Annotated in this window: 97 protein-coding genes, 1 tRNA gene and 2 pseudogenes; 37 read left to right on the top strand and 63 right to left on the bottom strand. The window is 72.2% G+C overall.

Features of this window, described 5'->3' with window-relative positions:
* Together FLX08_RS23600 and FLX08_RS23595 are read right to left on the bottom strand one after the other, a co-directional pair.
* Nucleotides 1–180: hypothetical protein (locus FLX08_RS23600; protein ID WP_425280637.1), on the bottom strand; the 180-nt coding region annotated here is incomplete at its 3' end.
* A gap of 109 nt (nucleotides 181–289) precedes the next feature.
* Complete coding sequence (locus FLX08_RS23595) at nucleotides 290–1,132, bottom strand: spermidine synthase (RefSeq protein WP_244312840.1); 843 nt, start codon at nucleotides 1,130–1,132, stop codon at nucleotides 290–292.
* Between the two features lie 32 nt (nucleotides 1,133–1,164).
* Between FLX08_RS23595 and FLX08_RS23590 the strand changes: the two genes are divergently transcribed.
* Nucleotides 1,165–2,832, top strand: a complete 1,668-nt coding sequence (locus FLX08_RS23590) for a penicillin-binding transpeptidase domain-containing protein (protein ID WP_142621396.1) — start codon at nucleotides 1,165–1,167, stop codon at nucleotides 2,830–2,832.
* Between the two features lie 12 nt (nucleotides 2,833–2,844).
* Here the strand turns inward: FLX08_RS23590 and FLX08_RS23585 are convergent, their stop codons facing one another.
* Both FLX08_RS23585 and FLX08_RS23580 read right to left on the bottom strand, forming a co-directional pair.
* Nucleotides 2,845–3,291, bottom strand: a complete 447-nt coding sequence (locus FLX08_RS23585) for an Lrp/AsnC family transcriptional regulator (RefSeq protein ID WP_142621394.1) — start codon at nucleotides 3,289–3,291, stop codon at nucleotides 2,845–2,847.
* The gene (locus tag FLX08_RS23580; protein WP_208761617.1) at nucleotides 3,288–4,643 is read right to left on the bottom strand and encodes a transaminase; all 1,356 of its coding nucleotides are present in this window, start codon (nucleotides 4,641–4,643) and stop codon (nucleotides 3,288–3,290) included. The genes FLX08_RS23585 and FLX08_RS23580 overlap by 4 nt, the downstream gene beginning before the upstream one ends.
* A gap of 233 nt (nucleotides 4,644–4,876) precedes the next feature.
* On the opposite strand from FLX08_RS23580, the gene lat reads away from it, so the two are divergent.
* Nucleotides 4,877–6,163 carry an L-lysine 6-transaminase gene (gene lat, locus FLX08_RS23575; protein WP_142621390.1) on the top strand — a complete coding sequence of 429 codons (1,287 nt, stop codon included), beginning with the start codon at nucleotides 4,877–4,879 and terminating at the stop codon, nucleotides 6,161–6,163.
* Between the two features lie 81 nt (nucleotides 6,164–6,244).
* Here the strand turns inward: lat and FLX08_RS42275 are convergent.
* The 12 genes and pseudogenes from FLX08_RS42275 to FLX08_RS23515 form a co-directional block, all read right to left on the bottom strand.
* Nucleotides 6,245–6,418, bottom strand: a pseudogene (locus tag FLX08_RS42275) (helix-turn-helix domain-containing protein); the annotation flags it as partial.
* A 123-nt stretch (nucleotides 6,419–6,541) separates the two neighbouring features.
* Nucleotides 6,542–8,803 carry a penicillin acylase family protein gene (locus tag FLX08_RS23565; RefSeq protein WP_244312838.1) on the bottom strand — a complete coding sequence of 754 codons (2,262 nt, stop codon included), beginning with the start codon at nucleotides 8,801–8,803 and terminating at the stop codon, nucleotides 6,542–6,544.
* Between the two features lie 16 nt (nucleotides 8,804–8,819).
* A complete protein-coding gene (locus tag FLX08_RS23560; RefSeq protein ID WP_142621385.1) occupies nucleotides 8,820–11,072 on the bottom strand; it encodes an FtsX-like permease family protein in 2,253 nt (750 codons plus the stop codon).
* Nucleotides 11,069–11,749, bottom strand: coding sequence for an ABC transporter ATP-binding protein (locus tag FLX08_RS23555; protein ID WP_142621383.1), 681 nt, complete (start codon nucleotides 11,747–11,749; stop codon nucleotides 11,069–11,071). The genes FLX08_RS23560 and FLX08_RS23555 overlap by 4 nt, the downstream gene beginning before the upstream one ends.
* Complete coding sequence (locus FLX08_RS23550; protein WP_142621381.1) at nucleotides 11,746–12,270, bottom strand: PadR family transcriptional regulator; 525 nt, start codon at nucleotides 12,268–12,270, stop codon at nucleotides 11,746–11,748. The genes FLX08_RS23555 and FLX08_RS23550 overlap by 4 nt, the downstream gene beginning before the upstream one ends.
* A gap of 105 nt (nucleotides 12,271–12,375) precedes the next feature.
* A tRNA-His gene (locus FLX08_RS23545) sits at nucleotides 12,376–12,451 on the bottom strand.
* Between the two features lie 82 nt (nucleotides 12,452–12,533).
* Entirely contained in the window at nucleotides 12,534–13,130 is a 597-nt protein-coding gene (orn, locus tag FLX08_RS23540; protein WP_142621379.1) for an oligoribonuclease, read from the bottom strand.
* 35 nt (nucleotides 13,131–13,165) lie between these two features.
* Nucleotides 13,166–14,164 carry a DUF2510 domain-containing protein gene (locus tag FLX08_RS23535; protein ID WP_142621377.1) on the bottom strand — a complete coding sequence of 333 codons (999 nt, stop codon included), beginning with the start codon at nucleotides 14,162–14,164 and terminating at the stop codon, nucleotides 13,166–13,168.
* A 19-nt stretch (nucleotides 14,165–14,183) separates the two neighbouring features.
* Nucleotides 14,184–15,575 (bottom strand): hypothetical protein, encoded by a 1,392-nt coding sequence (locus FLX08_RS23530; protein ID WP_142621375.1) that lies wholly within the window; start codon nucleotides 15,573–15,575, stop codon nucleotides 14,184–14,186.
* A complete protein-coding gene (locus FLX08_RS23525) occupies nucleotides 15,576–17,270 on the bottom strand; it encodes a serine/threonine-protein kinase (protein ID WP_142621373.1) in 1,695 nt (564 codons plus the stop codon). It lies immediately after the preceding gene.
* Between the two features lie 135 nt (nucleotides 17,271–17,405).
* Nucleotides 17,406–19,748 carry a protein kinase domain-containing protein gene (locus tag FLX08_RS23520; RefSeq protein ID WP_208761616.1) on the bottom strand — a complete coding sequence of 781 codons (2,343 nt, stop codon included), beginning with the start codon at nucleotides 19,746–19,748 and terminating at the stop codon, nucleotides 17,406–17,408.
* Nucleotides 19,749–19,808: 60 nt separating this feature from the next.
* On the bottom strand, nucleotides 19,809–20,456 hold the full coding sequence (locus tag FLX08_RS23515; RefSeq protein ID WP_142621371.1) for a pyridoxamine 5'-phosphate oxidase family protein: 648 nt from the start codon (nucleotides 20,454–20,456) through the stop codon (nucleotides 19,809–19,811).
* A 67-nt stretch (nucleotides 20,457–20,523) separates the two neighbouring features.
* Here FLX08_RS23515 and pdxR point away from each other — a divergent pair, with 67 nt between their 5' ends.
* Nucleotides 20,524–21,945, top strand: coding sequence for a MocR-like pyridoxine biosynthesis transcription factor PdxR (pdxR, locus tag FLX08_RS23510; protein WP_244312836.1), 1,422 nt, complete (start codon nucleotides 20,524–20,526; stop codon nucleotides 21,943–21,945).
* Here the strand turns inward: pdxR and FLX08_RS23505 are convergent.
* The 3 genes from FLX08_RS23505 to FLX08_RS23495 form a co-directional block, all read right to left on the bottom strand.
* A complete protein-coding gene (locus FLX08_RS23505; protein ID WP_142621367.1) occupies nucleotides 21,923–22,462 on the bottom strand; it encodes a hypothetical protein in 540 nt (179 codons plus the stop codon). The genes pdxR and FLX08_RS23505 overlap by 23 nt on opposite strands.
* A 197-nt stretch (nucleotides 22,463–22,659) precedes the next feature.
* The gene (locus FLX08_RS23500; RefSeq protein WP_142621365.1) at nucleotides 22,660–24,390 is read right to left on the bottom strand and encodes a sigma-70 family RNA polymerase sigma factor; all 1,731 of its coding nucleotides are present in this window, start codon (nucleotides 24,388–24,390) and stop codon (nucleotides 22,660–22,662) included.
* Nucleotides 24,391–24,524: 134 nt separating this feature from the next.
* The gene (locus FLX08_RS23495) at nucleotides 24,525–26,282 is read right to left on the bottom strand and encodes a substrate-binding and VWA domain-containing protein (protein ID WP_142621363.1); all 1,758 of its coding nucleotides are present in this window, start codon (nucleotides 26,280–26,282) and stop codon (nucleotides 24,525–24,527) included.
* A gap of 141 nt (nucleotides 26,283–26,423) precedes the next feature.
* Between FLX08_RS23495 and FLX08_RS23490 the strand changes: the two genes are divergently transcribed.
* The gene (locus FLX08_RS23490; protein WP_142621362.1) at nucleotides 26,424–27,233 is read left to right on the top strand and encodes a TrmH family RNA methyltransferase; all 810 of its coding nucleotides are present in this window, start codon (nucleotides 26,424–26,426) and stop codon (nucleotides 27,231–27,233) included.
* Here the strand turns inward: FLX08_RS23490 and FLX08_RS23485 are convergent.
* From FLX08_RS23485 to FLX08_RS23465, 5 genes are all read right to left on the bottom strand, one after another.
* Nucleotides 27,220–28,134 carry a D-alanyl-D-alanine carboxypeptidase family protein gene (locus FLX08_RS23485; RefSeq protein ID WP_142621360.1) on the bottom strand — a complete coding sequence of 305 codons (915 nt, stop codon included), beginning with the start codon at nucleotides 28,132–28,134 and terminating at the stop codon, nucleotides 27,220–27,222. The two genes, FLX08_RS23490 and FLX08_RS23485, sit on opposite strands and share 14 nt — an antisense overlap.
* The gene (locus FLX08_RS23480) at nucleotides 28,127–28,648 is read right to left on the bottom strand and encodes a DedA family protein (RefSeq protein ID WP_142621358.1); all 522 of its coding nucleotides are present in this window, start codon (nucleotides 28,646–28,648) and stop codon (nucleotides 28,127–28,129) included. The genes FLX08_RS23485 and FLX08_RS23480 overlap by 8 nt, the downstream gene beginning before the upstream one ends.
* Before the next feature lie 214 nt (nucleotides 28,649–28,862).
* Entirely contained in the window at nucleotides 28,863–32,225 is a 3,363-nt protein-coding gene (locus FLX08_RS23475; RefSeq protein WP_142621356.1) for an ATP-binding protein, read from the bottom strand.
* Between the two features lie 170 nt (nucleotides 32,226–32,395).
* Complete coding sequence (locus tag FLX08_RS23470) at nucleotides 32,396–33,481, bottom strand: lysylphosphatidylglycerol synthase domain-containing protein (RefSeq protein ID WP_142621355.1); 1,086 nt, start codon at nucleotides 33,479–33,481, stop codon at nucleotides 32,396–32,398.
* An 88-nt stretch (nucleotides 33,482–33,569) separates the two neighbouring features.
* The gene (locus FLX08_RS23465; protein WP_142621353.1) at nucleotides 33,570–34,379 is read right to left on the bottom strand and encodes a PIG-L deacetylase family protein; all 810 of its coding nucleotides are present in this window, start codon (nucleotides 34,377–34,379) and stop codon (nucleotides 33,570–33,572) included.
* A gap of 173 nt (nucleotides 34,380–34,552) precedes the next feature.
* On the opposite strand from FLX08_RS23465, the gene FLX08_RS23460 reads away from it, so the two are divergent.
* Complete coding sequence (locus FLX08_RS23460; RefSeq protein ID WP_142621351.1) at nucleotides 34,553–35,662, top strand: glycosyltransferase family 4 protein; 1,110 nt, start codon at nucleotides 34,553–34,555, stop codon at nucleotides 35,660–35,662.
* Nucleotides 35,663–36,073: 411 nt separating this feature from the next.
* Here the strand turns inward: FLX08_RS23460 and cysS are convergent, their stop codons facing one another.
* The gene (gene cysS / locus FLX08_RS23455; protein WP_142621349.1) at nucleotides 36,074–37,429 is read right to left on the bottom strand and encodes a cysteine--tRNA ligase; all 1,356 of its coding nucleotides are present in this window, start codon (nucleotides 37,427–37,429) and stop codon (nucleotides 36,074–36,076) included.
* A 126-nt stretch (nucleotides 37,430–37,555) separates the two neighbouring features.
* Here cysS and FLX08_RS23450 point away from each other — a divergent pair, with 126 nt between their 5' ends.
* Nucleotides 37,556–38,299 (top strand): DUF427 domain-containing protein, encoded by a 744-nt coding sequence (locus FLX08_RS23450; RefSeq protein WP_142621347.1) that lies wholly within the window; start codon nucleotides 37,556–37,558, stop codon nucleotides 38,297–38,299.
* An 11-nt stretch (nucleotides 38,300–38,310) separates the two neighbouring features.
* Here FLX08_RS23450 and FLX08_RS23445 read toward each other — a convergent pair whose 3' ends face one another.
* The 3 genes from FLX08_RS23445 to FLX08_RS23435 all read right to left on the bottom strand — a co-directional run bounded on the left by FLX08_RS23445 (nucleotide 38,311) and on the right by FLX08_RS23435 (nucleotide 39,380).
* Complete coding sequence (locus FLX08_RS23445; RefSeq protein ID WP_142621345.1) at nucleotides 38,311–38,733, bottom strand: type II toxin-antitoxin system VapC family toxin; 423 nt, start codon at nucleotides 38,731–38,733, stop codon at nucleotides 38,311–38,313.
* Nucleotides 38,733–38,984, bottom strand: coding sequence for a type II toxin-antitoxin system Phd/YefM family antitoxin (locus FLX08_RS23440; protein WP_142621343.1), 252 nt, complete (start codon nucleotides 38,982–38,984; stop codon nucleotides 38,733–38,735). Before FLX08_RS23440 ends, FLX08_RS23445 begins: the two co-directional genes overlap by 1 nt.
* 108 nt (nucleotides 38,985–39,092) lie before the next feature.
* Nucleotides 39,093–39,380 carry a hypothetical protein gene (locus tag FLX08_RS23435; protein ID WP_079315904.1) on the bottom strand — a complete coding sequence of 96 codons (288 nt, stop codon included), beginning with the start codon at nucleotides 39,378–39,380 and terminating at the stop codon, nucleotides 39,093–39,095.
* A 239-nt stretch (nucleotides 39,381–39,619) separates the two neighbouring features.
* Here FLX08_RS23435 and FLX08_RS23430 point away from each other — a divergent pair, with 239 nt between their 5' ends.
* From FLX08_RS23430 to FLX08_RS43430, 5 genes and pseudogenes are all read left to right on the top strand, one after another.
* Nucleotides 39,620–41,083 (top strand): NsdA family TPR-like regulatory protein, encoded by a 1,464-nt coding sequence (locus FLX08_RS23430; protein ID WP_142621341.1) that lies wholly within the window; start codon nucleotides 39,620–39,622, stop codon nucleotides 41,081–41,083.
* A gap of 16 nt (nucleotides 41,084–41,099) precedes the next feature.
* A complete protein-coding gene (locus FLX08_RS23425; RefSeq protein WP_244312835.1) occupies nucleotides 41,100–42,014 on the top strand; it encodes a phosphotransferase enzyme family protein in 915 nt (304 codons plus the stop codon).
* A 212-nt stretch (nucleotides 42,015–42,226) separates the two neighbouring features.
* Complete coding sequence (locus FLX08_RS41465) at nucleotides 42,227–42,430, top strand: cold-shock protein (RefSeq protein ID WP_079315906.1); 204 nt, start codon at nucleotides 42,227–42,229, stop codon at nucleotides 42,428–42,430.
* Nucleotides 42,431–42,567: 137 nt separating this feature from the next.
* Nucleotides 42,568–44,238 (top strand): alpha-amylase family protein, encoded by a 1,671-nt coding sequence (locus FLX08_RS23415; protein WP_244312834.1) that lies wholly within the window; start codon nucleotides 42,568–42,570, stop codon nucleotides 44,236–44,238.
* A gap of 72 nt (nucleotides 44,239–44,310) precedes the next feature.
* Nucleotides 44,311–44,805 (top strand): annotated as a pseudogene (locus FLX08_RS43430) (DUF998 domain-containing protein); the annotation flags it as partial.
* 144 nt (nucleotides 44,806–44,949) lie between these two features.
* Here FLX08_RS43430 and FLX08_RS42260 read toward each other — a convergent pair.
* From FLX08_RS42260 to FLX08_RS23400, 3 genes are all read right to left on the bottom strand, one after another.
* A complete protein-coding gene (locus tag FLX08_RS42260) occupies nucleotides 44,950–46,056 on the bottom strand; it encodes a hypothetical protein (protein WP_244312831.1) in 1,107 nt (368 codons plus the stop codon).
* 57 nt (nucleotides 46,057–46,113) lie between these two features.
* Nucleotides 46,114–47,496, bottom strand: a complete 1,383-nt coding sequence (locus FLX08_RS23405) for a dihydrolipoyl dehydrogenase family protein (RefSeq protein ID WP_142621334.1) — start codon at nucleotides 47,494–47,496, stop codon at nucleotides 46,114–46,116.
* A gap of 103 nt (nucleotides 47,497–47,599) precedes the next feature.
* Nucleotides 47,600–48,577, bottom strand: a complete 978-nt coding sequence (locus tag FLX08_RS23400) for a malate dehydrogenase (RefSeq protein ID WP_142621332.1) — start codon at nucleotides 48,575–48,577, stop codon at nucleotides 47,600–47,602.
* Between the two features lie 366 nt (nucleotides 48,578–48,943).
* Here FLX08_RS23400 and FLX08_RS23395 point away from each other — a divergent pair, with 366 nt between their 5' ends.
* On the top strand, nucleotides 48,944–50,809 hold the full coding sequence (locus FLX08_RS23395; protein WP_142621330.1) for a glycoside hydrolase family 6 protein: 1,866 nt from the start codon (nucleotides 48,944–48,946) through the stop codon (nucleotides 50,807–50,809).
* A gap of 76 nt (nucleotides 50,810–50,885) precedes the next feature.
* On the opposite strand, the gene FLX08_RS40780 is transcribed toward FLX08_RS23395, so the two are convergent.
* The 3 genes from FLX08_RS40780 to FLX08_RS42255 form a co-directional block, all read right to left on the bottom strand.
* Nucleotides 50,886–51,062, bottom strand: coding sequence for a hypothetical protein (locus FLX08_RS40780; protein ID WP_167530540.1), 177 nt, complete (start codon nucleotides 51,060–51,062; stop codon nucleotides 50,886–50,888).
* A 104-nt stretch (nucleotides 51,063–51,166) separates the two neighbouring features.
* Nucleotides 51,167–52,183 (bottom strand): 2,3,4,5-tetrahydropyridine-2,6-dicarboxylate N-succinyltransferase, encoded by a 1,017-nt coding sequence (gene dapD, locus FLX08_RS23390; RefSeq protein ID WP_142621328.1) that lies wholly within the window; start codon nucleotides 52,181–52,183, stop codon nucleotides 51,167–51,169.
* Nucleotides 52,184–52,338: 155 nt separating this feature from the next.
* A complete protein-coding gene (locus tag FLX08_RS42255; RefSeq protein WP_244312830.1) occupies nucleotides 52,339–52,491 on the bottom strand; it encodes a DUF397 domain-containing protein in 153 nt (50 codons plus the stop codon).
* Between the two features lie 187 nt (nucleotides 52,492–52,678).
* Here FLX08_RS42255 and egtA point away from each other — a divergent pair, with 187 nt between their 5' ends.
* From egtA to egtD, 4 genes are read left to right on the top strand one after another with little or no spacing between them, the layout of a single operon-like run.
* Complete coding sequence (egtA, locus tag FLX08_RS23380) at nucleotides 52,679–53,815, top strand: ergothioneine biosynthesis glutamate--cysteine ligase EgtA (RefSeq protein WP_142621324.1); 1,137 nt, start codon at nucleotides 52,679–52,681, stop codon at nucleotides 53,813–53,815.
* On the top strand, nucleotides 53,812–55,134 hold the full coding sequence (gene egtB / locus FLX08_RS23375) for an ergothioneine biosynthesis protein EgtB (protein WP_244312829.1): 1,323 nt from the start codon (nucleotides 53,812–53,814) through the stop codon (nucleotides 55,132–55,134). The genes egtA and egtB overlap by 4 nt, the downstream gene beginning before the upstream one ends.
* Before the next feature lie 3 nt (nucleotides 55,135–55,137).
* Nucleotides 55,138–55,839: an ergothioneine biosynthesis protein EgtC gene (gene egtC, locus FLX08_RS23370; protein WP_142621322.1), complete on the top strand. Its 702-nt coding sequence runs from the start codon at nucleotides 55,138–55,140 to the stop codon at nucleotides 55,837–55,839.
* Between the two features lie 9 nt (nucleotides 55,840–55,848).
* Nucleotides 55,849–56,826, top strand: a complete 978-nt coding sequence (egtD, locus tag FLX08_RS23365) for an L-histidine N(alpha)-methyltransferase (RefSeq protein ID WP_142621318.1) — start codon at nucleotides 55,849–55,851, stop codon at nucleotides 56,824–56,826.
* A 3-nt stretch (nucleotides 56,827–56,829) separates the two neighbouring features.
* Here the strand turns inward: egtD and FLX08_RS23360 are convergent, their stop codons facing one another.
* The 3 genes from FLX08_RS23360 to FLX08_RS23350 all read right to left on the bottom strand — a co-directional run bounded on the left by FLX08_RS23360 (nucleotide 56,830) and on the right by FLX08_RS23350 (nucleotide 61,506).
* Entirely contained in the window at nucleotides 56,830–58,167 is a 1,338-nt protein-coding gene (locus FLX08_RS23360) for a sensor histidine kinase (RefSeq protein ID WP_167530542.1), read from the bottom strand.
* A gap of 202 nt (nucleotides 58,168–58,369) precedes the next feature.
* Nucleotides 58,370–60,727 carry an ABC transporter permease gene (locus FLX08_RS23355; RefSeq protein WP_142621314.1) on the bottom strand — a complete coding sequence of 786 codons (2,358 nt, stop codon included), beginning with the start codon at nucleotides 60,725–60,727 and terminating at the stop codon, nucleotides 58,370–58,372.
* The gene (locus FLX08_RS23350; protein WP_142621312.1) at nucleotides 60,721–61,506 is read right to left on the bottom strand and encodes an ABC transporter ATP-binding protein; all 786 of its coding nucleotides are present in this window, start codon (nucleotides 61,504–61,506) and stop codon (nucleotides 60,721–60,723) included. Before FLX08_RS23350 ends, FLX08_RS23355 begins: the two co-directional genes overlap by 7 nt.
* Nucleotides 61,507–61,616: 110 nt before the next feature.
* On the opposite strand from FLX08_RS23350, the gene FLX08_RS23345 reads away from it, so the two are divergent.
* The gene (locus FLX08_RS23345) at nucleotides 61,617–62,837 is read left to right on the top strand and encodes a sensor histidine kinase (RefSeq protein WP_244312828.1); all 1,221 of its coding nucleotides are present in this window, start codon (nucleotides 61,617–61,619) and stop codon (nucleotides 62,835–62,837) included.
* Nucleotides 62,825–63,481 carry a LuxR C-terminal-related transcriptional regulator gene (locus FLX08_RS23340; RefSeq protein ID WP_142621310.1) on the top strand — a complete coding sequence of 219 codons (657 nt, stop codon included), beginning with the start codon at nucleotides 62,825–62,827 and terminating at the stop codon, nucleotides 63,479–63,481. The genes FLX08_RS23345 and FLX08_RS23340 overlap by 13 nt, the downstream gene beginning before the upstream one ends.
* On the opposite strand, the gene FLX08_RS23335 is transcribed toward FLX08_RS23340, so the two are convergent.
* The 5 genes from FLX08_RS23335 to FLX08_RS23315 form a co-directional block, all read right to left on the bottom strand.
* Nucleotides 63,460–64,107 carry a DedA family protein gene (locus tag FLX08_RS23335; RefSeq protein ID WP_142621308.1) on the bottom strand — a complete coding sequence of 216 codons (648 nt, stop codon included), beginning with the start codon at nucleotides 64,105–64,107 and terminating at the stop codon, nucleotides 63,460–63,462. The two genes, FLX08_RS23340 and FLX08_RS23335, sit on opposite strands and share 22 nt — an antisense overlap.
* Before the next feature lie 231 nt (nucleotides 64,108–64,338).
* Complete coding sequence (locus FLX08_RS23330; protein ID WP_208761615.1) at nucleotides 64,339–64,863, bottom strand: DUF6789 family protein; 525 nt, start codon at nucleotides 64,861–64,863, stop codon at nucleotides 64,339–64,341.
* Between the two features lie 64 nt (nucleotides 64,864–64,927).
* On the bottom strand, nucleotides 64,928–65,407 hold the full coding sequence (locus FLX08_RS43425) for an ester cyclase (protein ID WP_142621306.1): 480 nt from the start codon (nucleotides 65,405–65,407) through the stop codon (nucleotides 64,928–64,930).
* A gap of 6 nt (nucleotides 65,408–65,413) precedes the next feature.
* Entirely contained in the window at nucleotides 65,414–66,367 is a 954-nt protein-coding gene (locus FLX08_RS23320; protein ID WP_142621304.1) for a glycosyltransferase, read from the bottom strand.
* A gap of 58 nt (nucleotides 66,368–66,425) precedes the next feature.
* Nucleotides 66,426–67,004 (bottom strand): D-glycero-alpha-D-manno-heptose-1,7-bisphosphate 7-phosphatase, encoded by a 579-nt coding sequence (locus FLX08_RS23315; RefSeq protein WP_244312827.1) that lies wholly within the window; start codon nucleotides 67,002–67,004, stop codon nucleotides 66,426–66,428.
* A 196-nt stretch (nucleotides 67,005–67,200) separates the two neighbouring features.
* On the opposite strand from FLX08_RS23315, the gene FLX08_RS23310 reads away from it, so the two are divergent.
* The 10 genes from FLX08_RS23310 to FLX08_RS23265 all read left to right on the top strand — a co-directional run bounded on the left by FLX08_RS23310 (nucleotide 67,201) and on the right by FLX08_RS23265 (nucleotide 78,006).
* Complete coding sequence (locus tag FLX08_RS23310) at nucleotides 67,201–68,841, top strand: carbamoyltransferase family protein (protein ID WP_142621302.1); 1,641 nt, start codon at nucleotides 67,201–67,203, stop codon at nucleotides 68,839–68,841.
* Complete coding sequence (locus FLX08_RS23305) at nucleotides 68,838–69,887, top strand: glycosyltransferase family 2 protein (RefSeq protein ID WP_244312826.1); 1,050 nt, start codon at nucleotides 68,838–68,840, stop codon at nucleotides 69,885–69,887. The genes FLX08_RS23310 and FLX08_RS23305 overlap by 4 nt, the downstream gene beginning before the upstream one ends.
* Nucleotides 69,884–70,960 (top strand): glycosyltransferase family 9 protein, encoded by a 1,077-nt coding sequence (locus FLX08_RS23300; protein WP_142621300.1) that lies wholly within the window; start codon nucleotides 69,884–69,886, stop codon nucleotides 70,958–70,960. Before FLX08_RS23305 ends, FLX08_RS23300 begins: the two co-directional genes overlap by 4 nt.
* The gene (locus FLX08_RS23295; protein ID WP_142621298.1) at nucleotides 70,957–72,150 is read left to right on the top strand and encodes a glycosyltransferase; all 1,194 of its coding nucleotides are present in this window, start codon (nucleotides 70,957–70,959) and stop codon (nucleotides 72,148–72,150) included. The genes FLX08_RS23300 and FLX08_RS23295 overlap by 4 nt, the downstream gene beginning before the upstream one ends.
* Nucleotides 72,151–72,153: 3 nt before the next feature.
* Nucleotides 72,154–72,705 (top strand): D-sedoheptulose-7-phosphate isomerase, encoded by a 552-nt coding sequence (locus FLX08_RS23290; protein WP_142621296.1) that lies wholly within the window; start codon nucleotides 72,154–72,156, stop codon nucleotides 72,703–72,705.
* Entirely contained in the window at nucleotides 72,702–74,159 is a 1,458-nt protein-coding gene (locus tag FLX08_RS23285) for a PfkB family carbohydrate kinase (protein ID WP_142621294.1), read from the top strand. Before FLX08_RS23290 ends, FLX08_RS23285 begins: the two co-directional genes overlap by 4 nt.
* 22 nt (nucleotides 74,160–74,181) lie before the next feature.
* Nucleotides 74,182–74,862: an SDR family oxidoreductase gene (locus FLX08_RS23280; RefSeq protein ID WP_142621292.1), complete on the top strand. Its 681-nt coding sequence runs from the start codon at nucleotides 74,182–74,184 to the stop codon at nucleotides 74,860–74,862.
* Nucleotides 74,853–75,800, top strand: coding sequence for a glycosyltransferase family 9 protein (locus FLX08_RS23275; RefSeq protein ID WP_142621290.1), 948 nt, complete (start codon nucleotides 74,853–74,855; stop codon nucleotides 75,798–75,800). Before FLX08_RS23280 ends, FLX08_RS23275 begins: the two co-directional genes overlap by 10 nt.
* The gene (locus FLX08_RS23270; RefSeq protein WP_142621288.1) at nucleotides 75,797–76,756 is read left to right on the top strand and encodes a UDP-glucuronic acid decarboxylase family protein; all 960 of its coding nucleotides are present in this window, start codon (nucleotides 75,797–75,799) and stop codon (nucleotides 76,754–76,756) included. The genes FLX08_RS23275 and FLX08_RS23270 overlap by 4 nt, the downstream gene beginning before the upstream one ends.
* Nucleotides 76,757–76,836: 80 nt before the next feature.
* Nucleotides 76,837–78,006: an alpha-hydroxy-acid oxidizing protein gene (locus FLX08_RS23265; RefSeq protein ID WP_142621286.1), complete on the top strand. Its 1,170-nt coding sequence runs from the start codon at nucleotides 76,837–76,839 to the stop codon at nucleotides 78,004–78,006.
* A 36-nt stretch (nucleotides 78,007–78,042) separates the two neighbouring features.
* Here the strand turns inward: FLX08_RS23265 and FLX08_RS23260 are convergent, their stop codons facing one another.
* The 4 genes from FLX08_RS23260 to FLX08_RS23245 form a co-directional block, all read right to left on the bottom strand.
* Nucleotides 78,043–79,134, bottom strand: a complete 1,092-nt coding sequence (locus FLX08_RS23260) for a DUF6461 domain-containing protein (RefSeq protein WP_142621284.1) — start codon at nucleotides 79,132–79,134, stop codon at nucleotides 78,043–78,045.
* A 96-nt stretch (nucleotides 79,135–79,230) separates the two neighbouring features.
* Nucleotides 79,231–80,163 (bottom strand): MerR family transcriptional regulator, encoded by a 933-nt coding sequence (locus FLX08_RS23255; protein WP_142621282.1) that lies wholly within the window; start codon nucleotides 80,161–80,163, stop codon nucleotides 79,231–79,233.
* A gap of 72 nt (nucleotides 80,164–80,235) precedes the next feature.
* Nucleotides 80,236–80,946: a Mut7-C RNAse domain-containing protein gene (locus FLX08_RS23250; protein WP_142621280.1), complete on the bottom strand. Its 711-nt coding sequence runs from the start codon at nucleotides 80,944–80,946 to the stop codon at nucleotides 80,236–80,238.
* Between the two features lie 17 nt (nucleotides 80,947–80,963).
* Nucleotides 80,964–81,413, bottom strand: coding sequence for a MarR family winged helix-turn-helix transcriptional regulator (locus tag FLX08_RS23245; protein ID WP_142621278.1), 450 nt, complete (start codon nucleotides 81,411–81,413; stop codon nucleotides 80,964–80,966).
* A 63-nt stretch (nucleotides 81,414–81,476) separates the two neighbouring features.
* Here FLX08_RS23245 and FLX08_RS23240 point away from each other — a divergent pair, with 63 nt between their 5' ends.
* Complete coding sequence (locus tag FLX08_RS23240) at nucleotides 81,477–82,352, top strand: alpha/beta fold hydrolase (protein ID WP_142621276.1); 876 nt, start codon at nucleotides 81,477–81,479, stop codon at nucleotides 82,350–82,352.
* Between the two features lies 1 nt (nucleotide 82,353).
* Here the strand turns inward: FLX08_RS23240 and FLX08_RS23235 are convergent, their stop codons facing one another.
* Nucleotides 82,354–83,811, bottom strand: coding sequence for an aldehyde dehydrogenase family protein (locus FLX08_RS23235; protein WP_142621274.1), 1,458 nt, complete (start codon nucleotides 83,809–83,811; stop codon nucleotides 82,354–82,356).
* A 1-nt stretch (nucleotide 83,812) separates the two neighbouring features.
* A complete protein-coding gene (betA, locus tag FLX08_RS23230) occupies nucleotides 83,813–85,447 on the bottom strand; it encodes a choline dehydrogenase (RefSeq protein WP_142621272.1) in 1,635 nt (544 codons plus the stop codon).
* Nucleotides 85,448–85,476: 29 nt separating this feature from the next.
* Here betA and FLX08_RS23225 point away from each other — a divergent pair, with 29 nt between their 5' ends.
* Nucleotides 85,477–86,319 carry an IclR family transcriptional regulator gene (locus FLX08_RS23225; protein WP_142621270.1) on the top strand — a complete coding sequence of 281 codons (843 nt, stop codon included), beginning with the start codon at nucleotides 85,477–85,479 and terminating at the stop codon, nucleotides 86,317–86,319.
* A gap of 6 nt (nucleotides 86,320–86,325) precedes the next feature.
* Here FLX08_RS23225 and FLX08_RS23220 read toward each other — a convergent pair whose 3' ends face one another.
* The 6 genes from FLX08_RS23220 to FLX08_RS23195 form a co-directional block, all read right to left on the bottom strand.
* Nucleotides 86,326–87,492: an NAD(P)/FAD-dependent oxidoreductase gene (locus FLX08_RS23220; RefSeq protein ID WP_142621268.1), complete on the bottom strand. Its 1,167-nt coding sequence runs from the start codon at nucleotides 87,490–87,492 to the stop codon at nucleotides 86,326–86,328.
* Nucleotides 87,493–87,529: 37 nt separating this feature from the next.
* Nucleotides 87,530–87,877 (bottom strand): bifunctional 3-phenylpropionate/cinnamic acid dioxygenase ferredoxin subunit, encoded by a 348-nt coding sequence (locus FLX08_RS23215; protein ID WP_142621266.1) that lies wholly within the window; start codon nucleotides 87,875–87,877, stop codon nucleotides 87,530–87,532.
* A gap of 263 nt (nucleotides 87,878–88,140) precedes the next feature.
* A complete protein-coding gene (locus FLX08_RS23210) occupies nucleotides 88,141–88,485 on the bottom strand; it encodes an SPW repeat domain-containing protein (RefSeq protein WP_142621264.1) in 345 nt (114 codons plus the stop codon).
* A 138-nt stretch (nucleotides 88,486–88,623) separates the two neighbouring features.
* Nucleotides 88,624–89,265, bottom strand: coding sequence for a hypothetical protein (locus tag FLX08_RS23205; protein WP_208761614.1), 642 nt, complete (start codon nucleotides 89,263–89,265; stop codon nucleotides 88,624–88,626).
* Between the two features lie 80 nt (nucleotides 89,266–89,345).
* A complete protein-coding gene (locus FLX08_RS23200; RefSeq protein WP_142621263.1) occupies nucleotides 89,346–92,081 on the bottom strand; it encodes a M14 family metallopeptidase in 2,736 nt (911 codons plus the stop codon).
* 229 nt (nucleotides 92,082–92,310) lie between these two features.
* Nucleotides 92,311–92,970 (bottom strand): SDR family oxidoreductase, encoded by a 660-nt coding sequence (locus FLX08_RS23195; RefSeq protein WP_142621261.1) that lies wholly within the window; start codon nucleotides 92,968–92,970, stop codon nucleotides 92,311–92,313.
* A 148-nt stretch (nucleotides 92,971–93,118) separates the two neighbouring features.
* Between FLX08_RS23195 and FLX08_RS23190 the strand changes: the two genes are divergently transcribed.
* Both FLX08_RS23190 and FLX08_RS23185 read left to right on the top strand, forming a co-directional pair.
* Nucleotides 93,119–93,886: a bestrophin-like domain gene (locus tag FLX08_RS23190; protein WP_142621260.1), complete on the top strand. Its 768-nt coding sequence runs from the start codon at nucleotides 93,119–93,121 to the stop codon at nucleotides 93,884–93,886.
* Nucleotide 93,887: 1 nt separating this feature from the next.
* The gene (locus tag FLX08_RS23185) at nucleotides 93,888–94,517 is read left to right on the top strand and encodes a hypothetical protein (RefSeq protein ID WP_142621258.1); all 630 of its coding nucleotides are present in this window, start codon (nucleotides 93,888–93,890) and stop codon (nucleotides 94,515–94,517) included.
* Nucleotides 94,518–94,583: 66 nt separating this feature from the next.
* Here the strand turns inward: FLX08_RS23185 and FLX08_RS42250 are convergent, their stop codons facing one another.
* From FLX08_RS42250 to FLX08_RS23170, 3 genes are read right to left on the bottom strand one after another with little or no spacing between them, the layout of a single operon-like run.
* Nucleotides 94,584–98,225, bottom strand: coding sequence for an ATP-binding protein (locus FLX08_RS42250; RefSeq protein WP_244312825.1), 3,642 nt, complete (start codon nucleotides 98,223–98,225; stop codon nucleotides 94,584–94,586).
* Nucleotides 98,222–99,013: a hypothetical protein gene (locus tag FLX08_RS23175; protein WP_142621256.1), complete on the bottom strand. Its 792-nt coding sequence runs from the start codon at nucleotides 99,011–99,013 to the stop codon at nucleotides 98,222–98,224. Before FLX08_RS23175 ends, FLX08_RS42250 begins: the two co-directional genes overlap by 4 nt.
* Complete coding sequence (locus FLX08_RS23170; RefSeq protein WP_167530541.1) at nucleotides 99,006–99,572, bottom strand: endonuclease domain-containing protein; 567 nt, start codon at nucleotides 99,570–99,572, stop codon at nucleotides 99,006–99,008. Before FLX08_RS23170 ends, FLX08_RS23175 begins: the two co-directional genes overlap by 8 nt.
* Nucleotides 99,573–99,736: 164 nt before the next feature.
* Between FLX08_RS23170 and FLX08_RS23165 the strand changes: the two genes are divergently transcribed.
* Nucleotides 99,737–100,018, top strand: coding sequence for a hypothetical protein (locus FLX08_RS23165; RefSeq protein ID WP_142621252.1), 282 nt, complete (start codon nucleotides 99,737–99,739; stop codon nucleotides 100,016–100,018).
* Between the two features lie 291 nt (nucleotides 100,019–100,309).
* Here the strand turns inward: FLX08_RS23165 and FLX08_RS41460 are convergent, their stop codons facing one another.
* Nucleotides 100,310–100,450, bottom strand: a complete 141-nt coding sequence (locus FLX08_RS41460) for a hypothetical protein (protein ID WP_208761613.1) — start codon at nucleotides 100,448–100,450, stop codon at nucleotides 100,310–100,312.
* A gap of 161 nt (nucleotides 100,451–100,611) precedes the next feature.
* Between FLX08_RS41460 and FLX08_RS41455 the strand changes: the two genes are divergently transcribed.
* Complete coding sequence (locus tag FLX08_RS41455; protein WP_208761612.1) at nucleotides 100,612–100,818, top strand: hypothetical protein; 207 nt, start codon at nucleotides 100,612–100,614, stop codon at nucleotides 100,816–100,818.
* Between the two features lie 298 nt (nucleotides 100,819–101,116).
* Here FLX08_RS41455 and FLX08_RS23155 read toward each other — a convergent pair whose 3' ends face one another.
* Nucleotides 101,117–102,886 (bottom strand): bifunctional metallophosphatase/5'-nucleotidase, encoded by a 1,770-nt coding sequence (locus tag FLX08_RS23155; protein WP_142621250.1) that lies wholly within the window; start codon nucleotides 102,884–102,886, stop codon nucleotides 101,117–101,119.
* A 121-nt stretch (nucleotides 102,887–103,007) separates the two neighbouring features.
* On the opposite strand from FLX08_RS23155, the gene FLX08_RS23150 reads away from it, so the two are divergent.
* Nucleotides 103,008–104,006, top strand: a complete 999-nt coding sequence (locus tag FLX08_RS23150) for a DNA polymerase ligase N-terminal domain-containing protein (RefSeq protein ID WP_142621248.1) — start codon at nucleotides 103,008–103,010, stop codon at nucleotides 104,004–104,006.
* 42 nt (nucleotides 104,007–104,048) lie between these two features.
* Nucleotides 104,049–104,417, top strand: a complete 369-nt coding sequence (locus tag FLX08_RS23145; RefSeq protein WP_142621246.1) for a hypothetical protein — start codon at nucleotides 104,049–104,051, stop codon at nucleotides 104,415–104,417.
* A gap of 12 nt (nucleotides 104,418–104,429) precedes the next feature.
* Here FLX08_RS23145 and FLX08_RS23140 read toward each other — a convergent pair whose 3' ends face one another.
* Entirely contained in the window at nucleotides 104,430–105,101 is a 672-nt protein-coding gene (locus FLX08_RS23140; RefSeq protein ID WP_142621244.1) for a sigma-70 family RNA polymerase sigma factor, read from the bottom strand.
* An 82-nt stretch (nucleotides 105,102–105,183) separates the two neighbouring features.
* On the bottom strand, nucleotides 105,184–106,491 hold the full coding sequence (locus tag FLX08_RS23135; protein ID WP_142621242.1) for a site-2 protease family protein: 1,308 nt from the start codon (nucleotides 106,489–106,491) through the stop codon (nucleotides 105,184–105,186).
* 257 nt (nucleotides 106,492–106,748) lie between these two features.
* Here FLX08_RS23135 and FLX08_RS23130 point away from each other — a divergent pair, with 257 nt between their 5' ends.
* Entirely contained in the window at nucleotides 106,749–107,201 is a 453-nt protein-coding gene (locus tag FLX08_RS23130) for an ester cyclase (protein WP_142621240.1), read from the top strand.
* A 98-nt stretch (nucleotides 107,202–107,299) separates the two neighbouring features.
* Here FLX08_RS23130 and FLX08_RS23125 read toward each other — a convergent pair whose 3' ends face one another.
* On the bottom strand, nucleotides 107,300–109,648 hold the full coding sequence (locus FLX08_RS23125) for a rhamnogalacturonan lyase family protein (RefSeq protein WP_142621238.1): 2,349 nt from the start codon (nucleotides 109,646–109,648) through the stop codon (nucleotides 107,300–107,302).
* 516 nt (nucleotides 109,649–110,164) lie between these two features.
* On the bottom strand, nucleotides 110,165–113,027 hold a 2,863-nt coding region (locus FLX08_RS23120; RefSeq protein WP_142621235.1), incomplete at its 5' end, for a response regulator.

The following is a 113,027-nucleotide window of genomic DNA, read 5'->3' as shown; positions in this document are numbered from 1 at the left end:
ATCGTCGCTGACCTGCATCAAGGAGGTGATGTCCGGGACCGATTGGCCTTGGCCGGACATCATCACCACGATCGCCCGCCGCAGCTTCACCGGGTCCTTCGCGGTCCTGGTGATCCGCTGCAGCCTGCGGCCTTCCTCCATCGTCAACGGCCGGACGAACACCTCCGGTCGGCGAGCCATGACCACCTCCCAACATCGAAGAGGCAGCCAGCCTGACGGGTTCACCCCCAGGAGATCAATTACCCGGCCGAGGTTCGGTGACGAGCCACTAGCCGGTCGAAAGGCTCTGCTAGTCGAACAGGCCGGGCGGGGGAACGGGGGCGAGGACGGCGTCGCCGTCGGAAATGGGGGCGGCCCCGGCGACCAGGCGGGTCAGGTCCTCGTCGGCCACGCATCGCGCCTGGGTGAGGCCGCCCGCGGCCTTCCTGGTGAGTGCCTCGATCGGCAGGTCGCCGGGCGAGGCGGCCAGGATGACGTTGCCGAACCTGCGCCCGCGCAGGATGCCGGGCTCGGCCAGGAGCGCGACGTGCGGGAAGACCCGGCTCACGGTGGAGGCGACCCGCTTCACGAACGGCAGGCCCTTGCCGTCCGCCACGTTGATCAGTGCCATGCCGGAGGGGCGCAGGACGCGGGCGATCTCCGCCATGTATTGGACGGTCGCCAGCTCGACCGGCATCGTCGCGCCCGAGAACGCGTCGAGCACGAACAGGTCGGCCGAGTCGTCGCCGAGGACCGTCGTCGCCGCGCGGCCGTCCGTCACCCGGACCTTCAGCCGGGGCACCGACTTGAGGTTGAGCTGGTCGCGTACGAGCTGGACGAGTGCGGCGTCCGGTTCCACGACGATGTGCCGGGAGCCGGGCCGCCGCGCGGAGATGTACCGCGGGATCGTGCAGGCCCCGCCGCCGATGTGGACGGCGTCGAGCGGGCCTTCGGGCAGGCAGTCGATCACGCTGGCCATGAGCTGCGTGTACGAGAAGTCCAGGTAGGTGGGATCGGTCAGGTCGACGTACGACTGAGGAACGCCGTCCCTGATCAGCATCCACCCGTCGGGCCGGTCGAGGTCGCGCAGGAGCTCCACCTCGCCGAAGGTCACCGGATAGCGGCCTGGCAACGGTTCTTTGCTCCTTGCCACCTATGACTCCTTTCGCGTGATATGAGAACCGTATGCGGAACAGGGCCCTGCTCGCCCTCGTCGTGGTCGCCGCGGGCATCTTCGTCTTCGGCGTTGCCGGACTCATTGTGTCGGGCAGGCAGGAAGCGAGTGGGGACTTCGTCGCCGCGCCGCGGGGGACGCCCACGGGAGCGGGCCCGCAGACGCTCCAGCTCCGCCCCGACTCGTCTCCCGAGCCGTCTCCAGAGCCGTCTCCCGAGAGCTCGCCGGAGGGCTCCCCGGACCAGACGGCCGCCGCCTACTTCCAGGCCTGGGTCAAGAGCGACTACGACGCCATGCGCGAGCTGGTCGACGAGCCCCCGGACGACTTCGCGGACCAGCACCGCGAGTTCGAGGACGCCGCCCTCTCCAAGTCGCTGCGGATCACGGTGGGCAACCTCGTACGCACCGGGAACGAGACGGCGGAGATCCCCTTCACCCAGGAGCGGGACGAGCAGGACGCCGGCACCTGGCGCTTCGACTCCAGTCTGCATCTGGCCGTACGCGATCTCACCTGGAAGGTCGTCTGGACGCCGTCCGTCCTGCATCCGGACATCCAGCCGGGCGGCAGCCTCGTCAGGATCGAGCCGGACGCGGGGCCGCTGCGGCCGGTGACGAGGGGAGGGCGGGAGTTCCCGCAGAACTCGGGCGCCGAGGCGTACATCGACAACCTCGTGAACCAGGGGGTGGCGCCCACGACGGGGGTGGCCGTGGGGTGGGCGCTCGAGGTCGAGAACCCGGGCATGCCGGCGAAGACCGTCCTGTCCTACAAGCCGGAAAAGCGGCCTACCGGCGTACGGACCACGATCGACTATGCGACGCAGGCCGCGGCGGCGCGGGCGCTCGACGGCGTGCAGCGGGGCGCCCTCGTGGCCGTACGGCCGTCCACGGGGGAGATCCTCGCGGTGGCCGACCGGCTGGGCGGCCGGGCGGCGTTCGAGCGCAAGTACCCCCCTGGTTCGACGTTCAAGACGATCACGGCGGCGGCGCTGCTCAACAACGGGCTGTCTCCCGACAGCACGGTGGACTGCCCGGGGGTCTACCAGATCCCCTTCAACCGGCCGATCCACAACTACAAGGACGAGAACCACGGGACGGTCACCCTGCGGCAGGCGTTCGCGCTGTCGTGCAACACCACGTTCGCCCGGCTGACGATCGAGCGGTTGAACGGTGACGCGCTGGTCGACCAGGCCAGGGCGTTCGGCTTCGGGGTGCCGGGGGAGAACCCCGGCACGAGCACGTGCGGCAGCCTGGGGCGGCCGGATAATCCCGACGCGCTCGCCGAGGACTCCTTCGGACAGGGCACGGTCGAGGCGACTCCGCTGTGCATGGCGCTGGTCGCTGCCGCCGTGGAGAGCGGGGAGTGGCGGCAGGCCCGCCCGCTGGCGGACGAGGCGCCGCAGGGGGAACTGCTGCAGAGCGTGTCCCTGCCGTCCAACGTGGCCGAGGGGCTGCGTTCAATGATGAGCGCGGTCACGGTCGACGGGACCGCGGCCGGTTCCGAGCTGCCCCCGGGGGTCGCGGGCAAGACCGGCACCGCCGAGGACGGGCAGGGCGGGCAGGACCACGCCTGGTTCATCGGCTATCGGGGCGACCTCGCCTTCGCCGTGTTCGTCGAGCACGGCGGCACCGGCCGTGGCGCCGCCGTCCCGATCGCCGCCCGCTTCCTGAAGGCCCTTTGAATCACACGTGAATCACACGCCGGGCCAGGCGAACCGGTGGGTGTGGATGCCGAAGTAGGTGAACGCCTCGGCCCTGGTGACGCCCGGCACCCGCTTGATGTGATCGTTGAGCACGGTGAGCAGCTCGGCCGGCTCCCGGCACACCACCTCGGCGAACAGGTCGAACGAGCCCGCCGTGAGCACCACGTAGATCACGCCGGACAGCTCGCTGATCCGGTCGGCGACCTCGTGCACGTCGCTGTCGACGCGGACGCCGATCAGCGCCATGACCGGCAGGCCCAGCGCCATCGGGTCGGTGACGCCGACGATCTGCACGACCCCCTCGTCGCGGAGCCGCTGCACCCGTTGCCGTACGGCGGGCGCCGACAGGCCGGTGGCCTCGGCGAGCGCGGTGTAGGAGGCCCGGCCGTCCCGCTGCAGCTCGCGCAGCAGGATCCGGTCGGTCTCGTCGAGCGTCATGCGACCAGCTCCGCGACGGCCGAGGCGAACACCTCGTGGTGCAGGTCCACGTCGGCCTCGGTGGTGGCGGGGGACATCAGCGCCATGTTGTGGAACGGTGTGAGCAGCACGCCCCGGTTGGCCAGGTAGACGTGCAGGTAGTCGTCCAGGTCGGGGTCGCCGGCCGCGTTCGACTCGCCGCCGTTGCGGGGGGCGGGGCTGGTGAAGCGATACTCGGCGCGTGCCCCGAGCCGGGTGACCGACCACGGCAGGCCGTGCGCGTCGATCACTTCCTGGACGCCCTTGGTGAAACGGGTCGCCAGCTCGGTCATGGCGGCGAACGCGTCGTCGGTGAGCACGTGCTCCAGCGTGGCGCGCATCGCCGCGACCGACAGGGCGTTGCCGGCCAGCGTGCCGCCGACGCCGCCCATGTCGACCAGGTCGAGCCCGTCCATCGCCTCGACGCGCGCGGCGACCTCGGCGGACAGGCCGTAGCCGCCGCTCGGGATGCCGCCGCCGATCGCCTTGCCGATCGTGACGATGTCGGGGTGCAGGTCCCACGCCTTCGTGCAGCCGCCCGGGCCCGCAGAGAAGGTGTGCGTCTCGTCGTTGATCAGCAGGCTGCCGTGCCGCCTGGTCAGCTCGCGCACGCCCTCCAGGTAGCCCGGCTCGGGCAGCACGATGCCGATGTTGGTGAGGGCGGGCTCCATGAGGACCGCCGCGACGTCGCCGTACGCCAGTTCGCGCTCCAGCGCGGGCAGGTCGTTGAACTCCACGACGCGCGAGGTGACGGTGGGATCGACCGGAGCTCCGACGTTGCCCTCGCGGGACACCTGCCGGCCGTCCGGGCCGACCACGAGCAGCACCTCGTCGACGCTGCCGTGGTAGCAGTAGCTGTTCACGAGGATCCTGGTCCTGCCGGTGATCGCCCTGGCCAGCCGGATCGCCCACCGGTTGGCGTCCGTGGCCGTGAGCGAGAAGCTCCAGTAGGGCACCCCGAACCGGCGGCCCAGCTCGGCGCCGACCCAGGCGGCGTCCTCGGTCGGCATCATCACGGTCGCGCCGCCCCGGCGGCCGAACCGGTCGGCGACGGCCTCCACGGTCGCCTGAGGGGAGTGCCCGGCCATCGCGCCGGTGTCGCCGAGGCAGAGATCGACGTACTCGTGGCCGTCCAGATCGGTGACGCGGGCGCCGCGGGCCTCGGCCAGATAGAGCGGGAAGCCGGCGGCGGTCTTGTTCATCCACGTCATCGGCACGCCGCCGAACAGGTGGCCGCGTGCCTGCTCGTACGCGGCGGCCGAGCGCGGGTTGCGCTCCCGGAACGCGTCGCGCTCGCGGTCGAGCAGCCGGGCCAGCCGAGTGCGGTCGATCATCATCCCTGCCTCAGAAAAGATCGCATAATCCCGGGTTAGCCGCGGAATCTGAAGCAAAGGTACACAATCGCGATTGAATCGTCAGCAGGTGGCCTGTGTCGGAGTCCCGGGCGGGGATCTACCCTCGCGGTCTGAAAAATGTCCTCTTAAGGTGCTATCTAAGCGGAAACCCTTCACATAGAAGGCCAGATATGAGGGAATCATCTCGTATCCCAGCGTGACGCGGAGGCGAAATGAACCCCACCACTGTGCACGACGCCCTCGCACGGCACCTGCTCGTGGACGGTTACCGCCTCGTGCTCGACCTGGACAGGAGCGCCGGCTCCTGGCTGGTCGACGCCCGGGACGGCCGGAGATACCTCGACTTCTACACGTTCTTCGCGTCGTCGCCGCTCGGGGTGAACCCGTTCGCCGACGACCCGGAGTTCGTGGCACTGCTCGGCCGGGTGGCCGCCAACAAGCCGGCCAACTCCGACATGTACACCGTCCACCTCGCCGAGTTCGTGGAGACGTTCCGGCGGGTGCTCGGCGACCCCGAGCTGCCGCACCTGTTCTTCGTCGAGGGCGGGTCGGCGGCCGTGGAGAACGCGATCAAGTGCGCCTTCGACTGGAAGAGCCGCTGGAATGAGGCCCACGGCCGTCATCCCGGCCTCGGCACGCGCGTCCTCCACCTCACACGGGCGTTCCACGGCCGCGGCGGCTACACGCTCTCGCTGACCAACACCGACCCGGTCAAGACCGACAGGTTCCCCCGGTTCTGCTGGCCGCGGGTCGACGTCCCCGCGATCCACTTCGGGGACGTCGAACAGGCGGAGGAACGGGCGCTCGCGCAGGCCAGGGAGGCGTTCGAGCGGTTCCGCCACGACATCGCCTGCTTCATCGCCGAGCCGATCCAGGGCGAGGGCGGCGACAACCACATGCGCCCCGAGTTCCTCCAGGCGATGCAGGCGCTCTGTCACGAGTACGAGGCCCTGTTCGTCGTGGACGAGGTGCAGACCGGCGTCGGCCTGACCGGCACCCCCTGGGCGTACCAGCAGCTCGGCCTGGCCCCCGACATCGTGGCCTTCGCGAAGAAGGTGCAGGTCGGCGGGATCATGGCGGGCCGCAGGGTGGATCTCGTGCCCGACAACGTGTTCAACGTCAGCGGCAGGATCAACTCCACCTGGGGTGGCGGCCTGGTCGACATGGTGCGCTCCCGCCGGATGCTGGAGATCATCGAGCGGGACGGCCTGATCCCGAGGGCGGCCATCCTGGGCGAGAAGCTGCTGGGCGCCCTCCAGAGCCTGGAGGCCGAGGGCCTGGTCGCCAACGCGCGCGGACGCGGGCTGATGTGCGCCTTCGACGTTCCCGACCCCGCCGGCCTGGTCACCCGGCTCCGGGAGGAGCGCGCGATCCTGGTCCTGCGCTGCGGCGAGCGGTCCGTACGGCTACGCCCGGCCCTGTCCGTCCAGCCGGACGAGCTTGAGTATGGCCTGGCCGGGCTGCGCGCCGTCCTCACCGGGGACCTGGCCAGTGGTTGACGGCACAGTGGTTGACGGCACAGTGGTTGACGGCACAGTGGTTGACGGCACAGGGGTTGACGGTGCCGGCGGCGCGGGCTCGCCGCGCCACCGGCAGATTGCCGTCATCCGTGAATCCACGCCCAGCTTCGCGTAGATGCGGTTGACGTGGTTCTTCACGGTCTTCTCACTCAGGAACAGCAGCCGCGCTATCTCGCCGTTGGAGTGACCGGTCGCGATCAGCTCCATGACCTCGGCTTCTCGCTTGCTCAGCCCGTCGATTCTCATCCGGCCTCCGTAGAAGACGATCAGAGATCGCCGAGGCCCCCGCACGGCGGTTGTGAGGCAGCATAACCCGCCTCGTCCACCTTTGGGGAAAGGTGCACTGACTTGCCCGGGTCAATGCCTCTCGTGGACCGTGACGGTTTCGAGATGCGGATCAGCGGCGATCTCGGCCGCGGTGAAGCGCTCGGTCACCCACCCGCCGCGCGAGAACAGCGCTGTCTGGTCGGTGTGGTGGGGCGACGCGGGGTCGGCGGACAGGGAGTAGGTGAGGACGGTACGTGTGCGCGGGCCGGCAGGGGTGAGCTCGACGGCCATCATGAAGCTGGATCCGGTGTTCACCTCCGGGTAGCGTCCGTCGGTGCCCAGCGGCCCGCCCGTGCGCACCCGGTCGAAGCAGCCCTCCCCTTCGGTGCAACCGGGAATCGGGATCGAGGCGTAGCTCTGCGCCTGCCCGGGGGTGAGCGTCAGCGGGATCCCGTTGGACCGGAAGAACCCCACGGCGTCGGCGAGGGCCTGCCGTACGGCCGGATCGTCCTTGAGCCCGCGCGGGGTGGTCAGCGGCCGCGCGGGGTCGAACGACACCCGCCACGGGCTGTAGGGAGGATCTCCGGCCTTGACGGGCCGGCCGAGCCGCATGAAGAACTCGCGCCAGAGGATCGCGCCCTCGCCGTCCAGGGTGGCCCGCCCGTCCCACTTCTCCAGCGTCCGGCAGCCCTCGTGGCTCAGCTCGGGATGGGCGCGGCACATCTTCAGCAGGTCGTCGCGCATCAGCTCGAAGGTGAGGTTGCGCTTGCCGTGCACCGTGGCCTGCAACGTCTCCAGCGTGAAGCCGGGCGCGCCGAGCCCGTCGGCCCCGGACAGCCGCTGGGCGATCATGTCGAGGCTGACCCGGGGGCGCGGCTGCACATCGGTGCCGGTCTTGCCGTACGCCTTGGGATAGCCCGTGAGCGGCTTCGCGGGGTTGGTCATCCAGTAGGTGTTGTTGGAGTTGGCGACGTAGTCGGCGCGGATCAGCGTCGGCTGCTTGCCGGGCCCGAAGATGCCCGGCACGACGGCGTCGCTGTCCCTGCCCCACAGGCACGCGGAGGTCGACCCGTCCAGGACGTACGCGTCGAGGCCGGGAACGGGCGAGGGCTTGGCGCAGCGCTCGGCCTGGGCGTCGGTGACGTGGGGGACGACCGAGGTGTCGGCGAAGTAGGCGGTGCCGCTCACGTCGGTGGCGAGGGTGTGGACGAACGGCATCCCCTGGTAGGTCCGCTGGGCCGCGCGCAGCTCGTCGAGGCTGCCCGCCCTGGCCATCGCCAGCCACTCGTCGGCCGCCCGCAGGTTGGCGGCGTTCGCGTCGGCCAGCGCGTACGCGGCCTCGTCGCTCTGCCCGACGGCGAGCACCGGGCCATAGCGGGAGGTGAGGAGGGTGTGGCGGGAGACGGTGCCGTCCGGCAGCGTGACCTCCACCTCCTGCTCGCCCATCGGCTCTACCCGGCCGTCGACGGTGTAGCCGTGGCCGCCCGCGAGCGCCAGCCGATAGACGGTGAAGTGCTGCGCGTGGGTGACGGTGTGGGTCCAGGCGACCTTGGCGTTGTGGCCGATCTGGACGACCGGAGTGCCGTAGAGGCTGCCGCCCGCGACGTCGAGGACGCCGGGGATCGTGAGCTGGATCTGGTAGAAGCGGCGGATTCCCTGCCAGGGGAAGTGCGGGTCGGCCAGCACCATGCCGCCGCCACCCCGGGTGGCCTCACGGCCGAGCGCCCAGGCGTTGCTGCCCGCCGCGGGCATGGGCCGTGGTTTCTCGGGTCCGGCCATGCCGGTGATGGCCTCCTTCAGGCTGGAGCTGGAGGACATCCGGCTGAGGTCGAGCAGGTTGGCCCACATGTCGGTGGCGGTGATCGGGCCGACCCACGCCTTGCCCCGGCACCGGGGATCGGGCAGGTTCGCCACCCCGGTGTCCTCCAGGTAGCGGTTGTATCCGGCGACGTAGCCGTCCACCAGACGGCGCAGCTCGGCGCTCGGGCCGACCGGCGCGGGCCGGGCCAGCAGCCGCCGTACGACGCCGGAGCCGGCGACGCTCTTGTAGTAGACGTCGCTGGCGAGGTTGGCGACCGGCTTGGCCGGGTCGTCCGACTCGGCCTCCGGACCGAAGTAGCGGGAGCGTTCGCCGCGCAGCGTCACCACCCAGGAGGCCAGCGTGCACAGGTTGTCCTGGGCGAAGGCGTAGCCGTACCCGAATCCGAGGCCGCCGTAGTCCTTGGCGGTGATGTGCGGGATGCCATATTCGGTGCGCCGGATCGTGGCGGAGTAACCCCCGCCGGCCGCCTCCGCAGGAGCCGCGGGAACGGCTGGGGCGAGTAACGCGAGCGCGATCGCCGCAGCAGGCATGAGCTTCATGAAACCCCTATTCGAAACGCGCGTTGTCGGGCGTGGTCATGCGCCGCAGCAGCGGCAGCGTGGTGAGGATCACCAGCAGGGACGCGGCCAGGCCGCCGCCGAGCGAGGCGAAGTAGACGGGACCCGGCAGCGCGAGCGACGTGCCCTTCATCGCGAGGGCGTCGATGAGCGGCTCGGCCACGCCGAAGCCGGCGCCGGCGGCGAGCGCGGCGGCCAGCACGAGCGGCAGCGCCGACTCCAGCAGCACCACCGCGGCCAGGGTGCGCGTGGGCGTGCCCGCCAGCCGCAGCAGGGTGAACGGCTGCCTGCGCTCCACCAGCCCGCCGCCGGCCGCGACCACGAGGCCGCAGGCGCCGGCGACCAGGGTGAGCCCGACCATGGCCAGCGCGATGTTCTCCGCCCGGGTGTACAGGTCGGCCCTGACCTCGGCGACCTCGGCGAAGGTCATCGGCGCTTCGACGCTGTAAGCGGCCAGCAGGGTGCGCAGCCGCTCCAGCGTCCCCGTGTCGCGTGTGGTGATCATGACGGCCGCCAGGTCGAGCCCGTCGGCGGACGCGGCCGGGCTGTCGGGGCCCGCCAGCGGCAGGAGCCTGTCGATGGTGAGGGGGTTGTCGGCGCCGACGATGCGGGCGAAGTTGCCCGCCACGGCGCTGGTGCCCCTGCCGTCGATGTTCACAGGGCAGCGGCCCAGCACGGGGAAGAGGGCCAGGCCGGCGCATTCGACGACGTACGGCCTGGGCGGCGCGCCGGGCTGCGGGGGGACCTTCTCCGCGTCCACCCGGCCGTAGATCGGCAGCACCTCCACGCCCGGCTGGGCGCGCAGCCGGGCGAGCAGCTCCGTCCCCGCCTGCGGCGACAGGCCGGAGACGCCCGGCCGCTCGAACCTGGCGCCCAGGACGTCGTTGAGCGTGCCCCCCGCCACCTTCTGCTGCCCGGCGACCACCGCCGGCACGAGGGCCGCGATCGTCGTCCCGAGGAACACCGCCAGCACCAGCCCGCTCACCGACCTGAAGGCGGTCTTCGGATCGGCGGCCAGGCGCCGTGTGGCCAGCAGCGTCGCTCCGCCCCGGGTCAGCCGGGCGGCCAGGCGCGCGGCGACCATGGTCAGCCAGGGCCCGGCCAGCATCAGCCCGACCATGATCAGCGCGAGCGCGACGACGGCGAGCAGCTCGTCGGGCTTGCCGTTCCGATAGACCGGGCCCATGAACATCCCCAGCCCCGCCAGCAGCGGGATCACCCGCCACGCCCGGGGCGGGGACGTGGTGGTCTTCCGCGCCACGCCGAGCGGCGAGATCCGCACCCGGCGCAGCGACCACAGGGCGGCGCCGGCCGCCACCACCGGCACGCCGCCGAGCACGGCCGCGTACTGCCAGGCGTGCGGGGCGACCAGGTCGGGGAAGAACCGCGCGCCGGTGACCCGCACCCCGGCCACGGCCGGCCGTACGAGCTGGAAGATCGCGAGGCCCGTCAGCGCGCCGGCGAGGGCGCCCAGCGCCGCGTCCACCGTGGCGAGCACGTTGATCTGCCGCGTGGTGGCGCCGACCAGGCGGATCGCGGCGAAGCGGCTCTCGCGGCGGGCCGCGGCCAGCCGGGTGGCGGTGCCCACGAGCACCAGCAGCGGGACGATCAGCCCGACGCCGGCGACGCCGAAGGCGAACCGGTAGACGTCCGCGTCGGCGTCGACCGCGGGCACCGTTGACCCCGTGGACGCCGTGGAGACCGCGGAGGCCGCGTCGACCTGCCGGGTGCCGGGCAGGGCGGCGACCTCGTCCGGCGTCCGTCCCACCACGACGACCAGCTCGTCGGGCCCGGACAGCGCCGCGTCGCCGATCAGCCCGGCGCGCGTGCCGGGGAAGCGGGCGGCCAGCTCCTCGCGCGGCGCGGAGTCCAGCAGCCCGGCCAGCGCGGGCGAGGCGTAATACTGCCCGGGGCCGGGCATGCGGGACAGGCCGGGGACGACCGGCGCCCGCGTTCCGAGCGCGGCGGCGTCGAGCCTCCTGATCGTCCGGCCCGCGTAGAAGTCCTCACGGTAGCTCCACAGCGCGCCGTCGGCCGTCGCGTCGAGGGCCCAGCCGCTGGGCGCCGAGCCGGTGGTGCACTCCCAGCAGGGACGGCTGTTGGTGGCCTGGAACGCGTTGAACAGCGACAGCGTGGACAGCAGCACCGCGACGCCGGCCGCCACCCCGACGACGATCAGCGCCAGCCGGGTCACCGCCTCCCTGCCGCTGCTCAGCGACAGCCGCAGGCCCAGCCGGATCATCGGACCGCCCCGGTCGTGTACGGGTCGCTGACCCGGCCGTCGCGCACCACGACCTCCCGGTCGGCGCAGGCGGCCACCCGGGCGTCGTGGGTCACCAGGATCACGGTGGCGCCCTCCTCGCGGGCCAGGCCCACCAGCAGGTCCATCACGTGTTCGCCGGTGAGCGTGTCCAGCGCGCCGGTCGGCTCGTCGGCGAACACGACCCGCGGCCGCGTCACCAGCGCTCTGGCGATCGCCACGCGCTGTGCCTGCCCGCCGGACAGCTCCCCGGTGCGCCGGCCGCCCAGGTCGGCCAGCTCCAGCCGTTCCAGCCATTCGGCCGCACGCCGCTCGGCGTCCTTCCTCCGCGTACGGCCCAGCAGCAGTGGCAGCATCACGTTGTCGGCCGCGGTCAGCTCCGGAACGAGCTGGCCGAACTGGAAGACGAAGCCGAAGGCGGTGCGCCGCAGCTCGCTGCGCCGGCCGTCGTCGAGAGTGTCGAGGCGGCGTCCGTCGAACCACACCTCGCCGCTGTCCGGCGTGAAGATGCCGGCCAGGCAGTGCAGCAGCGTCGACTTGCCCGACCCGCTGGGACCCATGATCGCCACGACCTCGCCGGCGGCCACCGACAGGTTCGCCTCGCGCAGCGCGACCGTGCTGCCGTAGGAGCGGCCGACCTCCCGTGCCTCGATGATCATGACGTACGCACCATCTCGGCCAGCGCCCCCAGCCGGGCCTGGGTGACGTCGATCCACCGCAGGTCCGCCTCCAGGTGGAACATGGCGTGGTCGGCCAGCAGGGCGTCGGTCAGGGGGCCGCCGCGCTTGACCTCCGTGAGCTCCCGCATGCGCCGCATGTGCGTGGCCCGCTGCGCGTCCAGATAGCCGGCCGCGTCACGGCCCAGCATCAGCGCCAGCACGACCTTGGTGAACAGCACCGTCTGCAGGTATGGCTCGGCCGCGACCGGCTCGGCCAGCCACGTGGCGACCTCCTGCCTGCCCAGGGGGGTGATCGCGTAGCGCTTGCGGTCCGGCCCGCCGCCCGGCTCACTCTGCCCGGTGACCTTGCCGTCCCTGGCGAGGCGGCCGAGCGTGGAGTACACCTGCCCGAAGGGCAGCGGCTTGCCCCGGCCGAAGAAGGTGTCGTAGTCGCGTTTCAGGTCGTATCCGTGGCTCGGCTCCCGCTCCAGCAGGCCGAGCAACGCGAGGGGTACGGTCATGCCCGCAGACTATATCCCGAGTGTATACACGCGGCGGATAGTCGCCCATGAAAAAAGACCGGCAAAAAACGAACGGCCGGTCCGTGAGGACCGGCCGTTCGCCACTGGGGTGAGTGATGGGACTTGAACCCACGACATCCAGGACCACAACCTGGCGCTCTGCCAGCTGAGCTACACCCACCATGTCCGCCGTTCGAGGCGTACGAAGAAAGTGTAGCGGCATTTGGGAGTCGTTCGCGCCCCAATATCGCCGCCTGCGGAGGTCAGGGCCCGGAGACGGCCTCCGCGACCTCACGGGCCGTGGCGGAGTCAGGACCGGGCTGGGGCACGAAGACCGCGGCCCGGTAGTAACGCAGCTCGCGGATGCTCTCGGTGATGTCGGCCAGCGCGCGGTGCCCGCCCTGCTTCTCCGGAGAGGCGAAGTAGACCCGGGGATACCAGCGGCGGGCCAGCTCCTTGATCGACGAGACGTCGACCATCCGGTAGTGCAGGAACGTGTCCACCTGCGGCATGTCCCGTGCGATGAAGGCGCGGTCGGTCGCGATGGAGTTGCCGCACAGCGGCGCCTTCTTGGGCTCGGCCACGTGGGAGCGGATGTAGTCGAGCACGACGGCCTCGGCCTCCGCCAGGGTCACCCCCGTCGAGAGCGCCTGGAGCAGCCCCGAGGCCGTGTGCATCTCCCGCACGACCTCGGACATCTGCTCCAGCGTCTCGGCGGGGGGCTTGATGACGACGTCCACGCCCTCATCCAACTGGTTCAGCTCGCTGTCGGTGACGACACAGGCCACCTCGATCAGCGCGTCACGGCCGAGGTCGAGCCCGGTCATCTCACAGTCGATCCAGACCAGCGGGTCAGTCATGGCTCAAGAGTAATGCTGAAGGGTAAATGGGGACGTCACTGAGACTGAAGCGAGTCCTCCACACGCTTGAGGATCGACTGGTCCAGGTTGTCCGGCACCGAGACGTACAGCATCGCGGGACGGGCGTTCCGACCACGGTCCACCAGGATGATCGCGCCCTTCTCCTTCTTCCACTTCAGGCCGCTGGCCTCGGAGACCTTGGTGAAGTCCATCTCGAACTCGAAGATCCAGCCCTGCTTGCCGCTCACGGTCGTCGCCTCGTTGCGCAGGATCTTGCGCTCGTGCGGGATGCCGTAGAAGTCGTTCTCGTAGGTGAGCAGCAGCGACTGGGACAGCTGCCCCAAACTCTGCGGGCCGCTGTAGGGGAAGATCTGGGGCACCTCGGCGGTGTAGACGCTGGCGACCCAGTCGCTGCCCCTGCCGTCGTAGTTCGCCTGGGACGTCGCCGTGCAGCCGCTCGTCCACAGCGGCCTCCGCTGGTCGGCCGGGTCGTTGATGCCCTTCGACTCCGGCACCTCCCACTTGTCGCCCGGGTACGCGTACGACAGGCCGGTCACCGGGTCGGTGATGCGGTCGCCGGACGGCTGGGGGAGCTGGGGCAGCGGCGGCAGGGACTGCTGCGGCTCCTGCTCGGGCGGCACGGTCTGGTCGAGCTGCGGGGCCGTCGCGTTGACGTCCGGCCGGGCGCCGGCCGTGTAGGCGCGATCGCGCAGGACGATGACCGCGCCGCCGATGACCAGCGCGAGCACCACCACGGCGGCGATGCCGCCCACGACCCACGGCCAGACCGGCGCCGTACGCCGGGGCGCGCCGAACTCGGGCACCGGAAGCTGCGCCGTCCGGTTCATCGGCCCCCACTGGGGCTGCGTCTGGTGTGGCGCCTGCTGCGGGGCTTGGGAGGCTTGCGGGGCTTGCGGGGCTCCGGCCTCCTGCCCGGGAGCGTGGGTGGCGTCGGTCCACTGAGTGCCGTCCCACCATCGCAGGAGTGAGGAGCCGTACGGGTCCGGATACCAGCCGGCGGGGGTCGTCGTCATGCGCGCCAGACTAATGAAATCAGCATTTGTAGGTGAAACTTGCCTTGTCCTGGATCGGTTTTCCGGACGCCGTGGGGGACAGGATGCGGAGCGTGGCCGTGCCCTTGAACGTTCCCGACCCCTTCACGTTCCAGTGCAGGGGGAGATCCACCGACGTGTTCCCCGAGGAGACCGGCTGCTCCCCCTCTACCGGCTTGCGGCCGTCGCTGCGGAGCCAGCGGTAGCGGATGGTGCCGGCCTCGCCGTTGGTCGTGACGATGCCGACGAAGTCGGCGGTGCCGCCGCAGCGCACCGTCTTCGAGGGCGCCTTGACGTCGACGTCGCTCACCGCGAGCGACGCGGCGGGCGCCTGGCGCAGCCAGAGGATCGCCGCCGCGATCAGGATCGCCAGCAGCAGCGTCCCCGCCCACGCCGTCGAGCGCCTGCGGCGCCGCCGGGGAGCCGGACGGCCGGCGTGGGTGGCCGTGACGGCGGCGGAGGTCTGCCCGGACCGCCAGATCTGCGCGGCCGTGGTCTCGGTCGGGACCCCGGGCCCGAACCGCATCATCACGTCGCCGGGGCCCTCGGTGGCGTCCGGCAGGTCGAGCAGGGTCACCGCCTCGCCACCGGAAGAACCGGCCGCCGCGACCGCGGGGTATCCCGGGTGTTCAGGAGACGCAGGATATTCGGGGGACCCACGGTATTCGGGGGACACAGGGGACGCGGGCGCCGACAGGTTCTGAGCCGCGTGAGCGAGGCCTTCCCGGCCCACGCCGGGGAACGCGCCGCGCTCGCCGAGCAGGGTTTCTCGCGCGGCGGCCAGCCCGTGGGCCACGGCGGTGGCGGACGCGCGCCGCAGCGCCGCGGCGGCGTGTCCCTGACCGCAGTCGGCGGCAAGCGCGCCGGCGAGCGCGGCCCAGGCCGCCACGTCCTGCTCCGCGGACGCGTGCTCGCCCCGCAGCGCCCGCAGCAGGCCGCGCTCGGCCAGCAGCGCCGAGCCGTCCTCCCCGATCACGATGGTCCCGGCGTGCAGCGCGCCGTGCGCCGCCCCGGCGGCGTGTACGGCGAGCAGGGCCTGCGCGGTCTCCACGAGCACGGTCGCAGCGCCGCCCAGGTCGAGGCGGCCGGCGGCCATCAGGTCGGCGACGGACGGCGTCGCCCGTGTGGTGATCAGCCAGACCTCGTCACGCGCGGCGACCAGGTCGATCACGGGAAGCAGCCCGATCGGCCCATCCGACTGGAGACGCAGATCGGCGCCGACCGCCGCGACAAGTCGTTCGCGTGCCCCGGCCGTGGCGACGGCCGGGGGATCGAATCGCAGCGCGCCGGACGGCCGTCCGTCGGCGGACACCGCGTCCGCCCAGGTGCCGACCTCGCTGCGCCGGGTCCGGCCGGTGAGCCGGTGCCCCGCGACCGTCGCGCCTTCTCGCATCTACCGCCGCCTTCGGTGCCGTCCGCGCATGCGTCCCATGGCCAGTGTGGCGGGAACGAGCCCGGTCGTCACCAGGGCGGCGGCGAGCCCGACCGTCGGAGTCTCCGAAGGAGGAGCGGGCGAGAGCGTCAGCACGGGCGGCGGGTCGCTGGGGGTGCTGGGCTGCGTCGTCGGCTGGCTGGGCTGGGTCGTGGGCCGGGTGGGCCGTGTCGTGGGCTGGGTGGGCTGCGTCGTCGGCCGTGTCGTGGGCGGCCGGGTGGTCTGGGTGGCGCTGGGCCGCGGGTTCGCCGGCGTGTTGCCGCCCGGGTCCACCGTGACAGAGTCGTCCGAGGGCGCGGGCGTGGGCGACGGCCTCGGCTTCGGGGTGCGCCTGAGGGTCGGCGTGGGCCTCGGCCTCGGGGTCTTCGAGAGGCTGGGCCTGGGGGTCGCCCGATTGGTCGTGCTCGGCCGCACGGTCGGACTCGTCGGCAGGGTGTCCGGCCCGGGGCTGGTGACCGCGGGGGTGGGGGTGTCGTTCCCGGGCTCCTGGGTCGGCTCGCCGCCGGACTCGTCGCCCGAGTCGTCACCGGAGCCGACGCTGGACTCGTCCTCCACCTCGATCGACGAGGGATCGATCGCGGGCGGGCTCGACGTCTCGATCGACGTCCCGGCCTGCAGGGTGGCGTCGCCGCTCATGGTCTGGACCAGCGCCACCGTTCCGGCCGCGATCACGACCATGCCGGCCAGGGTCAGGCCGATCTTCATGCGGGTCCGGCTCAGCAGGCCGCCGAGGCTCGTCTCGGCCAGCGCGGTGCCGGCCTCGGGGGCGTTCTCCTTCAGCGGGAAGAACGGCACGAGCAGCCCGGCGAGCGCCGCGAGCCGGCGCCGTCCGCGATCCTCCCAGGCCGGGCCGTACACGTCGGTGGCGACCATTTCGAGCTCATGCAGGAACTCCTCGGCCGACGCGAACCGGTCCTCCGGCCGCTTGGCCATGCCGCGCTGCACGAGGTCGCGCAGCGGGGGCGGCACCTCGTCGACCGGAGGAGGGGTCGCCTGGTGCTGGCGGGCCAGCGCGGCCATGTTCTGCGCCCGGAACGGCCGTCCGCCGGTGAGGCACTCGAAGAAGACGACCGTGGCGGCGTAGACGTCGCTCGCCGGCCCGGCCTTGCCTCCCTGCCACTGCTCCGGGGCCATGTACGGCGGCGTCCCGGCCGCCCTGACCCCCTCGCCGGCCTGCGCCGCGATGCCGAAGTCGACGAGCTTGCTGGTGCCGTCGGCCTCGATCATGACGTTCTCGGGCTTGTAGTCGCGGTGGACCACGCCGATGGAGTGCGCCGCGGCCAGGCCGAGCAGCGAGCCCTTGAGCACGGTGAGCGCGGCCTCGGGACCGGTCGGGCCCTCCGAGCGGATCATCGCGCGCAGCGAGACGCCGTCGATCAGCTCCATGACGATGGCGGCGCCGCGCGCGGTCTCGACGTACTCGTAGAAACGCGCCGCGTGGGGGCTCGGGTCCATGGCGGCGAGCAGCCGGGCCTCGTGCCGGAACCGGGCGACGAAGTGGAGGTCCCCCATCATCTCGTCGGACAGGTACTTGATCGCCACAGGGATGTCGTCGGCGTCGTGCCGCGCGAGCATCACCCGCCCGGCGCCCCCGGTCCCGAGTTCACGAATCTCCGTATAGCCGGGGACGCGCCAGGCGCCCGTCTGGCCGTGCATAACGGTCTGTCTCCTCATCGCCTGGGGCCCCCGCCGAATGACGAGACCGTAGCTTAGTGACGCACCGGATAATGCGCTGAGAAGTCACGATTTAGTCAGACTGGGTTGTCAGTAATCGTCTGGCCGTGTCCGGTCCTATTTGATGCACGAATCCGTTTGCCGGGTGACCGTGGAGGCGCCGCCCGCCGCGGCCGGCGAGGTGGACGCGGTCACGCCGTAGGAGTCACAGGGCCAGCGGGAGTAGGTGTACGTGGCCGTGACGGTGTAGGCGGTCTTGCCCGACAGGCTGAGGGTCCGGGTGGACACCGTGGAGCCGCCGGTCGCCCAGGCGAGGTTCAACCGCACCGCGGAGGTGTTGCCCGCGGTGACGGCGATGGTGGCCGTGGCCGTCGTCCCGCTGATGGTCAGGCTCTGCACGCGCACCTGGCTCACGGAGGCGGGGCAGGTCACCGTGGCCGAACTCGCCGCCGTGCCGCCCGGAGCCGCGGGGTCGGTCGAGGCCTCGAACGTGACCTTCTCGCCGCAGGGGCGGCGGGAGAAGGCGTGTGACAGCGTGCGCGTGTAGGTCTTCGCTCCGGACAGGCGAACCGTCTTCGTGCCGCCGCCCGAGGAGGGCGCGGAGAACCGTCCGGTGAGGTCCACCGGGCCGGTGCCGTCGGTGGTCACCGTGACGGTGGCCGTCACGGCTCCGGTCGAGGACACGGCCGGTGTGCCGACCTTCACCGAGGTCACGGAGGTCGGGCACGGCGGCGCCTTGGCCGTGGCGGTCCGGGTGCCGCCGGGCCCGGCCGGGCTGGTGGTCACGCTCATGCCCCAGGTGCCCGAGCAGACGCGGCCGAGGCCGCCGGAGACGGTGCGCGTGTAGGTCGTCGCGCCGCTGAGGGTGAGCGTGCGGGTGGCGGTCACCGTGCCGTTCGCGGTGAAGCGCACGGTCAGGGTCACCTTGCCCGGCCCGCTCGTCCTGATGGTGACCGTGCCGGTGCCGGTCGCGCCGTCCGCACCGCTTCCGGCACGGTACGACAGCCTGCCGACATCCAGCTCGGCGACCTTCGTGAGCGAGGCCGAGGGCGACGGCTTCGCCGAAGGGGACACAGAGGGCGATGGCGAGGGCTTCGCCGAGGGCGACGGCGTGACCACGGGCGACGGTTTGGGCGACGGCATGGGAGACGGCATGCGGGACGGCATGCGGGACGGCATGCGGGACGGCTTGGATGATGGCATGGGAGATTCCGCGTAGGTCTCCTCGGGTGTCGCCTCGGGCGTCTCGTCCGGCGTCTCGTCCGGCGTCTCGCTCGGGGTCTCCTCGGGGACGACCGGCGACGCGGACGCCGTGACGGGCACGGTCGTGTTCTCCGCACCAGTGTTTCCCGCGCCCGTGTTTCCCGCGCCCGTGTTTCCCGTGCCCGCGGTCCCGGCGCCCGGCGACGTCGCGGCGGTGCGCGTCCCGGCCGAGCCGAGCGCGTACGCGCCGATGCCGCCGCCCGCGACCACCACCAGCACGGCCCCGGCGGTGAGCAGGACGCCCTTGCTGCGCAACGACCGCAGTGACCGCAGCGTCGTGGTGAACAGCGAGGAGCCGGTCTCCGAGGGGCGCGCCCGGTTCAGCGGGAAGGTCGCGGCGAGGGCGGCGGCGAGCGCGGCCAGCCTGCGCCGGCCCCGCTCCTCCCAGTCCGGGCCGTACGCCGCCACGGCGGCCCGCTCCAGCTCGTAGACGAACGCGGCCGCGCTCGCCGGCCGCAGCGCGGGGTCCTTCGCCATGCCGCGCGCGACCAGGCGCCGCAGCGGCTCGGGGATCTCCTCGACCGGCACGGGCGCCGTCTGGTGCATGTGCCGGAGGACGGAGTGCTCGGTCGCCCGGTAGGGCCGGTGCCCGGTCAGGCACTCGAAGAAGACCGCGGTCGCGGCGTACACGTCGGACGTCGGCGAGGCCGCCGCGCCCGTCCACTGCTCGGGGGCCATGTACGGCGGGGTGCCGGCCGGTGCGCCGGGGGCTCCTCCGGACCGCACGGCGATGCCGAAGTCGGCGAGCTTGCTCGCCCCGTCGGCGGTGACCAGCACGTTCTCGGGCTTGTAGTCGCGGTGGACGACGCCGGTCGCGTGCGCCGCGGCCAGGCCGAGCAGGGAGCCCTTGAGGACGGCGAGCGCGGCCTCGGCACCCGTGGGGCCCTGCCCGCGCAACAGTGCCCGCAGGGTGGGGCCGTCGACCAGTTCCATGACGATCGCGGCGCCCTGCCCGGTCTCCAGGTATTCGTAGAGCCGCACCACGTGCGGGTCGTTCAGCTCGACGAGCAGGCGGGCCTCCTGCCGGAAGCGGACGACGAATCCCTCGTCCCGGCGCAGGTCCTCCGACAGATACTTGATCGCCACCGGAGCGCCGGAGCGCTCGTGGACGGCGAGGACGACGCGGCCCCCGCCTCCGGCGCCCAGCTCACGTGTGACCGTGTAACCGGGCACATTCCAGTGCTCGGCGGAGCTCATGCGGCCTCCCTGGTCGATGAAAGGTCGGTCGCAGTTTCGGTGAAACCGCTTGCAATCCGCTTACAGCCGCGGCTGCCGGTTCCCGATGTGCGGGGGGACCGGGATGCCGGGCGTGAGGCGCGGGTCGGGCTCGGGAGTGCCCCACGCCACGGTGAGGGGCAGCACGCCCGCCCAGACGGGCAGGTCGTAGTCTTCCTCGTCGTCAATCGGCGGCCCCTGCCGGACCTTCACCGACGCCTCCTCCAGGGACAGGGCGACCACGGCCGTGGCGGCCGTCTCCTTGCGGTCGGGCAGGCGCACGGCGTCCCACTGCCCGGGGGCGAGCTGCTCGGTGATTGCCCGCAGGCCGTCGAGCCGTTCCTCCGGGTCGTCCACCATCCGGGCGAGGCCGTAGACCATGGCGGACCGGTAGTTCACGGAGTGGTGGAAGGCGGAACGCGCCAGCACGATCCCGTCGAGGTGGGTCACGGTCACGCAGACCGGGCCGCCGAGAGCGGCGCGCAGCGAGGTAGCGCCGGTGGAGCCGTGCAGATAGAGGGTGTCGCCGATCCGCCCATATCCGGTGGGGATCACCATGGGCGACCCGCCGGCCACCACGCCGAGATGACAGATGAGCCCGGCGTCGATGATCGCGTACAGGTCGGCGCGGTCGGTGCGGGCGCGGTCTTTCGCCCGCCGAAGCGTGGTGCGGGCGGTTGTAGAGAGCATGTCCGTTAAGTTAGGCCGAAGTGGACCGGTGAAGGACGTCCACTTGCGGGCCATATGGGGGGACCACTTGCGCGTGACCATAGATCTGCCGCTGGCCGTGGACCGCGAGTGCCCGGTGCCGCTCGCCGTCCAGGTGGCCGATCAGTTGCGGGAGGCCATGCGCACCGGCCGGCTCAGGGCGGGGGAGCGGCTGCCGTCCACGCGGGCCCTCGCCGCATTGCTGCGGGTCAGCAGGACCGTCGCCACCGACGCGTACCAGCAGTTGTACGCCGAGGGGTGGCTGGACGGGCGGCACGGCTCGGGCACCTATGTGGCCGACGAGGCGCTGCCGTACGAGCAGCCCACCGAGCAGCCCACCGAGCAGCCCACCGAGAGACCCGCCGAGAAGCCGGCCGAGGCGCGCGGGTCCGCCCGCCGAGAGCCGCCGCCCCCGGGGACGGTGGACCTGCGGGCGGGGCGGCCGTGGGTGTTCGGCTATGACACGGCGGCCTGGCGGCGGGCCTGGCGCTCGGCCGGCGACCTCGCGCTGAACGCGTTTCCCGACCCCTACGGCCACCCGGAGCTGCGCGAGCTGCTGGCCGACCACCTGCGCAGGGCGAGGGCCGTGCCGGTGGGCGCGGGCAACGTCATGGTCACCAGGGGCACCGGCAACGGCCTCGACCTGATCGCCGCCACGCTGCTCGGGCCGGGCACCAGGGCGGGCGTGGAGGAGCCCGGCTGGCGGGCCGCCCGGCGGATCTTCGCCTTGCGAGGCGCGGAGGTCGTGCCCTGCCCGGTGGACGAGCAGGGCGTGATCGTCGATGCGCTCCCCGACGACCTGCGGGTGCTCTACACGACGCCCGCGCACCAGTTCCCGGTCGGCGGCAGGCTGCCGATCCCGCGCAGGGAGAAGCTGCTCGCCTGGGCGCGCAGGACCGGCGCGATCGTCGTCGAGGACGACTACGACGCCGAGTTCCGCTACGACGTCGCGCCGCTGCCCGCGCTCTACGGGCTCGACCCCGGGCGGGTGGTGCTGCTCGGCACGCTGTCGAAGTCGCTCGGCCCCGACGTCGGGCTCGGCTGGCTGGTCGCCCCCGCCGGCCTGCTCGACGCCGTGGCCGAGCGCAGGACGCACCTCGCCGACCGCACGTCCGGGCCGGTCCAGCGGGCCGTGGCGACCCTGCTGGAACGCGGCGACCTCGACCGGCACCTGCGCAGGATGCGGCTGGAGTACGCCCGCCGGAGGGAGGCCATCGTCGAGGTGCTCGGGCCGTACGTGCGGGGCGACACGGCCGGGCTCCACGTCATGGTCACCCTGCCCGCCGACGTGGTCCCCGGCCTGGTGCGGCGGGCCGGGGAACGCGGCGTGCTCCTGGACACGGCCGAGCCCCACCACATCGGGCCGCCTCGGGTGCACGGCCTCGTGCTGGGCTACGGCTCGGCGTCCCGCGCCGACGTACGGCGCGGGTGCGCGGTGATCAGGGAGCTCATACCTCCTGCAGAAGCCTGAGCTCGCTTCCGGGCACGGGGACCTCCAGGTTGAGCGCCTCCTCGCCGATGATGCGGGCGATGTCGATCGATCCCGGGTCGCCCTCCCTGGTGCCGGGCACCTGGGAGTGGCCGAAGTGGCCACCCTGCGCCCACAGCCGTTTGCTTCGCTCGGCGGTCAGGGAGTGCGGATAGGGCAGTGGAGGGCCGGCCGGCCATCGGCGCGGCACCTCCCACGAGTCGAGCCAGGCCAGGATGTCGTCCAGGCCGTCGAGTTTGGTGTCGGTGAACGGTTCCCTCGCCGAGCCGATGACTTGGATCTGCACGCAGATCCGTCCGTTCCTGCCGCGGTCCGCGGCGAGCCCGCCGCCCGCCCTGGTGGGCGGGAGCAACTGGACGATCTCTCCGGTCACCGGATTCCACACCAGGTGGGAGGGCCGGCGGAGCTGGATCAGCCGCTGGGCGACGGACCTGGCTGAGACCCTTTGGGGGTCGGCGGGCCAGATGAACCAGACGGTCCTCGGGGCTCCTCCGAGCATCGATCCGGAGTCCCCGGGGGAGGGAAGTCGGCTTGCGCCGGGCAGCCATGCTTGGGCCACAATGCCCCCTCAAATCCTCGGTCGCGTCGTTTTTCCCCTTTCAAACTTCCGCTGACACCTCGCGAATCCTGATTGTTACTGGCGAGTGCCAATGTTCCAACAAGGGTGTAACAAATGGTGATCCTGTGGCGGATGCGTCAGACAGAGGGCGTGGCGGCGGCCTCGCCGGCCGCAGGCGGGCCGTCGCCCGGCTCGCCGGACCCGCCCGAGTCACCCGGTGGCTGGGAGGAGGAGCCGCCGGGGGGACGCGTGGGACTGGTTGTGTTGCCATTCGGGGGGCCCGTCGTGGGTTCGGAGGTCCGGTCGGGCAGCGGGTCGGCGTCGCCGTTCCCCTCTCGGCCGTCCCAGGTCATCCGGCACGAGGGCCGGCCGGCCGAGGACGCGAAGGTCACCACCCCTTTGCCCGCGGCGCCGGGATCGACGACGGAGAGCGTGACCCGGCCGCTCGCCCCGGCGCGGAGCCTGCCGCGCCGGGGCGAGACCGTGATCCCGCCCGAGGTGACGGCCGTCCACTCGATCACGGCGTTGCGCGCGGCCAGCGTGATCGACGCGCCCCTGGCCGTGCCCAGGTCTCCGGGGCACAGCGCCGTCAGCGCCGGTGCGGGCGTGCGTCGCGCGGAGGGGGAAGACGGCCGCGACCGCCCCGAGGGTGCGGTGTGGGGTGGGGCGGTCGCGGCCGATTGGGGGGAGTCGCTCGGTGGGGGTGTCCCGTCTCCGGGGGCGGCGGGCGTCGCCTCCGGCGGGCCGCTCTCCTCGGGGCCCAGCACGGGCTCCTCGGACTCTTCCGGTCCTTCGGGCTGTCCCGGGTCTTCTGGGGCCGCCGTCGGGGACACGCGTATCGCTTCGAGCCGCTCGGCCGGGGCCTGACCGGAGACCAGCGCGAGCCCGCCGGCCGCGCCGAACACGCAGACGGCGGCGAGCATGACGGGGGCGGTCCGCAGCGGGCGGGAGCGGACCCGCCTGCGCTCTTCTCGCCCGTGCTCTGTCTGCGCGTGCTCTGCTCGCCGGTGTTCCGCCCGCCTGCCGGTGGTCGCCGGGAAACCGCGCTGGTCGAACGCGGCGGTGGCGGCGTCGCCATGCCGGTCGGTCTGGAGCGCCGACTCGATCACCCGGCGGCGCAGCGACAGCGGGGGGAAGGCGACGGGGATCAGGTCGAGCAGCCGCTCGGCCGACACGTGCCTGCCCCGGCCCTCGCGGCAGATCTCACAGGCCGCCACGTGCTTGCTCAACCGCTTGCGCAGGGGGGTGGCGAGGGGGCCGTCCTGCCAGGCGGCGCCCACGCCGTGGTCGACCAGGGCCGACAGCTCTGGGCAGTGGGCCCGGGCGACCCTGGCCAGCACGAGGGCCGCGGCGGCGTTCTCCAGGTGGTCGCGGGCCCGGGTGAGCCGGGCCGACACCTGCCGGGAGGCGAGCCCGAGGACCGATCCGACCTCGGCCGCCGTCAGGCCGTGCCGTACGGCGAGTTCGAGCACCTCGCGCTCGTGGCCGGCGATCTCCCCGAGCGCCTCCCGCACCAGCGCGGCGAGCGGCGGGTCCGCGGACTCCGTCACCTCCATGACGGGCCCGGCGACCTGTGCCGCGCCTTTCCGGGTAGCGCTGTGGAACCGGGTCAGCGCGTACAGCCACGCCCGCAGCCGGGCCGGCTCCTTCAGCCGGCCGGCGCAGCAGGACGCGGCCACGAGCGCGTCGTGCACCGCGCGCTCGGCCGCGTCGAGGTCGCGCACCAGCACGTACGCGTAGTCGCTCAGCCGGTCGGCGTAGGCGTCGTACAGCGCGGCCGTGGCCTGGGCGTCCGCGCCGCCCCCGCGGCGCAGCGCCTCCAGCAGTCGGTGGTCGTCGGCTCGCCCGACGCCGGGCCATTCGGGCAACGAACATTCCTCCCCGTGTGACGGAACCTGGTCTCGCCGGTCCCCACACGAGTGGGACGCCGTTCCCTCTGGCGTCGTTTACGGGTCACAGGCTCATGCCCAACGGGTATGACCTGCGAAAACAGCGACTCCTGTTACTGGAGTCTGCGGGCGATCCCCTTGAGGAAGATGTTCCGGATCTCCAGGATCGTCTGCGGGAAGTAGGCCGCGCCGCCGGTCGCCTTGGCGATGGAGGTCATCTGCGTGCGGTCCTCGTCCTTCTGCGTGTTGAACGAGATGATCAGGATGCTCACCGGCCGCTTGGGGTCGTAGGCGTCCTTCAGCTTGCGCAGGATCTCGGTGTTGGAGATGCCGCCGTTCGGGTCGTCGTTGCCGACGCCGTCGGTGAACAGCAGGATCGTGTTGACCTTGTCGGGCTCGTACTCCTTGGTCATCTTCTGGTAGGCGGCCCACAGGGTGTCGTTCAGGCCGGTGTTGCCCGTGGGGATGGCCTTCGCCTGGCGCAGGGCCTGCATGATCATGTCGCGGCGGGTCACGCCGTTGATCTGCTGGGCGAGCGGCCCGATCTGCACGACGGGCTTCCAGTCCACGCCCTCGCCGCGGAGGTTGTCGGAGAAGGCCCAGATGCCGATCTCGGCCTTGCCGGGGAACAGCTTCAGGCCCTCGACGGTGAGGTCGGTGATCGCGCGCATCCGGGTGACGCCGCTCTTGTCGGCGGGCAGCGCCATGGTCCCGGAGATGTCGATGAGGGCGAGCAGCCGGGTGCCGAGCTTGATCTGGTGCCACGCCTGCGAGAGGCGGGTGATGGTCGCGGCGTCCGGCAGCGGGATCGCGGCCGGCTTCTTCGCGCTGACGCCGTTGTCGGGCTTCAGCAGGCTGCCGCCCTTGCCGTCGGGCGCGCGGAAGCCGTAGTCCTGCACGGTCTTCCTGCCGCTGGGCGAGGTCACCTCGGTCGCCAGGGCCTGCGCCGCCTTGCGCGTCGCGGCGTCCTTCGCCGTGACGATGATCGGGTAGTCGAGGCTGACCGTGCCCTCGGCGGGATAGAGCGCGACCGCGGGGTTCGAGGGGGTCGTCGTGGTGTTGTACGACCACACGGCCTGCTCGGACGTCACGCCGACCGGGATGCGGGCCGCGGCCTTGGTCAGCGTGGCGAACATGCTGTCGGGGGTCGACACGGTGGACTCGGACAACTGGCGCAGCACGCCGACGAGCGTCTCCTCGCTGCCGCCTCCCTGCTTGAGCACGGCGGCCCCGGCCAGCAGCGCGCCGAGACCGGCGGCGTTCTGTGTGGGGTCGAGCGCGAGCACGCGCACCTTCCGCGCCAGGCCGTCGGGGTTGGCGGCGTTCGCCGCGCTCATCAGGCCGGTCCAGCTCGGGCTGAAGGCCGACTGGAGCTTGTCCGCGCCGGTCTTGGACGCGGCCAGCACGACGGGGGTGCTCGCGGCGTTCCCGGCGGGCTCGGGCGCGTTCTTGACGCCGCTCAGCCACAGGCTGGAGTCGGGGATCCACAGGTCGGGGTCGATCTTGCCGTTGGTGGGGCCGGTGCCCGCCATCGCGTTGGCGACGTCGGACGAGTCGGCGGCCTTGACCGTGACAGCGACGCACTTGCCGTCGACGGTCCTGCCCGACTTCCCGAACTTCGTGGCGATCTTCTGTACGGCGGGCTCGATGTCGGGCGCGGCGACGACCGAGAGCCCGACCTTCTCGCCGGCGCAGCCCGGGCTCTTGTTCACCACCACGTAGGCGGCGACGCCGAGGAGCACGGCCAGGGCGACCGCCCCGGCCAGTGGGACGAACACCGTCCCCCGTCCGGCGCGCCGCCGTGGTGGCGGGGGCTCGTACTGGGGGTCGAAGCCGCCATCGAGTTCGTCTGTGCGGTGTCGTCCGCCCACGGTGCTCTCTCCGGTTATCGACTGGCCGTAACAGGTTTACGGAACGATACTGGCAAAAGTCACATCTTGCGCCAGGGTGTACAGAGCGGGTGTACGGAGCGGGTGTGCGGGAGTGTTCTGCCTGGCCGTACCCTGAGGCCCGTGGTCATCCCGGTGGAGGACGCAGCGGATCCGCGCCTGTCGGACTACGTCCGGCTGCGTGACGTCGATCTGCGCAAGAGCGTCGAGAGCGAGCGCGGGCTGTTCGTCGCCGAGGGCGAGAAGGTCATCAGGCGGGCGATCGGCGCGGGTCATCCGGTGCGTTCCGTGCTGACCACGGCCAAGTGGCTCGACGCGCTGGCCGACGTCGTCGGGGACGCCACCGTCTATGTGGTCTCCGACCGGGTGATGGAGGGGATCACCGGCTTCCAGGTGCACCGGGGCGCGCTCGCCGCGATGGAGCGCACCCCGCTTCCCTCGGTCAGCGGGCTCCTCGCGGACGCCGGGTCGCGGATCCTCGTCCTGGAGGACCTGGTCGACCACGGCAACGTGGGGGCGATCTTCCGCTGCGCGGCGGCGCTCGGCGTCGGCGCGATCGTGCTGTCACCGCGCTGCGCCGACCCCCTCTATCGCCGGGCCGTCAAGGTGTCGATGGGGGCCGTGTTCGCCATCCCGTACGCCCGGATGAGCGACTGGCACGGCGGCCTGGCGGAGCTCAGGGCGGCCGGTTTCCGCCTGCTCGCGCTCACGCCCGACCAGTCGGCCGTGCCGCTGGACAAGGCCCCGCTGACGGGCCGCGTCGCGCTGATGCTCGGCTCGGAGGGCGACGGGCTGTCGTCCCACTGGCTGCACGAGGCCGACCGGCCCGTCTGCATCCCGATGAGCGCACGGGCGATGGACCTCGGCGTCGACTCCCTGAACGTGGTGGCCGCCGCGGCCATCGCCTGCCACGGCCTGCTCAGGACAGAATGACCCCGGCCCCTTCCATGACCTCTCCGCCAGGCCCTCCCGCGGCCCCTCCGCCGGCCCCTTCGGCAGCCCAGTCGAGCAGCCTGCGCGCCGTCGCGAACCGGGCCTTGTCGCTGCGCTCGCCCAGCACGACCCCCACGTACGTGCGCCCGTCTCGGACGGCGGCGAACGACAGGCAGTAGCCGGCCTGGTTGGTGAAGCCGGTCTTCAGTCCCACCGCGCCGTCGCGCAGCAGGTCGTTGGTGTTGCGCCACACGTGCGCCCGGTGGACGGCCGACTTCCCGACCACCCGCTTGGGCGTCCCGGCGACGGCCGCGATCACGGGGTCGCGCAGTGCCGCGGCGGCCAGCGTCGCCTGGTCGCGGGCGGTGGAGTACGCCTTCGACGGCAGCCCGTCGGGGTTGGCGTAGCGGGTGTCGCGCAGGCCGAGACGCCGGGCCGCCGCGTTCATCTTGGCGACGAACTTCGCCGTCCCCGGGCCGTACTTCTCGGCCAGAGCATGCGCGGCGTCGGCTCCCGAGGGGAGCATGAGCCCGTAGAGCAGGTCGCGCACGGTGAGCCGCTCGCCCGCCCGCAGGCCCGCCGTCGTGGCCCCGCCGGCCGCCGCGTGCCGCACGTCGGCCTGCTTGATGGTCACCACGTCGTCGAGGCGGGCCTGCCGCCGCACCACGTAGGCGGTCATGACCTTGGTCAGGCTCGCGATCGGCACCCGGCGCGTCTCGCGCTTGGCGAACTGGACCGTTCCGTCCGTTCCGTTCGTTCCGTCCGTGATGTCCACCAGGTAGGCCTCCCTGGCGGTGACCGACGGCTTTCGGGCGGCCTGAGCGGGCCCTGCCGTGAGTCCTGCCGCGGTCCCTGCAGTGACGAGGGCGGCGGCCAGCGCGATGAGTACCCCGTTACGCATCCCGACATGATCGCACGGCTTCGGGCGCGGCGGGCGCGTCCCCGCCGCGGCCCTTCCTCCTCCTGCGGCGCCGTACGAGGAGGGCGACGGCCAGGGCCACGACGGCGACGACGGCGGCGGCCAGCGCGGGTGACCGGGCCGCCAGCGACAGCCACGCCCACAGGAGCGAATAGAGGCCGAAGGAGGTCACCGGCACCCAGGTCAGGCAGCCGAGGGCGCTGGCCGTCACATACCAGCGGTAGTCCACCCGCAGCGCCCCTGCGACCCAGGGCAGCGTGTGCCGCAGGCCCGGCACCCAGAAGCAGCCGTACACGGCGAGCGCGCCCCACCGGCGCACGACGTTCTCCACGCGTTCGATCCGCTCCCGGCCGATCCTGCGGCCCATCCGGGAGCGGTAGAGCGCCTCGCCGAGCCGGCGGCCGACCCAGTAGTACACCTGGAACGCGCCGAACAGGGCGACCGCGCCGACCGCGACGACCAGCCACAGAGGAAGGCCGAACACGGAGGCGGCCATAGGGTCAGGAATCCTCACGTGCTCTCACCGCCGGTCATGGGGGCAGTCATTAGGCAAGCCTCACCTTAGCGTCCCGGCTCGCGCCGATTGCAAGCGAATGTCAACCGGCGATCAATTCGTCCTATGTACACCTGAGGGGTCGAGAGGCGACGGGTTCGCGATGCGACAGGGGCCCTTGCGAACTCCGCCCCTCACCTGCCCCCCACCTGCCCGTTCACCTGTTCGTGAGCGCCCCGCGGGCCTCGGCGACCCAGCGGGGCACGCCCACCCGCTCGGCCACGGCCAGTGCCTTCTCGTAGTGGTCGCGGGCCGGCAGGCCGAGCCGTACGGCGAGGTCGCCCAGCGTCTTCGCCACGGGCCACAGGGCGACCACGCCGGTGCCGGCCCCGGCGATGCGGTCGCGGAACGGCGCCAGCTTCTCGTACGCCTCCCGCATCCGGCCCTCGTCGTCGAGCAGCATCCCGGCGAGCGCCCGCCAGATGAGCGCGAGCTCGTAGAGGAAGTCGGTGCGGACCGGTTCGCGGCTCGCGGCCACCACCTGCGCGTCCCTGACGTGCCCGGCCGAGGCGAGCGCCACGGCGTAGGCGTCGAGCGTCCACTTCGCGCCGCGCTGGTGCGCCTCGCCCAGCGGCTCGGCCATCTCGGCGGCCCGCCCGTCCACCAGATGGAGGCAGAACGTCGCGATCAGCGGCAGGTCCTGGCGGCCTTCGAGCATGCCCGCCCGCGCGGTCAGCCGCGCCGCGTTCCGGTAGGCCCGCTCGGCCCCGGCGTAGTCGCCGGTGATCATCAGCCGCTGCCCGGCGTACCACGCGCCGACCGCCGCAGGGGCGGGCAGGGCGTACTGCCGCCCGAGGCGCTCCGCCTGCGCGAGGTGCTCGTCGGCCTCGGTGAAGTCGCCCCGGGCCGCCGCGCACTCCAGCAGCACGAGGTGCGCCAGCGTCTGCACCGCGATCTGGCCCGACTCCGCCCCGACCCGCAGCAGCTCACGGCCGATGGTCTCGCGCTCGTCGACCTGCGTCAGCGTGTAGGACTGCCGCAGCCGCCCGCTCAGCGCCATCGCCAGCAGCGCGGGGTCGCCGCTCGACCTGGCCAGCTCCTCGGCCTCCAGCGACGCCTGGTAGCCGCGCTCGGTGGCCGACCCCTCCAGCTCCAGGGCCAGCGTCGCGAGCAGGCTGGCCCGCAGCGACTGCTCGCCCTCCGGCAGCTCGACCAGCGCCTTCTCGGTGACGTCGACGATCTCCCAGGCCGTACGCGTGAAGTCGCGGGCGATGCCCTTGTGCGGCACCGCGAGCGCCGCCGCGACCCGGGCGGTCAGCTCGAGATCGCCGAGGGGCAGCGCGACAGACATCGCCTCGCCCCGATGCGCGCGGGCGGCGGTCATGTCCCCGCACAGCGCCAGCGCCCTGATCAGCCGCAGCTGCAGCTCCAGCCGGTCGCGCACCGGTCCCCGGCCCGCGTGGGCACGGCCTGTGTGAGCGCGGTCGAAGGCGGCGATGGCCTGCTGCCAGAGCGTCGCGGCCTCCCGGTGGGCGAACCTGCGCTCGGCCTGCTCGGCCGCCAGACCGGCGTACCGCACGGCCTTCGCGGCGGTCTCGACCGTGCCCGCCGCGTCGTAGTGGTGGGCCAGCGCGGCCACGTCGTTCGGGCTGCGCTGCTCGATCACGGAGGCGACCGCGGCGTGCAGGCGCGAGCGGCGCAGCCGGGAGGCGTCCGAATAGAGGGTGTCCCTGACCAGGTCGTGGTCGAACCTGAGCAGCCCGGGGCCCGGCTCGGTCACCAGCCCGGCGAGCAGAGCCGCCTCGACCGCGTCCACCACGGCGTCCTCGTCGCCCGAGACGTCGACCAGGACGTCCACGTCCACGTCGCGGCCGATCACGGCGGCCTGCAGCAACACCTGCTGAGCCCGCTCGGGCAGCCGGGCGATCCGCCGCCGCAGCACGTCGCGCACGCCTGACGGCACCTCGGAGATGTCGGCCTCGGCCTCGAACAGGCGGGCCGTCTCCTTGACGAAGAACGGGTTGCCCCCGGCCCGCTCGACGATCGTGCTGACGACCTCGTCGTCCACCTCGTGCACGCAGGTCGCCCGCACGAGCTCCGCCACCGCGGCGTCGTCGAGGCCGCCGAGCCCGACGCGTACGGGATCGAGCCGGGCCAGCGCGGCCAGCACGTCCTGCTGCTGGTCGTTCAGCTCGCCGTCTCGGCAGGTGACCACGACGAGCACGCGGCTGGCCGCGAGCAGGCTGGGTAAGGCGCGCAGCAGCGCGAGCGTCTGGTCGTCGGCCCAGTGCAGGTCCTCCAGCAGGATCAGCAGCGGGGCCTCGCGCGCCACGGCCGACAGGTAGCCGCCGACGGCCCGGTGCAGCCGGAAACTGCCCGCCGCCTCGTCGTCGGCGATGTCGGGAGCGGCGTCGTCGAGCAGCGGCGCCAGCAGCGCGGCGTACTCGCCCGCGCCCCTGCGGGCGACCAGGGCGCGCAGCACCTCGACCCAGGCCCAGCCGGGCGGGGTCGCCGTGCTGTCGGGGCAGCCTCCGGTCGCCCCTATCCAGCCGTCGCCCTCCAGCCGCTCGAACAGCCGCCGCACCAGCGTCGTCTTCCCCGCACCGGGGTCGCCGCTCACCACGGCGACCGTGAACCGGCCCGCCTGGGCGCGGGGCGCGGCGGCGGCGAGCGCGGCCAGCTCGGCGTCGCGGCCCACGAACGGCTCGGGCTCGAGCGGCGGGGCGTCGCCGGTGGCGACCGGCCGGGGCGGCCAGGTCGCGCTGATCTCCGCGGGCCGCCGGGGCGCGGGGAGCACGAGGTCGAGCCCGGGGTCCTGGGACAGGATGTCCGACTCCAGCTTCCGCAGCGCCGGCCCGGGGTCGATGCCCAGCTCGTCGGACAGGATCGTGCGGGCCCGGCGCAGCGCGGCGAGCGCGTCGCCCTGCCGCCCGCACCGGTAGAGCCCGAGCGCGAGCAGCCGCCAGCCCTCCTCGCGCAGGGCGTGCTGGGTGGTCAGCGCCTCGAGGTCGGGCACGGTCTCGGCGTGCAGGCCCATGCGCAGCCCGGCGTCGGCGTGCCGCTCCCTGGCCACCAGGCGCATCTCGCTCAGCCGCGCCACCTCCGCCTCCGCCCAGGGCTGGTCGGCGAAGTCCGAGTAAGGCGTGCCCTGCCACAGCGAGAGCGCGGTGTCGAGCCGGGCCCGGGCGGCCTGGGGGCTGTCATCCATCCGCTCCCCGGCCGAGCGGACCATCGCCTCGAAGCGCAGCGCGTCGACCTGTTCCGGGGCGGCGCGCAGGGCGTACCCCGACGCGACGGTCACGAGCAGGCGGTTGGGCCCGCCGCGGGGCCGGTTGGGCTCCAGCACGCGGCGCAGCCGGGAGATGTAGACCTGCAACCCCGACTGGGCGCCCTTGGCGGCGTCGTCGTCCCACAGGTCGAACAGCAGGGTGTCGACGGGCACGACCTGTCCGCGCGCCACGAGCAGGCGGGCCAGCACGGCGCGCTGCCGCAGCCCGCCGAGGTCGAGCTCGTGGGCGCCGTCGTGCGCCCCCACCGGTCCGAGGACCCGGAACGTCACCGGGCTCGTCGGGGGGCTCATCGGGCGTTCCTCCGCTCTCCTACGTCGTGCCTGCCGGCCGCCGCTGGTCGTCCTGTCTCAGGCGTCACCGTATGCGCGCCCGCGAAGGGGCACAAGGCATTCACCAACCCGGACACCCTCACCTTCTCGCCCCGCGAGTGTAGGAGATCGGCAGGGCGACCCGCACTTGATCAGCGGACCCGGGTGGGGTCCGGGGAGACGGCCGTCCCCGCCTCGGCGGCCCCGGCCCGGGCCTCCCGCCTGCGCAGCAGGGCCCAGCCGCCGAGGGCGAGCCCGCCCCAGGGAATCTCGATGGTGTAGGTCCAGAAGCCGAACAGCACGGCGGCCGCGGTGGCCCCGCCGGCGGGCTGGCCGAAGGCCCCGATCAGCAGGGTGGCGACGCCCCCCTCCATGATCCCCGCTCCGCTGGGCGTGACGAGCGCGGTGGTGAGGACGCGGCTGAGTGCGAAGACGGCGACCGTCTCGGCCGGCCCCGGGTAGGAGCCGGTGGCGACCAGGCAGGCGGCCATGATCAGGCACTGCAGCACGAGGAAGGCGACCATCCCGAGCGACAGGCCCGCCCACCGGCTGTGGATGATCTCGGCCGTGTCCTTGCGCAGCCGCTCGATGGCCGCCGACGCCGCGTGCTCCGCGGGGCGGAACCGCCGGGGCGCGAGCCGTACGAGCCCGTCGAGGACGCGGCCGAGGACGGCGGCGGCGCGGTCCCAGTAGAGCGCCGTGGCGACGACGGCGACGAGCACGAGGATCGAGACGGCCCCGGCCCAGCCCGCCTTGGCGACCGTGGGATTGGTGGCCTTGCCCGCCATGAGCAGGCACACGATCCCCACGGCGGGCAGGATGAACCGGAACAGGGAGTTCCAGATGCCGGTGACCAGCGTGTAGACGACGATCGGCCGGTTGGCGAAGCCCCAGCCGCGGGTCATGCCGAACGTCAGGGCCACGCCCGCCGCGCCGCCGAACGGCAGCAGGTTGCTGACCGCGCTCCCCGCCGCGTTGAGCGTGAGCGCCTGCATGTGCGTGAGGCCGGGCAGCGCGGAGGTCATCACGAACGTGTACGCGTACAGGCTCGCCAGCCACAGGGCGCTCATCAGCGCGATCGTCTGCCAGCCGAGACCGCCGAACTGGTGGCCGATCTCCGTCCAGCTCACGGTGGCGCCGGTCAGGGTGTGCACGATCTGCGGGAGATAGATCACCAGCGCCGTGGCCAGCCCGAGCGACACCACGGACAGCGCGATCTGCAGCCACTTCCTGTTCACCCGCGTACGCCCCCAAGTCCGGTGCCGGTCCCCTCCAGTCTGCCGGTCCCCGGGGGCGGCAGACTCCTCCTGGGGGAGGAGCGAACCCTTAGGGGATGTGCGGGCCGCCGTCGAAGGGGTGCCGCAGGCGGGTGCCGCGGGGCAGGCCGCGGCGCACGTACCACTCGGTGCCGAAGGCGAAGCGGTAGGCGAGCCCGGGGATCTTCAGCATCGCGCCCAGCGTGCGGTCGCCGTCGCCGCCGGTGGCCTGGGTGGCGTGGGCCGCCATCGCCGCCCGCTTGGCCTTGGCGTACTTGCGCACGTTGACCCGGTGGGTGATCGCGTCGCGGGGCGAGTAGGCCCGTTCGAAGCTCCGCACGTCGATCGCCGGGTAGAACCGGGAGGCCAGCCGCACACCCTTGAGCAGCAGGTCGCGGTCGACCGTCGCCTCCAGCACGATGGGCGTCCCGGCGATCTCGGCGGCCCGGCTGCCGACCCGGTAGACCTGCACGTGGTCGGGGTGACCGTAGCCGCCGGCCGGGTCGTAGATCGTGAGCAGGTCGGCCGTCTCCTCCTTGAGCACCGAGGCCAGCCGCTGCGCGGCCTCCTCGATGTCGGCGTCGATGAACGCGTTGTCCGGCCGGTCGTCGGCCACGCCGCCGTCGATCGCCAGGCCGGAGTCGCCGTAGCCGAGCAACACGACGCGGGCGCAGCCCAGGGCCGCGGCCGAACGGTGCAGCTCGTCCATGCGGGTCCTGCCGAGCTCCTCGCCGTGCGGGAGGTCGGCGAGGCCGCGCTCACCGGCCGTCGCGACGACGAGCACCACCCGGTGCCCCTCGTTGGCCAGCATGGCCATGGTCCCGGCGGTCAGCAGTGCCTCGTCGTCGGGATGGGCGTGGAAGAACACCGCCGTCCTCATCGCGCCCCACGGAACGTCGTCATCGCGTGCTCCACTCGTCTGCGCCGCCGGTTCCGCCCATGATCCCACGTGGCCCGGGTCGCGTGACGTCGCCCTCCCCTGAGCAGTCCGACTGAGCAGTCCGAATAGGCACGCGGTTTGATGGGCGTGGCGGGCTCTGTCAGGCTGACCCGGTGAGGATTCTTCACGTCAGCGACTGCTATCTGCCGCGGCTCGGGGGGATCGAGGTGCAGGTCGCCGACCTCGTCAGGGCTCAGCGCGAGGCGGGCCACACAGTCGAGGTGGTGACGGCGACACCGGGGGAGCGGCTGCCGGGGGTGCACCGGGTCGTCGCGAACCTCCCGTTCGACCTGCCGGTCCATCCGCGCGGCACGGCCCACCTTCTCCGGATCATGAGGAGCGGCCGGTTCGACGTGGTGCACGTCCACACGGGGGCCGTCTCGCCGTTCGCGTGGATGGGCGTGCAGGCGGCGGTCCGGGCCGGGCTGCCGGTGGTCGCGACCGTCCACAGCATGTGGGATCCGGTCACCCGCGGCGTCTACCGGGCGCTGCAGGCGGCCTTCGGGTGGCGGCGCTGGGGCCTGGTCCTCACCGCCGTCAGCGAGGCCGCCGCGCGGCCGATCCGCGCCGTGGCCGGGCCCCGCGTGCCCGTGCAGGTGGTGTCGAACGGCCTGGACGTGACCTCGTGGCGGCCCGGGCCCGGCTCGGTAGGAGATGGCGTGCAGGATGCCGGGGACGCGGCGGTGCACGTGGTGGCGGTCGGCAGGCTGGCGCCGCGAAAGCAGCCGTTGCGCCTGCTCAAGCTGCTGGAGACGGCGCGCGACAGGGTGCCGAGGGACATCGCGATGCGCGCGACGATCGTGGGCGACGGCCCGGCCCGCGGGCGCATGGAGCGCTACCTGCGGGCGCGCCGGATGAGCTGGGTGTCGCTGCCGGGCAGGTACAGCCGGGAGCAGATCAAGGACCTGCTGGCCGTGGCCGACGTGTTCGTGGCCCCGGCGCCGCGCGAGTCGTTCGGCCTGGCCGCGCTGGAGGCCCGCGCGGCCGGCGTGCCTGTGGTCGCGCGGGCGCAGAGCGGCGTGGCCGACTTCGTCAGGCCGGGCAAGGAGGGCCTGCTGGGCCGCACGTTCGACGACCTCGTCGCCTCGGTCGTACGGCTGACCCGCGACTCCGCCCTGCGCCGGTCGATCGCCGAGCACAACAGGGAGACGGAGCCGGTCCGGTGCTCCTGGCCCGCTGTGCTTGAGGGGTTCGCCCACTGCTACGAGCTGGCCGGACGCTGATCCGGAGCCATCGGAGGGTCTAGGGAGTGTCTGACAAATGCTGCCCGAGGCGCCGCCTGGGCCACGCGCAGCAGGGCCATGATTTGTCAGGCACGACCTAGTAGGGGAGGACCCTTCCCGAGGGGGTGCGCAGGTCGATCGGGGCGGGAGTTCTCGGCGGCCGCGGTCGCGGCACGATCTGCACCTTCTTCATCGGGGCCCTCCTTTCGGCGGTGTCCGTCAGTTGGTGCCTTCATGATTCCCATGAATCGGCCGAGATTATCCTCCGCTCGTCAGTTCTTGTTCTTGTAACATTCGCCGCCCGGTCAACCGCGCGTCGCGGCCGGCCCGGCGGCGGCGGCCCGCGCGGCGGCCAGGTCTCTGCCGGGCCCGCGCTGGGGCTGTGCCGAGCACGCGCCGCGCGATCAAGATCTATCTGATAAGCGCGGCGTGCTCGATTTGGCGGCGTTTAGCGAGCGCCCTCTCGATGTGCTGCTCCATGATCCGCGCGCGTTCGTGATCTCCCTGCCGGGCGCTGGCGGCGGCGAGATTACGGACCACCCGGAGTACGGCCCCCGCGACTTCCTGCAGATGCGTTTCCCGATGCCAGGTATCGCTGAGCGGATCGAGGCCGAGCACATTCAGCATGGCCCGCACCGCACGGCATTTCCCGGCCGCACGCTCGCGATCTCCGGACGCCAGTGCGGCGTTGCCTTCGGCCACCGCGCCGTGGACGGCCGCGAGGGCCTGCGGCACGTTCAGGTCGTTGTCCATGGCCTCGCTGAACTGCGGAGGAAGGGGCGCGGCGGCGTCGGAGGCCACCCGCAGCACGAACCTCTCGACCCGCCGGTAGGCCGCCGCCGCCTCGTCCAGGGCGTCGGGGCTGAATTCCACCGGCGACCGGTAATGGGCCGCCGCCAGGTAATAGCGGAGTTCGGCCGGCCGCACCCGGTCGAGCAGGGCGGGGACGGCCAGCGGGTTGCGCTGGTGTTTGCGTATCTTCTCGCCCCGGTGCGTCACCGGCCCGTTGTGCAGCCAGAATCGCGCGAACGAATCCCCGGCGGCCCGCGACTGGGCCATCTCGTTTTCATGGTGCGGAAATATGAGATTCGCTCCGCCGCCGTGGATGTCGAATTCCGCGCCCAGATATCTGCGGGCCATCGCGGAACACTCCAGATGCCACCCCGGGCGCCCATCGCCCCAGGGTGAGTTCCACACCGGCTCGCCGGTTTTGGCGCTCTTCCACAACGCGAAATCGCGCGGATCGCGTTTTCCGTGCTCGTTCTCCTCGGTCGCCCGCAGATGCCGTGCCTGCTGCCGCGAAAGGGATCCGTAATTCGGGTAGGTGCCGACCGAGAAATAGACGTTGCCGTCGGACTCGTACGCGTGCCCGGAGGCGACGAGCTGCTCGACCATCTCGATCATCTCCGGGATGTGCCCCGTCGCCCGCGGCTCCACGCTGGGCGGAAGGCAGCCCAGGGCGGTGTAGGTGCGGACGAAGGCGCGGTGGACGGGATCGGTGATCCGCCACCAGGGAACCCCCTCGGAAATGGCCCTGTTGATTATCTTGTCCTCGATGTCGGTGACGTTCCGGCAGAGCAGGACCTCATATCCGCTGCTTTTCAGCCAGCGGTGCAGGATGTCGAAATTCACCTGCGATCTCAGCTGTCCCACATGCGGCGGAACGACGACGGTGGGACCGCAGAGATAAATCGACACAGTTCCGGGAATTCGGGGGACGAAATCGCGGACGGCGCGACGATGCGTATCGTATAGGCGAAGACCCACCTAGCCGAGGGTAAGCGACTTATCCGCTCGCTGTCGATAGCGCGGCCCGACCCCGCGCCGCACACCGGGAAATGGCGATTGTGAGGCCGGGGAATAAGGACGATCCGCCCGCTGGTTGCTGCGGGCATGGAGCCGACGAAACGGGGCCGTGTCCGGGTGGAGACGACGGCCAAGCGCGTGCGCGTCTACGTCGAGGGCCGGGCGGTGGCCGACACCACCCGGGCTCTGCTGGTCTGGGAGGCCCCCTACTACCCGACGTACTACTTCCCGGCGGACGACGTCCGGGTGGAGGAGCTGAAGGCCACCGGGGAGACGCGGCACTCGCCGAGCAGGGGCGACGCGGCGGTCCACGACGTGGCCGGCCGGGCGGGCGCCGCCCTCGTGTACGGGGACGACGCGCCGCTCGAGCAGATCCGGGGCCACGTCCGCTTCGACTGGGACGCGATGGACAACTGGTTCGAGGAGGACGAGGAGGTCTTCGTCCACGCCCGCGACCCGTACACGCGGGTGGACATCCTGTCCAGCTCGCGCCACGTCCGGGTGGAGGTGGGCGGTGTGACCGTGGCCGACTCGCGCAACCCGCGCATCCTGTTCGAGACCGGCCTGCCGCCGCGTTACTACCTGCCGAAGACCGATGTGCGGCTGGACCTGCTGCGCCCGTCCGAGACGGTGACGCACTGCCCGTACAAGGGCCGCGCGGTGTACTGGTCGGTCGGCGAGGACGAGTCCGGCAGGGACCTCGTCTGGTCCTACCCCACGCCGCTGCCGGAGTCGCAGAAGATCGCCGGGCTGGTCGCCTTCTACGACGAGAAGGTGGACGTGTACGTCGACGGCGTCCTCCAGGACCGCCCGAAGTCGAAGTTCGCCTGACCCCGCCCCGATCAGCCGTGAAGGTCGAACGGGTTCAGCACAGAGACACCGGTGCCCTCGAAGTCCTTGACGTTCCGGCTGACCAGGGTCCATCCGTGCACCCTGGCCGTCGCGGCGATCAGGCCGTCCGTCGTCGGCAGGGTTCGTACGGCGTTCAGCCGGCCCCACTCCTCAGAGACCGCGGGAGTGACGGGGACGATGCGGTCCCCGAACTGCCGCTGCAAAGCGTGCAGCCAGCGCTCCAGCACCGCCGCCTGCGCGGGGTCACTGCGCCTGCGGAGCTCGACTCCGCAACGGATCTCACCGACGGTGAGGCTGCTCATGTAGAGCGTGGGTCCGTGAGCCGCGTCGATCCAGTCCTTGACCGAGACGCTCCCGTTCCGCTTGCGCACCTCCGACACCACGTTCGTGTCGAGCAGATAGCCGACGGTCATCAGCCGAAGTCCACCTCTCGCGGGAGGTCCTTGTTCCGTGGGAACTCGACGTCGTCGTCCCAGTCGGGGTCCGCGAGGAGGAAACGGACGAAGTCGGGAGCGTCTCCCCTGAGGCGGCGGTATTCGGCGATGTCGATGACCACCGCGACCTCTTCACCATGCCGTGTGACGACCTGGGGGCCTTCGTCGAGTGCGCGGCGCACGACCTCGCTGAATCGTTGTTTCGCCTCCTGCACCTGCCAGGCGGTCATAGCGGCGCTCCTGTCGAGCCTGTCTAGTCTGTCCAGATAGAACTATAGGCGGCCGGCAGGCGGCGGTGCGGGCGATCCGGTGCTGTGCCCCGAATAACCCCGAATAACTCAGCGGCGGATGACGTGGAGGACGCTGGCGATGCGTTCGGCGGCGGTGACCACGTCGGAGGCGTGCCCGATCCGGCCGGCCCACGACAGCCAGTACCACCACTCGCCGTCGCTGGCGTTGGACGCGAGCACGTCCTCGGCCATCGTGGGCTCCATGGGGTTGATGACGCGCAGACGTGGATAGAGACCGGCCGGCGCCGTCAGGCGCACCTGGAACGAGTGGGCCTCGAGCTGAGCGGCGAGCCGCTCCAGGTGGTCCATCGCCTCGCTGCGGTCTACCGTCGTCATGGTCGCCTCCGGGAACGTCAGGACCTATCACCGGAAAGGGTGAACCCGCAACGACCCACCGGCAATCGCGCCGATTCGCCGAAAGCGTGCAACAACCAGGGAATTCGCCCGGTTTCCGTGGAACACCCACGGGTTCGGGAACACGAAGGGATAACAGTCCCGGGGGGTTGGGTGCCTGCGTGTTTACCTTGGGGAAACAACCGTAAACGGGGACCGCTTCACCAGTGGAGGGCGTGCACATGGCCCGCGGAGAGCACTCACCCGCTTGCGCGCGTCGCTGGCGCGAACAGGCGCAGGCACGGCAGTGGACGCTCTGGCAGACCGTCCAGGCGATCCACGGATGCTGCGGCGTCAGCCTGCTGAAGGCGCACAGGCTCGGCCGCGGATGGTCGGCCCGGCAGGCGATCGAGGAGCTGGAGCAGCTCTGCGAGCAGCAGAACCTCGGCCACCCGCGGGCGAGCATCGACCTGCTGAACGCCTGGGAGAACAACCGGGCCCGCCCGCGCCCCCAGACCATCGACCTGCTGGCCCGGCTCTACCGGGCCAACGCCGTACGGCTCGGCCTGGCCGCCGACTACTGCGAGGACACGGGCGGGCAGAAGATCGTCGTGGTGGGTCCGGGCCAGACCGGTGAGCAGGCCCGCGCCGAGGACCCGGCCGCCGACGACGCGGAGCGCCGGGCGCTGTTCCACCAGGCGATGCTCATGGGCACGCCGAGCGGGCGGTTCTTCGCGGAGATCGAGGGCCTGCGCCACGACCTCGACCGCACGCTGGCCGCGGGCTCGGTGAGCGAGGACCAGCTCGACCGGCTCGACGAGCAGGTGCTGCGCTACCGCAGGGAGTACATGACGACCCCGCCGACGCCGATGCTCTGCCGGGTCATGCTGGAGATCTCCGACGTGCGCCGGCTGAGCGCGGTGCGCCAGCCGTCGTCGGTGCAGCGCCGCCTGCTCACCGCGACCACGATGCTCACCCTGCTCGCCGCCGACGCGCTGATGAAGCTGGGCGACACCCGCCAGGCGCACGCCTGGTACGGCACCGCCCGCGCCGCCTCGGACGACGTGGGCGACCTGCGGCTGCGGGCGCTCGTGCGGGCCCAGCAGACCATGCTCCTCTACTACTACGGCGACCTGAACGAGACCGTGCGGCTGGCCCGCGAGGCGCGGACGCTGGCCGGCTCGGCCCCCAGCTCGCCCGCGGCGCTGGCGGCGGCGGCCGAGGCCCGCGCGCTGGCCAGGATGGGGGACGGCAAGGCCGCCAGGACCGCGCTCGCCGAGGCGGAGCAGATCTTCGCCCGCATGCGCGGCATCAGCCAGGACGACCTGGCCTTCGTCTTCACGGAAAAGCGGATGAAGTTCTACCGCACCGGCACCCTGATCGAGCTGGGGGACGCCCAGCAGGTGCAGGGCATCGACGGGTTCCCCCCGGGTTTCCAGACCATCGACCCGGCGCTGATCCTGCTCGACCAGGCGAGCCACCTGGCCAGGAACGGCGACCACGAGGAGGCGTGCCGGATCGCCGCGGACGCGCTGCGCCAGGTGCCCGCCGAGCACCGCACCTCGATCGTCGTCACCCGGGCCCGGGCCCTGCTGGCGGACGCCGACCCCGCGCTGCCCGCCGTACGGCGCCTGCGACGGGTGCTGGCGGAGTCGACGCCCACACTCGCCATGAGCGGGCTGTACCCGGCGGCCGAGGGTGCCTGAAACCGCGATGAGGACGATGGAGCCGGCACCGCTGGCCGAGGAGGCGTTCGGGGTCCTGCGCGAGGTCTGCGCGAGCATCGGGGTCGACGCGCGCGGCGCGCGGCTCCTGCGGCTGCGCAGCAACGCGGTCTTCAAACTGCAGGGCGACGTGGCGGGCGGGGAGCTGGTGGTGCGGATCGCGACCGCGCCGGACGCGCTGACCCGGTTGCCGGTGGTCGTGGCGGTCGCCCGCTGGCTCGCCGACCGGGGCTTCCCGACCGTGCGGCCCGCCGACGAGGTCGCCGACCAGCCGATCGTGCACGACGGCCGGGTGGTCACCTTCTGGCGCTACGTCCCCTCCCGCGGCCGCCCGACGACCCGGCAGCTCGGCCGGGTGCTGCGCAGCCTGCACCGCGAGCCGGTGCCGCCGGTGGGGCTGCGGACGCTCACCGACCCGCTCGCCGAGGTGCGGCACGCGGTGGAGCACCGGGCCGAGGTGCTCACCGCCACCCAGCGGTCCTGGCTGAGCGACCGCATCGAGGAGCTCACCGGGCGCTGGCACGACCTCGACACCGGCTCGCCGGTGCTGCTGCACGGCGACGCCTGGATCGACAACCTGCTGCGCTGCCAGGACGGGCACGTGGTGCTGTGCGACTGGGACGGCGTGGCCGTCGGCCCGCGCCAGTGGGACCTGGTGCACACCTATCACGGGCAGCGCCGCTTCGGCCTGTCGGCGGCCGACGTGGACGAGTTCGCCCGCGCGTACGGCTCGGACCTGCGGCTGTGGGCCGGCTACAGCACGCTGATGGAGGTGCGGGACATGTACGCCGTGGGCATCCATATCCGGAACGCCTCCGGCGACCCGTTCTCCCGGCAGGAGCTGCCCCGGCGGCTCGACTCGCTCACACGCGGTGACGGGCACGCGCGCTGGTACATGGCGGCACCGGCATAGCCTCGGGTAATCGCGGGTACTCTCCGTACAGGCTGCGAGTGTCGCAGTGGACAATTCCTGAAAACATGGTTTGTAAAAAGCGCACCCGGGTTACACCCGGCGGCGGATATGCGCGCACTTCCAGCGTCTCACGCGGTCGCGCGACGAATCCGCTGTGCAGCCTCGTGTTCCTGACCTGGGAACATGGTGTGGCTTCCAAGAAGGAGAAGCAGTTGTCTGAAGGCACTGTCAAGTGGTTCAACGCCGAAAAGGGCTTCGGGTTCATCGCTCCGGACGACGGCACCGCTGACGTGTTCGTTCATTATTCGGCGATCAATTCGAACGGTTATCGGACGCTGGATCAGAACCAGAGAGTCAGCTACGTGACCGTTCAGGGAAACAAGGGACCGCAGGCCGAACAGGTCACGCCGCTCTGAAGACGTGACTCACGGTGACATCGCGGTCGTGACCGGCCGCGCCTGCGATACCACGTCGGCCCGCGCCGCTGCGGCGGCGCGGGCCCGATGTTTTGCCGTTCCTTTGCCGGGCAGCGGGAACGGTCATGAGATTGAGCATGACCTCCGATCTGTGGTGGAAGAACGCGGTCGTGTACTGCCTCGACATCGAGACCTTCGCCGACGGCGACGGCGACGGGGTCGGTGACTTCAGGGGGGCGATCCAGCGCATCGACCATCTGGACCGGATGGGCGTGACGTGCATCTGGCTCATGCCGTTCTTCCCGACGCCCGACAGGGACGACGGCTACGACATCACCGACTTCTACCAGGTCGATCCGCGCCTCGGCACGCTCGGCGACTTCGTCGAGTTCATGCGGGTGGCCAGGGACCGCGGCATGCGGGTCATCGCCGATCTCGTGGTCAACCACACCTCCGACCAGCATCCCTGGTTCAAGGAGGCGCGCTCCAGCCGGGACTCCCGCTATCGGGACTGGTACATCTGGTCCGACACTCCGGAGCCCGACGATCCCAAGGGCATCGTGTTCCCGGACAAGGAGGACAGCCTCTGGGAGTACGACGAGAAGACCGAGCAGTACTACTTCCACCGTTTCTATCGGTTCCAGCCCGACCTGAACACCGCCAACCCCGAGGTGCGGGACGAGATCGCCCGGATCCTCGGCTTCTGGATGGAGCTGGGCCTGTCGGGCTTCCGGGTGGACGCCGTGCCGTTCCTCGTCGAGCAGGTGAGCGACAGCGACGACCTGCCCGATCCGCACGAGTTCTTCGCCTGCCTGCGGGCCTTCCTCAGCCGCCGCGACGGCGGCGCCATCCTCCTCGGCGAGGTGAACCTGCCGTACGACGACCTGGTGCGGTATTTCGGCAACGATCTCGGTGACGAGATCACCATGTGCTTCGACTTCATCACCATGCAGCGGACCTACCTGTCGCTGGCCCGTCAGGACGCCGGTCCGCTGGCCGCCGCCCTGCGCGAGCGGCCCAAGGCGCCCAAGGACTCCCAGTGGGCGACGTTCGTCCGCAACCACGACGAGCTCACGCTCGACAAGCTGAGCGACGCCGAGCGTGAGGAGGTCTTCGCGGTCTTCGGCCCCGACAAGGACATGCAGGTGTTCGGCCGGGGCCTGCGCCGGCGCCTGCCGACGATGCTGGGCGGCGACCTCGACCGGATCAAGATGGTCTACAGCCTGCTGTTCTCGCTGCCGGGCACCCCGGTGCTCTTCTACGGCGAGGAGATCGGCATGGGGGAGAACCTGGAGCTGGAGGGCCGCCAGGCCGTCCGCACGCCCATGCAGTGGACCCCGCACCGCAACGGCGGCTTCAGCGACGCCGATCCCTCGAAGATGCGGATCCCCATGCCCAGCGGGGACTACGGCCCCGAGAAGGTCAACGTCAGCGCGCAGGAGCGCGACCCCGACTCGCTGCTGTCGTGGATCACCCGGCTGATCCGGCACTACCGCGACTGCCCGGAGTTCGCCTGGGGGGAATACACGGTGCTCGACACCGGCGTGGACGCCGTCTTCGCCCACCGGGCCGACTGCGACGGCGAGACGGTCGTGGCCGTGCACAACCTCCGCGCGACCGAGGTCGAGGTGGAGATCACCCTGGACGGGCTGGGCTCGTCCACGGTGCTGACCGACCTGCTCGTGGACGGCACGGTCGAGATCTCCGCAGACGGCCGGGCCCGCTTCCCCATGGGCAGGTATGGCTGCCGCTGGTTCCGCGCCTCCACCCCCGAGACGGCCCCGGCCGATTCCGCCGACGTCTCCTAGGGGATCCCTCAGGGACGGCTCGGGTGGATCTCCGATGGGCCGCCGCCCTTCCCACGGCCACAGTGAAGAGTCATGGGAATGGTCTTGGGATACGCGCTGGTCGCGGCCGGCGCCACCGCGATGCTCGCGCTGCACCTGGTGGGAGGGCTCGACCCGCTCACGGCGACGATCAGCCAATATTTCTACGCGCCGGACGGCTGGCTGTTACCCCTCTCGCTGACGTCGATCGCGGTGGGCTCGGCCGTGCTGGCCGTACGTCTCGACCGGCTGGGCCGCCTGGACCGGCGCGCGGCGCTGCTGGTGGGCATGTGGAGCGCCTGCCTGCTGCTGGTGGCCGGGTTTCCGACCGACCCGCTGGGGGCGCCGCTGTCGCTCTCCGGCAACATCCACCGCTATGCGGCCTTCGTCGCCTTCGCCAGCCTGCCGGTGGCCGGGCTGCGCGTCGCCCGGGCCACCCAATCGCGTCTGGTGCGTGTGCTGTGCGCCGTCGCGCTCGGCTCGCTGGTCCTCGTGGTCGTGCCGTACGTGTTCCGGGTGCTGAGCCTCGACCCCGGTGCGGTGCCGGCCGGGCTCACCCAGCGCCTCACCGTCGTCACCGAGATGGCGGCGCTGGTGGCCATGTCGGTGTCGGCGTCCCTGTCGGCCCCCGTGTCGGCCCCCGTGCCGGCCCCCGTGTCGGCGCCCGTGTCGGCGCCCGTGCCGGCGCGGAGGTCAGCCGCCGCAGCTCTGGTAGGTGTAGACGCCGGGCCGGACCTTGTATCGGTCGCGGACGCGGGTCGTGCCCGTCCGGGTGTCGATCGTCAGGACGGTCACCACGTCGCGGGCGCTCTGGTAGTCGGTGATGTGGACCGTCACCTCGTGCTCGCCGGTCCAGTCGATCGCGTCGGGCGAGGTGTCCCCCGGCAGGGAGACGCGCACGGAGCCCGTCGTCTGGTCGGTCCTGACGTCGTAGAAGCGCAGCGTGGCCTTCTTGCCGCTGCCGGTGACGAAGGCGACCGTGCGGCCGTCGGCGGACAGCGCCCACGGGCCGTTGTTGGCCACGATCTGGGGTGGGACCGCGCCGGTCAGCTCGGCGCCCGTGAGGTCGTGGACGGACAGCCCGGTGGTGTTGGCGCCGGCGTCCCGCTGCAGGAGGACGGCCGAGCCGTCCCCGCCGAAGCCGGAGAACCCGCCCGACTTCGGAATCGTGCCGGTCGCGGCCGCCCGCGCGACGTCGAACAGGCGGCCGTGCGTCGCGCCGTCGTCGTCGGTGTAGACGAGGGCGAGGCGGTTGCCGTCCTGGGACATGTCCAGCCAGACCGAGTCCATGCCGACGCCGCGCGGTAGCGGCGTCTTCGGCATCACGCGGACCCCCTTGAGGACCCCGCCGTGGAACTCGCGCACCACCAGGCGATGATCGGACTTGCGGAAGTAGGCCACCGACTCGCCGTCGCCGCTGACGGTGAGGGGGGCGCTGGTGCTCTTGTCGACCTTGCCCTTGGCGTTGATCGGCCACAGCATGGCGTCCTTGAGCGCGATCCGCCTGCCGTCGAGCAGGTCCAGCCGCCAGGTGTGGCACGGCGCCTCGGTGCCGTCCTTGACCCGGCAGGCGTCCACGGAGGCGTAGCGGATCGAGTGGCGCGCGGTCTCGGCCGTGGCGGGCGCGGCCGTCGCGGAGATCGTGAGCGTGGACAGGACGAGGCCGACCAGACCCGAGGCGATCGGCAGTCGGACCGGCAGCCGGACCGGCAGGGTGATCGGCAGGCTGATCGGCAGGGTGATCGGCAGGCTGATCGGCAGGGTGATGGGCAGGCTGATCGGCAGGGTGGGGTGGCGCATGACTTCTCCTTCCTGGGAGGCCATGCAATTGGACCAGCCACGGGCGTCGCCGGTTCGTCACATCTCTGTTGCGCACGCCTGGCCGTCGAGCGTTTCGAGCGCGTCCTCGATGGCGCGATGGAAGGTCGGATAGGCGTACATCATGTGCCGCAGCCGCGCGGTCGGGATCTCGTTCTGCACCGCCACCACCAGCGCGCCGAGCACCTCGCCACCGGACGGCCCGGCGCTCGTGGCGCCGACCAGCACGCCGCGCCGCGCGTCCTCCACCAGCTTGACGAAGCCCTCGTGCCCGGCCCCGTGGATCCAGCCCCGGGCCGACGCGCTGACGGAGGCGACGCCCACTCGCACGTCGAGCCCGGCCTCCCGGGCCTCCCGCTCCGTCAGGCCGACCGAGGCCACCTCGGGGTCGGTGAACGTGACCCGGGGCACCGCCCGATAGTCGGCCGGCGGGCCGCCCTCGCCGAGGATGTCGCGAGCCGCGATCCTGCCCTGATAGACGGCGACGTGCGTGTACGCGCCCCGGCCGGTCACGTCGCCCACCGCCCACACGCCGTCGGCGGCCCGCATCCGCCCGTCCACGCTCACGAACCGGGCGTTCTCGTCGAGGCCGGCGTCGCCCGCGCCGATCGCGGCCAGGTCGGTCGTGCGCCCGGTGGCGACCAGCAGCCGTGCGGCGCGGAGGGTCGTCCCGTCGTCCAGCGCGAGCGTGAAGCCGTCCTCGTCGTGCCGCACCCGCTCGGCCGCGACGCCGACGCGCACGTCGAGTCCCTCTCCGGCGAACACCCGGGCCAGCAGCACCCCGGCCTCGGGCTCCTCCCGCGCCAGCAGGCGGTCGGCGGCCTCCACGACCGACACCCGCGTGCCGAACCGGGCGAACACCTGGGCGAGCTCGCAGCCGACCGCCCCGCCGCCGAGCACGATCAGCGACTCGGGCGCGTGCCGCGCCGCGACGACGTCCCGGTTCGTCCAGAACGGCGTGCCCTCCAAGCCGTCGATCGGGGGGACGGCGGGGCTGGTCCCGGTGGCGAGGACGATGCCGCGCCGCGCGCGCAGCACCCGGCCGTCCACGGTCACCTCGCGCGGCCCGGTGATCCGGCCCCGGCCGCGGACGAGGTGGACGCCCCGGCTCTCGAACTGCTCCACCCTGGCGTCGTCGCTCCAGCCGTCGGTGGCCTCCGCGCTGATCCGGCCGATCACCGGGGCCCACTCGGGGGAGACCCGCACCGCGCCGGCCATGCCGGGCACCCGCCGCGCCTCGGCGAGCAGTCCGGCGGCGCGCACCATCATCTTCGAGGGGACACAGCCCCAGTAGGCGCACTCGCCCCCGATCAGGCCGGCCTCCACACCGGCGACGGTGAGGCCCGCCTCCGCCAGCCGTCCCGCGACGTCCTCTCCACCGGGTCCCAGGCCGAGCACCACCACGTCGTACGTGACGTCCATGCCGGGTCAACTGCCCAGGCAGGCGGAGCCGTACCGCGTGACGGACCCCGGACGACGCGAAGGGGCGGGCCCGCGGCGGGCCCGCCCCTTCGGTGCGCGGTCGTCAGATGAGACCGAGAGCACGTACGGCGTCGCGCTCCTCGACCAGCTCGTTCACCGAGGCGTCGATCCGCTCACGGGAGAACGGGTCGATGTCCAGGCCCTGGACGATCTCCCAGCGGCCGTTCCTGGACACCACCGGGAAGGACGAGATGAGGCCCTCGGGCACGCCGTAGGAGCCGTCGGACGGGATGGCCGCCGAGGTCCAGTCGCCCTCGGGCGTGCCGTTCACCCAGTCGTAGACGTGGTTGATCGCCGCGTTCGCCGCGGACGCCGCCGAGGACGCGCCGCGCGCCTCGATGATGGCGGCGCCGCGCTTGGCGACGGTCGGGATGAAGGTGTCGCGCAGCCACTCCAGCTCGACCAGCTCGGCCGCGATCTTGCCGCCGACCTCGGCGTGGAAGAGGTCCGGGTATTGCGTCGCGGAGTGGTTGCCCCAGATCGTCATCTTCTTGATCTCGGTCACCGGCACGTTCAGCTTGGCCGCGAGCTGCGAGATCGCGCGGTTGTGGTCGAGACGGGTCATCGCGGTGAACCGCTCGGCCGGAACGTCGGGAGCCGCGGACTGCGCGATGAGCGCGTTGGTGTTGGCGGGGTTGCCCACGACGAGCACGCGGATGTCGTCGGCCGCGTGGTCGTTGATGGCCTTGCCCTGCGGGCCGAAGATGCCGCCGTTGGCCTCCAGCAGGTCGCCGCGCTCCATGCCCTTCGTACGCGGGCGGGCGCCGACGAGCAGCGCGATGTTGGCGCCGTCGAACGCCTTGGCCGGGTCGTCGGAGATCTCGATGCCCCGCAGCAGCGGGAACGCGCAGTCTTCGAGCTCCATCGCGGTGCCCTCGGCCGCCTTGACGGCCTGCGGGATCTCCAGAAGGCTCAGCTTCACCGGGACGTCCGCCCCGAGGAGCTGACCCGAGGCGACGCGGAAGAGCAGCGCGTAACCGATCTGGCCGGCCGCGCCGGTGACGGTCACTTTGACGGTCATGACGATCCCCATTCGCGATATGTGTGACTCACGGATGCTACCCGCCGGGCCGGTTCCTCCCGTGACCAGGTGGCGCCGTGTTTTCGCGTCGCTCGGGTTCCCGGCTTCCGCGCGCCGGGGCCTGGAGGGACATCCGGCCCCTGGCCACGCGTTTCGCCTGCGGAAGGGTGAAACTTTCACGAAACACGCAGGTGACTTCAGACGTAACAGCGCGACGGAATCCCTGCTCGGACGCGAAGTGAACGCCGTGCCGCGACTTCGCCGTTCATCCGCCCTTGACGGGTCCCTGTACGGCGCCGGAGGCGGTGCCTATGGTTCGTGGGAGCGCTCCCAAGCGCAGAATTCATCGCCAGGAGGACCTTCCCAATGAGATCCACCCCCCGACCGGGAGCCGTGAGCTCCACGGTGCGCCGCGGCCTGGTCGCGGCGGCCGTGCTCGCGCTCGGTTCCACGGCGGCCGTCGCCACCGCCACCTCGGCGAGTGCCGCGGTCTCCTGCAAAGTCACCTACTCCGCCAGTGAGTGGCAGGGCGGCATGTCCGTCAACCTGACCATTCAGAACCTGGGCGACGCCCTCAACGGCTGGACCCTCGCGTTCACGTTCCCGAACAGCAGCCAGAAGGTCAGCCAGGGCTGGTCGGGCAACTGGAGCCAGTCGGGCAGCAACGTGACCGTGACCGCCATGGACTGGAACAAGTCCCTGTCCACCGGCGCCTCGACGAGCATCGGCTTCAACGGCACCTGGTCCGGGAGCAACCCGACGCCGACCGACTTCAAGATCAACGGCGTGTCCTGCAACGGTACCCCGCAGTCGCCGTCGCCCTCGCCGTCGCCGTCCGTCTCCCCCTCCCCGCGGGTCTCGCCGTCGGCTTCGCCCTCCCCGCGGGTCTCGCCGTCGGTCTCGCCCTCCCCGCGGGTCTCACCGTCGGCTTCGCCCTCCCCGTCGACCTCGCCGCCGCCGCCCGGGACCCACGTGGACAACCCGTACTCCGGTGCGACGGGCTACGTGAACCCGGACTGGTCGGCGAGTGCCTCTTCCGAGCCGGGCGGCTCGCGGGTGGCCAACATGTCGACGGCGGTCTGGCTGGACCGCATCGCGGCGATCAGCTCCGGCTCGGCCGGCAACAACAGCATGGGCCTGCGCGACCACCTCGACAAGGCGGTCGAGCAGGACGCGGCCAACGGCAACACGCCTCTCACGATCCAGGTCGTCATCTACGACCTGCCGAACCGCGACTGCTCGGCGCTCGCCTCCAACGGTGAGCTGAAGATCGCGCAGAACGGTCTCGCGCGGTACAAGAGCGAGTACATCGACGTGATCGCCGACATCATGTCGGACTCGAAGTACTCGAACCTCCGCATCGTGACGATCATCGAGCCCGACTCGCTGCCGAACCTGATCACCAACGTGAGCGCGTTCCAGGCGTGTCAGGAGGCCCAGTCCTCGGGCGCCTACGTCCAGGGTGTGCAGTACGCGCTGAACAAGCTGCACGCGATCAGGAACGTCTACACGTACGTGGACGCGGCGCACCACGCCTGGCTCGGCTGGGACAACAACTTCCAGCCGATGGTGAACCTCTTCTACCAGGTCGCCACCGGCACCACCGCCGGCGTGAACAGCATCGACGGTTTCATCGTGAACACCGCCAACTTCGGCGCGACGGTCGAGCCGTACTTCACCATCAACAGCTCGGTGAACGGCCAGTCGGTGCGGCAGTCCCACTGGGTCGACTGGAACTGGTACGTGGACGAGCAGTCCTTCGCGGTCGCTCTCCGCAACGCTCTGGTGGCGAAGGGCTTCCCGAACACGCTGGGCATGCTGATCGACACCTCCCGCAACGGCTGGGGCGGTTCGGCCCGGCCGACCGGGCCGAGCACGTCCACCAACGTGGACACGTTCGTCAACGAGTCCCGCGTCGACCGCCGCATCCACGCCGGCAACTGGTGCAACCAGTCCGGTGCCGGTCTCGGCGAGCGTCCGAGGGCGAACCCCGCCTCCGGTCTCGACGCCTACGTCTGGATCAAGCCCCCGGGTGAGTCGGACGGCTCCAGCTCCGCCATCGACAACGACGAGGGCAAGGGCTTCGACCGCATGTGCGACCCGACCTACGGCGGTAACAGCCTGAACGGCAACAACCCGAGCGGCGCTCTCGCGAACGCCCCGGTTTCCGGCCACTGGTTCTCCGCTCAGTTCCAGCAGCTCATGCAGAACGCCTACCCGCCCCTCTCGTAACACGAGGCGCGAGTGACAGCGGGCCCCGCCGCATCCGCGGCGGGGCCCGCCCCCTTTTCCCGGCCACGTCGCCGGGTCAGGAGTAGTGGCTCGACCTGCTGCTCCGGGTGAGCTTGAGCACGACCGACACGATCAGCGCGATCGCGCCGATGATCAGAACCCATTTCAGCGCGCCGAAGATGAGCCCGATGACGGAGCCGAGAAGGAAGAAGCCGACGACCACGGCTGCGGCGATGAGGAGAATGCGTCCCATGCCTTCACCGTACGGGCCGCCCTCCCGCCGCTCACAGGGCCGAAGGCCAAGTTCAGGGCAGACTCAGGGTCATCTCAGGGTGGGGGAGGGGGCCCGTTCCGGCGTCAGTCGTTGGCGTGCAGCGCCGCGTTGAGCTCGATGCCCCTGCTGTCGCGGGACACCGCCTCGACCGCCCCGGTCGTCGAGTTGCGGCGCAGCAGCAGGCCCGACTTGCCTGACAGCTCCCGCGCCTTCACGACCGCCCCGTCCGGCAGCGTGACCTTGGTGCCCGCCGTGACGTACAGCCCGGCCTCCACGACGCAGTCGTCGCCGAGCGAGATGCCGATGCCGGAGTTGGCCCCGAGCAGGCAGCGCTCGCCGATCGAGATGACCTCCTTGCCGCCGCCGGACAGCGTCCCCATGATCGAGGCGCCGCCGCCCACGTCGGATCCGTCGCCCACGATCACCCCGGCCGAGATGCGGCCCTCGACCATGGAGGCGCCGAGCGTGCCGGCGTTGTAGTTGACGAAGCCCTCGTGCATGACGGTGGTGCCGCTCGCCAGGTGGGCGCCGAGCCGCACACGGTCGGCGTCGGCGATCCGCACCCCGGCCGGCAGCACGTAGTCGACCATCCGGGGGAACTTGTCCACGCCGTACACGGTCACCGGGCCCCGGGCCCGCAGGCGCAGCCGCACCTCCTCGAACCCCTCCACCTTGCACGGGCCGTGGTTGGTCCACACGACGTTGGCCAGCAGCCCGAAGATCCCGTCGAGGTTGAGCGCGCGCGGCCGGACCAGGCGGTGGGACAGCAGGTGCAGGCGCAGGTACACGTCGTGCGTGTCGGCCGGCGGGGCCGACAGGTCGGCGATGCCGGTGCGCACGGCCACGACCTCGACGCCCCGGGCGGCGTCGGGGCCGACGAGGGCCGCCATGGCCGGGTCGAGCTCGTCGCCCGCGATCGGCCCAGTGATCGGCCCAGTGATCGGCCCAGTGATCGGCCCAGTGATCGGCTCGGTGCCCACGGCCGGGGGCTCGCCCAGCGCCGGGGAGGGGAACCAGGTGTCCAGCACGGTGCCGTCCTCGGCGATCGTGGCAAGGCCGATGCCGTACGCACCCGAGGTGGTGGAGTCGATAGCTGTCATGTGCACCAACGCTACCGGCTCACGGCGAGAGATCTCCGGGGCGGACGACGCCGGCGGCGCTGCGGATCGCCGCGAACAGGTGCTCGGGCCATTCGGTCAGGGATCGACGCCCATCATGTGACAAAAGGAGCATGTCACCCCTGGTCGCCGGGCGATCAGCTGTCGAACTCGCCGCTCTTCACGTCTGCGATGAAGGAGCTCCACTCGCTCGGGGTGAAGGCCAGGACCGGGCCCGTGCGGTCCTTGCTGTCCCGTACGGCTGGTGGGTAGAGGCCCACATCGATGAGCCTCCCGGTGAGCGCATCCACAACGCCTGCTCGTGGTTTTCGGCGTCGTCGGGGTCTCGATGATCCGGACGCGCGACGAGGACCGGGCCATTGTGGCGTGACGCCTGATAACGACCTGTTTGGGTGGGTTTCAGGTTGAATGGGGGAATTACCGGGAAAGTTGACTCGGCGTGACATAGTCGGCAGACCTCGGCCCGATGGGGGGCGAATGACCGACGTGCAGAGGTACGCCAGGGACTGCTTCCGCGGGGTCACCTCCGACCGGTTGGGCGTCGAGCTGGAGTTCCTGGTCTTCGACGCGGACAACCCCGTGATTCCCGTCCCCATCGCCCGGATCGCGGGGGCGCTCCCCGCGCTCCCGGGTGGCAGCCGGGTGACGTTCGAGCCGGGCGGGCAGCTCGAACTGTCCGCCCCGCCCGACGTCCCGCCCGTCGCCGTCGCCAGGCTCACCGCCGACGTCGACGCCGTACGGCTCGCGCTCGCCCGGGCCGGGCTGCGGCTGGGCGGCCGCGGCCTGGACACCCTGCGGCCGGCCGTGCGGCAGTTACGAGAGCCCAGATATGAGGCGATGGCCGCGTTCCTGGAGCGGCCGCACGGCCTGACGATGATGTGCTCGACGGCGTCGATCCAGGTCAACCTGGACTTCGGCGCGGATCCCCGGGCCCGCTGGGAACGTGCCCACGCGCTCGGCCCGGTGCTGGTCGCGGCCTTCGCCAACTCGCCCTTCGACGGGTGGGCCTCCGGCCGCCAGGCCGTGTGGGGCAGGCTCGACCCGAGCAGGACCGCGCCGGTCGCGCGGAACGGCGACCCGGCGGGCGACCCGGCGGGCGACTGGGCGCGCTACCTTCTCGACGCCCGGCTGATGCTGGTCCGGGGGACCGGCGGGCTCGTGCCGGTGCTCGACGGCTCGGCGTTCCGTGACTTCGCGCGCGTGGCCGGGCGGTCTCCCGGCGAGGCCGACCTCGCGTACCACGCCACCACGCTCTTCCCGCCCGTACGGCCCCGGGGCTGGCTGGAGGTGCGCTACCTCGACGCGCAGGGGGCCGCCGAGTGGCCCGTGTGCGTGGCCGTCGTCCACGCGCTCGTCACCGACGACCGGGCCGCCGCGATCGCCATGGAGGCGGCCCGGCCGGTCGCCCACCGGTGGGCGGACGCGGCCCGCCTCGGTCTCGCCGACCCCGGCCTGTGCCGGTCGGCCTCGGCCTGCTTCCGCGCCGCCGCCGAGGCCCTGCCCCGCCTCGGGGCCGAGCCCGCGCTGGTCGCCCGGGTCCGCGCGTTCGCCTCTCGGCACATCGAGTCCGGCCGATCGCCGGCCGCCGATCAGACAGAGGAGATATTCGCGTGACCGATCTCGACGCCGTCCTGGGCAACGCCGGCCCGACCGGCCTGAAGGAGCGGATCGCGGCCGAGCTCGCCGCCGTACGCGAGCGGTCGCTCGCCTACACCGACGCCGACGACGACCTGCTCGTGCGCCAGCACTCGCCGCTGATGTCGCCGCTGGTCTGGGACCTCGCCCACGTCGGCAACTACGAGGAGCTGTGGGTGCTGCGCGAGGTGGGCGGCATCGAGCCGCTGCGCCCGGAGATCGACCACCTCTACGACGCGTTCAGACATCCGCGCAAGGACCGGCCGTCGCTTCCGCTGCTCGGCCCGGCCGAGGCCAGGAAGTACATCTCCGGCGTACGCGGCCGGGTGCTCGACGTCCTCGACCAGGTGGACCTGACCGACCCCGATCCGCTGCGGTCCGGCGGCTACGTCTTCGGGCTGGTGCTGCAGCACGAGCACCAGCACGACGAGACCATGCTCGCCACGATCCAGCTGTCCCGGCGGCCCGGCCTGGTCCGTGACGGGGAGCTGCCACCCGGCAGGCCCGCCGCCGAGCCCGAGGTCCACATCCCCGGCGGGGTCTTCACGCTGGGCACTGACGGGGGCACCGACACGGTGGCCTGGGCCTACGACAACGAGCGGCCGGCCCACCGGCTCTACCTGCCGGGTTACCTGATCGACCGTCACCCCGTCACCAACGGGGCCTACACGGAGTTCATCGAGGACGGCGGCTACCGCGACCCGCGCTGGTGGCTGCCCCAGGGGTGGGAGTGGGCCGAGCGCAACGGTGTGGAGGCCCCGCTGTTCTGGACGCGCGACGGCGGCGCCTGGTGGCGGGTCCGGTTCGGCCGGGAGGAGCCGGTGCCGCCGGACGAGCCGGTGCAGCACGTCTCCTGGTATGAGGCCGACGCGTACGCCCGGTGGGCGGGCAAGCGCCTGCCGACCGAGGCCGAGTGGGAGAAGGCGTGCGGCGGCCGCACGTACCCCTGGGGCGAGGCCGATCCCGGCCGTCTCGGGCGCTGGGCCAACCTCGGCCACCGCGCCGCCCGGCCCGCGCCCGCCGGGGCGTTCCCGGACGGCGCGAGCCCGTACGGCGTGGAGCAGCTGATCGGGGACGTGTGGGAGTGGACCGACTCGTGGTTCCAGCCCTATCCCGGCTATCGGTGCTTCCCCTACGAGGAGTACAGCAAGGTCTTCTTCGGGGAGACCCACCGGGTGCTGCGCGGCGGGTCGTGGGCGACCCATCCGTCCGCCGTCCGCACGACCTTCCGCAACTGGGACTACCCGATCAGGCGGCAGATCTTCGCCGGCTTCCGCTGCGCCCGTTCCGAGGAGTGAGGGATGTGCCGCCACGCGGCGTGGCTGGGCCCGGTGCGGTCTCTGACCTCGCTCGTCAACGACCCCGCACACGGCCTGCTGCACCAGTCGTACGCGCCGCGCCTGCAGAAGTACGGCACGGTGAACGCCGACGGGTTCGGCTTCGGCTGGTATGACGGGTCCCGGCCCGTGCGCTACCGCCGTGCGGTGCCGATCTGGGCGGACGCCAACATGCCCGGCCTGGCCGGGGCGGCCCGCTCGCACTGCATGATCGCGGCGGTGCGGTCGGCCACGGCCGGGATGCCCATCGAGGAGACGGCCACCGCGCCGTTCGCCGACGGACCCTGGCTGCTCAGCCACAACGGCAGGGTCGGGCGCGAGGCCGTGCGGCCCCTCGTGGCCGACGCGGAGAGCGTGTGCGACTCGGCGTGGCTCGCCGCGGCCGTGTTCGCCCGGCTGCGGGACGGCCTGCCGCTCACCGCGGTCCTGCCGGCCGTGGTCCGCGCGGCGTCCGAGGAGGACCCGGAGGCCCGGCTCAACCTGCTCGTCACGGGAGGTTCCCACCTGGCCGCCGTCGCGTGGGGCGACACGTTGTTCACGCACCTGGAGGAGGGGGTGCTGGTCGCGAGCGAGCCCCTGGACGACCGGCCGGGCTGGCGGGCGGTGCCCGACCGGAGCCTGCTGCTCGCGTCCCCCGACGGCGTTTCGGTGACACCGATCGATTGAGAGGCGACCATGGTTACCGATCATCTCGGCGGCGACTATCTGCGCCAGGCTCTGGAGAACGACGTGCGCGCCGGGCTCACCTCGTCGCCCAAGTGGCTGCCCCCCAAGTGGTTCTACGACGCCGCGGGCAGCGAGCTGTTCTCCCGCATCACCCGGCTGGCGGAGTATTACCCCACCCGGTGCGAGCTGGAGATCCTGCGCCGCCGCGCCGTCGACGTCGCCGGGCTCAGCCGGGCCGACACGCTCGTCGAGCTGGGCTCGGGCACGAGCGAGAAGACCGTGCTGCTGCTCGACGCGCTGGCCAACGCGGGCACGCTGCGGGCCTACACGCCGGTCGACGTGGACGCCGTCACGCTCGAGGTGGCGGCCGAGCGGCTCGCCGTACGCTATCCCGGCCTGGACGTGCGGCCGGTGCGCGCCGACTTCGAGCAGCACCTGGCGCTGCTGCCGAGGACCGGCAGGCGGCTGGTGGCGTTCCTCGGCGGCACGATCGGCAATCTCCCGCCCGCCGCGCGGGAGGTGTTCCTCAAGGAGCTGCGGGCCACGCTGCGGCCGGGCGACACCCTGCTGCTCGGCACCGACCTGGTGAAGGATCCCGGCCGTCTGGTCAGGGCGTACGACGACCCGCGGGGCGTGACGGCCGCCTTCAACCGCAACGTGCTGCACGTGCTCAACCGGGAGCTGGACGCCGGGTTCGAGCCGGAGGAGTTCGAGCACGTCGCGCTGTGGGACGGGGACAACGACTGGATCGAGATGCGGCTGCGTGCCACCCGGCCCATGGAGGTCCCGATCAGGGCGCTCGGCCTCACGATCCTGTTCGCCGAGGGCGAGGAGACGCGTACGGAGATCAGCGCCAAGTTCCGCAGGGAGGGCGTGCTCGACGAGCTGTCCCGGGCCGGGTTCGCGGTCTGCCGCTGGTATACCGACAGCTCGGGCGACTTCGCGCTGACCCTGGCCGCGGCCGGGACCGCCCTGGGCGTCACCTGAGCGTCACCCGGTGAGTTGTGCCCTGGCGCTCGCGAGCAGCGGCAGGCGCAGGACGAAGCGGGCCCCGCGAGGGGAGTCCTCGACCCGCAGCGTCCCGTGGTGCGCGTCCGCCGTGAGGCGGCACAGGGCGAGGCCGAGCCCGGTGCCCTTGGGGTCGCGGCGGCGCCCGTCCTTCAGGCGGACGAACGGCTCGAAGACCCGCTCGCGGTCCTCCGGCGCGATGCCGTCGCCGTCGTCGAGCACGGTGACGACCGCGTCGTCCCCGGCCCGGCCGACGATGACGTCGACCTTGCTGCAGGCGTGGCGCTGCGCGTTGACCAGGAGGTTGGTCAGCACGCCGCACAGCTGGACCCGGTTGCCGAGGACGGTCACCTCGTCCTCGGCCTCGACGTGCACGTGCACGGGCACGCCGTTCGTGCGGGCGGCGGCCTCCTCGCGCGCGAGCGCCGCGAGGTCCACCGGCTCGTGTTCGGCCGCCGCGGACGTGCGGACGCGGGCGACGGAGAGCATCTCGTCGATGATCGCCTGGCACCGCTCGGTGGTCCGCACCGCCGTACGGATCGTCTCGTAGGGGTCGGTCTCCTCGCGGTAGAGCAGGGCCTCCTCCAGTTGCGCGCGCAGCCCGGCGAGCGGGGTCCGCAGCTCGTGGGAGACCATCGAGGCGAAGTGCCGCTGCTGGCGCACCGAGGTGTCGAGGCGGTCGAGGAAGCTGTTGGAGGCCCGCGCGAGCTCGGCGATCTCGTCGCGCCCGGGGGGCTGGGGGACGCGCAGGCTGAGGTCGCGCACGCTGATTTCGGTCACCTTCTCGCGGATCTCTCTGACCGGACGCAGCGTGCGGCCCGTGGCACGCCAGCTCGCCCAGGTCCATCCGGCGGTCATCATCAAAACTCCGATCGCGATGAACAGTTCCAGCCGATGCGTGGCCAGGAGGCCGGGCTCGGCCCTCCCCGCGTACACGGCGTGCGGCTCGCCGCCCCAGAACAGCCGGGACTGCACCGGCAGGACCCGAACGGCGGTGAGCACGACGCACCGGTCTCTGCCGGGGCACTCGATGCGGTACTGCAGCCGGTCGTCGCCTCCGGGGAAGGGGGAGCTCAGCGGGGCCTGGCCGCTCGCCGCCCGGCTGGCGGTGATCACCCGGTTGCGGGAGTCGACCAGCTGCACCAGGTCCGCGTGGCCGGCCGGAGGGTCGGGGACGCCGTTGGGGCCCATCGCGGCGATCCAGTCGGTCGCCACCCGCTGGGTGTCCATGAAGAGATGGCTGTGGATCCGGTTGCGGATGGCGAGGTCGAGGCCGAACCCGATCACCGTGAGGACGACGAGGGACAGGACCGCACTCATCAGGGCGGTCCTCGCCTGGATCGAGCGCGGGCGTAAAAGGGAAGGCATGCGCCAGCCCGCCATGACCCCTCCATCCGTGTACACAATGCAATGGCTAGGGAAAAAACGTTAATAAGAGATATCCGGGAACGACGCCTCCTGAACATGTCAAATGGCAATCCTTGCGATAACAAGGCGAAGGATCGACGTTTTCTTTGCCTGATCAAGCATTCGCACTGCTAGGCGGCTTGGCAGACGCTTTTCCAAATGTGACGGATGTTTTTCCTGCGAAAAGCGTGCTCGCTCCGGCGGCGAGGACGAGACAGGCGGCGGCGACGGCCGCGATCGCCGGCCAGGGGACGACCAGGGGAACGGCCGCGCCCGCCTTCCGCGCCAGCCCGGCGCGCATTCCGAGCAGCGCGGGAACGGCCACGGCGAGACCGAGCACGGTGCCGATCGCGGTGACGAGCGCCGCCTCGGCCGCCGCCGCCGCGGACACCTGCCGCCGCGTCGCGCCCGACAGGCGCAGGACCGCGAACTCGCGTGCCCGTGCCGACGCCGCCATGACCTGCGTGTTGACGATCGCCAGGCCCGAATAACCGGCCGAGACCCCGACCAGCAGCAGAGTGAACAGCCAGACGAGCCGGTCCTCCTCCGCCTGGTCGCCGGCCGCCCGGTCGGCGACGCTCACCGTCTTGGCCCCTGGGACGACCATCCCGGCCGGCCGGGACACGTACGCCTCGGGGGTCAGCGCCGACGGGTCGTGCGCCCGCACCGTGGCCCGGGAGACCAGCACCCCCGCCGGTGGGGCGGATGGGACAGCCGTGATCCGCAGGCGCACCGTGCGGCCGTCCTCGAAGGTGAGCGGCACGACGTCTCCCGCGCGCCAGCCGTGGTCGCGGGCCACCCATTCCGCGACCGCCGTCTCGCCCTCGGCGAGGCGATCGTCGCCGAGCGCGGCGAGCGGGCGATCGCCGTACACCGTGGTCGGCAGCGGGACGGGCGGGGCCGACGCCGCCGCGAGCGCCGCGTCCGACAGACCGGGGGCGCCGTCGGGCACGAGCACCGCCGCCGCGGAGGTGCTCGCCGCCCGCCCCGCCGTGTAGGCCGCGGCGGTCGTGCGCACCATTCCGGTGACCAGCACGGCGAAGCCCACCGTCAGCAGCACCGGGGCCGCCGTGGCGGCGGTGCGGCGCACGGAGGTCATCGCGCTCCGCCCGGCCAGCATGCCCACGACCGGCCGGGAGACCGGCCACGAGAAGGCGCGGACGAGCGGCGGGAAGACGACCGGCGCGAGCAGGGTGAGCCCGGCGATCAGCGCCATCGCGGCGAGCAGGACGTCGTTGACCAGGGCGTCCTCCCCGGCCGAGGCGCTCGCCACCGCCAGGGCCAGGCCGCCCGCGACCGACACCGCGCCCGCGATCCACCGCACACGGGTCATCGGCGTGCCGCCCGCCGCCTGGTCGCGGAGGGCCTCAAGCGGGCGGACGCGGGCGGCCCGTCCCGAGGCGGACCAGGCGCCGAGCAGCCCCGCCGCGATCCCGGCCGCGACGGCAGCGGCCACGGGCAGCGGGCTGAACCGCACGCCGAACGACTCGGGCTCGAAGCCCGCCGTGACGAGCACCCCGCCGACGGCGGGCGCGACGGCCGCGCCCAGCAGCGCCCCGGCCGCGGCGGCGACGACGCCCACGGCGAGCGCCTCGCCGTACACGATCAGCCGCACCTGCCGCGGGGTCGCGCCGACCGCCCGCAGCAGGCCGAACTCCCGGCGCCGCTGGGTGACCCGGAACGCGAACGTGGAGGCCACCACGAACACCGACACGAACCCGCCGAGCAGCGCCATGGCGGTCAGCACCTGCATGCCGATCCAGCGGGTCCGCGCGTCGGCCGCGGGCTCGGCCGCCGCCCGGTCCTCCCCCGAGAGCACCCGCCCGGACCCGCCGACGACGCCGATCGCGGCACGCCGCACGGCGGAGGGTTCCGCCCCCGGCCGGGTGAGCAGCCCGATCACGCGCACGCCGCCCCCGAGACGCGCGGCCTCGCCGTCCGAGACGTACGGCCCGGGGCCGTCGGTGAGCCCGCTGACCGTGTAGGGCACCGGCCCTTCGGCGGTCAGCAGCGTGACGGGTGAGCCCGGCGCGAGCCCGAGCGCGCGGTCGAGCACCACCTCTCCGGCGCGCACGGGCGGACTGCCCGCCACCAGCCGGTGCGGCGCCAGCGCCGCGGTGCTCCAGCCCCGCGCCTCGTGCCCGCCGCCCGGCCTGCCCCCCACGACTGCCTGGGCGTAGAAGGCGCGGTCGGGGACGGCCGCCGCCACGCCGGGCACCGCCGTCAGCGCGCGGACCAGCGACTCAACCGTCTCGGGGGACCACGGCCGGTTCTCGGCGAAGCCGTTGTCGTCTCCGGGCATGCCGGGGGCGTGCACGAGCAGGGGCGCGGCGGCGTAGCGCGCGGGCACCCGCGGGCCCGCGGACGTCAGCAGCAGCGCGCTCGCGGTGAGCACCGCGGCGCCGAGGCAGAGCGCGACGAAGGTGCCCGCGAGGCCGGTCCACCGGCCGCGCAGCAGCGGGAGGCTCAGCATGCCTCCTCCAGGAGGGCCATGCGGGCCGCGATCCCGGCGGCGGTCGACCGGCCCAGCTCACCCGCGAGCCGGCCGTCCGCCAGCAGCACGACCCGGTCCGCGTACGCCGCGGCGGCGGGGTCGTGCGTGACCATGACGACGGTCTGCCCGTGGGCGTCGACCAGCGTACGCAGGAGTTCCATGACCACGCGGGACGCGGCGCGGTCGAGCGCGCCGGTCGGCTCGTCGGCGAAGAGCACGGCGGGCCCGGATCCTCCCGACCGGGTGATCAGCGTGCGGGCGATGGCCACGCGCTGCCGCTCGCCGCCGGAGAGCTCGGCGGGCCGATGCCCGGCCCGACGGTCCATGCCGACCTGGGCGAGCGCGTCGCGCACCTCGCCGCGCCCGGGGCGGCGCCCGGCCAGGCGGAGCGGGAGCGCCACGTTCTCCGCGGCGGTGAGCGCGTCGACCAGGTTGTAGTCCTGGAAGACGAAGCCGATCCGCTCCCGGCGCAGCAGGGTGAGCGCCTTCTCGCTCAGCGGGCCGAGGTCGGTGCCGCCGATCGAGACGGTGCCGGACGTCGGCCGGTCGAGCCCGGCGGCGCAGTGCAGCAGCGTGGACTTGCCGGAGCCCGAGGGCCCCATCACGGCGGTGAAGGTCCCCTGGCCGAAGCCGAGCGTCACGCCGTCGAGAGCGGTCACCGCGCCCGGTCCGGTGCCGTACACCACGCGGACCGCGTCGAGCAGGACCGCCTGTCCGCTGATTGTCTGTGTTGGTGATGTCACGTCGGTTGGTGCCATGTCACCGAGCCAACCGGCGGCGGGGCGGTGAAGCATTGGCACTGGGACGAGAACCAGGGGTATCCCCAGCACTACCGACATCGGCGCGCCCACGGGTTAGCGTCGATGCCGTGGCCGCCCCGCTCGTCGTTTCCTCTCCCATGATCCTTGTGCCCCGCACCGCGCTGGACGCGCTCGCCGCGCCGCCCCAGCGCTTCCTCGCCTCGGCCTGGCCGTGGAGGTCCCTGGCCTACCTGCTGGCCGGGGTCGTGCCCGGCCTCGCCTTCGCCACCGTCCTGGCGCCGGCGCGGGCGGTGGGGGGCCTGCTCGCCGTGCCGCTGTCGCTCGGGGTGGCCGCACTGCTGCTGACACCCCTGGCCCGGTTCGAGCGGTGGCGGCTGCGCCTCGTGGACCGGCAGCCGGCGAGCGGGCTGCCGGGCGGCTGGTGGCCGGGCTGGCGCGAGGCGGGGCACGCCCTCGTGGCGATGGTCGCGCTCTGGTGGGCCGACCTGCTGGTCGTGGGGGCCGCGATCGCCGGGCCGGCGGTGCTGATCCTCTCCCCGGTCGTGCAGCCGATCCACCCGGAAGGCGAGGCCACGCTGGGGGAGACCTTCGTCGGATCGGCCGTCGGGCTGCTGCTGGTGCCCGTCGCGGCGTACACGGTCGCCGCCTGGGCGGGCGCCCGGGCGGCGATGGCGCGGGCGATGCTGGTGCCGCAGGAGGCCGAGACGCGGGAGATCGCGCGCTCCCGGGCGCGGCTGGTGGACGCCTTCGAGGCCGAACGCCGCCGCATCGAGCGCGACCTGCACGACGGCGCGCAGCAGCGGCTCGTCGCGCTGTCGATGAAGCTCGGCCTGGCCGGGCTCGATCTTCCGCCGGGCTCGCCCGCGGCCGTACGTCTCGACGAGGCACGCGAGCTGGCCGGGCAGGCGCTCGCGGAGCTGCGCGAGCTGATCCGCGGCGTCCATCCGCAGGTGCTCGCCGACCGCGGGCTGCCCGCCGCCCTGCGCGACGTGGCCGGCAGATCACCGGTGCCCACGAGCGTGGACGTCGAGCTGGACCGGCGGCTGCCCGAACGGGTGGAGGCGGCGGCCTACTACGTCGCCTGTGAGGCGCTGGCGAACGTGGCCAAGCACAGCGGGGCCGATTCCTGCGCCGTACGCGGACGCCTGCGCGGGGGCGGGCTCGTGCTGGAGATCACCGACGACGGGCGCGGGGGAGCGGACCCGGCGCGCGGCACCGGCCTGACCGGGCTCGCCGACCGGGTGTCGGCCGTCGGGGGCACGCTGACCGTCGAGAGCCCACACGGCGGCGCGACCACGGTGAGGGCGGAGTTCCCGTGCGCGTGGTGATCGCCGAAGACTCGGTGCTGCTCAGAGAGGGCCTCGCCGGCCTGCTCGAACGGTTCGGGCACAGCGTCGTCGCGGCCGTCGGCGACGCCCCCGGGCTGATCGCGGCGGTCGCGGGCCAGGACCCGGACGTCGTCGTCGCCGACGTGCGCATGCCGCCCGGCTTCAGCGACGAGGGGCTGCGGGCCGCGCTGGAGCTGCGGGCGGCGCGGCCGTCCCTCGCGGTGCTGGTGCTCAGCCAGTATGTCGAGCAGACCTACGCCGCCGAGCTGCTCGACCAGACTCGCTCCCCGGGCGGGGGCGGCGTCGGCTACCTGCTGAAGGACCGCATCGGCGACGTCGTGCAGTTCGCCGACGCGGTGACCACGGTCGCGGGCGGCGGCACGGTGATCGACGCCGAGGTCGTCCGGCAGTTGCTGCGCGGACGCCGCGACCCGGTGGCCCGGCTCACCCCGCGCGAGCGCGAGGTGCTCGCGCTCGTCGCGGAGGGGCGGTCGAACGCCGCGATCGCCCGCGCGCTGTTCGTCTCCGAGGCGGCCGTCGCCAAGCACATCGCGAGCATCCTGGCCAAGCTCGACCTGCCCCCGGACGCCGACGACCACCGCCGGGTGCTCGCCGTGCTCGCCTACCTGCGCGCCGCCGTGTGAGCGGGCCCTCGGAGAAGGCCGTCCTCCGGGGAGGGCGCGGGGAGACGCCGGGCGGCACGCCGTTTCCCGAGCCATCTCACCAGCTCGACGACCGCGGTGATCGACAGCACGATGCCGAGGCCGAGGAGCAGGCCCTTGATCGGGTCGTTTTCGAACGCCATCCCGCCGAAGAAGCCGATCAGCCCGGAGTACACCGCCCACGAGCCCGCCGCGATCGCGTCGAAGAACGTGAACGATCGCAGCGGATGCCGTACGGCGCCCATGGTGAGCGTGGTCGCGGTGCGCCCGCCGGGGATGTACCTGGCCACGACCAGGACGAGCCCGCCCCGCTCGGCCAGGGCGTTCCGCGCCCAGACGAACGGCTTCTTGTCCCGCAGCCTGCCCGCCGACCTGCTGCCGATCAGATAGGAGACGTGGTCACCCGCGCACGCGCCGAGAGCCGCGACCACGATGACCAGGGCCAGGTTGGTCTCGCCCGACGCGGCGAACACCGCGGCGGTGATCACCGAGGTCTCGGCCGGAACGACCGGGAAGAACCCGTCGAGCAGCGCCAGGGCGAACAGCGCCACGTACAACCAGGGCGATGACATCACCTGGTGGACCAGGTCGAGGATGGCGTGCGTCATGAGCGCGACTCCGATCGTTGGACACCCGTCAACCGTGTCGGCCCGGGGGCATGGGGGACATCCGGGAGATCCCGGATCGGACGCGGGCCCATCCCTCACGTGGGGTCAGGGCCGGCACCCCGCGAAACCAGGCACGCCGCAGGTCACGGCACATCGGACGATCGGCAGGCGCACTCCCTGCTTTCGTCGGCTGCTGGTAGCCGGACGAAGAGGCCGGACGAGCGGGCCGGGTCAGCGTGCGGAGACCGGCTCGGGGGTGGGCACGACGCGCCGGACCTGCTCGCGCACGCCGGGCGCGAGCTCGGCCGTCATCGGTGCCTTCTCGGTGCGCAGGCGGTTGAGCGCCAAGGCGAGCGCGGTGCCCCACAGCAGGTGTCCCGCCAGCAGCGCGGCCTGGCGTCCGGGGCGGTCCTTCGGGACGGGCGGGTACGCGCCGATGCTCGGCGCCAAGCCCTGATAGCCGAAATACCACACCAGCAACCCGTACGCGGTGCCGATCGGGACGGGCACCCGCTGCCCTGCCGACAGCAGACCGAGCACAGAACCACAGGAGGAGCCGAACGCGAAGTGCGCGATCGTGCCCAGCACGTTCTCGCCCCTCCTGGGCTTGTCCCGCCCGGGAAGGGCCAGCCGTGCGAACCGCCGCGGCGGCGGCTCCTCCAGCAGGCCGGCCCTGTCCGCCGCCATCAGCAGCGCGCTGTACACCGCCGTCGCAAGCGCGCCGCCGACGGCGCCGTTCACCAGGTTGCGCATCATGAGGAGGCTTTTCCCACCCCCATCGGATCACCTGCCCTCGCGGTGCTCCGTTCTCGGTAAACAATCAAGGCACCGGCCAGGGCGGAGCGGAGACCGCCGAGCGCCGGGAATCAAGGCCACCTTCTCGCCCGCGATGGGCTGGACCGCAGGGACGGTCACCGGCCGGTGAGCCTGCGGAGGATCCGGCGGATGGGGCCCGAGCGCGTCTCGCCCTGGGCTTCCCGGTCCGGCGAACCGGGCTCGGTCCGTACGAGCCGGCATGGCAGCCCATCGCCTTGAAGGGAGCCCACTGGTCGTAGTAGATGCGCCCGGCGATGAATTTGCCGTCCTCCACCGTCCACATCCCGCACCCGGTCCAGCGGACGGGGCGGCCGGTGCCGGGGATCTCGCTGCCGTCCGGGAGCAGCATGCCGCCCGACTGGCTCCCCGACGTGACCCATTCGACGGCGACGGTGTCATCGTCGGCCACGATCGTGGTGACCTCGGACGTCACGTCGGGCGTAAGCCATTTCCCAGGAACGCCGTAGGCGACGAGGCCGGGCATGAACGGTCACCCGGGGACGATCTCGCCGAGGAGGCGGTCCCAGTCGGCGAGGAAACGGTCGAGGTTGTAGCGGGCCAGGGCGGCCGAGCGGGCGGCCTTGCCCGCCTGTACGGCGAGCTCGGGCTCGCCGGCGAACCGGTGGAGTGCCCGGAGCAGCGTGGGCAGTTTGGTGGAGACGACCCCGGCCTCCGGCGGCACCGCCTCCACGGCTTCGGTGGTGGCGAGCGCGACGACCGGCATGCCGATCATCATGGCCTCGATGAGCGACAGGCCGAGCGAGGTCCAGCGGTAGGGATGCAGGTAGACCCGGCGCCGGGCCAGCTCGGCGTGCATGGCGGCCTGCGGCAGGTCTTCGAACGCCTCCATCTCTCCGGCCAGGCCGAGCTTCGCGGGCAGGTTCGTGACCTTCATGCCGAACACGTCGAGCGGGGCCGTCGCGGCGAACGTGGGCAGCAGGTCGGTGCCCGCCACCCGCCAGCGCCTGATCGGCTCGTTGACGACCACGCCGGCCCGGGCCAGCTCGCCGGTGTAGAGGTGGCCGGGGTCGACGACGCCGTGCTCGATCACGCGGGTGGGGGCCCGGCCGGAGTCCCAGAACAGGTCGTTGAAGTGGGTGACGTGGACGATCGGGATGTCATCGCGGCCGGCCAGCGGATGACGGGTCTTGGGCACGTCCCCCGCGGGCGTGTTGTGCTCGACGTAGACGCCCGGCACGTCGCGGCCCAGCCACTCGCGGGCCAGGCCGAGCTCGTGCGGCCGCTGGTAGACGACCACGTCGACGTCCTCGCCGGCCAGCCGGTCGTACGGCACCTCCCGCACCGAGCCGGGCCAGGGATAGGTGTCGGCCCGGCCCCGCCCGTCGGGACCTCGGTCGGGGGTGAGCGGCACCAGATAGTCGTGCCGCCCGTGCACGAAAGAGGTGGTCCACGAGCCGTGGACGTGCCAGACCATGATCTTCATCGCGTCGCTCCCCGTCCGTCGTCGTGCCGGAACACCGCGTCCTCCGCCCGCGGGCGCCTCACCCATCTGCCCTGCTCATGCCCTCTTCATCCTCAGCTGTGAGCGGAATTCCCCCGAGCACCAGATCGACGGCCGCGGCGAGGTCGGGCGCCACCTCGGGAGCGGCCGCCACCTCCTCCGCCAGCGTCACCGGGGTCGGCACGAGGACGCCCCGGGCGCCGGCGGCGCACGCGGCCTCCATGTCCCGGCCGATGTCGCCGATCACCACGCAGTCCTCCGGGCGCACACCGAGCCGCCGGGCCGCGCGCAGCACGAGACCGGGCGCGGGCTTGCGGCAGTCGCAGCGGTCGCCGTCGTCGTGCGGGCAGATCTCCCACACGTCGAAGGGGCCGAGCAGCGCGTCCACCCGGTCGTTGACGGCGCGCAGGGCCTCCGGGGCGATCAGGCCCTTGGCGACTCCCGACTGGTTGGTCACGATCCCGACCTTGACGCCTTCCGCACGCAGCCGGTCGAGCACCTCCCGGGCCCCGGCGACGGGCTCCACCCGCTCAGGATCGATGTTGTAAGGAACGTCGTGAATGAGCGTTCCGTCACGGTCGAAAAGCACCGCGGCGGGTGGACGGGCGGGCTGGGACACGGGCGACCTCCTGCGTGAATCGCCCGCCGGGCTACCCGGCGGACAGATCCGCAAACACCGCCATAACTCCGCCCGTGACTACTCACAGTAGCAATTATTGAGTGCATGGCCCACTCACGTCGACTTCTCTACAAAGGAGTGTTTAGGAGCGCTTCTCTCGGTAACCAGACCTCCACTGCGCAACGGAGGGAAACCGATGCGGTTCTTGGGGATAAACGCGATTTTCCATGATCCAGCCGCCGCGCTGGTCGTGGATGGTGAGGTGATCGCCGCCGCAGAGGAAGAGCGCTTCAGCCGGCGCAAGCACGGCAAGCGCCCGCTCCCGTTCTCCGCCTGGGAGCTGCCGGAGCTCGCCGCCGCCTGGTGTCTCGAACAGGCCGGTCTGCGGCCCGAGGACCTCGACGGCGTCGCCTACTCCTACGACCCCGAGCTCGTGGTGCCCGGCGGGCCCGGGCAGGACGGGCACTGGGAGGACCTGCGCACCGCCTACGCACGCCGAGCCCCGAGCTTCCTCGCCACCGCGCTGCCCGGTCTCGACGCGGCCCAGGTGCGGTTCGTCCCCCACCACATCGCGCACGCCGCGTCGGCCGGGCTGGCCGCGCCCTGCCGCGAGTCGGCGGTGCTGGTCTGCGACGGCCGCGGCGAGGCCGTCTCGCACCTGGCCGGGCACTACCGCGACGGCGAGCTGACCGTCCTGGCGAGCCAGGCGCTGCCGCACTCCCTCGGGCTGATGTACGAGGACCTCACCCAGCATCTCGGCTTCCTCCGCTCCAGCGACGAATACAAGGTGATGGCCCTCGCCTCCTACGGCGAGCCGCGTTTCCTGCGCGAGATGCGCGACCTCGTCCACGCGACGGGCGACGGCGGCTTCCGGGTCGAGCCGATCGACTGGAGCGTCTACGCCAAGGCGCTCGGCAAGGGCGAGAAGTGGACGGCCGACCACGCCGACCTCGCCGCGAGCGTGCAGGTCCGGCTTGAGGAGGTGCTGCTCGACCTGGCGAGATGGCTGTACGGGCGCACCGGAGCGCGCTGTCTCACGATGGCCGGAGGCGTCGCGCTCAACTGCGTGGCCAACACCCGGCTGTTCGCCGAGGGCCCGTTCGAGGAGGTGTGGGTGCAGCCCGCCGCGGGCGACTCGGGCACCGCGCTCGGGGGAGCGCTGCACCTCGCCCAGGCCGGCGGCGACCCCGTCACGCCGATGCCCGGCGCCGACCTCGGGCGGAGCTGGACCGACGAGGAGCTGGGCGCCTGGCTCGACGTCGCGCGGGTGCCGTACGAGCGGCCCGCCGACCTGGCCGCGACCGTGGCCGCCGAGCTCGCGGCCGACCGCGTGATCGCCTGGTTCCAGGGGCGCGCCGAGTATGGCCCCCGCGCGCTCGGCCGCCGATCGCTGCTCGCCCACCCCGGCGACCCCCGCAACACCGAGCGGCTCAACGACGTGAAGGGCCGCGAGCAGTTCCGCCCCATCGCCCCGATGGTGCTGGCGGAACGCGCCCCCATGATCTTCGGCAGGGGCCCGATGCCGAGCCCGCACATGCTGTTCGTCCACGACGTGCGGCCGGAGTGGCGCGACCGCATCCCCGCGGTCGTGCACGTCGACGGCACGGCCCGGATCCAGACGGTAGAGCGCGGCCGAGACCCGCTGCTGGCCCGGCTGCTGGAGGAGTTCGAGGCGCGCACGGGGCTGCCCGTGGTGGTCAACACGAGCCTCAACACGGCCGGCCGCCCGATGGTGGACGACCCCCGCGACGCGCTGGAGTGCTTCGGCTCGGCCCCCGTAGACGTGCTCGTCCTCGGTCCGTACGTCGTGCGCAGGGGGGCGGTGTTCGCCGGATGACGACTGAGATGACCCGGGAGACGAACCCGGCTCCCGCCAAGGAGCCGCACCAAGAGACGGGACCGGCCGTCACGGTCGTCGTCCCGACGATCGGGCGCCCGAGCCTGGCCGCCACGCTCGCGGCCCTCGGCCCCGGCCCCGAGATCGTCGTTGTGGACGACCGGCCGGGGGAGAGCCCGGAGCCGCCGGCACTGCCGCTGCCGGTGCCCGGCCGCGTACGCGTGATCAGGTCGGGCGGGCGGGGCCCGGCCGCCGCGCGCAACGCCGGATGGCGGGCCGCGACGACCCCGTGGGTGGTGTTCCTGGACGACGACGTGGTGCCGGGCCCCGGATGGGTCCGCGCGCTGGCGGAGGACCTCGCCCGCCTGCCGGAAAAGGCCGGCGGGAGCCAGGGACGGCTGGAGGTGCCGCTGCCGCCGGGCCGCCGCCCGACCGACGCGGAACGCAACACCGCCGGGCTGGCCGGCGCCGACTGGATCACCGCCGACATGGCCTACCGCAGGACCGCCCTGGAGGCGGCCGGCGGCTTCGACGAGCGTTTCCCCGGCGCCTACCGGGAGGACGCCGACCTCGCGCTGCGGGTCGAGCAGGCGGGGTTCGCGCTGGTCAAGGGGGAGCGGCTGACCCGCCACCCGGTGCGCGACGACGGCTTCTGGTCCAGCGTGCGCCTCCAGCGTGGCAACGCGTCGGACGCGCTCATGCGTCACCTGCACGGCCGCGACTGGCGGATGGCCATCGGCGGGCACACCGGCAGGCTCAGGCGGCACGCCCTCGCCACCGGCATGGGCCTGCTCGCGCTCGCCGCCGCCGGGGGGCGCCGGAAGGAGCTGGCCGCCGTCGCGGGACTGGCCTGGCTCGGCCTCACCGCCGAGTTCGCCTGGGCGCGCATCGCCCCCGGGCCGCGTACGCCGGAGGAGATCGCGCGCATGGTCGTGACCAGCGTGGTCATCCCTCCGGTGGCCTGCGCGCACCGCATCAGAGGCGAGGTGAGGGCACGGGCGAACGGGGTGCGGGCTGACGGGGTGCGGACAGGGAGGCGCTCGTGATCGGGACCGCTCTGGTGGTGCGGCCCGACAACGCGGGCGACGTGCTGCTCGCGGGGCCCGCCGTGCGCGCGATCGCCGCCGGGGCGCGGGAGGTCGTGCTGCTCGCCGGTCCGTACGGCAGGGCCGCGGCCGAACTGCTGCCCGGCGTCGACCGCGTGCTGGAATGGCGGGCCCCGTGGATCGACCCCGACCGGGTGCCGATGACCTCCGAGCACGCGGCCCGCCTGGTGGAGCAGGTCCGAGCCGTCGGCCCGGACGTGGCGGTCGTCTTCACGTCCTTCCACCAGTCGGCGCTGCCGGCGGCCCTGCTGCTCCGGCTGGCCGGAGTGCCGCGGATCGCCGCGATCAGCGAGGACTACCCCGGCTCCCTGCTCGACGTGCGGCACGTCGTGGACGAGAGCGTGCACGTCCCCGAGCCGGAGCGGATGCTCGGCCTCGCCCGCGCCGCCGGCTTCGACCTCCCGCCTGGCGACGACGGGCGGCTCGCCGTGCGCGGTCCGCTGCCGGATGTGGAGCACCTCACCGGTCCGCCCGGTTATGTGGTGGTGCATCCCGGCACGACCGCGCCGGCGAGGGCCTGGCCCGCCGAGCGCTGGGCGGAGGCGGTCGAGGCGCTGCTGGCCGCCGGTGAGCGCGTCGTCGTCACCGGCAGCCCCGGCGAGCGGGCGCTGACCGCCCTGGTCTCCGGTTCCGCGCTCGGCTCCGGTTCCGCGATCGATCTGGGCGGGGCGACCACGTTCGCGGAGCTCGCCGCCGTGCTGACGGGGGCGTCGGCGATGGTCGCGGCCAACACCGGCCCCGCCCACCTCGCGGCGGCCGCCGGCACGCCCGTGGTCAGCCTGTTCGCGCCGGTCGTGCCCGCCGCCCGCTGGGCGCCGTACGGCGTGCCCACGGTGGTGCTCGGCGACCAGGACGCCCCCTGCCGGGAAAGCAGGGCGCGGATCTGCCCCGTGCCCGGCCATCCGTGCCTGGCCTCCGTCGGCGGCGAGCAGGTGGTCGACGCGGTGCGCCGCCTCATGCGGGCCGAAGCGCTCGTGCCGCCCGAAGAGGCGGTGAAAGAGAGGGTGCCATGAGGATCGCCCTGGTGTCGGAGCACGCCAGCCCGCTGGCGACCCTCGGCGGAGTGGACGCCGGTGGGCAGAACGTGCACGTCGCGGCCCTGGCCCTGGCTCTCGCCGAACGCGGCAACGAGGTCGTCGTGCACACCCGGCGCACCTGCCCCCGTCAGCCGGACGCCGTCCCGATGGCGCCCGGCGTCACCGTCGAGCACGTGCCGGCCGGGCCGGCGGAGCCGCTGCCCAAGGACGAGCTGCTGCCGCACATGCCCGAGTTCGGGGCGCACCTGGCCCGCAGGTGGAAGTCCGAGCCGCCCGACGTGGCGCACGCGCACTTCTGGATGAGCGGGCTGGCCACGCTGGCGGCGGCGGAGCCTCTCGGGATCCCGGTCGTGCAGACCTACCACGCGCTCGGCACCGTGAAGCGGCGCTGGCAGGGCGAGGCCGACACCAGCCCGCCGAGCCGGCTCGCGATCGAGCGCGACATCGGCCGCCGGGCGGTCGCGGTCATCGCGACCTGCTCCGACGAGGTGCGCGAACTCGTCGCGATGGGCGTGCCGCGCGACCGGATCGGGGTCGTGCCGTGCGGCGTCGACCTCGGTGTGTTCCGCCCGGACGGCCCGGTCGCCCCGCGCGGCGACCTGCCCCGGGTGCTGAGCATCGGCCGCATGGTGCCCCGCAAGGGGGTGGACACCGTCGTGCGGGCGATGCGCCACGTGCCCGGCGCCGAGCTCGTCATCGCGGGCGGCGCCCCGGGCGACGAGGAGAGCGCGCGGCTGCGCGCGCTGGCCGACGGCCTTGGCGTCGGCGCCCGGGTCCGGCTGATCGGCAGCGTGAGCCGGGCCGGCGTGCCGGCCCTCATGCGCTCCGCGGACGTCCTGGTGACCGTCCCGTGGTACGAGCCGTTCGGGATGGTGCCCCTGGAGGCCCTGGCCTGCGGGGTGCCGGTGGTCGCCTCGGCGGTCGGCGGCCATCTCGACACCGTCGCGGGATGCGGGGTGCTCGTGCCGCCCCGGCGGCCGCGCGCGCTGTCCCGCGCGCTCTGCGATCTGCTGACCCGGCCGCGGCTGCGGGCGGCGCTGTCGGCGGCGGGAGCCCGGCGGGCAGGTGCCCGCTATGGCTGGCCGAAGATCGCCGAGCAGACCGAGTCCGTCTACCGAAACCTGGCCGGCGGGTGCCTGGGCACCCTCGCCGCCGCGGGAGGCTGAGCGATGCATCCTCATCTGGCCCGGCTGAGCACCGCGCTGACGGCGGTGGACCCGGAGACGCCCAAGATCCACGCGTGGGGCTACAAGCTCGCGGCGGTGCTGAGCGGCGGCGGGCGGCTGCTCGCCTGCGGCAACGGCGGCTCCGCCGCCGAGGCGCAGCACCTGACCGCCGAACTGGTCGGGCGCTACCGCGCCGACCGGCGGCCGTACGCCGCCATCCCGCTGCACGGCGACACCTCGTCGCTGACCGCCATCGGCAACGACTTCGGCATGGCCGAGCTGTACGCGCGGCAGGTGCGGGCGCACGGCCGCCCCGGCGACGTGCTGATCTGCCTGTCGACCAGCGGGACGAGCCGCAACGTGACCGAGGCGGCCGAGGCCGGCCGCGAGTGCGGCCTGACGACCTGGGCGCTGACCGGCCCCGGGCCGAACCCGCTCGCCGAGCTGTGCGACGAGGCCCTGACCGTTCCCGCGGGCGACACCGCGACCGTCCAGGAGGTGCATCTCACGGTGATCCACATGCTCTGTGACGTGATCGAGAAGGCGGTCACGTGAGCGGACCACTCGTCATCGTCGGCGACTCCCTGCTCGACGTCGACGTCGAGGGCACCGCCGACCGGCTGTGCCCCGACGCCCCCGTGCCCGTCGTGGAGGGGCAGGCGGAGCACCACCGGCCGGGCGGCGCGGGGCTCGCGGCGCTGCTGGCCGCCCGCGACGGCACGCGCGTGGTGCTGATCACCGCCCTGGGCGACGACCCCTCCGGCCGCTGCCTGGAGGACCTGCTGTCACCCACGGTCGAGATCGTGCGGCTGCCGCTGCGCGGCACGACGGTGCGCAAGTCGCGGGTGCGCGCCCGTGGGCAGACGCTGGTCAGGATCGACACCGGCGACGGGCGGGCGTTGGGCCGGCCCGGGCAGGTCGCCTCCGCCTCCGCGTTCGCCCGCGCGGCCGACGCTCTCGCGGCGGCGAGCGCGGTGCTGGTCGCCGACTACGGACGCGGCGTGGCCGACCTGCTGCGTGAGCCGCTGCGCGGCCTCGACGTGCCGCTGGTCTGGGACCCCCATCCCCGGGGGTCGCTGCCCGTGCCGGGATGCGCGCTGGTCACGCCCAGCGAGGCCGAGGCCCACGGCATGTGCGAGGAGCCGTACGTCTCGCCGGAGCGCACCGCCCGCAGGCTCGTGCGCGCCCTCGGCGCCGAGGCCGTCGCGATCACCCTGGGCGAGCGCGGGGCGATGCTGGCCCGCCGCGGCGGCAGGTTCGGCCCTGTCCCCGCCCCGCACGTCGCGTCCGGCACGGACGTCTGCGGCGCGGGCGACCGCTTCGCCGCGGCGGCGGCGCTCGCCCTGGCGGAGGGCGCCTCCTCCGAGGACGCCGTCGCCAGGGCGGTGGGCGAGGCCACCAGGTTCGTGGAGGAGGGCGGGGCCGCCTCGCTGCGCCTGCACCACTCCGGACAGCACCACTCTGGACAGCATCACTCCGGACAGCATCACCCCGGGCAGCACCGGCTCTGGCGGCACTGTCCCGCCGCCGAGCCGCCGGTGCCGTTCGCGCCCGGCGCGTCCGCCTTCGAGGTGGCCGCCGCCGTACGCGCCGCGGGGGGCCGCCTGATCGCCACCGGCGGCTGCTTCGACCTGCTGCACGCCGGGCACGTGAGCCTGCTGCGGCGGGCCCGGGCCTTAGGCGACGCCCTGGTGGTCTGCGTGAACTCCGACGACTCGATCCGGCGGCTCAAGGGGCCGGGCAGGCCGCTGGTGAGCGAGCGCGACCGGGTCGAGGTGCTGCGCGCGCTCGGCTGCGTGGACGCGGTGACGGTCTTCGGCGAGGACACGCCGTCGCGGGTCATCGAGCGCCTGTGCCCGGACGTGTGGGTCAAGGGCGGTGACTACGACGAGCGGTCGATGCCGGAGGCCGAGGCCGTGCGCCGGACCGGCGGGGAGGTCGTGATCCTGCCGACCGTGCCCGGCTACTCCACGACCGGCCTGATCGCCGCCGCCCGGGCCGCTTCGTGACCTCTTATCGAAAGGGACCTTGATGGTGGGAAACGTGTTGATCACCGGTGGCGCGTCCGGCCTGGGCCGGGCCACCGCCATGGCGGTCGCCAAGGCCGGCGGACGGCCGCTGGTCGTGGACGTCAACGAGCCGGACGGCGGATTCGACCACGTGCGGGCCGACCTGGCCGACCGCGAGCAGGCCGAGCGGGCCGTGCACGAGCTCGCCGAGCGGGCGGGCGGGCTCGACGGCGTCGTGACGGCGGCCGGCGTCGACGCCTGCGGGCGGCTTGAGGACGTGGCCGCCGAGCAGTGGGAACGGGTGATCGCGGTCAACCTGCTCGGGACCGCCGCGGTGGTCCGGGCGGCCCTGCCCCACCTGCGCCGATCGGGAGGAAAGGTCGTCACCGTCGCCTCCACGCTCGGGGTGCGGGCGCTCAGCGACGCGACGGCCTACTGCGCCTCGAAGTTCGGCGTCGTGGGCTTCACCCGGGCCCTGGCGGCCGAACTGGCGGGGCAGGTGGGAGTGACCCTGCTGATCCCCGGCGGCATGCGGACGAACTTCTTCGACGACCGCCCCGACCAGTACAAGCCCGGCCCGGACGCCCGGCTCAACCAGCCGGAGGACGTCGCCTCGGCGATCCTGTTCGCGCTCGGCCAGCCGCAGGGCTGCGAGGTCAGGGAGCTGGTCGTGTGCGCTTCGACGGAGACGTCATGGCCCTAGAAGACGCGCGAAGACCGGTCCTGCTCGCCCTGCGCGGGCTCGGGCTCGGCGACCTGCTCACCTCGGTGCCCGCCCTGCGCGCGCTGCGGCGGGCACATCCGGAGCACCGCTTCGTGCTGGCCGCCCCGGCCTACCTCGGCGGGCTGCTGCCGCTGATCGGCGGCATCGACGAGCTGCTCGACGTGTCCGGCCCCGGGCCGGTGCCGTACGGGTCTCCGGACGTCGCGGTCAACCTGCACGGCAGCGGCCCGGAGAGCATCCAGGCGCTGCGCCGCACCCGGCCGGGCCGCCTGCTGACGCACGCCCACCATCTGGTGCCGGGCGCGGACGGGCCGCCCTGGGAGCCGGAGACGCACGAGAGGCGGCGGTGGTGCTCCCTGCTGGAGTGGCACGGCATCGTGGCCGACCCGGAGGACCTCGCACTGGGCGACCCCGGGCCGAGCCCGCTCGCCGGCGGCGAGGTGGTCATCCACCCGGGGGCGGCGTTCCGGGCGCGGCAGTGGCCGCCGGACCGCTTCGCCCAGGTGGCGGCCGAGCTGGCCGGCCAGGGTCACCGGGTCGTCGTCACCGGCGGCGTGACCGAGATCGCGCTCGCCCGGCATGTCGCCCAGCTCGCCGGCCTGCCGGAGGAGTCCGTGCTGGCCGGCCGTACGAGCCTGCCCGGGCTCGCCGCGCTGACGGCGCACGCGGCGCTCGTCGTCTGCGGCGACACGGGCATGTCTCACCTGGCCGTCGCCGTCGGCACGCCCGCGGTCATCCTGTACGGCCCGGTGCCGCCCACCCTGTGGGGGCCGCCCCCGGACGGCCCGCATGTCGCGCTGTGGGCCGGGCGCAGGGGCGACCCGCACGGCGACCGGCCGTCGGAGGGACTGCTCGAAATCGGGGTGCCCGAGGTGCTCGACGCGGCAGGGAAGTTGCGAGGAGTGGGAGTGCGGTGAACGGATCCCGTGTCGTGGTCACCGGGGGAGCCGGGTTCCTCGGCTCCTACCTGTGCGAACGTCTGGTGGAGCGCGGTGCGGCGGTCGTCTGCCTGGACAACTTCCTCACCGGGTCGCCGCGCAACGTGGAGCACCTGATCGGCCGGCCGGCGTTCCGGCTCGTGGAGTGCGACCTCACCGGGTTCGTCCACGTGCCGGGCCAGGTCGACCTGGTGCTGCACTTCGCCTCGGCCGCGTCCCCCGCCGACTATCTGCGCCATCCGATCGAGACGCTGAAGGTCGGCAGCATGGGGACGCTGCACGCCCTCGGGCTCGCCGCCGAGAAGGGCGCGCGGTTCGTCCTCGCCTCCACCAGCGAGGTGTACGGCGACCCGCTGGAACACCCGCAGAAGGAGACATACTGGGGCAACGTCAACCCGGTCGGGCCGCGCAGCGTGTACGACGAGGCCAAGCGGTTCGCCGAGTCGCTGACCACGGCCTACCGCAACTCGCGGGGCGCCGACACCGGGATCGTGCGGATCTTCAACACGTACGGCCCGCGGATGCGGCCCCACGACGGCCGGGCGATCCCCACGTTCATCCGGCAGGCGCTGCTCGGCGAGCCGATCACCGTGACCGGCGACGGCAGTCAGACGCGGTCGATCTGCTACGTGGACGACACGATCGACGGCGTGCTCGCGCTGGCGGGCGGCGATTTCGCCGGGCCGGTGAACATCGGCAACCCGGCCGAGATGTCGATGAAGGAGCTGGCGGAGACGATCCGCGACCTGGCGGGTTCGTCGTCCCCGATCCGGTATGTCGAGCGGCCGGTGGACGACCCCGCCGTCCGCCGTCCCGACACCTCACTCGCCGAGGAGCGGCTCGGCTGGCGTCCGCGGATCGACCCCGTCACCGGCCTGCGCCGCACGATCGACTGGTTCGAGAAGGCGCTCACCACCTGTGCCCGCGCCTCCTGAGCGGGCACTTTTCCGCATAGTTGGCCGTCGCTTGGCCGCCCGGCTCGGGTAGCGCACCCTGCCGGGGGTAACGCGCCCGTATGAGTTTCGCGAAGTATCAGGACGAGCTGTACGCCCAGGGACAGACCGGCCATCAGCCGCCCTATCCGATGACCTTCGCGGAGCTGGAAAAAAGAGCGTCGGCCGCGATGCCGCCGAAGGTCTGGGCGTACGTGGCCGGGGGCGCCGGTGACGAGCACACCCAACGGGCCAACCGCGAGGCGTTCACACACTGGGGCCTGTTTCCGCGCATGCTCGTCGCACCCGCCGAGCGTGACATGTCGATCGAGTTGTGCGGGACACGGCTGCCCTCACCGCTGTTCATGGCGCCCATCGGGGTGATCGGGGTGTGCGCCCAGGACGGCCACGGCGACCTCGCCTGCGCGCGGGCCTCCGCTCGTACGCGCGTTCCGTTCTTCGCGGGGACGCTGTCCGCCGATCCGATGGAGGACGTGGCCGCGGAGCTCGGCGGCACGCCCGGCTTCTTCCAGCTCTACACGCCGCCCGACCGGGATCTCGCCGCGAGCCTGGTGCACCGGGCCGAGGCGGTGGGGTTCAAGGGCATCGCCGTCACCCTGGACACCTGGGTCACCGGCTGGCGGCCCCGCGACCTGCGCGGCTCGAACTATCCGCAGGTGCCCAGCGGATGCCTGAGCAACTACACCAGCGACCCCGTGTTCCGGCGGGGACTGCGTCCCGGCGAGGACGCCACCGAGGCGTTCGTGCGCACAATGCCGATCTTCGGTGGACCGTTCAGGTGGGACGACCTCGACTGGCTGCGCGCGCAGACCCGGCTGCCGCTGATGCTCAAGGGCATCTGCCATCCCGAGGACGTCCGCCGTGCCAAGGACCACGGTGCGGACGCGATCTACTGCTCCAACCACGGCGGACGACAGGCCAACGGAGGACTGCCCGCCCTGGAGTGCCTGCCCGGCGTGGTCGAGGCCGCCGACGGGCTGCCGGTCCTGTTCGACTCCGGTGTGCGCAGCGGCGCCGACGTCGTCAAGGCGCTGGCGCTGGGCGCCACGGCGGTGGGGATCGGCCGCCCCTACGCGTACGCGCTCGCGGTCGGCGGTGTCGGCGGCGTCGTGCACGTGCTGCGCTCCATGCTGGCCGAAGCGGACCTCATCATGGCCGTCGACGGCTATCCCACCCTCAAGGACCTGACCCCCGAGGCACTGCGCCGCGTGGGCGGCGTCACGACCTCGTGATTCCGGGCCTCCTGATTCCGGGTCGCGCGGCGGCGCTCAGGCGTCCGTGCCGGACAGGATCTCGCGGATGGTCTCGCGGACCGCCGGCCAGTCGTCGCCGAGGGCCAGACCGGCGTGATGGTAGGCGTCGAACACCATCGGAATGTCGGCGGCCGTCAGGGCGGTGTCCTTCGGGCCGCGTGCGGCGATCTGCAGGGCGATCCCCGCCTGCATCCGCTGCCACGCCGGGTCCTGCTCGAACGACAGGTCGTCCGCGCTGTCCTCATCGTCGTCGTCGAAGGCTTCCTGGGCCAGCGGCGCCACGAGCCGTTCGGCCAGTTCGCCGACCCGCTGCGCCCCGGCACGCCGCCCTGACGCGAGGCCGGTCAGGACGTCCCGTACGACGGGGAACTCGCCCAGGCGGAACCGGGTGGCGAGCAGCTCGGCCAGGTGCGTGAGCGCGGCGAACTGCCGCGACTCCGGCGCGGCCACCACCGCGTCCCTCAGCCGCACCTCCGGGTCGTTCCGATATTCGGCGAGTTCCTCGGGCGTGGGCGGCTCGGTCGCGAGGGGCCACTGGAAGGTGAGGTAGGGATGCGCCCCGGACAGCCATTCGGCGGTGAGCCGCACCCCCGTCACCAGCTCGACCACGGCCATCGCGGCGGCCCGCCAGTCGTCCTCGTCCCCGGCCAATAGCTCGGTCATGGCCCGCAACTCGGGTTCGAGCACGGCGATGTCGTCGCCGGACCACTCGTCCCAGAACATCGCGTCGAGGGAGGCCAGCACCCGACCACCGGCCGCGTAGTTCAGTCTGTTGTCGCCCTCCACGTTCCAGTAGACGCCGCACACCCGGCCGTCGCGGCTGAGCCGCCGCAGCACGTCGCGCTGGGTGCCCAGGATTCCGTTGTGCTCGAACAGCATCACGGCCGGGCTCGCGGGCGCCACCGACATCGGGTTCCCTCCCTCGAAGAAGGGGAGCGCCTCCAGCGGGGCGGCCTCGTGCACCTCGTGCGGGGTTCCGCCGCTCACCCGCGCTCCGATGTCGGCGACGGAGAACGGCCGGGGCTCGTGCGGGACGACGACCGTCCAGCAGACGGCCGGCTCCAGCCACGGCTCCTTCCGCCGCAGCTCACGGTAGTGGGCGAACACCTCAGTGAAGGCTGGGCGGCCATCGGTCATGGCGGACACTCCGGAGCGCGCGGCGACATGTCGGAGTGATCTTCGCAGAACGGGCCGGGGCGTGCCTCAGGAAGCGCGCAGGGCGTCGGCGAACCAGGTGAGGGCGGGAGTCGGGTCGTCCGGGGGCGGCCAGCCGTTGACCACGGCGAGCAGCCGGACGTACGTCTGGCGGCGCGGGTCTCGGGCGGTGTCGACCAGAGACAGGAGCCGGCGCCGGAGGGCGGCGTCGTCCGGCCGGCCCACGAGGCCGGCGTACCGCGCGGTCACGGCGGCGACGACCGCGGCGGCCTGCGGTGAGGCGCTGTCCACACCTGCGGCGAGTGCGGGGGCGACGTGGTCGCGGACGATCGCGACGGCGCCCGGGCGTGGGACGTTCCCCCGGCCGTGGCCGGCCCTGTTCTGGTCGGCAACGTGCTGTTCGGCCAGGCGCCGCATGAGCGCGCCGAACTCCGGGTCGCGGGCCAGCTCGGCCAGCTCGATCCACGCCTCGACCTGCTCGTCCTCGGGGTCGTCGGGCAGCTCGGGGGTCATCGTGCGCCTGACTCCGGTCAGGTCGGCGTCCAGGCCGCCGAACGCGGCGTCGAGGAAGCCGTCGATCAGGCGTCGCCGTTCGTCCGCGGAAAGCCTGGCGAGTCTGTGCATGAGATCCATCTCCTCTGGGGTGGAGCCGCGCCGTGCCACCGCCGTTGCCACCGCGCGCCGCAGGCGCAGCACCCGGATCTGCGTCGCCAGCGCCTCGGCGTGCGCCGCCGCGACCTGGGCCAGGGACAGCTCCCGGTCGAGGACCCGCCGGATCGTGGGCAGGTCGATCCCCAGGTCGCGCAGCGTCCGTACGAGCTCGAGCCGGGCGGCGGCGTCGGCGTCGTAGAGGCGGTGGCCGGCCGGGCTGCGGCCGGTGGGCGGCACGATCCCGCAGTCGGCGTAGAACCGGATGGCCTTGACCGTCAGCCCGGTCCGCCGTGCCAGCTCACCGATCGAGTAGAGCGTGTCGCCGTCCATGTCCCCACCCTCGCGTCTCCCCTTACGGGAGACGCAACTTACGGGAGACGCAACTTACGGGAGACGCACCCGCTACCCGGGACGTACGGCGTGGAGGGCGCGGTCGACGACGGCCGTGAGGCTGCCGCCGTGGGCGCCGTGCCAGTAGATCCGGCGGCAGTCGAGGCAGCGGGCGAACTCGTCGTAGCTGCGCCGCGTGCCGGGCTCCAGCGCGTCCTCCACCTCGGCCTTGCCGACCGGGGCGAGCCGCCCGTTGCAGGCCGTGCAGCGGGTCCACGGCGCCAGCGGCGGCCGGAAGCGGTCGAGCACGTCGAGGAACTGGTCGTCCGGCCGGGCGCCGCGCACGTACGCGCCGAGCCGCAGCGACCGGCGCCGCAGGATGCCCCGGTCCTGCGTGAGCAGCACCCGGTCTTCGGCGTTGGCCTGCTCGATCAGCGCGTCGTCGTCCATGTCGTTGCGATAGGCGGTGTCCAGGCCGACCAGGCGCAGCCGCCGCGCCAGCGTCCCCAGGTGGACGTCGAGGACGAACCGGCAGCCGGGCACGGCCTGCGGCCTGGGTGCGGGCGGCACCTCCACCACCTCGTGCGGGGCCGGCCGATACGACCGCTCGACCGGGCGGCCCGCGGCGACCGGCTCGCCGATCTCGGTCAGCGGCACGCCCGCCGACTCGATCAGGTGGCCGAGCGAGGACGTCCCGTCGTACGGCACGGCCACCTCGGGCCGCCGGTTGCGCGGCGCGAGGAAGATCCATAGCTCGGGCGAGAAGCGTACGGACACGTCCATGCCCCCAGCATGCGCCTTCACGTCTGCAACGCGTCGAGCGTCGTACGGAGGAAGTGCCGCACCGCGGCCGTCTCCCGCTCGTCGAAACCGGACAGGGTCGTGACCGCCGTGTCGATGAGCGGGCCGAAGTGGCGCCACCCCAGTTCCTTGGCGCGGTCTTCGACTCTCAGCAGGACCCGGCGCCGGTCCTTGACGTCGCGGACCCGGCTGACCAGGCCGAGCCGTTCGAGCCGGTCGACGACCCCTGTGGTGCCCGCCGAGTTGAGGCCCAGCCCGGCGCCGAGGAATCCGGCGGTCGCGTCGATCCCGGCCCGCTCCGCGTCGAGCAGGCAGATGAGCGCCCGCACGTCGGTGACGTGCATGCCGTGCTCGGCCGCGAACTCCGCCTGCCGAAGGCCGTATTCCACCGTGACCGCCCGCAGCAGATGGAAGATCTCCATCTCCGGACCCTCGTGCCCACCCGACATGACCCACTCCTATTATCTCGTTCAACGAGATTATCGCTCAGCGAGGTATTGTGGAGGGCAGTCATGACGAGCGCTGACGGCGGGTTTCTCGAGGCATACGACGCCGTCCTGGCGGCGCGCTGGCCCGCCTCCACCGAGACGGCGGAGATCCGCACGCCCTACGGCACGACCCGCGTCAACTCCGTCGGCCCCGCGGGCGCGCCGCCGGTGGTCCTCCTGCGCGGAGGCGGGACCACCTCGACCGTCTGGTCCGGTACGGCGACGGCGCTCGGCACGGCCTACCGCGTGCACGCGGTCGACACCGTCGGCGACGCGGGCCGCAGCGTCGCCGGCGAGCGGCCGATCCGGAAACTCGGCGACCAGATGGCCTGGCTCGACGCCGTGCTCGACGGGCTCGGCACCTCGCGGGTGTCCCTGTGCGGCCATTCCTACGGCGCGTGGAGCGCGCTGCACTACGCGCTCCATAACGCGGGGCACGCGCCCGGCAGGGTGCGGGCCGTGGTGCTGATCGACCCGACCGGCTGTTTCGCCGGGTTCTCCCGCCGCTATCTGCTGCGCGCCCTGCCGATGCTGCTCCGCCCGACCGTACGGCGGCGCCGCGCGTTCCTCGGCTGGGAGACGGGGCACGCGGCGCTCGACGAGACGTGGCTGCGCCTCTACGACCGGGCCGCATCCTTCCCCGCGGCCCGGCCCCTGACCGGGCCGCGTCCCGCCCCGGAGGCGCTGCGGGCGCTGCGGCTTCCGGTGCTTCTTCTTCTGGCCGAGCGCAGCAGGGCGCACGACATCGGCCGGGTGGCCGCCTCCGCCGCGGCGCTCCTGCCGCGCGTGGAGACGGCCGTGCTGCCCGGGGCCACCCATCACACCCTGCCCCTCGCGGCGCCGCCCGAGATGGACGCGCGCATCGGGGAGTTCCTCGCCGCGCACGGGCGGGACGCCTGACTCAGGGGCGGAACCAGTGCTGGGGACGGGGATCGGTGTTCTGCCAGATGTGCTTGATCTCGCGATATTCGTTCAGGCCGGTCGGGCCGAGCTCCCGGCCGATGCCCGACTGCTTGAACCCGCCCCACTCCGCCTGCGGCACATAGGGGTGGTAGTCGTTGATCCACACGGTGCCGTGCCGCAGCCGGCCGGCCACCCGCTGCGCCTTGCCCGCGTCGGTCGTCCACACCGCCCCGGCGAGGCCGTAGTCGGTGTCGTTGCCCAGCGCGACGGCCTCGTCCTCACCGGAGAACCGCTCCACCGTCAGCACCGGCCCGAACGACTCCTCCCGCACGACCCGCATGCCGCGGTGACAGCCGTCCAGCACGGTCGGCGGGAAGAAGTAGCCCTCGCCCTCCAGGCGCCGCCCGCCGCAGCGCAGCGTCGCGCCCTCGGCGATCCCCGCCTCGACGTACGCCTCGACCTTGGCCAGATGCGCGGCCGAGACGAGCGGCCCGGTCTCGGCCTCGGGGTCGAACGGCCCGCCCAGCCTGATCCGCTCGGCCCGGCGCACCACCGCGTCCACGAACCTCTCGTGGATGGAGTCCTCCACCAGCAGCCGGGCGCCGGCCGAGCAGACCTGCCCCGAGTGCAGGAAGACGGCGGTCACGGCGAAGTCGACCGCGGTGTCGAAGTCCGCGTCGGCGAAGACGATGTTCGGGTTCTTGCCGCCCAGCTCCAGGGCGACGCGCTTGACCGTCTGCGCGGCCGAGGCCATGATCTGCCGCCCGGTCGCCAGCCCGCCGGTGAACGAGACCATGTCGACGTCCGGGTGCTCGGCCAGCGGCGCGCCCGCCTCCGCGCCGGCCCCGAGCACGAGGTTGCCCACGCCCGGCGGCAGGCCCGCCTCCTCCAGCAGCCGCATCAGCAGGATCGCGGTCGACGGGGTCAGCTCGCTCGGCTTGAGCACGAAGGTGTTCCCGGCCACCAGCGCGGGCGCCACCTTCCAGGAGGTCTGCAGCAGCGGGTAGTTCCACGGCGTGATCAGGCCGCAGACGCCGACCGGCTCGTACACCACCCGGCTGATCGCGTCGGCGCGCCCGGTGTCGACCACCCGGCCCGCGTCGGTGCCGGCGATCCCGCCGAAGTAGCGGAAACAGGCGATCACGTCGTCGACGTCATACTCGCTCTCCACCAGGCGTTTGCCGGTGTCCAGCGACTCCGCCCGCGCGATCTCGGCCTTGTCGCGCTCCAGCAGACCGGCCACCCGCAGCAGCAGCGCCCCGCGCTCCCGCTCCGGCGTACGCGGCCACGGGCCCTCGTCGAACGCCCGCCGGGCCGCTGCGATCGCGGCCTCGGTGTCGGCGCGGGTGGCCTCCGCGACCGTGGCCACGTGCTGTCCGTCGGCCGGGCAGTGGATCTCGCGCCGGCCGCCCTCGGCCGCGTTGCGCCACTCCCCGCCGATGTGCAGGTCCTTCATGTCAGGCGTCCTTCCTGTGGCGGTAGAACTCCACCGGCTCGGGGGCCAGGGGAGTGTTACCGAGGATGAGGTCGGCCGCCTTCTCCGCGACCATCATCACGGGCGCGTAGATGTTGCCGTTCGTCACGTACGGCATGACCGAGGCGTCCACGACCCGCAGGCCCTCCAGGCCGTGCACCCCCATCGTCAGCGGGTCGACCACGGACATCTCGTCAACGCCCATCTTGGCCGTGCAGGAGGGGTGCAGCGCGGTCTCGCCGTCCTTCGCCACCCAGTCGAGGATCTGCTCGTCGGTCTCGACCCCCGGGCCGGGCGACAGCTCGCCGCCGTTGAACGCGTCCATGGCGGACTGGTTGAGGATGCCGCGGGCCACCCGTACGGCCTCGACCCACTCGCGGCGGTCCTGTTCGGTGGACAGGTAGTTGAACCGCAGCGCGGGCTTCACCCGGGGGTCCGCGCTCTTGATCTTCACAGAGCCGCGGGCGTCGGAGTACATCGGCCCGATGTGCACCTGGTAGCCGTGCCCGCCGGCCGGCGCGCTGCCGTCGTAGCGCACGGCGACGGGCAGGAAGTGGAACATCAGGTTGGGGTAGTCGACGTCCTCGTTGCCGCGCACGAAGCCGCCGGCCTCGAAGTGGTTGGTCGCGCCGGGGCCCTTGCGCAGGAACAGCCACTGGGCGCCGACCATCGGCCGGTTGCGCCACTTCATCGCGGGCTGCATCGACACCGGCTGCTTGCAGGCGTACTGGATGTAGACCTCCAGGTGGTCCTGGAGGTTCTCGCCCACGCCGGGCAGGTCGTGGACCACGTCGATGCCGTGCGCCTTCAGGTGGTCGGCGTCGCCGACGCCGGACAGCTGCAGGAGCTGCGGGGAGTTGATCGCGCCGCCGCAGAGGATGACCTCCCCGGCCCGCACCCGCTTGCCGTCGAACTCGACGCCGACCGCGCGCTTGCCCTCGAACAGGATCTTCGTGACGAACGCCCGGGTCTTGACCGTGAGGTTCGGGCGGTCCATCACGGGGTGGAGGTACGCCCGGGCGGCCGACAGGCGGCGCCCGCGGCGCAGGTTGCGGTCGAACGGCGCGAAGCCCTCCTGGCGGTAGCCGTTCACGTCGTCGGTCAGCGGGTAGCCCGCCTGCTGCACGGCCTCGAAGAACGCCTTGAACAGCGGGTTCTTCGCCGGGCCGCGCTCCAGCACCAGCGGCCCTTCGTGCCCGCGCATCGGGTCGGACGGGTCGGCGGCGAGGCAGGTCTCCATCCGCTTGAAGTACGGCAGGCAGTGCGCGAAGTCCCAGGTCTCCATGCCCGGATCGGCGCCCCAGCGCTCGTAGTCCATGGGGTTGCCGCGCTGGAAGATCATGCCGTTGATGCTGCTCGACCCGCCGAGGACCTTCCCGCGGGCGTGGTAGATCCGCCGGCCGTTCATGTGGGGCTCGGGCTCGGACTCGTACTTCCAGTCGTAGAACCGGCTGCCGATGGGGAACATCAGCGCCGCGGGCATGTGGATGAACACGTCCCAGAGGTAGTCGGGACGGCCCGCCTCCAGCACGAGCACGCGGTTCGAGGGGTCGGCCGACAGCCGGTTCGCGAGAGCGCTCCCCGCTGATCCACCACCGACGATGACAAAGTCATACATGTCCGCCTCCCGGGCAGGATGATATTGATATGCGCAATAGAGTGCAGCATTCGCAACGTCACGCGCCGGACCCCGATCTCGCGGGGGCCGACGAGACCGCCGCGAGGTCCGAGGGGAGCGGCGGCGTCCAATCGGTGGACCGGGCCGTCACGATTCTGGAGATCCTCTCCCAGCGCGGCGAGGCCGGCGTGAGCGAGGTCGCCGCGGAGATCGGCGTCCACAAGTCCACCGCGTTCCGGCTGCTCGGCGCGCTCGAGGCGCGCGGCCTGGCGGAGCAGGCCGAGGACCGCGGCAAGTATCGCCTCGGCTTCGGCATCGTCCGGCTCGCCGCCGGGGTGGCCGCGCGGCTCGACCTCGTCCAGCAGAGCCGCCCGGTGTGCCGGCGGCTCGCCGAGGAGATCGGCGAGACCGTCAACATTGCCGTCGCGCGGTCCCACTACGCCATCAACCTCGACCAGGTGCGCGGCCAGGCGGCCGTGACGGCGCACAACTGGGTGGGCCAGCCCACCCCCCTGCACGCCACGTCGAGCGGCAAGGTCCTGCTCGCCCACCTCGACGAGCGGCGCCGCGAACGGCTCATCGCCGCCGCCGGGCTGGAGCGCTTCACCCCGGCCACGGTGACCGACGCCGACGAGCTGCGACGGCAGCTCGACGAGGCGCTGCGGCAGGGCTACGCGGTCACTGTGGAGGAGTACGAGATCGGGCTGAACGCCATCGCCGCTCCCATCCGCTCCCACGAGGGCGAGGTGGTGGCCGCCGTCAGCGCCTCCGGCCCGGCCTACCGGTTCAGCGAGGAGCGCATGCACGAGCTCGCGCCCGTGCTCGTCGCGGGCGCCGCCGACATCAGCCACCGTCTCGGCCACGGGGGGTGACGGCGCTCATCGCGCCCCGGCGGGCTCGTTCACGCGGCGCCGCCACCGGGTGAACGAGCGCGGCTGGTCGACGCCGAGCACCGCGACCATGCGGCCCTCCCGCCGGTAGACGGCCAGGAAACGCCGGGACGCGAGGTCGCCCTCCTCGACGCTCACCTCGTCTCCCGGCAGCGTGTGCCCGGCGAACTGCACGCGCATGCCGTACTGGTCGGACCACAGGTAGGGCGGCGCGAGCGTGTCCGGCACGGCCGCGCCGCCGGACAGCAGCGTCTGCGCGGCCGTCGCGGGACGCCGGGCGGCGCCGGTCCAGTGCTCCACGCGCAGGTGGGCGCCGAGGGCGGGGTCGAACCAGGCGGCGCAGTCGCCGACCGCGACGACTCCCGGCACGCTCGTCGCGCCGCCGGCGTCGCAGACGACGCCGTCGCCGAGCAGCACCCCGCTGCCGTCGAGCCACTCCACGACCGGCCGCGCGCCGATGCCGACGAGCACCACGTCGGCGTCCAGGCGGCGTCCGTCGTCGAGCAGCACGCCGTCGACGCGGCCCTCGCCCGTCAGGCCGCGTACGGCGGCGCCGCAGATGAGACGCACCCCGTGGTCTTCGTGCAGCGCGGCGAGCGCGGTGCCCATCTCGGGCCCGAGCGCGCGGGCGAACGGCGCGGGCGCGGCCTCGACGATCGTCACGTCGAGCCCGAGCGTGCGGGCGACGCAGGCGACCTCCGCGCCGACGAACCCGGCCCCGATCACCACGAGCCGCCGGGCGGCGCCGAGGTCGGCCCGCAGGGCCGCCGCGTCCTCGATCGTGCGCAGCGTGTGCACGCCGGCGAGATCGCCGCCGAGCGTGCGGGCGACCGCGCCGGTGGCGATCACCACGCCGTCGGCCTCGACCGCGGAGCCGTCGGCGAGCGCGATCCGCAGCGACCGCCCCCGCTCCAGCCCGGTGGCGGCGACGCCCAGACGCCACTCGGCGCCGAGGTCCTCGCCGTCGCCCTCCAGGGCGAGGTCGGTCGTCGTCATCTGCCCGGCGAGGAACTCCTTGGACAGCGGGGGACGGTCGTAGGGGCGGTGCGGCTCGGCCCCGACGATCGTCAGGCGCCCGCCGAAGCCCTGGGCGCGCAGCGCGCGGGCCGCCGACAGCCCGGCGAGCGACGCGCCGACGATAGCGACGGATTTCACGACACCCTCACGGCTTTCACGACACCCTCACGGCGTCTCAGGCGGAACCGGTGCGGACGCCGGGCGGGAGGTTCGGCGGCAGGTCCGACGGCACGACATAGACGGTCTCGTCCTGGACCACCACCTGATGGGTGCGCACCGGCAGCTTCGCGGGAGGAGCGTCCACCCGGCCCGTGCGCAGGTCGAAGCGCGACGCGTGCAGGGGGCACTCCACCTCGCACCCTTCCAGCCACCCGTCCGCGAGCGACGCGTCCTGGTGTGTACAGGTGTCGTCCACCGCGTACAGTTCACCGTCCTCTGTGTGGAAGACGGCGATCGGGGGATCTGTCTCGATTCGGAGGGCCTCACCCCTGGGCAGGGCGGCGAGGGGGCACGCAGGAATCATGCGAGGGTTTCCCAGTTTCGTAAGGTGGAACAGGAAGCGCTATACGCAACAGACTGAGTGGAGATCGCGCCAAAGTCAAGGGGCGACATGTCGCCTATGGAGTGATAAGCGTGACTCTGGTCTCCGCGCAGGTGAAGCCCCTGTCCACCGGGAAGACGTACGGCCCCGCCGCCGCGCTGCCGCTGCCCTGTCGCGCCCGCCGCCCTCGTGCCGCCCCTGTGCCGGCCGTGGGAGCCGTACGCGTGGGTGGGGCGGTGGGGAATTCAGGCGGCGACGGTCGTGCGGCCGCGCACCTGCAGGACGGTCAGCAGACCGACGACGACGGTGACGCCGCCGGTGATCCAGGCGGTCCACGCCGAGGCGGAATCGCCGTCGAAGCCGAACGCCCAGGGGGAGACGAGCAGCAGGGCGCCGAACGCCGCGGTCACCCAGGAGCTGGCGCCGCCCGCGCCCAGGACGGACCACAGGGCGGAGACGACGAGCAGGGCGCCGAGGATGAGCAGTGGTTGCGTGGCCGCCTGGGCGTCGGCCCAGAAGAACGGTGCGAGCACCGCGACCAGCCCGGCAACGAGGGCGACGACGTCGGACAACGATCTCGTGAGATCCATCCGTGCCTCCGTACGGGGAGAGGTGACCTGTTATCTGACGGTCTGCCTGATTGACCGCCCGGTCAACAATCCGCTACGTCAGGATTTCCTAACCCTGCGTCACATTGTCCTGGACGGGACTGGTGCGGACCCGCCCGGTCAGGACTGGTTGAACAGCGACAGGGTGATGGTGGAGTGGTATTCGCCGGCGGCGACGTCGACCGGGGTGCGCAGGGCGAGATCGGCGTTGACCTGGGAGGTGCCGATCTCGTCGGCGGAGTTGGCGGTGGAGACCAGCAGTTCCCGGCCCTGCAGACCGACGTTGGGCGCTCCGGAGCCGTCGGAGATGGCGCTGGAGACCGGCTCACCGGCCGCGACCGCGCCGGTGGAGGAGTCGGTCAGCAGGTGCGGCCTCCAGCCCAGGTATTCCGGGCCGATGGTCTTGCCCGGGTCGTCGGTCGCGACGAACTGGCTGGCCTGGCCCACGACCGCCCAGTACTCACCCGCGGGGATCTCCTCGGGGGTGCGGGTGTCGGTCACGGTGACCGTCGGCAGGGTGCCGGTGAACTGGCGGGCGGTGGCGTCCGACCCGTTCTCCTGCAGCGACACCCCGGTGTTGTCGGCCACCGTCATCGACAGCTGGCCGGGGGTGGTGGTCGGCTGGATGTTCACCGACACGTCGATGCCGCCGGTGCCGGCGGGGTCGTCGTCGGCCGCCGCGGGGCCGGCCAGGCCGGCACCCGCGAGGGTGAGGCCGAGCACGGACGCGGCGAGCATCCGGGTGGTCCTGGTGATTCTCATGCGGATCGCTCCATCTATGGGGGCGGGGCCGGCCGGATGGGCGGCCGGCCCCGGGTCTGTGTTACAGCGGTGTCGTCGGATCAGTGGCAGTCGGCCGCGCTGTAGGCGGCGTCGTAGGACGAGGTCACCTGCTTGCCGTCGATCGTGGCGGTCGCCTTGACGGTGACCGTGCCGGCGCCGATGTTCCCGGCCCGGGTGTTGAAGGACTGGTAGGCCTGCTTGCCCGGAGCCACGCCGGCCACCGTCTTGGAACCGTACGGGGTGGTCAGCTCCACCGTCGCCGGCCCGTCACCGGCGTTGACGGCCGTCACGGCGACGTACGCCGAGGTGCCCGTGCAACGGGACGAGGCGGTCACGGTCAGCGGCACCACCGGAGCCTTGCCGACGGTGACGGTCTCCTTGTTGTAGTTCTTGCCGTTGCCGTCCGGCTTGTAGTTCTTCTCGACGTTGCCCGCGAGGTCCATGGCGAACCAGTGCACCTCTGTCGTCTTGTCGACCGTGATCTTGGCGGCGCCCTCACGCATGCCCGACGAGGTCAGCTTGGGCGAGCTCAGCGTCGGCCGGCTGCCGTCGAGGGTGTAGTAGACGTTCGCCGGTTCGTCCACGGTGAAGGTGAACGTGGCCGAGCTGTCGGTCCTGTCGCTCACGACGAGCTTCGACTCGGGCTTCTGCTTGTCCTTCTCGTACGACTGGGCGACTTCGAGGATGCCGATCTGGCCGTTGGAGAACTCCATCGCCTCCTCGTGGCCCTCATCGAACGGAGGCTGGAAGCCGACCGAGGTGTACCTGTTGGTCGCCGGGTCGTAGACGTCCGCGCCGACCTCGAAGTCCCAGCCGATGATGCCCTTGTTGTACCAGAACTCGTCGGCACTGTTGCCGGCCGCCGAGTAGAGCACGTCGATCACCGGGCCGGTGCGTCCCGGCCAGATGGCCGTGCCGCGCCAGCCCTGCACCGCCGACAGGATGTGGGCGGAGGCGTTCCAGAAGTACTCTTCGGTGCCCAGGTCGGGCCGCGGCAGCGTCTCCCGGCCGGCGCTCTTGTACGCCCCCGGAGGCCACATGAAGTAGCCGCCGTAGGAGTGGGTGTTCATCGCGAACTTGATGTTCGGGTACTGCTCCGTCAGCCAGACCTCGTTGCGGGTCTCCGGCTCCGACAGCTCGGACGGCCCCGAGTAGGTCTCACCGGTGCAGGTGGTGGAACCGCCGACGTAGCCGTCGGAGGCGCTGCCCACCGAGAAGTTGCGGTTGAGGTCGACGCCCCAGGAGTTGCGGCGCGCCGGGTCCGATCCGTCGGCAGCGCAGTAGTTCACCATGTTCTTGCGCTGCATGTTGTAGTCGTACATCGAGTAGTGCGCGCCGTCGGGGTTGATCGTCGGCACGATGAAGATGTCGAGGTTGTTCACCAGCTTCTTGGTGTCCGCGTCGAGCGCGTAGTTGCGCAGCAGCCGCTCGGCGGTCTCCACACAGGTCAGCGGGGTCACCCACTCGCGGGCGTGCTCCTGGCAGTAGAGGAACACCCCGGTCTTCGAGCCGTCCCGGCTCTTGCCGATACGCAGCGCCTTCATCTGGAACGGCTGGCGCGAGACGGTGGCCGGCGCCTTCAGGTTGTCGGTCAGCTTCGTCGCCGGGGCCGCCGCCACCACTCCGGTGCCCGGGCTGGTGCGATAGAGGGCGGCGGTCAGCAGCGCCGAGGCCGCGGAGTCGCCGTTCAGCGCGGCGACCACCTCGGAGGCCGTGCTGGTGACCGCGCCGGAGGCGTCCGTGGCCAGGCTGACCACGACGTCCTTGCCGTTGACGGCGACGGAGAGCGGGGCCGAGGCGGTCCCCGGGCTCGCCAGCGCGACGCTGACGTCGTTGCCGCCCTCGCTGCCGTACGCCTTGGACGTCACGTAGAACGTGCTGGCCAGTGCGTTCCCCGAGCCCGTGCCGAACTGCGCCTGCGCCTGGCGGCGGTAGCCGTTCGTCTTGTACGGGAGGTCGATGATCTCCGAGATGTTCGGGAACTGCTTGGACAGCGCCACGATCCGGCCGGTGACCTCGGTGGGGTCCATGTAGTGGTCGACGAAGTCCTGCACGTAGTGCTTGCCCGGCGCCTTGCGCGGCTCGCCCAGCCACTTGGTCACCGGCACCGTGACCGAGCCGCCCCGGCTGCTGGTGATCGTGACCTGGGTGGGGGTCTCCGTGATCGGCAGCGGCGAGTTGAACCGGTGGTACATGTACTGCCCCGCGTCGGTGAAGCGGGACATCGTCGTCGAGCCGCCGGAGTCGGGGGCCGTGCCGGGGCCGCTGTCCCAGGTGGCGGTGAGCACGGTCTGGGCGTCGGTCGCGCTCGTCTTCACCTCCACCGACAGGAAACGCTGGTTGTCGAGGCTGGTGAACCACTCGGCGCGCAGCGGGGTCAGCGTGTCGGTCTCGGCCGCGTCGGCCGACGCGGCGGCGAGGGCCTGCCGCCGTTCTGCCAGGTTCGCGGCGTAGTCGCTCTGGTCGGAGATGGCGTCGCGGACGTCGAAGCCCTGGTCACGCAGGCTCCGCGCCTCCTCGGGGCTGAGCACGGCGTGCACCTCGATGCCGCCGTCGACGGGCTTGCTGTACTCGGCCAGGTCGACGCCCATGGCGAGCAGCTTGTCCACGCCCGACTGGTCGGCGACGACGATGCGCATCAGCGCGACGCCGTTCTGCGCGGTGCTGGACGCCCGGTCCGGCGGGACCGGATCCGGAGAGGGATCGGCGAGCGCCGGGAGGGCGTTCAGAGTGATCGCCAGGGGGAGTGCGAGCGCGGCTGCATAGCGACGCGCCCTCCGGGGAGAGCTACTCATCGAGTTTCCTCCATCTGGCGTGCCCTCCGGGGAGGGGGGTCAGCCCGGAGTGGATCACGCGAAGTTCGAGGGAAGTCTTTGTCACCCCGGAAATTGCGTCAAGCCGCATGAACCCCACAGATTCGGGATTTTTCCGTAACGAGATGATCTAGTGCCCCATTGGGTATTTAGTGCCTCTTGCCATCTGGGGCGGCATGGGTAACGGTCCCGGAACGCCTCCGCAGGGTCATCACATCAGCACGAGGCGTATGGCCTCGTCGATGGGCACGCCTCCGCCGATGAGTTCGAGGACGCGAAGCCGCGTCTCCGGGGTGTCGATCAGCGCGGCGATCACGGCGGCCACGTCGTCGCGTGGCACCGTCCCGGAGGGAAGCGGCGGGTCGGCGAGCGTCACCAGGCCGGTCCCCGGCTCGTCGGTGAGCCGCCCCGGCCGCAGGATCGTCCAGTCGAGCGGACGGGCGCGCAGGTCCTCCTCCGCCGCCGTCTTCGCGGTGATGTAGGCCGCCCAGACCTCGTCGCTCCCCGGTGCCGGCGGCGATCCCGCGCCCATAGAGGAGATCTGGATGAAGCGGGACACCCCGGCCCGTTCGGCCGCGTCGGCGAGCAGCACCGAGGCGCCCTGGTCCACGGTGAACTTGCGCGCGGCGCCGCTGCCGGGCCCCGCCCCGGCGGCGAAGACGACGGCTCCCGCCCCCACCAGGATCCCGGCCACCTCCTCCGGCGTGGTCCGCTCCAGGTCGCACACCACCGCCTCGGCGCCGGCCGCCTCCACGTCAGCGACCTGATCCGGGTTGCGGATCAGCCCCACGGGCGCGTCACCCCGCCCGCTCAGCAGGCGGGCCAGCCGAAGGGCGATCTTCCCGTGTCCGCCCGCGATCACCACGCGCATGCGATCACCTCCGCGCCGATCCTGCCACGACCTCTCCCGCCCGGCCGGGCAGGCCGCGCCGTGACGTGCCCGTCCTGGCTGGTCAACGGTTACTTCCTGTGATAGTCATGTCACCATAAGTAATCGGCAAAGTGTCTGTGGAGATGTCATGCTCTTGGGCGTACTCGCGGTCGCGGCGGCCGTCGGGCTGGTGGCCGTGGCGGCCCTTCTCTTCCGCGCGCTGGGCCGGGGCACCGATGACCGCGATCCCGGCGGCGCGTCCGCCGGTCACGCCGGGTCGATGCTCTCCTCGCTGTTCCTGCTCGTGTTCGCCATCGCGATCGTCGTGCCGTGGACCTCGGCCGACTCCGCACGGCAGAACACCTATGCGGAGACCCACGCGCTCGTGGAGGCCTACTGGGCCGCCGCACCGCTCCCGGCCCCCGACGCCGCCCAGGTGCGCGAGGGGCTCCGCGAGTACGCGAGATACGTCGTCGAGGACGAATGGCCGCAGATGGCGGCCGGACATCTCGGCAGCGAGGGGACGGCGCGGCTGGAGGCGTTACGCGCCCGCGTGACCGAACTGCCGGTCACGACCGACGAGGCGCACGACGCCAGAGACGCCGTGCTGGAGCGGATGGCGGACATGTCCGCCGCCCGGCGGCAGCGCGCCGCCGACGCGGGCACCGAGCCGCCCCCCGGCGTCATGCTGCTGACGGTGCTCACGGGCGTCCTCGTCACCGTCTTTCCGTTCCTGGCCGGGGCGCGGCCCCGGGGGCTCACGCTCGTGCCGGTGCTGGCGATGGCGGTCCTGCTCGGCGTCGGCGTCTATCTCGCCTGGAACATCTCCCACCCCTTCAGCGGCGGCCTGGCGGTGAAGCCCGACGCGTTCGTGAGCGCCCTGCACGAGTTCCAGCGGATCCCCGAGGGCCGCTGACATGGGCAGGACGGCGGGCCCGCGTGTGGCCGTCGCGGTCGCGGCCGTTTCCGCCTGCGCGGCACTGGCCTGTGCCGCGCTGAGCTGTGCCACGCCGGCCGCGGCGGCTCCCGTCCAGGTGACCGGGCAGCAGGTGCGGGCCGAGCGGCAGGACGCAGGTGCAGGGAGCACGGTGCCCCGGGGGATGGTGCGGGCAGCCGCCGGCGCGTCCCTCGCGGCAGCCGATCCGGACGGACCGGGCCTGCGGGCCGGCGTCTGCCTCGACGTCGATGTGATCGTCGACCTGCACGCCGAGGTCGGCATCGGACGGCCCGGCTGCACGTCACCCACGCCGATGCCGCCGCCCGCGCCCTCCCCGGAGCCTCCGCCACCGGCTTCCGAGAAGCCCGCGCCGACGCCCCGGCACGCTCCGCATCGGGTGGTGGCCGTGCCCCGGCCGCCCGCGGCGGCGCCGTCCCCGCGCCCTCGTCCGACGCCACGGCCCACCCCGTCGCCGTCACCGGTCTACCGGGTGCCGGCCATGCGCGCGATCGCGCCCGTACGGCACCGCAACCCTCTGGGGACGCTCACCGTCGTCATCGTCCTGTCGGTGGCGATCGCCGCCGCCGGTGCCGCCGCCTTCCGGCGATAGGCCGCCGGAAGGCGAGCACGGGCGGCGGCAGGGGAGCACGGGCAGGGGAGCACGGGCGGCGCCGCCCTACCGGTTCGCCCGGGCCACGACCTCCTCGCTCGTCAGGGGGCTGCTCGGGTGATGGCTCAGGCACAGCGGCGTACGGACCTTGGTGAACGACCCGCCCTCGAACGCCGCGTAGAACTGGCCGGACCGCAGCCGCGCCACGTCGGGGACGTCGCCGCCCTTGGCCCTGGCCAGCTCCCGCGCCGCCGTGATCTGGGCGGGCGCGTTGAGCAGGCCGAAGAACTGGGTGGCGGAGTTGCCCGTGATCCGGTTGTGCAGGCCCTTCGGCGCCTGTGTGGCGAACACCAGCCCGAGGCCATACTTGCGGGCCTGCGCGGCAAGGGCGAGCGTGCTCTGGGTGCACACGGTCGTCGTACCGGACGGCGCGAACGTCTGGGCCTCGTCCATCACGAACAGCCCGCCGAGCGGCCGGTCTCCGGCCGGATGCCGCTTGATCCAGGAGAACAGCGCCATCTGCAGTTGGTTGACGAAGCCCTGCCGCTGCGCGTCGGAGGCCAGGCCGGTGAGGCTGATCACCGAGACGCGGGCCCGCTTGCCCTCCGGCGGCGTCAGCAGGACGCCCGGATCGACGGGCGCCCCGGTCCCCGCGAACAGGGGATCGCTGATCGTCTCAGCCCTCAGGTGCTGAGCCATCTCGGTCGCGAGCCTGGCCGCGCCTTCGAGGGTGCTCACGCCGTCCGGCAGGTCGTCGAGCAGGGCGATCAGGCCGGCGAGGCTTGTGCCGCCGCGCCGTCCGTAGTGGGCGACGGCCTCGCGGAGCACCGCCTGGCCGAGATGCGCCTTCGCCGTCTTGGCCTCCAGCTTCGCCCGGGGCACGAGCGCGGCGAGGGCGGCGTCGACGGCCTCGCCGAACTCGTCCGGATCGTCGGCGACGCTGCCGAAGTCGGGCAGCGGCTGGAAGCTCAGCGGCCGTCCCGCCTCCTTGCGCGGCGTCCAGATCACCACGTCGGTGTTCGCCAGGTAGTCGTCGGCTCTGGCCGCGTCGCCCTCGCCCCACTCCGCGGGTGGCTCCGGCCACCGGTCGCCGAGCCGGGCGAGGTCGTTGTTCGCGTCGAGGACGATCGCCGAGACCCCCTGAAGGGCGCACTCCTCCACGAGACGGCGGATCAGCACCGTCTTGCCGGAGCCCGATCCGGCGAAGATCGCCGTGTGCTTGCGCAGGGTCTCCAGGTGGACGCGCACCGGCCGGCCGTCCGCGGTCGCCGCCCCGATCGTCAGGTACGGCGCCGCCGGGTCCTCGTCCACGGGTAGCGGCCTTCTCGGCCGAGGAACCGCCGCCGCCTCCACCGGTATCTCCGGGGCCGGTATCTCCACAGTCGGCATCTCCGGGGCCGGTATCTCCACAGTCGGCATCTCCGGGGTCGGCATCTCCGGGGCCGGTGCTTCGACCGATGACGCCACTGGGGCGGGCAGCGGCGGCCAGACCTGCAGATCGGGAACGGCCGGACCGAGGGTCACGCCGCCGGAAACCGCGGCGCCCGTACCGGAAGGTTCCGGCGCATCGCCCGAGGCCGGGGACAGCGCGGCGTCGGGGGCCGGGGACGGCGCGGCGTCGGGGGCCGGGGACGGCGCGGTGTCGGAGGCCGGAGACGCCGCGGTATCAGAGGCAGGGGATGGCGCGGTGTCGGTGGCCGGGGATGGCGCGGCGTTGGTGTCGGTGGCCGGGGATGGCGCTTCAGTCACCGGCAGCGTCGTGAGTCCTGGCACCGCCTCCCGGTGGAGCAGACGCCGTTCGGGGTTGGCGGTGCTCCGGGGGCGATCCTGTGCCCGGTTGAGCCGGGTGGACTTCCCGGTGGCGGAGTCGGACAGGCGCGGAACGGCCGCGTCGCTCAGCGCCTCGGCGAACAGCTTCACCTCGCTCGTCGGCTTACGCGAGACGAGCCACGCCCGGAGGTCCGGCGAGTTCTCCGTCAGCAGGGTGCGAAGCGCCGAGAAGATCCGGAGGTCGTCTTCTTCGACCTGGAGCACCCGGCCGCCCGCCTGCTCGAAGGCGGCCAGGGCCGCCTGGGTGGCCGGTCCCTTGGCCCAGCTCTGGTTCCTGAGCACGAACAGCTTGCGCGCTGGGATCCGCTCGTCGAGCCCGGCCGCCGTGGACGCGGTCTTCAGCCGGTTGAGCGCGGCAGTGTGATGGGACGCCGAGATGGCGCGGAAGCACCAGTGGGCCTCGTTCTCCGTCGCCTCGTCCAGCGTCCGCCGCAGGCGGGCGTGCAGGGGCGGCTTGGTGCTCGGGGGCGGGTCCTGGGTGAACAGGCGCCCGTCCTCGCCCTGCTCGGCGATCCAGGCGGACAGCCCGGCCGACAGCAGGCCCGGCATCACGACGTCCTCGGTGATCGGGTCCAGCGCGTCCACCACGTCCGCCCGCTGCCGCAACTCCGCGAACCGCCTGTCGAGCGCGCCGAAGTCGGGCTCCGGCTTTGGGCGCTGTGAGGGTTTGGGGCCGGTCTTGATGACAGGTGTGCCGGTCAGCCGTTCCAGCTCCACGACCTGCCCGCTCGCCAGGCACGACCGGACGTGCTTGTCGATCCGGATGAGCAACTGACGAGGCGTGTACTGGTGCGCATCCTCGAACGCCTCCGGCTTCACCGGCCACGTCGGATATGGCGGAGTGAACCCGACCGTCCCATAGTGCGCACTGAACCGCTTCTCGATCAGCTCGATGCCCGTTCGCGCGTCGGGGATGTTGTCGAGCGGCGTGGTCTCCCGGAACCGGTCCTGCACCGTGTCGATGGCTTTCGTGCGGATGAGCTCCCACGTCGCGGGAAGGCAGGAGAGCACGGTCAGCGTCCGGCGGGTCACCTCGCGCAGAGTCATCAGACCGCCCGCGATCTGCTCGAGCACCAGCGCTTCCTGCCAGGAGTCCTTGGTGTCTCCCTCCATAGCGACGGACGACTGTGCGAGGAGGACGTCGATCTGGTCCACCGCGATGACGGAAGGACCGGTCAGCGCCATCAGGCGGGACAGGTCCCTGACCATCTCCTGCGGGGACTTCGCGATCGTGGTGAAACCCCAGCCGGCCCGCTCGCCCGGTTCTCCTTCCGGCGCGGAGGTGAGGTAGGCGTCTCCGACGTCCTGCGCGGACGGGTCGTCGGCCGCGCGCAGAACGAGCGCCCTGGCGACGTCTTGGGCGACGCCGCCGACGTGCCGGTCGTACCGGCGCAGGGCGCGCACGAAGTCGTCCAGGTCATGCCGGGAGAGCGGCACCTCACCGGTCAGCGACCGGCGCGCTTCTTCCGGGATCTCGGCGAGCAGGCACAGCCGCCACAGAAGCTCGGTGAGCTGGGTCCCCGATCCCGGTATGGGCCGGGAAAGGCTGTCCAGCATGGACAGCAGCACGCTCTCCCACAAGCTCCTGGCGTCGAGCAGGCTCACCAGGAAGAAATAGCCGTCCTCCTCGTGCACCTTCTGCCGGACCCAGCCGAGCAGATGTGTCTTGCCGGAGCCGCGCTGTCCCTCGATGACGATGCCGATGGGGCTCGCGTCGGCGCTCTCCTCGGCCTCGATGAACCCGTCGAGGACGGTCTGCGCGGCCTGCCGGTGCAGAGTGCCGACGTGGAACGGCGACGGCCGCCACACGTCGTCGGGGACATTGGCGTAGTTGAACCTCAACGCCGCCAGAGCGTCCAGTTCCTTGCCGGTCATCATGCTCCGATCAGAATGCGGTGCTTGGGCTGGTCGCCGATGACGACGGCGGCGTCCCGATCAGCCTGAGACAGGCTCTTCTGGCTCTCCCAGGGAACGAGACGCACGTCGGGCAGGGCGATCATCCGACGGAGGGCGGCGTCGACCTCGTCCCTGGGGACGTCGCTCAACAGCGGACGCAACCGGGTCAGGCTCACCCAGGCGTTCGGCCTGTCGGCGAGCTGCGCGTACGCCTTGCGGATCAAGGTCTCGATGTCCTCGGACGCGGGCACTCTCGCGGTCGGCGGCTCCGCGATCGAGGGCTGTGCGATCGAGAGCTGAGCGATCGGCGGCTCCGTGATCGACGCCTGTGTGATCGACGCCTGTATGAACGGTTTTGCGATCGGTTCTGCCGTCGTCTCTGCCGTCGGCGCCTCGTTCACCTCCGTGACGAGGTCCTCCTGACGGCTGTAGATCTCGGCGAGGCTGTTCTCGCTCCGGACGATGTGCCGCTGGAGGTTGCCGACGAGGGCCTTGACCGCCGCCGCCGCGAATCCGGTGCCCGGCGCGCTGATGCCGTCCCGGGCGAGCTCGGACGCGTGGTGCCAGCCCTTGTCGGTCAGCACGTGGCTGAAGGAGCGCCCCGTCTTCCAACTGGTGACGAATCCGCCCTCGTTGAGGGTTGTCCGCTCCTTGCCCGTGATGGTGACGCCGTACTTCTCCTTGAGCTCGGGATTGGGCATCTCCCGGTCTTCCGCCATGAGGATCAGCAGGGCGCAGGTCGCGGAGAAGGACAGGGGTTTGTCAGGCATGGGGTGACCCTTCGAACGTTCCATTGCGGCACTGGTGGAGGAAGCGTTCCAACTCGGCGAGCACGGTGCTGAGACGCTTCAGCACCTGCTCGTTGGTGAATCGGCGGACGGCGTAGCCGTCCCGGCGCAGGCGTTCGTCGCGCTGTCCGTCGGCGGCGCGACGGCGCGGACCGAGGTGCTCGGGACCGTCGATCTCGACCACGCATCGTTCGGCCCGCCAGAGCAGGTCGACGCGGATCGGGTTGTTGAGCGGTCCCGAAGCGTGGAGCTGGTTCCACTCGCGGCCCGCCGCCCAGTCGCACGGCGACAGCGCCGCCTCCAACTGTCGCTCGGCGGCGCTGCCCGGGTGTGGCAGCCCGGCGAGAGGCGGATAGGTGAGCGCCGGCAGGTCGGACTCCTCGGCGCCGCCCGGCTCGATCTCGCGGATGAGCGCCGCCACATCCTCGGGGATCGGGGCGGCCACGGACTCGATCCGGTCGACGGCGCGCGGGGGAGGCCCGGTGAGCCAGACGCCGAACCCGCCGTGGTGGGCGAGCCATTCGCAGGCCGCGACCAGCACCTCCTCGGCGGCGGGCGGGAGCCCGGGAGGGAACCCGCACGAGGATCGCGGCCTCCGGTCGCCGGTAGCCCGCGCGGAGCACCCGGGCCAGCCCTGCGGCACGGATCTCGGGCGGGAACGCGCCGGCCCGGCCCGACGTACGGCCTCCGGACGTCACACCGCCCGTGACCCTGGCCGTGACCCCGTCCATGGCGGCGCGCTCGCGCAGGGCGCGTTCGGCGAGGTCGGCGAGGAAGGGCGCGAAGTGCCTCGTGGCCGAGCCCATGCGCAGGGCGAGGGCGCGGACGGCGGGCACGGCCGCGCCGCCGGTCCCGGTGATGCCGTCGGCCTCGGGCAGCCATGCGGGGAACATCGCCAGCGCGGCGTGCTCCAGCTCCCGCAGGACGTCGGCGACCAGGCTCGCGGGGGTCAGGGACGTGGGGGTCAGGGCCGGGCGCGGGACGTAGGTGACCAGCGCGGGCGCGTCGTCGGGCAGGGGGTCGAGCGCCAGCGCGACGGCGTCCGGGTCGTCGTGCAGGCGAGGGTCCCGTCCCGCGTATGCGTGCGCGTCCGATCCCACGTGCGCACGCGCGTCTTGTCCTGCGTGCAGGTGCACGACACGGCCCGTGGGTAGCTCCCTCCACGAGCGCGCCACGTCGCCCCCGCCCCTGTTGTTGAAGATCCGACAATCTTGACCCGGCAGAGGTTATCGGGCAGTGACAGGACCGTCCACACAATCGGGAATTTCCGGTTTTGCGCTATGCCGTCTCGGCTCTGACCAGGCGGAGGAACGCCTTGATGCCCGCCAGCACCTCCTGGTTGTCGGTGAGACGGCTGAGGGAGTCCTCGAACGTCCTGCCCATGGCGTCGAGCCGGCGATCGAGGTCGTCCGCGCGCACCGCGGCCGCGTGGAACCCGGCGCGCGTCTCGGAGGTGAGGGCGTCGAGGCGCTCGGCCAGTCCGGCGGCGCGGGCCTCGGACTCCTCGGCCCGTCTCTCCAGCGCGTCGGCCCCCGAGCAGGGCGGCCGACAGCAGGTGGGCGGCGACGGCCGCCCGGCGCATGCGCACGGCGATGCGGCGGGCCTCCGCCTCGCGCTCCGGCGAGACCTCCACCCCGCGCTCGCGGCTGACCCGTATCTCGTGGATCAGGGAATGGGCCTGGAAGTACAGATTCCACGGCACGGTCAGCAGCACGATGAGCCAGAGCAGGCACAGTGCCCCGAAGCCCAGCGAGACGACCACCGGCAGCGGCACGTCCACCACGTAGACCAAGACGATCCCCGCGATCGTGGACACGATCGCGAGGAGGACGATCCCGCTTCTGCTCACGGCCACCCTTTCCCTCGGCTTCCCTCGGCTTCCCGCGACTTCCCTTGGCTTCCCTTGGCGTTCCGACATGTCAGCGTCGTCGCCGGACCGGTGCGCGGGCATGAGCGCAATCACCCGGATCGAGTGAGTACGACCGCTCAACGAAGAAGGGGGTGGCCCGGTATGGGCCACCCCCGGACGTCACTCCGAGAAGGTCACTCCGAGAAGGTCACTCGGAGAAGGTCACTCGGAGAAGGTCACTCGGAGAAGACGGGAACCCCGTCGCGGACGAGTTTCCAGTTCGGCTCGGCGAACGAGGCCGGGTCGATGGTGCCGGTCGCGGCGGCGTACTCGATCAGCGCCTGGCGGATCTCCACCTGGGCGTTGTAGACCACCGGAGCGGTCGAGACGTGCGGGAAGCCGCCGCCGCCCGACTGGCGGTAGTTGTTGATGGCCACCACGAACTGCTGATCCGCGGTGACGGGCGTGCCCTGGTAGGACAGGTTGACGATGCGCTGGCCGACCGGCTTGGAGATGTCGATGTCGTACGTCACGCCGGAGAGCTGGTCGTAGTTGTAGTCGGGCGTGCCGCCGGCGTTGGTGAGCGTGCCGAGGTCGATCGGCGCGCCCGGGGCGACCTGGGCGAAGTATTTCGCCGAATACTCCAGGAAGTCCTTGATCTGGGCGCCGTTCAGCTTGATCCCGAGCAGCGTGTTGTCGTAGACGTACAGCCCGGCCATGTCGCGGACGCTGACCGGCCCGGCCGGGAACACGGCGGTGCGGCTGAACGGCGCGGCGATCGACAGCACGGGCAGCGAGGCGTCGGCGGTGCCGGCGATGGCCTTGCTGACGAGGTCGGTCTGGACCTTCTGGATGTAGTCGAGGATCGGCGTGTCCTTGTACGGCGACTCGGCCGCCGACAGCTCCTGGGACGACTGCGCGATGACCTTGTTGACGTAGCCGACGGTCTTGTCGTGCGCCTCCTTCATGAGGGCGACGATCTTCGGGTCCTCGGCCACCGTGTTGGTGTTGAGCGTGGTGGACGACTTGCCGGTCACCGTCCACTTCCCGCGCTGCTTGGCGAGCGTGAAGTCGACGACGCTGAGGCGCTGGCCCCACTTGCTGGGCTCGGTCAGCAGCACCTGCTGCCCGGTGGCCTTGTTGGTGACGAAGCGCTGGGGCACCTCGTTGTGCGCGTGGCCGAACAGCACGGCGTCGATGCCCGGCACCTGCTCGGCGACCATGGCGGCGGCGTTCTCCACGGGCAGTTCCGAGCCGTAGGACGACATGCCGTCGTCGCCCGAGTGGGCGGTGACCAGCACCACGTCGGCACCGTTGTCGCGGATGACGGGCACCCACTTCTTGGCGGTGGCGACGAGGTCGAGGAACTTCAGCTTGCCGTCGACGTTCGCCTTGTCCCAGATCGCGACGCCGGGGTTGGTGAGGCCGAGCACGCCCACCTTGATCGGCTTTTCGCCCTTCACCTTCATGGTCTTGATGATGTACGGCTCGTAGGCCGGCAGGCCGGTCTTGGCCGAGACGGCGTTCGCGCCGAGGACGGGCGCCTTCATCTGGTCGACCCATGCGCCGAGCAGCGGCAGGCCGTAGTTGAACTCGTGGTTGCCCAGGGTCACGGCGTCGTACCCGATGGCGTTCATGGCCTTGGCCATGGGGTGGGTCGCGTGGGTCGAGGTGATCGGCTCGACCTTCGCGTAGTAGTAGTCCAGCGGCGTGCCCTGGAGGGTGTCACCGGAGTCGAAGAGCAGGGTGTGGTCGGCGCCGCGGTCGGCCCTGATCTTCGACACCATCGTCGAGATCTTCGCGAGGCCCACGTCGTTGTGCGCGCTGTCGTCGTACTCCGCGTTCTTGTAGTAGTCCCAGTTGAGCGCGTTTCCGTGGATGTCGGAGCTGGCCATGACGGTGATCTTGACCGTGTGGCTCGGGGCCGCTGTGGCGGGCGTGCCGGGCAGGACGAGACCGAGGGCCACGACCGTGGCGCCGGCGGTCAACCTGATCGCTGAACTCATGCTGGGCGACGATAGTGACCCCCAATCACCAAGTGGTCACGAAGTCCTTAACCGGACATGTCCCTACAAGGTGACACGCTTGTCGCCCAGGGAGGGTCATGCCGTGGGTAGGACCACGAAGATGGCGGACAAACTCGAGACCTATCGGGCCAAACGCGACGCGACGCGCACCCGCGAGCCGATCCCTGCCGAAGGGCCGCTGCCGCGGGGCGAGGACGACACGTTCGTCATCCAGGAGCACCACGCCCGGTCCCTCCACTGGGACCTGCGCCTGGAGCGGGGCGGGGTGCTAGTCTCCTGGGCGATCCCCAAGGGCCTGCCGCTCGACCCCGCGACCAACCACCTCGCCGTCCAGACCGAGGACCACCCCATGGAGTACGCCCGGTTCGAGGGCGAGATCCCCAAGGGCGAGTACGGCGGCGGCACGATGACGATCTGGGATCGCGGCCACTACACGACCGAGAAGTGGAGCGACCGCGAGGTCAAGATCGTGCTGAAGGGCTCCCGGGTCGCGGGCCGCTACGTGCTGTTCCGGACCCGGGGACGCAACTGGATGATCCACCGGATGGACCCGCCCAGCGAGCAGTGGGAGCCCCCGCCCGCCGTGATCGCGCCGATGAAACCGGTGACCCGCACCCGCCTGCCCCGCGACCCCGAGGCGTACGCCTGGGAGTTCTGGTGGGGCGGCACGCGGGCGCTCGCCCACGTGGAGGGCGGCAGGCTGACGCTGCGCGACGCGGGCGGCGCGGACGTCACCGGGGAGCACCGCTGGCTGCGCCCGCTGGCCGAGTCGTTCGGCAGCAGGGCCGTCGTGCTGGACGGCGAGGTCGTCACGGTCGCGGGCACCCCGGTCTACGTCGCCTACGACCTGCTCTACGACGACGGCCGGTTGTTGCTCGGCGAGCCGTTCGAGCGCCGCCGTGCGGGCCTGGAGGACCTCGCGGTCGCCGGGCCGCGCTGGCAGACGGCGCCGTCCTGGCCCGGGGAGGCAGAGGCGGTGCGGCGGGCGGCGGCCGAGCAGGGCCTGCCCGGCGTCGTGGGCAAGCGCCTCGACTCCGTGTACGCGCCGGGGGAGGAGTCCCCCGCCTGGGTGCGGCTGCCCGTGAAGGCGCCGGGGTAAGGCAGGCGGCGCGGGGTAGGGCGACGAGGGGGAGGTGGCGAGATGTCAGAGCAGCACCACCCGGTCACGGGCGACCACAAGTACGAGCAGGAGATCTCCTCTGCCGAGGAGCACGAGGAGCGCCCCGGACGCAGCCTGGTCACGACCGACCACGAGGTCATCAGGCGGTGGGCCGAGGAACGGGGCGCCAAACCCGCGACCGTTCCCGGCACCGAGCACGATGGTCGTCCCGGCGTCCTCCGGTTCGACTTCCCGGGATACGGCGGCGAAGACCTGAAGGAGATCTCCTGGGACGAGTGGTTCAGGACGTTCGAGGAACGCAACCTCAACTTCATCTACCAGGAGCACCGCAAGGACGGCAGCCTGAGCAACTTCTTCCGGCTGGAGAGCCCCGATCGCGAGGACGCCTGAGCTCCTTTCGTCTCAGGTCGCTTCGCCGTCCTGGGCTCGCTCACCGTCCTGGGTCGGCGCACCGTCCTGGGCTCGTTCGCCGTCCGGTGCGGCGGCGCTCGCCGACCGGAGCAGGCCGAGCTCGGCGGCGTAGTCCTCCAGCTTGGTCCGCAGTTGCCGGCGTCCCCGGTGCAGCCGTGACATGACCGTGCCGATGGGGACGTCGGTGATCTGCGCGATCTCCTTGTAGGCGAAGCCCTCCACGTCGGCGAGGTAGACCGCCAGCCGGAAGTCCTCGGGCAGCTCCTGCAGCGCGCGCTTCACCCGCGAGTCGGGCAGCCCTTCCAAGGCCTCCACCTCGGCCGACTTGAGTCCCGACGAGGTGTGCGAGGCCGCTTCGGCGAGCTGCCAGTCCTCGATGTCCTCGGCCGCGGACCGCTGCGGCTGACGCTGCTGCTTCCGGTAGGTGTTGATGTAGGTGTTGGTCAGGATGCGATAGAGCCAGGCCCGCAGGTTCGTGCCCTCGCGGAACTGATGGAAGTTGCTGAAGGCCCGCATGTAGACGTCCTGCACCAGGTCTTCGGCGTCGGCGGGGTTCCGGGCGAGCCGTAGGGCGCCGGCGTAGATCTGGTCGATGTACGGCAGTGCGTCCCGCTCGAACCGCAGCCGCCGTCGTTCGCCCGCTGTGTCGTCGACGATCGTCATATCCCCACCTCCCTGAGCGCCTCCCCTTGTCAGTTAGGACCGCTTTCGGCTGACGCCGGCCGGACGCAGGAGCCGTTGGCGTTCAGGCGGCGTCGCGGCGACCAGGCGGCGGGACGGTTCCCCCAGGAGCAGGGCCTCCGGGGGCAGGACCCCCGGGAGTGTGGCCCCCCGGCGCAGGGCCTCCGGAATCGGGCCGGCCGGGCGTACGGTCTCCGGGCGGTGGCGGGGCGAGGTCGGCGCCGCGCGGTGTCCGGTAGGGCTCACGCGCCCGCAGGTCCACTGTCTGGATGACCCGGCTGATGTCGGTGGGCGTGACCAGGCCGATGAGGCGTCCGGCGTCGTCGAGCACCACGGCCCGGCCGTCCGCGCTGCCGCTCATTCGCTGGAGCAGCTCGGTGAGCTGGTCGTCGGGGCGTGCGGTGGGCACCTCCGACGGCGGGCACGCGACGTCGCGCAGCCGGGTGCGCGCGCGGTCGTCGGGCGGCACCTGCCGGACGCGGCCCAGGGTCACCAGTCCCGCGAACCGGCCGTCGTCGCCCAGCAGCGGATAGGTGGACAGGTGGCGGCGCAGCACGAGCCGGTCGATCAGGCTGGCGACGGTCTCGTCGGGGTGCGCGACGAGAGGGTCGCGCGACATCACCTCGCCCACCGTGATCCCGTGCAGCGCGGCGTCGATCTGCGCCTGCTGCTCCTCGGCGGTGGCCGCGTTCACCAGGAACAGGCCGATCAGGGCCAGCCAGAATCCCTGGAGGCCGAGGCCGGAGACGAGGTTGAGGAAGCCGAGCGCGATCAGGACGTAGCCGAAGACCCGGCCCGCCCGGGCGGCGGCCACGGCGGCCCGCATGCGGTCGTGCCACCAGGCCCACAGGAAGGCGCGCAGCACCCGCCCGCCGTCCAGCGGCGCGGCGGGCACCAGGTTGAACACGGCGAGCAGCACGTTCACCACGGCCAGATAGGCGAACATCCCGCTGATCAGCGGCGGCGCCGCGACGGCCGCGGCCCCCCAGGACAGCAGGGCGAACAGGCCGCCGAGCACGGCGCTGGTCAACGGCCCCACCCCGGCGATCTTGAGGTCGGCGCCGGGGGAGCGGGGCTCACCGCGCAGTTCGGCCACCCCGCCGAGCAGCCAGAGCGTGATGCCGTTGACCCCCAGCCCGTGCCGCTTGGCGACGATCGCGTGGGCCACCTCGTGCGCCAGCAGCGAGGCCAGGAAGAGCAGTGCCGACACCACCGCGGCCAGCAGGTACGCCGCCATGGACAGGCCGGGGAAGGCGATGGGAAAGCGCCCGAAGGCCAGCCCGACCACCAGGATCACGACGATCACGAGGACGCTGATGTTGAGCCCGACCGGGATCCCGCCTATGCGGCCGAGACTGATCGATGATCGCATCCTGCCACCCCCCTCGGCCTTTCGCTGTGACTGGCCTACCCACAACGGCACAGGTCACGCGGCGGCCGGGGGCTTGGAGACCGCCGACGCGCGGTCAGCGGGCGGTTGCCGGAACCGACATACGAAAATTGCGCAAATGTGTGAAAAACGGAACCCGTGTGTGGTGCTCCGGCGGCGCAATCGTGGGCGGCTCCTGACCGGCGACTGGGTAAGATCGTCAGGCGGAGTTGCAAACCGACTGTCGAAGGACCGTCGAGATGTCCGATTCATGGGATGTGAAACGCCGGTTGGCCCAGGCGCTGAACGAACACGATCTGGAGGCCTTACTCGACACCTTCAGCCCGGACGCCGTTCTTGTCTCGCCCTTCGGCATCGCGGAGGGGCATGAGCAGATCGGGTGGATGTACGAGCAGGTCTTCAAGAGCTTCCCCGACTTCCAGTTGATCGTGTGGTACGAGGCCGTCGGCTGCGACGCGCCCATGATGGTGGAGTGGACGGCCACGGGCACGCACCTGGGGCCGATCCTGCTGCCGAACGGGCGCGAGCTGGAGGGGACCGGTCGCCCGATCACCTTCCGGGGCACCTGTGCGTCCTTCATCGAGGACGGCAAGATCAAGACCCACCGGGAGTATTTCGACCAGCTGGAGATCTACACCCAGCTCGGTCTGTGCCTCACGGAAACCCCGGAAGGCTCGGCAACCGCGAGCTGAGCGTTCCGGGCGCGCAGCGCGCGGGGGCGCCGGCCGGTCCGGCAGCGCGGCGGCGGCCGCGGACCTCGCCAGGTCTGCCCGCGGCCGCCGTCGGCGGATCACCTCAGATAGATGTTCGGCCTGGCCGGAGTGGACATGCCGTCGCCGAGGAAGAAGCCCGTGTGGGGCGGCTGGTTGTAGGCGGTGTTCTGCCAGGCGATCGCCACCCGATATGCCGGGTCGTGCATCAGCGTGTAGACCTGGCGGTTCGTCGCCGTGGTCGTGCTGTAGATCCGCAGAGCGGTGTTGTCGCTCGTCGGCCAGACGACCTCCTCGCGCCAGTCGCCGAACAGGTCGGCCGACAGCGACGGGGTGGACTTGGTGCCGTTGTTGGAGTGCACGCCGGAGCCGGTCAGCAGGCGGGTGTCGCCGCCGGTGCCGTACTTGTCGATGTGGGTGCCGTCGAGCAGCTCACGGACCGGGTCGGCGTCCCACCAGGCGAGGAAGTTCGCCGAACCCGGCTTGCGCCCGACGTTCTGCCCCCTGGTGTTGAACATGCCGCTGACGCCGGACGACCACGACTCGGCGCCCGGGCTGCCGGACCACACGTCGTCGGAGACGCCGCGGCCGTTGTCGCAGCCGCAGGAGGCGTTGCTCCAGATGATCGAGCCGGTGCGGGCGTCGGCCATCCACGCCGCGGGCTTGCTGGTGTCCTCGTCGACCTTGAACACCTCGAGTCCGGCCCGCGACGGGTCGAGGTCGCCGAGGTGCATGGCGTCGCCGTGGCCGTTGCGGGTGTTCCACAGGGGCTGGCCGTTGTCGTTGATCGCCATCGCACCGAAGACGATCTCGTCCTTGCCGTCCGCGTCGACGTCGGCGACGGCGAGGTTGTGGTTGCCCTGGCCGGTGTACTGGCTGCCCGCGGAGTTGGAGTCGAACGTCCACCGTTTGGTCAGCGAGCCGTTGCGGAAGTCCCAGGCCGCGATCACGGTACGCGTGTAGTAGCCGCGCGACATGATCAGCGACGGGCGGGCGCCGTCGAGATAGGCGGTGGCGGCGAGGAACCGGTCGACCCGGTTGCCGTAGTTGTCGCCCCAGGAGGAGACCGTTCCGCGCGGCGGGTCGTAGTCCACCGTGGACATCGCCGCGCCGGTCTGGCCGTTGAACATGGTCAGATATTCGGGGCCGGACAGGACGTAGCCGGAGGAGTTGCGGTAGTCGGCGTTCGCGTTGCCGATGACCCTGCCGGCGCCGTCCCTGGTGCCGTCGGCGGTCTTCATCGCCACCTCGGCCCGGCCGTCGCCGTCGTAGTCGTACACCTGGAACTGCGTGTAGTGGGCGCCCGCGCGGATGTTGCGGCCGAGGTCGATGCGCCACATGCGGGTGCCGTTCAGCCTGTACGCGTCGACGAACACGTTGCCGGTGTAGCCGGACTGGGAGTTGTCCTTGGCGTTGGACGGGTCCCACTTCAGCACGAACTCATACTGCCCGTCGCCGTCGAGGTCGCCCACGCTCCCGTCGTTGGCGCTGTAGGTGTAGGACACGCCATCGGGCGTGGTGCCGCCGGACGGCGGCTGGATGGGCACGTCGAGGTGGTCGCCGCCGGTGAAGCGCAGCGACGACTCCGACGCCGCCTGCTCCGCGCCGTTCACCACGGCCCGCACCGTGTATGTGGCGTCGGCGGCGGCCCCGGAGTCGAAGTAGTTCGTGGAGTTGGTGATCGGCGAGGAGGTCAGCTTCGTCGAGCCCCGATAGACGTTGAACCCGGTGCCGATGCTCTCGGTGCCGAGCAGTCGCCAGGAGACCAGGTTGCCGTTGCCCGACCGCACGCTGATCAGGCCGCGGTCGAGGTCTTCCATCTGCCGCGCGCCCGCCGGGATGCTCGTCGGGCTCGGGGACGGGCTGGGGCTCGGGCTCGGGGACGGGCTGGGTGAGGGGCTCGGCGAACGCGTCGGGCTCGCACTGGGAGAGGCACTGGGAGAGGCACTGGGAGAAGCACTGGGAGAAGAACTGGGCGAGGCGCTGGGACTCGGAGAGGGGCTGCTCGTGACCCCGCCCGTGCAGGCGGTGCCGTTGAGCGCGAAGCTCGCGGGCGCGGGGTTGGACGAGTTGTTCCACGAGCCGTTGAAGCCGAACGACGTCGTGCCGCCGGTGGGGATCGAGGCGTTGTAGCCGGCGTCCTTGGCGGTGACCTGCCCGCCGCTCTGGGTGACCGTGGCGTTCCACGCCTGCGTGACGGTCTGGCCCGCCGCGTACGACCAGGTGAGCGTCCAGCCGTTGACGGCGTCGCCGAGGTTGGTGATCGTGACGGCGGCTCCGAATCCGTCCTGCCACTGGTTGGTCACCTGGTAGTCCACCCGGCAGCCCGCCGCCGCGGAGGCGGGCAGGGCCGGCAGAACCGCGGTCCCCGCGAGCGCGGCGGCCGAGGCCACGGCGGCGACCAGAGCAGATCTTCGTCGTGTGGTCATCTGGAACTCCATGAGGGGGTGCCGATGGGGGCGCAGTGCTTCAGCGGCGCTCAGTGGTGCTCAGTGGTGCTCAGCCGGTGTTCGGCGCGGGGGTGGGACGGGCAGGGAGCTAGGGGCAGGTGTGGCGGGCAGGGAGCTAGGGGCAGGGAGCTAGGGGCAGGGTGCTAGGGGCAGGGTGCGGCGGGCAGGGGGGCTACGGGGGCAATGGGCAGGGTGCGACGGGATGCGCCGGGGTGCGTCATCACAACGCGAAACCGGCGGTGCGGTCAATCACCCCGGTTCACCGATGTGAACGCAATCATCCGAGGCATCCGGGCCCGGCGATCTGCGGCTGGTCGGAGCCGCTGCGGGCGTGCCACCTGCACGTCGACGCCGATGACCGATCATTGAAACTTTCAGCCACGTCGGCTTACGGGAGCCTGTGAACGATCACAGATCTGACCTCTCATCCCCGGCTTCGAGGCCCGTACGGAGCCGCTGCATCCGCCCCGGCGCGTCAGCCCTGAGCCGCCGCGCCTACCTGTCGCCGTCGCCGGGCAGGCCGAGCCAGCGCCGCATGCAGACGATGAGCTCCTCGGCGTCGACCGGCTTGGTGACGTAGTCGCTCGCGCCCGACGAGAGCGTCTTCTCCCGGTCGCCGTGCATGGCCTTGGCGGTGACCGCGATGATCGGCAGCTGGGCGAAGCGCGGCATCGACCGGATGGCGGCGGTGGCGGTGTAGCCGTCCATCTCCGGCATCATGATGTCCATCAGCACCAGGTCGACGTCGTCGTTGCGCGTCAGCATCTCGATGCCCTTGCGGCCGTTCTCCGCGTACAGCACGTGCATGCCGTGCAGTTCGAGGATCGTGGTGAGCGCGAAGACGTTGCGCACGTCGTCGTCCACGACCAGCACCTTGCGGCCCACGAGCGCGCTGTCGACCTTTCCGGGCTCCTGCGCCCTCTCCTCCGAGGACCGCTGCACGAGCGGCAGGACGCTGCCGGGCTCATCGGCGGACAGGTGCAGGGTGATCCGTTCGCGCAGCTCGTCGAGGCTGGGCAGGCGCTCCAGCGGCTGGTTGCGGGAGCGCACCTGCAGCAGGTCCTCCTGCGGGCGCGACAGCCTGCGCGAGTGGTGTGCGAGCACCGGCAGCGTGCGCAGCGCGGGATCGGCGTCGAGCCCCTTGAGGAAGTCGGCCGTGGTGTCGTGCGGCATGCCGAGGTCGAGCACGACGCAGTGGACGCTCTCCTGCCGCAGCATCGAAAGCGCCGACTGGGCGTCGCTCGCGGTCGACACCCGCACCGGCCCGTGGGTGTCGTGCAGGTCGGCCGCGACTCTCTGGGCCAGCATGGAGAGCAGTCCGCCGGGCTCGGCCTCGACGACCAGCAGGTGGCGCCTCGCCCTGCCGTTGCTGCCGTTCGTGCCGTCGGGGGTCCGCGCCGCCGCGGCCGCGTCGGGTGCGATGACAGAGTGCGCGGCGGTGGCGTGCCCGGTGGTGGCGTGCCCGGTGGTGGAGTGCCCGGTGGTGGAGTGCGCGGCGAACAGCGGCAGCGTCTCCTCCCGCGTGGCGGGTCCGTCCTTCCGTACGCCGTCGAAGTGGGCCAGCGGGAGATAGAGCGTGAACGTGCTGCCCTCGCCCGGCGTGCTGGCCGCGTGGATCTCGCCGCCGAGCAGGGTCGCGATCTCCCGGCTGATCGACAGGCCGAGGCCCGTGCCGCCGTATTTGCGGCTGGTGGTGCCGTCGGCCTGCTGGAAGGCGTCGAAGACCTGCGAGAGGTTCTCGGCGGCGATGCCGATGCCGGTGTCCATCACGTGGAAGGCCAGGATCTCCTGGCCGGCCGCGCCCGGCAGGTCCACGCCGGCCGCCCGTTCGATGCGCAGCTCGACCGAACCCGATTCGGTGAACTTGACCGCGTTCGACAGCAGGTTGCGCAGCACCTGCCGCAGCCGCTGCTCGTCGGTGAGCAGCCGGGCCGGCACGTCGGAGGCGACGGTCATCTCGAACCGCAGCCCCTTCTGGCTGGTCAGCGGGCGGAAGTTGGCGTCCACGTAGTCGAGGAGCTGACGCAAACCCACCGGCTCGGGCGTGATGTCCATCTTGCCCGCCTCGATCTTCGACAGGTCGAGGATGTCGTTGATGAGCTGGAGCAGATCGGTGCCGGCGGAGTGGATGACGTTGGCATATTCCACCTGCTTGGCCGTGAGGTTGCGGGTGGGGTTCTGGGAGAGGAGCTGCGCCAGGATGAGCAGCGAGTTGAGCGGGGTGCGCAGCTCGTGGCTCATGTTGGCGAGGAACTCGCTCTTGTATTTGGACGCGAGCGCGAGCTGCTGGGCCCGGTCCTCCAGCTCCTGGCGCGCCTGCTCGATCTCGCTGTTCTTGGTCTCGATGTCACGGTTCTGCTGGGCCAGCAGCTCCGCCTTCTCCTCCAGCTCGGCGTTCGAACGCTGGAGCTCCTCCTGCCGCACCTGGAGCTCGGTGGCGAGCCGCTGCGACTCGGCCAGCAGCGCGTCGGTGCGGGCGTTCGCCACGATCGTGTTGACGTTGACGCCGATCGTCTCGACGAGCTGTTCGAGGAAGGCCCGGTGGATGCCGGCGAAGCGCCCCAGGCTGGCCAGCTCGATCACGCCGAGCACCTGGCCTTCGACCACGATCGGCAGCACGATGAGGTTGACCGGCCCGGCCTGGCCGAGACTGGACGACATGGTCAGATAGCCCGGCGGGATGTCCTCCACCAGGATCGTCCGCCTGGCCTGCGCGGCCTGGCCGACCAGCGACTCCCCGAACGCGAAGCGGCGCGAGGTGTCGCGGTGGCCGTAGCAGCCGACCACCCGCAGCTCCGCGCCCGCCGCGGTCTCCTCGGCCAGCAGGAACGTGCCGTGCTGCGCGTTGACCAGCGGGGCCAGCTCGTTCATGACCAGCTCGGCGACCGCCGACAGGTCGCGGTGGCCCTGCATCAGCCCGGAGAGGCGGGCGAGGTTGGTCTTGAGCCAGTCCTGCTCCTGGTTGGCCCTGGTCGACTCGCGCAGCGACTCCACCATGGAGTTGACGTTGTCCTTGAGGTCGGCCAGCTCGCCCTCGGCGTCCACGGTGATCGACCTGGTCAGGTCGCCGGAGGTGACCGCGCTGGTCACCTCGGCGATCGCGCGCACCTGGCGGGTGAGGTTGCCGGCCAGCTCGTTGACGTTCTCGGTCAGCCGCTTCCAGGTGCCCGACACGCCCTCGACCTCGGCCTGGCCGCCCAGCCTGCCCTCGCTGCCCACCTCGCGGGCGACGCGGGTGACCTCGGCGGCGAACGAGGACAGCTGGTCGACCATCGTGTTGATGGTCGTCTTCAGCGCGAGGATCTCGCCGCGGGCGACGACGTCGATCTTCCTGGTGAGGTCGCCCTCGGCGACGGCC

The organism is Microbispora hainanensis (assembly GCF_006874475.1).
Classification (GTDB): Bacteria; Actinomycetota; Actinomycetes; order Streptosporangiales; family Streptosporangiaceae; genus Microbispora; species Microbispora hainanensis.
This window is presented reverse-complemented; position numbering and strand designations above follow the sequence as displayed.

Bases quoted from the DNA above. Each gene is read 5' to 3' on its own strand.
- FLX08_RS23590 (WP_142621396.1), top strand. From the start codon at position 1,165: ATGCGGAACAGGGCCCTGCTCGCCCTCGTCGTGGTCGCCGCGGGCATC.
- FLX08_RS23585 (WP_142621394.1), bottom strand. From the start codon at position 3,291: ATGACGCTCGACGAGACCGACCGGATCCTGCTGCGCGAGCTGCAGCGG.
- FLX08_RS23580 (WP_208761617.1), bottom strand. From the start codon at position 4,643: ATGATCGACCGCACTCGGCTGGCCCGGCTGCTCGACCGCGAGCGCGAC.
- lat (WP_142621390.1), top strand. From the start codon at position 4,877: ATGAACCCCACCACTGTGCACGACGCCCTCGCACGGCACCTGCTCGTG.
- FLX08_RS23565 (WP_244312838.1), bottom strand. From the start codon at position 8,803: ATGCCTGCTGCGGCGATCGCGCTCGCGTTACTCGCCCCAGCCGTTCCC.
- FLX08_RS23560 (WP_142621385.1), bottom strand. From the start codon at position 11,072: ATGATCCGGCTGGGCCTGCGGCTGTCGCTGAGCAGCGGCAGGGAGGCG.
- FLX08_RS23555 (WP_142621383.1), bottom strand. From the start codon at position 11,749: ATGATCATCGAGGCACGGGAGGTCGGCCGCTCCTACGGCAGCACGGTC.
- FLX08_RS23550 (WP_142621381.1), bottom strand. From the start codon at position 12,270: ATGACCGTACCCCTCGCGTTGCTCGGCCTGCTGGAGCGGGAGCCGAGC.
- orn (WP_142621379.1), bottom strand. From the start codon at position 13,130: ATGACTGACCCGCTGGTCTGGATCGACTGTGAGATGACCGGGCTCGAC.
- FLX08_RS23535 (WP_142621377.1), bottom strand. From the start codon at position 14,164: ATGACGACGACCCCCGCCGGCTGGTATCCGGACCCGTACGGCTCCTCA.
- FLX08_RS23530 (WP_142621375.1), bottom strand. From the start codon at position 15,575: ATGCGAGAAGGCGCGACGGTCGCGGGGCACCGGCTCACCGGCCGGACC.
- FLX08_RS23525 (WP_142621373.1), bottom strand. From the start codon at position 17,270: ATGCACGGCCAGACGGGCGCCTGGCGCGTCCCCGGCTATACGGAGATT.
- FLX08_RS23520 (WP_208761616.1), bottom strand. From the start codon at position 19,748: ATGAGCTCCGCCGAGCACTGGAATGTGCCCGGTTACACGGTCACACGT.
- FLX08_RS23515 (WP_142621371.1), bottom strand. From the start codon at position 20,456: ATGCTCTCTACAACCGCCCGCACCACGCTTCGGCGGGCGAAAGACCGC.
- FLX08_RS23505 (WP_142621367.1), bottom strand. From the start codon at position 22,462: ATGCTCGGAGGAGCCCCGAGGACCGTCTGGTTCATCTGGCCCGCCGAC.
- FLX08_RS23485 (WP_142621360.1), bottom strand. From the start codon at position 28,134: ATGCGTAACGGGGTACTCATCGCGCTGGCCGCCGCCCTCGTCACTGCA.
- FLX08_RS23480 (WP_142621358.1), bottom strand. From the start codon at position 28,648: ATGGCCGCCTCCGTGTTCGGCCTTCCTCTGTGGCTGGTCGTCGCGGTC.
- FLX08_RS23475 (WP_142621356.1), bottom strand. From the start codon at position 32,225: ATGAGCCCCCCGACGAGCCCGGTGACGTTCCGGGTCCTCGGACCGGTG.
- FLX08_RS23465 (WP_142621353.1), bottom strand. From the start codon at position 34,379: ATGAGGACGGCGGTGTTCTTCCACGCCCATCCCGACGACGAGGCACTG.
- FLX08_RS23450 (WP_142621347.1), top strand. From the start codon at position 37,556: ATGGAGCCGACGAAACGGGGCCGTGTCCGGGTGGAGACGACGGCCAAG.
- FLX08_RS23445 (WP_142621345.1), bottom strand. From the start codon at position 38,733: ATGACCGTCGGCTATCTGCTCGACACGAACGTGGTGTCGGAGGTGCGC.
- FLX08_RS23440 (WP_142621343.1), bottom strand. From the start codon at position 38,984: ATGACCGCCTGGCAGGTGCAGGAGGCGAAACAACGATTCAGCGAGGTC.
- FLX08_RS23435 (WP_079315904.1), bottom strand. From the start codon at position 39,380: ATGACGACGGTAGACCGCAGCGAGGCGATGGACCACCTGGAGCGGCTC.
- FLX08_RS23430 (WP_142621341.1), top strand. From the start codon at position 39,620: ATGGCCCGCGGAGAGCACTCACCCGCTTGCGCGCGTCGCTGGCGCGAA.
- FLX08_RS23425 (WP_244312835.1), top strand. From the start codon at position 41,100: ATGGAGCCGGCACCGCTGGCCGAGGAGGCGTTCGGGGTCCTGCGCGAG.
- FLX08_RS23415 (WP_244312834.1), top strand. From the start codon at position 42,568: ATGACCTCCGATCTGTGGTGGAAGAACGCGGTCGTGTACTGCCTCGAC.
- FLX08_RS42260 (WP_244312831.1), bottom strand. From the start codon at position 46,056: ATGCGCCACCCCACCCTGCCGATCAGCCTGCCCATCACCCTGCCGATC.
- FLX08_RS23405 (WP_142621334.1), bottom strand. From the start codon at position 47,496: ATGGACGTCACGTACGACGTGGTGGTGCTCGGCCTGGGACCCGGTGGA.
- FLX08_RS23400 (WP_142621332.1), bottom strand. From the start codon at position 48,577: ATGACCGTCAAAGTGACCGTCACCGGCGCGGCCGGCCAGATCGGTTAC.
- FLX08_RS23395 (WP_142621330.1), top strand. From the start codon at position 48,944: ATGAGATCCACCCCCCGACCGGGAGCCGTGAGCTCCACGGTGCGCCGC.
- FLX08_RS40780 (WP_167530540.1), bottom strand. From the start codon at position 51,062: ATGGGACGCATTCTCCTCATCGCCGCAGCCGTGGTCGTCGGCTTCTTC.
- dapD (WP_142621328.1), bottom strand. From the start codon at position 52,183: ATGACAGCTATCGACTCCACCACCTCGGGTGCGTACGGCATCGGCCTT.
- egtA (WP_142621324.1), top strand. From the start codon at position 52,679: ATGACCGACGTGCAGAGGTACGCCAGGGACTGCTTCCGCGGGGTCACC.
- egtC (WP_142621322.1), top strand. From the start codon at position 55,138: ATGTGCCGCCACGCGGCGTGGCTGGGCCCGGTGCGGTCTCTGACCTCG.
- egtD (WP_142621318.1), top strand. From the start codon at position 55,849: ATGGTTACCGATCATCTCGGCGGCGACTATCTGCGCCAGGCTCTGGAG.
- FLX08_RS23360 (WP_167530542.1), bottom strand. From the start codon at position 58,167: ATGAGTGCGGTCCTGTCCCTCGTCGTCCTCACGGTGATCGGGTTCGGC.
- FLX08_RS23355 (WP_142621314.1), bottom strand. From the start codon at position 60,727: ATGCTGAGCCTCCCGCTGCTGCGCGGCCGGTGGACCGGCCTCGCGGGC.
- FLX08_RS23350 (WP_142621312.1), bottom strand. From the start codon at position 61,506: ATGGCACCAACCGACGTGACATCACCAACACAGACAATCAGCGGACAG.
- FLX08_RS23335 (WP_142621308.1), bottom strand. From the start codon at position 64,107: ATGACGCACGCCATCCTCGACCTGGTCCACCAGGTGATGTCATCGCCC.
- FLX08_RS23330 (WP_208761615.1), bottom strand. From the start codon at position 64,863: ATGATGCGCAACCTGGTGAACGGCGCCGTCGGCGGCGCGCTTGCGACG.
- FLX08_RS43425 (WP_142621306.1), bottom strand. From the start codon at position 65,407: ATGCCCGGCCTCGTCGCCTACGGCGTTCCTGGGAAATGGCTTACGCCC.
- FLX08_RS23320 (WP_142621304.1), bottom strand. From the start codon at position 66,367: ATGAAGATCATGGTCTGGCACGTCCACGGCTCGTGGACCACCTCTTTC.
- FLX08_RS23310 (WP_142621302.1), top strand. From the start codon at position 67,201: ATGCGGTTCTTGGGGATAAACGCGATTTTCCATGATCCAGCCGCCGCG.
- FLX08_RS23305 (WP_244312826.1), top strand. From the start codon at position 68,838: ATGACGACTGAGATGACCCGGGAGACGAACCCGGCTCCCGCCAAGGAG.
- FLX08_RS23295 (WP_142621298.1), top strand. From the start codon at position 70,957: ATGAGGATCGCCCTGGTGTCGGAGCACGCCAGCCCGCTGGCGACCCTC.
- FLX08_RS23290 (WP_142621296.1), top strand. From the start codon at position 72,154: ATGCATCCTCATCTGGCCCGGCTGAGCACCGCGCTGACGGCGGTGGAC.
- FLX08_RS23280 (WP_142621292.1), top strand. From the start codon at position 74,182: ATGGTGGGAAACGTGTTGATCACCGGTGGCGCGTCCGGCCTGGGCCGG.
- FLX08_RS23275 (WP_142621290.1), top strand. From the start codon at position 74,853: ATGGCCCTAGAAGACGCGCGAAGACCGGTCCTGCTCGCCCTGCGCGGG.
- FLX08_RS23265 (WP_142621286.1), top strand. From the start codon at position 76,837: ATGAGTTTCGCGAAGTATCAGGACGAGCTGTACGCCCAGGGACAGACC.
- FLX08_RS23255 (WP_142621282.1), bottom strand. From the start codon at position 80,163: ATGGACGGCGACACGCTCTACTCGATCGGTGAGCTGGCACGGCGGACC.
- FLX08_RS23250 (WP_142621280.1), bottom strand. From the start codon at position 80,946: ATGGACGTGTCCGTACGCTTCTCGCCCGAGCTATGGATCTTCCTCGCG.
- FLX08_RS23245 (WP_142621278.1), bottom strand. From the start codon at position 81,413: ATGTCGGGTGGGCACGAGGGTCCGGAGATGGAGATCTTCCATCTGCTG.
- FLX08_RS23240 (WP_142621276.1), top strand. From the start codon at position 81,477: ATGACGAGCGCTGACGGCGGGTTTCTCGAGGCATACGACGCCGTCCTG.
- FLX08_RS23235 (WP_142621274.1), bottom strand. From the start codon at position 83,811: ATGAAGGACCTGCACATCGGCGGGGAGTGGCGCAACGCGGCCGAGGGC.
- betA (WP_142621272.1), bottom strand. From the start codon at position 85,447: ATGTATGACTTTGTCATCGTCGGTGGTGGATCAGCGGGGAGCGCTCTC.
- FLX08_RS23225 (WP_142621270.1), top strand. From the start codon at position 85,477: ATGCGCAATAGAGTGCAGCATTCGCAACGTCACGCGCCGGACCCCGAT.
- FLX08_RS23215 (WP_142621266.1), bottom strand. From the start codon at position 87,877: ATGATTCCTGCGTGCCCCCTCGCCGCCCTGCCCAGGGGTGAGGCCCTC.
- FLX08_RS23210 (WP_142621264.1), bottom strand. From the start codon at position 88,485: ATGGATCTCACGAGATCGTTGTCCGACGTCGTCGCCCTCGTTGCCGGG.
- FLX08_RS23205 (WP_208761614.1), bottom strand. From the start codon at position 89,265: ATGAGAATCACCAGGACCACCCGGATGCTCGCCGCGTCCGTGCTCGGC.
- FLX08_RS23200 (WP_142621263.1), bottom strand. From the start codon at position 92,081: ATGAGTAGCTCTCCCCGGAGGGCGCGTCGCTATGCAGCCGCGCTCGCA.
- FLX08_RS23195 (WP_142621261.1), bottom strand. From the start codon at position 92,970: ATGCGCGTGGTGATCGCGGGCGGACACGGGAAGATCGCCCTTCGGCTG.
- FLX08_RS23190 (WP_142621260.1), top strand. From the start codon at position 93,119: ATGCTCTTGGGCGTACTCGCGGTCGCGGCGGCCGTCGGGCTGGTGGCC.
- FLX08_RS23185 (WP_142621258.1), top strand. From the start codon at position 93,888: ATGGGCAGGACGGCGGGCCCGCGTGTGGCCGTCGCGGTCGCGGCCGTT.
- FLX08_RS42250 (WP_244312825.1), bottom strand. From the start codon at position 98,225: ATGATGACCGGCAAGGAACTGGACGCTCTGGCGGCGTTGAGGTTCAAC.
- FLX08_RS23175 (WP_142621256.1), bottom strand. From the start codon at position 99,013: ATGCCTGACAAACCCCTGTCCTTCTCCGCGACCTGCGCCCTGCTGATC.
- FLX08_RS41455 (WP_208761612.1), top strand. From the start codon at position 100,612: ATGCGCACGGCGATGCGGCGGGCCTCCGCCTCGCGCTCCGGCGAGACC.
- FLX08_RS23155 (WP_142621250.1), bottom strand. From the start codon at position 102,886: ATGAGTTCAGCGATCAGGTTGACCGCCGGCGCCACGGTCGTGGCCCTC.
- FLX08_RS23150 (WP_142621248.1), top strand. From the start codon at position 103,008: ATGGCGGACAAACTCGAGACCTATCGGGCCAAACGCGACGCGACGCGC.
- FLX08_RS23145 (WP_142621246.1), top strand. From the start codon at position 104,049: ATGTCAGAGCAGCACCACCCGGTCACGGGCGACCACAAGTACGAGCAG.
- FLX08_RS23140 (WP_142621244.1), bottom strand. From the start codon at position 105,101: ATGACGATCGTCGACGACACAGCGGGCGAACGACGGCGGCTGCGGTTC.
- FLX08_RS23135 (WP_142621242.1), bottom strand. From the start codon at position 106,491: ATGCGATCATCGATCAGTCTCGGCCGCATAGGCGGGATCCCGGTCGGG.
- FLX08_RS23130 (WP_142621240.1), top strand. From the start codon at position 106,749: ATGTCCGATTCATGGGATGTGAAACGCCGGTTGGCCCAGGCGCTGAAC.
- FLX08_RS23125 (WP_142621238.1), bottom strand. From the start codon at position 109,648: ATGACCACACGACGAAGATCTGCTCTGGTCGCCGCCGTGGCCTCGGCC.